Source organism: Pseudomonas sp. NPDC089734, assembly GCF_044748865.1.
In the GTDB taxonomy this organism is placed as follows: domain Bacteria; phylum Pseudomonadota; class Gammaproteobacteria; order Pseudomonadales; family Pseudomonadaceae; genus Aquipseudomonas.
In genome coordinates this window covers 1-110,864 of the sequence record NZ_JBIVGV010000013.1, presented here as the reverse complement: position 1 = coordinate 110,864, position 110,864 = coordinate 1, and the positions used below count along the sequence as shown (strand labels likewise).

General features: G+C 59.5%; 112 protein-coding genes, 1 other RNA gene and 3 pseudogenes (1 of these 116 running past the window's edge). 51 read left to right on the top strand and 65 right to left on the bottom strand.

Annotation, left to right across the window (positions count from 1 at the left end; all coding sequences use genetic code 11):
* The 3 genes from ACIPY9_RS17210 to ACIPY9_RS17200 form a co-directional block, all read right to left on the bottom strand.
* Window positions 1-844, bottom strand: partial view of an aromatic amino acid transaminase gene (locus tag ACIPY9_RS17210; RefSeq protein ID WP_400703736.1) — the 5' portion only. It extends 365 nt beyond the left edge of the window; 844 of the gene's 1,209 nt are visible here — the first part of the coding sequence; its start codon is at window positions 842-844; its stop codon lies off the left edge, out of view.
* Window positions 845-872: 28 nt separating this feature from the next.
* On the bottom strand, window positions 873-1,496 hold the full coding sequence (locus tag ACIPY9_RS17205; protein WP_400703734.1) for a YitT family protein: 624 nt from the start codon (window positions 1,494-1,496) through the stop codon (window positions 873-875).
* A gap of 211 nt (window positions 1,497-1,707) precedes the next feature.
* Window positions 1,708-2,172 carry an Lrp/AsnC family transcriptional regulator gene (locus ACIPY9_RS17200; RefSeq protein ID WP_400703731.1) on the bottom strand — a complete coding sequence of 155 codons (465 nt, stop codon included), beginning with the start codon at window positions 2,170-2,172 and terminating at the stop codon, window positions 1,708-1,710.
* A 168-nt stretch (window positions 2,173-2,340) separates the two neighbouring features.
* On the opposite strand from ACIPY9_RS17200, the gene ACIPY9_RS17195 reads away from it, so the two are divergent.
* Window positions 2,341-3,717 (top strand): amino acid permease, encoded by a 1,377-nt coding sequence (locus tag ACIPY9_RS17195; RefSeq protein ID WP_400703729.1) that lies wholly within the window; start codon window positions 2,341-2,343, stop codon window positions 3,715-3,717.
* A 64-nt stretch (window positions 3,718-3,781) separates the two neighbouring features.
* On the opposite strand, the gene gcvH is transcribed toward ACIPY9_RS17195, so the two are convergent.
* From gcvH to ACIPY9_RS17155, 8 genes are all read right to left on the bottom strand, one after another.
* Window positions 3,782-4,168 carry a glycine cleavage system protein GcvH gene (gene gcvH, locus ACIPY9_RS17190; RefSeq protein ID WP_400703726.1) on the bottom strand — a complete coding sequence of 129 codons (387 nt, stop codon included), beginning with the start codon at window positions 4,166-4,168 and terminating at the stop codon, window positions 3,782-3,784.
* 46 nt (window positions 4,169-4,214) lie between these two features.
* Window positions 4,215-5,297 carry a glycine cleavage system aminomethyltransferase GcvT gene (gene gcvT / locus ACIPY9_RS17185; RefSeq protein ID WP_400703724.1) on the bottom strand — a complete coding sequence of 361 codons (1,083 nt, stop codon included), beginning with the start codon at window positions 5,295-5,297 and terminating at the stop codon, window positions 4,215-4,217.
* Window positions 5,298-5,445: 148 nt separating this feature from the next.
* The gene (locus ACIPY9_RS17180) at window positions 5,446-7,062 is read right to left on the bottom strand and encodes an ABC transporter permease (protein ID WP_400703721.1); all 1,617 of its coding nucleotides are present in this window, start codon (window positions 7,060-7,062) and stop codon (window positions 5,446-5,448) included.
* Window positions 7,063-7,209: 147 nt separating this feature from the next.
* Window positions 7,210-8,211: an extracellular solute-binding protein gene (locus ACIPY9_RS17175; RefSeq protein ID WP_400703719.1), complete on the bottom strand. Its 1,002-nt coding sequence runs from the start codon at window positions 8,209-8,211 to the stop codon at window positions 7,210-7,212.
* A 153-nt stretch (window positions 8,212-8,364) separates the two neighbouring features.
* Window positions 8,365-9,585 carry a 2-octaprenyl-3-methyl-6-methoxy-1,4-benzoquinol hydroxylase gene (locus ACIPY9_RS17170; RefSeq protein ID WP_400703716.1) on the bottom strand — a complete coding sequence of 407 codons (1,221 nt, stop codon included), beginning with the start codon at window positions 9,583-9,585 and terminating at the stop codon, window positions 8,365-8,367.
* 51 nt (window positions 9,586-9,636) lie between these two features.
* Window positions 9,637-10,824, bottom strand: a complete 1,188-nt coding sequence (gene ubiH, locus ACIPY9_RS17165; protein WP_400703714.1) for a 2-octaprenyl-6-methoxyphenyl hydroxylase — start codon at window positions 10,822-10,824, stop codon at window positions 9,637-9,639.
* Window positions 10,821-12,155 carry a Xaa-Pro aminopeptidase gene (gene pepP / locus ACIPY9_RS17160; protein ID WP_400703712.1) on the bottom strand — a complete coding sequence of 445 codons (1,335 nt, stop codon included), beginning with the start codon at window positions 12,153-12,155 and terminating at the stop codon, window positions 10,821-10,823. Before pepP ends, ubiH begins: the two co-directional genes overlap by 4 nt.
* A 75-nt stretch (window positions 12,156-12,230) precedes the next feature.
* Complete coding sequence (locus ACIPY9_RS17155) at window positions 12,231-12,785, bottom strand: YecA family protein (protein ID WP_400703709.1); 555 nt, start codon at window positions 12,783-12,785, stop codon at window positions 12,231-12,233.
* A gap of 150 nt (window positions 12,786-12,935) precedes the next feature.
* Between ACIPY9_RS17155 and ACIPY9_RS17150 the strand changes: the two genes are divergently transcribed.
* The 4 genes from ACIPY9_RS17150 to ACIPY9_RS17135 all read left to right on the top strand — a co-directional run bounded on the left by ACIPY9_RS17150 (window position 12,936) and on the right by ACIPY9_RS17135 (window position 14,386).
* Window positions 12,936-13,145: a TIGR02449 family protein gene (locus tag ACIPY9_RS17150; protein WP_117163697.1), complete on the top strand. Its 210-nt coding sequence runs from the start codon at window positions 12,936-12,938 to the stop codon at window positions 13,143-13,145.
* Complete coding sequence (locus ACIPY9_RS17145) at window positions 13,142-13,471, top strand: cell division protein ZapA (RefSeq protein WP_400703706.1); 330 nt, start codon at window positions 13,142-13,144, stop codon at window positions 13,469-13,471. Before ACIPY9_RS17150 ends, ACIPY9_RS17145 begins: the two co-directional genes overlap by 4 nt.
* A gap of 30 nt (window positions 13,472-13,501) precedes the next feature.
* Window positions 13,502-13,680, top strand: a non-coding RNA gene (gene ssrS / locus ACIPY9_RS17140) — 6S RNA.
* A gap of 91 nt (window positions 13,681-13,771) precedes the next feature.
* Window positions 13,772-14,386, top strand: a complete 615-nt coding sequence (locus tag ACIPY9_RS17135) for a 5-formyltetrahydrofolate cyclo-ligase (protein WP_400703704.1) — start codon at window positions 13,772-13,774, stop codon at window positions 14,384-14,386.
* A 63-nt stretch (window positions 14,387-14,449) separates the two neighbouring features.
* On the opposite strand, the gene ACIPY9_RS17130 is transcribed toward ACIPY9_RS17135, so the two are convergent.
* Window positions 14,450-14,602 carry a hypothetical protein gene (locus tag ACIPY9_RS17130; RefSeq protein ID WP_400703701.1) on the bottom strand — a complete coding sequence of 51 codons (153 nt, stop codon included), beginning with the start codon at window positions 14,600-14,602 and terminating at the stop codon, window positions 14,450-14,452.
* Between the two features lie 190 nt (window positions 14,603-14,792).
* Between ACIPY9_RS17130 and ACIPY9_RS17125 the strand changes: the two genes are divergently transcribed.
* Window positions 14,793-15,242, top strand: a complete 450-nt coding sequence (locus ACIPY9_RS17125; RefSeq protein WP_400703698.1) for an EVE domain-containing protein — start codon at window positions 14,793-14,795, stop codon at window positions 15,240-15,242.
* Between the two features lie 7 nt (window positions 15,243-15,249).
* On the opposite strand, the gene ACIPY9_RS17120 is transcribed toward ACIPY9_RS17125, so the two are convergent.
* On the bottom strand, window positions 15,250-15,663 hold the full coding sequence (locus ACIPY9_RS17120; RefSeq protein ID WP_400703696.1) for a flagellar basal body-associated protein FliL: 414 nt from the start codon (window positions 15,661-15,663) through the stop codon (window positions 15,250-15,252).
* Window positions 15,664-15,782: 119 nt separating this feature from the next.
* Between ACIPY9_RS17120 and ACIPY9_RS17115 the strand changes: the two genes are divergently transcribed.
* Both ACIPY9_RS17115 and glpT read left to right on the top strand, forming a co-directional pair.
* On the top strand, window positions 15,783-16,760 hold the full coding sequence (locus ACIPY9_RS17115) for an NADPH:quinone oxidoreductase family protein (RefSeq protein ID WP_400703693.1): 978 nt from the start codon (window positions 15,783-15,785) through the stop codon (window positions 16,758-16,760).
* A gap of 211 nt (window positions 16,761-16,971) precedes the next feature.
* The gene (glpT, locus tag ACIPY9_RS17110) at window positions 16,972-18,321 is read left to right on the top strand and encodes a glycerol-3-phosphate transporter (RefSeq protein ID WP_400703690.1); all 1,350 of its coding nucleotides are present in this window, start codon (window positions 16,972-16,974) and stop codon (window positions 18,319-18,321) included.
* 1 nt (window position 18,322) lies between these two features.
* Here the strand turns inward: glpT and ACIPY9_RS17105 are convergent, their stop codons facing one another.
* The 6 genes from ACIPY9_RS17105 to ACIPY9_RS17080 form a co-directional block, all read right to left on the bottom strand.
* Entirely contained in the window at window positions 18,323-18,997 is a 675-nt protein-coding gene (locus tag ACIPY9_RS17105) for a gamma-glutamylcyclotransferase (RefSeq protein ID WP_400703687.1), read from the bottom strand.
* A gap of 206 nt (window positions 18,998-19,203) precedes the next feature.
* A complete protein-coding gene (locus ACIPY9_RS17100; RefSeq protein WP_400703684.1) occupies window positions 19,204-20,172 on the bottom strand; it encodes a CDP-6-deoxy-delta-3,4-glucoseen reductase in 969 nt (322 codons plus the stop codon).
* Window positions 20,172-21,638 (bottom strand): 4-hydroxy-3-polyprenylbenzoate decarboxylase, encoded by a 1,467-nt coding sequence (ubiD, locus tag ACIPY9_RS17095; protein ID WP_400703681.1) that lies wholly within the window; start codon window positions 21,636-21,638, stop codon window positions 20,172-20,174. The genes ACIPY9_RS17100 and ubiD overlap by 1 nt, the downstream gene beginning before the upstream one ends.
* 265 nt (window positions 21,639-21,903) lie before the next feature.
* Window positions 21,904-23,163 (bottom strand): transcription termination factor Rho, encoded by a 1,260-nt coding sequence (rho, locus tag ACIPY9_RS17090; RefSeq protein ID WP_025257997.1) that lies wholly within the window; start codon window positions 23,161-23,163, stop codon window positions 21,904-21,906.
* 227 nt (window positions 23,164-23,390) lie between these two features.
* Window positions 23,391-23,720 carry a thioredoxin TrxA gene (gene trxA / locus ACIPY9_RS17085; protein WP_400703678.1) on the bottom strand — a complete coding sequence of 110 codons (330 nt, stop codon included), beginning with the start codon at window positions 23,718-23,720 and terminating at the stop codon, window positions 23,391-23,393.
* 121 nt (window positions 23,721-23,841) lie between these two features.
* The gene (locus ACIPY9_RS17080) at window positions 23,842-24,546 is read right to left on the bottom strand and encodes a FadR/GntR family transcriptional regulator (RefSeq protein WP_400703675.1); all 705 of its coding nucleotides are present in this window, start codon (window positions 24,544-24,546) and stop codon (window positions 23,842-23,844) included.
* A 251-nt stretch (window positions 24,547-24,797) separates the two neighbouring features.
* Here ACIPY9_RS17080 and ACIPY9_RS17075 point away from each other — a divergent pair, with 251 nt between their 5' ends.
* The 5 genes from ACIPY9_RS17075 to ppx all read left to right on the top strand — a co-directional run bounded on the left by ACIPY9_RS17075 (window position 24,798) and on the right by ppx (window position 29,266).
* Entirely contained in the window at window positions 24,798-25,583 is a 786-nt protein-coding gene (locus ACIPY9_RS17075; protein WP_400703673.1) for a transporter substrate-binding domain-containing protein, read from the top strand.
* A 29-nt stretch (window positions 25,584-25,612) separates the two neighbouring features.
* The gene (locus ACIPY9_RS17070) at window positions 25,613-26,278 is read left to right on the top strand and encodes an amino acid ABC transporter permease (RefSeq protein ID WP_400703671.1); all 666 of its coding nucleotides are present in this window, start codon (window positions 25,613-25,615) and stop codon (window positions 26,276-26,278) included.
* Complete coding sequence (locus ACIPY9_RS17065; protein WP_400703873.1) at window positions 26,275-26,925, top strand: amino acid ABC transporter permease; 651 nt, start codon at window positions 26,275-26,277, stop codon at window positions 26,923-26,925. The genes ACIPY9_RS17070 and ACIPY9_RS17065 overlap by 4 nt, the downstream gene beginning before the upstream one ends.
* Complete coding sequence (locus ACIPY9_RS17060; RefSeq protein WP_400703669.1) at window positions 26,912-27,646, top strand: amino acid ABC transporter ATP-binding protein; 735 nt, start codon at window positions 26,912-26,914, stop codon at window positions 27,644-27,646. Before ACIPY9_RS17065 ends, ACIPY9_RS17060 begins: the two co-directional genes overlap by 14 nt.
* 117 nt (window positions 27,647-27,763) lie before the next feature.
* Window positions 27,764-29,266, top strand: coding sequence for an exopolyphosphatase (ppx, locus tag ACIPY9_RS17055; protein WP_400703666.1), 1,503 nt, complete (start codon window positions 27,764-27,766; stop codon window positions 29,264-29,266).
* Here ppx and ppk1 read toward each other — a convergent pair.
* Window positions 29,253-31,457: a polyphosphate kinase 1 gene (ppk1, locus tag ACIPY9_RS17050; RefSeq protein WP_400703663.1), complete on the bottom strand. Its 2,205-nt coding sequence runs from the start codon at window positions 31,455-31,457 to the stop codon at window positions 29,253-29,255. The genes ppx and ppk1 overlap by 14 nt on opposite strands.
* 16 nt (window positions 31,458-31,473) lie before the next feature.
* Window positions 31,474-32,484, bottom strand: coding sequence for a porphobilinogen synthase (hemB, locus tag ACIPY9_RS17045; protein WP_400703660.1), 1,011 nt, complete (start codon window positions 32,482-32,484; stop codon window positions 31,474-31,476).
* A 231-nt stretch (window positions 32,485-32,715) separates the two neighbouring features.
* Here hemB and ACIPY9_RS17040 point away from each other — a divergent pair, with 231 nt between their 5' ends.
* On the top strand, window positions 32,716-33,363 hold the full coding sequence (locus tag ACIPY9_RS17040) for a DedA family protein (protein WP_400703657.1): 648 nt from the start codon (window positions 32,716-32,718) through the stop codon (window positions 33,361-33,363).
* Window positions 33,364-33,428: 65 nt separating this feature from the next.
* Here ACIPY9_RS17040 and ACIPY9_RS17035 read toward each other — a convergent pair whose 3' ends face one another.
* Window positions 33,429-35,315: an FTR1 family protein gene (locus tag ACIPY9_RS17035; protein ID WP_400703654.1), complete on the bottom strand. Its 1,887-nt coding sequence runs from the start codon at window positions 35,313-35,315 to the stop codon at window positions 33,429-33,431.
* Between the two features lie 304 nt (window positions 35,316-35,619).
* Between ACIPY9_RS17035 and ACIPY9_RS17030 the strand changes: the two genes are divergently transcribed.
* The 4 genes from ACIPY9_RS17030 to ACIPY9_RS17015 are packed head-to-tail and all read left to right on the top strand — an operon-like array spanning window position 35,620 to window position 38,772.
* Window positions 35,620-37,017, top strand: a complete 1,398-nt coding sequence (locus tag ACIPY9_RS17030) for a COG3014 family protein (protein WP_400703651.1) — start codon at window positions 35,620-35,622, stop codon at window positions 37,015-37,017.
* 13 nt (window positions 37,018-37,030) lie between these two features.
* Entirely contained in the window at window positions 37,031-37,402 is a 372-nt protein-coding gene (locus ACIPY9_RS17025; RefSeq protein ID WP_400703648.1) for a YcfL family protein, read from the top strand.
* Between the two features lie 35 nt (window positions 37,403-37,437).
* Window positions 37,438-38,028 (top strand): penicillin-binding protein activator LpoB, encoded by a 591-nt coding sequence (gene lpoB, locus ACIPY9_RS17020; RefSeq protein WP_400703645.1) that lies wholly within the window; start codon window positions 37,438-37,440, stop codon window positions 38,026-38,028.
* Window positions 38,029-38,031: 3 nt separating this feature from the next.
* Window positions 38,032-38,772, top strand: coding sequence for a penicillin-binding protein activator LpoB (locus ACIPY9_RS17015; RefSeq protein WP_400703642.1), 741 nt, complete (start codon window positions 38,032-38,034; stop codon window positions 38,770-38,772).
* Window positions 38,773-38,846: 74 nt separating this feature from the next.
* Here the strand turns inward: ACIPY9_RS17015 and ACIPY9_RS17010 are convergent, their stop codons facing one another.
* The 3 genes from ACIPY9_RS17010 to ACIPY9_RS17000 form a co-directional block, all read right to left on the bottom strand.
* A complete protein-coding gene (locus ACIPY9_RS17010) occupies window positions 38,847-39,473 on the bottom strand; it encodes a LysE family transporter (protein ID WP_400703639.1) in 627 nt (208 codons plus the stop codon).
* 65 nt (window positions 39,474-39,538) lie between these two features.
* Window positions 39,539-40,132, bottom strand: coding sequence for a mechanosensitive ion channel domain-containing protein (locus ACIPY9_RS17005; protein WP_400703636.1), 594 nt, complete (start codon window positions 40,130-40,132; stop codon window positions 39,539-39,541).
* A 16-nt stretch (window positions 40,133-40,148) separates the two neighbouring features.
* Window positions 40,149-42,059 (bottom strand): ATP-binding cassette domain-containing protein, encoded by a 1,911-nt coding sequence (locus tag ACIPY9_RS17000; protein ID WP_400703633.1) that lies wholly within the window; start codon window positions 42,057-42,059, stop codon window positions 40,149-40,151.
* Between the two features lie 46 nt (window positions 42,060-42,105).
* On the opposite strand from ACIPY9_RS17000, the gene ACIPY9_RS16995 reads away from it, so the two are divergent.
* Window positions 42,106-42,582, top strand: coding sequence for a TIGR02444 family protein (locus tag ACIPY9_RS16995; protein WP_400703630.1), 477 nt, complete (start codon window positions 42,106-42,108; stop codon window positions 42,580-42,582).
* Here ACIPY9_RS16995 and ACIPY9_RS16990 read toward each other — a convergent pair.
* A complete protein-coding gene (locus ACIPY9_RS16990) occupies window positions 42,579-43,538 on the bottom strand; it encodes an AlgP family protein (protein ID WP_400703628.1) in 960 nt (319 codons plus the stop codon). The two genes, ACIPY9_RS16995 and ACIPY9_RS16990, sit on opposite strands and share 4 nt — an antisense overlap.
* Window positions 43,539-43,754: 216 nt before the next feature.
* Between ACIPY9_RS16990 and ACIPY9_RS16985 the strand changes: the two genes are divergently transcribed.
* Window positions 43,755-44,429, top strand: coding sequence for an FKBP-type peptidyl-prolyl cis-trans isomerase (locus tag ACIPY9_RS16985; RefSeq protein WP_400703625.1), 675 nt, complete (start codon window positions 43,755-43,757; stop codon window positions 44,427-44,429).
* 65 nt (window positions 44,430-44,494) lie between these two features.
* On the opposite strand, the gene rsd is transcribed toward ACIPY9_RS16985, so the two are convergent.
* The 8 genes from rsd to ACIPY9_RS16945 form a co-directional block, all read right to left on the bottom strand.
* Entirely contained in the window at window positions 44,495-44,968 is a 474-nt protein-coding gene (gene rsd, locus ACIPY9_RS16980; protein ID WP_400703622.1) for a sigma D regulator, read from the bottom strand.
* 175 nt (window positions 44,969-45,143) lie between these two features.
* Window positions 45,144-45,671, bottom strand: a complete 528-nt coding sequence (locus ACIPY9_RS16975) for a disulfide bond formation protein B (protein ID WP_400703619.1) — start codon at window positions 45,669-45,671, stop codon at window positions 45,144-45,146.
* A 239-nt stretch (window positions 45,672-45,910) separates the two neighbouring features.
* A complete protein-coding gene (locus tag ACIPY9_RS16970) occupies window positions 45,911-47,155 on the bottom strand; it encodes a heme biosynthesis protein HemY (RefSeq protein WP_400703616.1) in 1,245 nt (414 codons plus the stop codon).
* Window positions 47,152-48,273, bottom strand: coding sequence for a uroporphyrinogen-III C-methyltransferase (locus ACIPY9_RS16965; protein ID WP_400703613.1), 1,122 nt, complete (start codon window positions 48,271-48,273; stop codon window positions 47,152-47,154). Before ACIPY9_RS16965 ends, ACIPY9_RS16970 begins: the two co-directional genes overlap by 4 nt.
* Window positions 48,274-48,323: 50 nt before the next feature.
* Window positions 48,324-49,100, bottom strand: a complete 777-nt coding sequence (locus ACIPY9_RS16960) for a uroporphyrinogen-III synthase (RefSeq protein WP_400703610.1) — start codon at window positions 49,098-49,100, stop codon at window positions 48,324-48,326.
* Window positions 49,097-50,038: a hydroxymethylbilane synthase gene (gene hemC, locus ACIPY9_RS16955; protein WP_400703607.1), complete on the bottom strand. Its 942-nt coding sequence runs from the start codon at window positions 50,036-50,038 to the stop codon at window positions 49,097-49,099. Before hemC ends, ACIPY9_RS16960 begins: the two co-directional genes overlap by 4 nt.
* Window positions 50,039-50,277: 239 nt before the next feature.
* Window positions 50,278-51,024, bottom strand: coding sequence for a LytR/AlgR family response regulator transcription factor (locus ACIPY9_RS16950; RefSeq protein ID WP_400703604.1), 747 nt, complete (start codon window positions 51,022-51,024; stop codon window positions 50,278-50,280).
* Window positions 51,021-52,088: a sensor histidine kinase gene (locus ACIPY9_RS16945; RefSeq protein ID WP_400703601.1), complete on the bottom strand. Its 1,068-nt coding sequence runs from the start codon at window positions 52,086-52,088 to the stop codon at window positions 51,021-51,023. The genes ACIPY9_RS16950 and ACIPY9_RS16945 overlap by 4 nt, the downstream gene beginning before the upstream one ends.
* A 147-nt stretch (window positions 52,089-52,235) precedes the next feature.
* Here ACIPY9_RS16945 and argH point away from each other — a divergent pair, with 147 nt between their 5' ends.
* Window positions 52,236-53,630, top strand: a complete 1,395-nt coding sequence (gene argH, locus ACIPY9_RS16940) for an argininosuccinate lyase (RefSeq protein ID WP_400703598.1) — start codon at window positions 52,236-52,238, stop codon at window positions 53,628-53,630.
* Window positions 53,631-53,735: 105 nt separating this feature from the next.
* Here the strand turns inward: argH and ACIPY9_RS16935 are convergent, their stop codons facing one another.
* Window positions 53,736-54,398, bottom strand: coding sequence for a glutathione S-transferase family protein (locus tag ACIPY9_RS16935; protein WP_400703595.1), 663 nt, complete (start codon window positions 54,396-54,398; stop codon window positions 53,736-53,738).
* Window positions 54,399-54,584: 186 nt separating this feature from the next.
* On the opposite strand from ACIPY9_RS16935, the gene ACIPY9_RS16930 reads away from it, so the two are divergent.
* The 3 genes from ACIPY9_RS16930 to ACIPY9_RS16920 all read left to right on the top strand — a co-directional run bounded on the left by ACIPY9_RS16930 (window position 54,585) and on the right by ACIPY9_RS16920 (window position 58,327).
* Window positions 54,585-54,860, top strand: a complete 276-nt coding sequence (locus tag ACIPY9_RS16930; RefSeq protein WP_400703592.1) for a hypothetical protein — start codon at window positions 54,585-54,587, stop codon at window positions 54,858-54,860.
* A 182-nt stretch (window positions 54,861-55,042) separates the two neighbouring features.
* Window positions 55,043-55,291 carry a TIGR02647 family protein gene (locus tag ACIPY9_RS16925; protein WP_400703589.1) on the top strand — a complete coding sequence of 83 codons (249 nt, stop codon included), beginning with the start codon at window positions 55,043-55,045 and terminating at the stop codon, window positions 55,289-55,291.
* Between the two features lie 183 nt (window positions 55,292-55,474).
* A complete protein-coding gene (locus ACIPY9_RS16920) occupies window positions 55,475-58,327 on the top strand; it encodes a class I adenylate cyclase (RefSeq protein ID WP_400703586.1) in 2,853 nt (950 codons plus the stop codon).
* A 75-nt stretch (window positions 58,328-58,402) separates the two neighbouring features.
* Here the strand turns inward: ACIPY9_RS16920 and rnk are convergent, their stop codons facing one another.
* From rnk to cyaY, 3 genes are all read right to left on the bottom strand, one after another.
* On the bottom strand, window positions 58,403-58,810 hold the full coding sequence (gene rnk / locus ACIPY9_RS16915; protein WP_400703583.1) for a nucleoside diphosphate kinase regulator: 408 nt from the start codon (window positions 58,808-58,810) through the stop codon (window positions 58,403-58,405).
* A 137-nt stretch (window positions 58,811-58,947) separates the two neighbouring features.
* Window positions 58,948-59,196: a DUF1289 domain-containing protein gene (locus ACIPY9_RS16910; RefSeq protein ID WP_400703580.1), complete on the bottom strand. Its 249-nt coding sequence runs from the start codon at window positions 59,194-59,196 to the stop codon at window positions 58,948-58,950.
* A 2-nt stretch (window positions 59,197-59,198) separates the two neighbouring features.
* Window positions 59,199-59,531: an iron donor protein CyaY gene (gene cyaY, locus ACIPY9_RS16905; protein WP_400703577.1), complete on the bottom strand. Its 333-nt coding sequence runs from the start codon at window positions 59,529-59,531 to the stop codon at window positions 59,199-59,201.
* Between the two features lie 228 nt (window positions 59,532-59,759).
* On the opposite strand from cyaY, the gene ACIPY9_RS16900 reads away from it, so the two are divergent.
* From ACIPY9_RS16900 to ACIPY9_RS16875, 6 genes are read left to right on the top strand one after another with little or no spacing between them, the layout of a single operon-like run.
* Window positions 59,760-59,906: a lipoprotein gene (locus ACIPY9_RS16900; RefSeq protein ID WP_400703574.1), complete on the top strand. Its 147-nt coding sequence runs from the start codon at window positions 59,760-59,762 to the stop codon at window positions 59,904-59,906.
* Window positions 59,907-59,915: 9 nt separating this feature from the next.
* On the top strand, window positions 59,916-61,163 hold the full coding sequence (gene lysA / locus ACIPY9_RS16895) for a diaminopimelate decarboxylase (protein ID WP_400703571.1): 1,248 nt from the start codon (window positions 59,916-59,918) through the stop codon (window positions 61,161-61,163).
* A 4-nt stretch (window positions 61,164-61,167) separates the two neighbouring features.
* Window positions 61,168-61,998 (top strand): diaminopimelate epimerase, encoded by an 831-nt coding sequence (dapF, locus tag ACIPY9_RS16890; protein WP_400703569.1) that lies wholly within the window; start codon window positions 61,168-61,170, stop codon window positions 61,996-61,998.
* Between the two features lie 13 nt (window positions 61,999-62,011).
* Complete coding sequence (locus ACIPY9_RS16885; RefSeq protein ID WP_400703567.1) at window positions 62,012-62,746, top strand: DUF484 family protein; 735 nt, start codon at window positions 62,012-62,014, stop codon at window positions 62,744-62,746.
* A gap of 2 nt (window positions 62,747-62,748) precedes the next feature.
* Window positions 62,749-63,648 carry a tyrosine recombinase XerC gene (gene xerC, locus ACIPY9_RS16880; RefSeq protein ID WP_400703565.1) on the top strand — a complete coding sequence of 300 codons (900 nt, stop codon included), beginning with the start codon at window positions 62,749-62,751 and terminating at the stop codon, window positions 63,646-63,648.
* The gene (locus ACIPY9_RS16875) at window positions 63,641-64,330 is read left to right on the top strand and encodes an HAD family hydrolase (protein WP_400703563.1); all 690 of its coding nucleotides are present in this window, start codon (window positions 63,641-63,643) and stop codon (window positions 64,328-64,330) included. Before xerC ends, ACIPY9_RS16875 begins: the two co-directional genes overlap by 8 nt.
* A 151-nt stretch (window positions 64,331-64,481) precedes the next feature.
* Here ACIPY9_RS16875 and sutA read toward each other — a convergent pair whose 3' ends face one another.
* The 4 genes from sutA to glnK all read right to left on the bottom strand — a co-directional run bounded on the left by sutA (window position 64,482) and on the right by glnK (window position 67,285).
* Window positions 64,482-64,808, bottom strand: a complete 327-nt coding sequence (sutA, locus tag ACIPY9_RS16870; protein ID WP_400703561.1) for a transcriptional regulator SutA — start codon at window positions 64,806-64,808, stop codon at window positions 64,482-64,484.
* A 99-nt stretch (window positions 64,809-64,907) separates the two neighbouring features.
* Complete coding sequence (locus ACIPY9_RS16865; RefSeq protein ID WP_400703559.1) at window positions 64,908-65,333, bottom strand: secondary thiamine-phosphate synthase enzyme YjbQ; 426 nt, start codon at window positions 65,331-65,333, stop codon at window positions 64,908-64,910.
* Between the two features lie 242 nt (window positions 65,334-65,575).
* Window positions 65,576-66,913: an ammonium transporter gene (locus ACIPY9_RS16860; protein ID WP_400703557.1), complete on the bottom strand. Its 1,338-nt coding sequence runs from the start codon at window positions 66,911-66,913 to the stop codon at window positions 65,576-65,578.
* A gap of 33 nt (window positions 66,914-66,946) precedes the next feature.
* Complete coding sequence (gene glnK / locus ACIPY9_RS16855; protein ID WP_002555808.1) at window positions 66,947-67,285, bottom strand: P-II family nitrogen regulator; 339 nt, start codon at window positions 67,283-67,285, stop codon at window positions 66,947-66,949.
* A gap of 421 nt (window positions 67,286-67,706) precedes the next feature.
* On the opposite strand from glnK, the gene ACIPY9_RS16850 reads away from it, so the two are divergent.
* Complete coding sequence (locus ACIPY9_RS16850; RefSeq protein WP_400703555.1) at window positions 67,707-67,970, top strand: accessory factor UbiK family protein; 264 nt, start codon at window positions 67,707-67,709, stop codon at window positions 67,968-67,970.
* A gap of 72 nt (window positions 67,971-68,042) precedes the next feature.
* Here ACIPY9_RS16850 and ACIPY9_RS16845 read toward each other — a convergent pair whose 3' ends face one another.
* Together ACIPY9_RS16845 and ACIPY9_RS16840 are read right to left on the bottom strand one after the other, a co-directional pair.
* Window positions 68,043-68,444: a DoxX family protein gene (locus ACIPY9_RS16845; RefSeq protein WP_400703553.1), complete on the bottom strand. Its 402-nt coding sequence runs from the start codon at window positions 68,442-68,444 to the stop codon at window positions 68,043-68,045.
* Between the two features lie 97 nt (window positions 68,445-68,541).
* Window positions 68,542-68,916, bottom strand: coding sequence for a hypothetical protein (locus ACIPY9_RS16840; RefSeq protein ID WP_400703551.1), 375 nt, complete (start codon window positions 68,914-68,916; stop codon window positions 68,542-68,544).
* 171 nt (window positions 68,917-69,087) lie between these two features.
* Between ACIPY9_RS16840 and ACIPY9_RS16835 the strand changes: the two genes are divergently transcribed.
* Both ACIPY9_RS16835 and ACIPY9_RS16830 read left to right on the top strand, forming a co-directional pair.
* Window positions 69,088-69,771, top strand: coding sequence for a response regulator (locus tag ACIPY9_RS16835; RefSeq protein WP_400703549.1), 684 nt, complete (start codon window positions 69,088-69,090; stop codon window positions 69,769-69,771).
* Window positions 69,761-71,092, top strand: coding sequence for an ATP-binding protein (locus tag ACIPY9_RS16830; protein ID WP_400703547.1), 1,332 nt, complete (start codon window positions 69,761-69,763; stop codon window positions 71,090-71,092). The genes ACIPY9_RS16835 and ACIPY9_RS16830 overlap by 11 nt, the downstream gene beginning before the upstream one ends.
* Window positions 71,093-71,163: 71 nt before the next feature.
* Here the strand turns inward: ACIPY9_RS16830 and ACIPY9_RS16825 are convergent, their stop codons facing one another.
* From ACIPY9_RS16825 to ACIPY9_RS16810, 4 genes and pseudogenes are all read right to left on the bottom strand, one after another.
* Window positions 71,164-72,501 carry a c-type cytochrome gene (locus ACIPY9_RS16825; protein ID WP_400703545.1) on the bottom strand — a complete coding sequence of 446 codons (1,338 nt, stop codon included), beginning with the start codon at window positions 72,499-72,501 and terminating at the stop codon, window positions 71,164-71,166.
* A gap of 11 nt (window positions 72,502-72,512) precedes the next feature.
* A complete protein-coding gene (locus ACIPY9_RS16820; protein ID WP_400703543.1) occupies window positions 72,513-74,282 on the bottom strand; it encodes a GMC family oxidoreductase in 1,770 nt (589 codons plus the stop codon).
* A gap of 33 nt (window positions 74,283-74,315) precedes the next feature.
* Window positions 74,316-75,035, bottom strand: a complete 720-nt coding sequence (locus tag ACIPY9_RS16815) for a gluconate 2-dehydrogenase subunit 3 family protein (protein ID WP_400703541.1) — start codon at window positions 75,033-75,035, stop codon at window positions 74,316-74,318.
* Window positions 75,036-75,668: 633 nt separating this feature from the next.
* Window positions 75,669-75,857 (bottom strand): annotated as a pseudogene (locus ACIPY9_RS16810) (hypothetical protein); the annotation flags it as partial.
* 558 nt (window positions 75,858-76,415) lie between these two features.
* Between ACIPY9_RS16810 and ACIPY9_RS16805 the strand changes: the two are divergent.
* The 3 genes from ACIPY9_RS16805 (at window position 76,416) to ACIPY9_RS16795 (ending at window position 79,648) form a co-directional block, all read left to right on the top strand.
* Window positions 76,416-77,171, top strand: coding sequence for a hypothetical protein (locus ACIPY9_RS16805; RefSeq protein ID WP_400703539.1), 756 nt, complete (start codon window positions 76,416-76,418; stop codon window positions 77,169-77,171).
* Between the two features lie 371 nt (window positions 77,172-77,542).
* Window positions 77,543-79,036 carry a YifB family Mg chelatase-like AAA ATPase gene (locus ACIPY9_RS16800; protein ID WP_400703537.1) on the top strand — a complete coding sequence of 498 codons (1,494 nt, stop codon included), beginning with the start codon at window positions 77,543-77,545 and terminating at the stop codon, window positions 79,034-79,036.
* Window positions 79,037-79,357: 321 nt separating this feature from the next.
* Complete coding sequence (locus ACIPY9_RS16795; RefSeq protein WP_400703535.1) at window positions 79,358-79,648, top strand: hypothetical protein; 291 nt, start codon at window positions 79,358-79,360, stop codon at window positions 79,646-79,648.
* A 48-nt stretch (window positions 79,649-79,696) separates the two neighbouring features.
* On the opposite strand, the gene ACIPY9_RS16790 is transcribed toward ACIPY9_RS16795, so the two are convergent.
* The 3 genes and pseudogenes from ACIPY9_RS16790 to ACIPY9_RS16780 all read right to left on the bottom strand — a co-directional run bounded on the left by ACIPY9_RS16790 (window position 79,697) and on the right by ACIPY9_RS16780 (window position 82,791).
* Window positions 79,697-80,419, bottom strand: a complete 723-nt coding sequence (locus ACIPY9_RS16790; protein WP_400703870.1) for a methyl-accepting chemotaxis protein — start codon at window positions 80,417-80,419, stop codon at window positions 79,697-79,699.
* A 132-nt stretch (window positions 80,420-80,551) separates the two neighbouring features.
* Window positions 80,552-81,673: pseudogene (locus tag ACIPY9_RS16785) on the bottom strand (Cache 3/Cache 2 fusion domain-containing protein); the annotation flags it as partial.
* Window positions 81,674-81,870: 197 nt separating this feature from the next.
* The gene (locus ACIPY9_RS16780) at window positions 81,871-82,791 is read right to left on the bottom strand and encodes a LysR substrate-binding domain-containing protein (protein WP_400703532.1); all 921 of its coding nucleotides are present in this window, start codon (window positions 82,789-82,791) and stop codon (window positions 81,871-81,873) included.
* 157 nt (window positions 82,792-82,948) lie between these two features.
* On the opposite strand from ACIPY9_RS16780, the gene ACIPY9_RS16775 reads away from it, so the two are divergent.
* Window positions 82,949-84,346, top strand: coding sequence for a NorM family multidrug efflux MATE transporter (locus ACIPY9_RS16775; RefSeq protein WP_400703529.1), 1,398 nt, complete (start codon window positions 82,949-82,951; stop codon window positions 84,344-84,346).
* A 17-nt stretch (window positions 84,347-84,363) separates the two neighbouring features.
* Here the strand turns inward: ACIPY9_RS16775 and ACIPY9_RS16770 are convergent, their stop codons facing one another.
* Window positions 84,364-86,016 carry a putative bifunctional diguanylate cyclase/phosphodiesterase gene (locus tag ACIPY9_RS16770; protein WP_400703526.1) on the bottom strand — a complete coding sequence of 551 codons (1,653 nt, stop codon included), beginning with the start codon at window positions 86,014-86,016 and terminating at the stop codon, window positions 84,364-84,366.
* A gap of 203 nt (window positions 86,017-86,219) precedes the next feature.
* On the opposite strand from ACIPY9_RS16770, the gene rep reads away from it, so the two are divergent.
* On the top strand, window positions 86,220-88,229 hold the full coding sequence (gene rep, locus ACIPY9_RS16765) for a DNA helicase Rep (RefSeq protein ID WP_400703523.1): 2,010 nt from the start codon (window positions 86,220-86,222) through the stop codon (window positions 88,227-88,229).
* A gap of 54 nt (window positions 88,230-88,283) precedes the next feature.
* The gene (locus ACIPY9_RS16760) at window positions 88,284-88,853 is read left to right on the top strand and encodes a xanthine phosphoribosyltransferase (protein ID WP_400703520.1); all 570 of its coding nucleotides are present in this window, start codon (window positions 88,284-88,286) and stop codon (window positions 88,851-88,853) included.
* 3 nt (window positions 88,854-88,856) lie between these two features.
* Here the strand turns inward: ACIPY9_RS16760 and ACIPY9_RS16755 are convergent, their stop codons facing one another.
* Complete coding sequence (locus tag ACIPY9_RS16755) at window positions 88,857-90,176, bottom strand: sigma-54 interaction domain-containing protein (protein ID WP_400703517.1); 1,320 nt, start codon at window positions 90,174-90,176, stop codon at window positions 88,857-88,859.
* Between the two features lie 270 nt (window positions 90,177-90,446).
* On the opposite strand from ACIPY9_RS16755, the gene ACIPY9_RS16750 reads away from it, so the two are divergent.
* From ACIPY9_RS16750 to ACIPY9_RS16730, 5 genes are read left to right on the top strand one after another with little or no spacing between them, the layout of a single operon-like run.
* The gene (locus ACIPY9_RS16750) at window positions 90,447-91,331 is read left to right on the top strand and encodes an MBL fold metallo-hydrolase (protein ID WP_400703867.1); all 885 of its coding nucleotides are present in this window, start codon (window positions 90,447-90,449) and stop codon (window positions 91,329-91,331) included.
* 28 nt (window positions 91,332-91,359) lie between these two features.
* Window positions 91,360-92,613, top strand: coding sequence for an FAD/NAD(P)-binding oxidoreductase (locus ACIPY9_RS16745; RefSeq protein ID WP_400703514.1), 1,254 nt, complete (start codon window positions 91,360-91,362; stop codon window positions 92,611-92,613).
* Complete coding sequence (locus ACIPY9_RS16740; protein WP_400703511.1) at window positions 92,606-93,421, top strand: sulfite exporter TauE/SafE family protein; 816 nt, start codon at window positions 92,606-92,608, stop codon at window positions 93,419-93,421. Before ACIPY9_RS16745 ends, ACIPY9_RS16740 begins: the two co-directional genes overlap by 8 nt.
* A 13-nt stretch (window positions 93,422-93,434) precedes the next feature.
* A complete protein-coding gene (locus ACIPY9_RS16735; protein ID WP_400703508.1) occupies window positions 93,435-93,866 on the top strand; it encodes a YeeE/YedE family protein in 432 nt (143 codons plus the stop codon).
* 2 nt (window positions 93,867-93,868) lie between these two features.
* Window positions 93,869-94,288, top strand: coding sequence for a DUF6691 family protein (locus ACIPY9_RS16730; protein ID WP_400703505.1), 420 nt, complete (start codon window positions 93,869-93,871; stop codon window positions 94,286-94,288).
* Here ACIPY9_RS16730 and ACIPY9_RS16725 read toward each other — a convergent pair.
* From ACIPY9_RS16725 to dadA, 6 genes are all read right to left on the bottom strand, one after another.
* A complete protein-coding gene (locus tag ACIPY9_RS16725) occupies window positions 94,277-96,208 on the bottom strand; it encodes an acetyl-CoA hydrolase/transferase C-terminal domain-containing protein (protein ID WP_400703502.1) in 1,932 nt (643 codons plus the stop codon). The genes ACIPY9_RS16730 and ACIPY9_RS16725 overlap by 12 nt on opposite strands.
* Window positions 96,209-96,478: 270 nt before the next feature.
* Window positions 96,479-96,901 (bottom strand): c-type cytochrome, encoded by a 423-nt coding sequence (locus ACIPY9_RS16720; RefSeq protein ID WP_400703499.1) that lies wholly within the window; start codon window positions 96,899-96,901, stop codon window positions 96,479-96,481.
* Window positions 96,902-97,083: 182 nt separating this feature from the next.
* The gene (locus ACIPY9_RS16715; protein ID WP_400703496.1) at window positions 97,084-97,632 is read right to left on the bottom strand and encodes a cupin domain-containing protein; all 549 of its coding nucleotides are present in this window, start codon (window positions 97,630-97,632) and stop codon (window positions 97,084-97,086) included.
* Between the two features lie 124 nt (window positions 97,633-97,756).
* On the bottom strand, window positions 97,757-98,824 hold the full coding sequence (gene alr / locus ACIPY9_RS16710) for an alanine racemase (protein WP_400703493.1): 1,068 nt from the start codon (window positions 98,822-98,824) through the stop codon (window positions 97,757-97,759).
* Window positions 98,825-98,934: 110 nt separating this feature from the next.
* The gene (locus ACIPY9_RS16705; RefSeq protein ID WP_400703490.1) at window positions 98,935-99,288 is read right to left on the bottom strand and encodes a RidA family protein; all 354 of its coding nucleotides are present in this window, start codon (window positions 99,286-99,288) and stop codon (window positions 98,935-98,937) included.
* The gene (gene dadA, locus ACIPY9_RS16700; protein ID WP_400703487.1) at window positions 99,260-100,561 is read right to left on the bottom strand and encodes a D-amino acid dehydrogenase; all 1,302 of its coding nucleotides are present in this window, start codon (window positions 100,559-100,561) and stop codon (window positions 99,260-99,262) included. The genes ACIPY9_RS16705 and dadA overlap by 29 nt, the downstream gene beginning before the upstream one ends.
* A gap of 156 nt (window positions 100,562-100,717) precedes the next feature.
* On the opposite strand from dadA, the gene ACIPY9_RS16695 reads away from it, so the two are divergent.
* Entirely contained in the window at window positions 100,718-101,206 is a 489-nt protein-coding gene (locus ACIPY9_RS16695; protein ID WP_400703484.1) for an Lrp/AsnC ligand binding domain-containing protein, read from the top strand.
* 73 nt (window positions 101,207-101,279) lie between these two features.
* Here ACIPY9_RS16695 and ACIPY9_RS16690 read toward each other — a convergent pair whose 3' ends face one another.
* On the bottom strand, window positions 101,280-101,633 hold the full coding sequence (locus ACIPY9_RS16690; RefSeq protein WP_400703481.1) for a YkgJ family cysteine cluster protein: 354 nt from the start codon (window positions 101,631-101,633) through the stop codon (window positions 101,280-101,282).
* A 107-nt stretch (window positions 101,634-101,740) separates the two neighbouring features.
* On the opposite strand from ACIPY9_RS16690, the gene ACIPY9_RS16685 reads away from it, so the two are divergent.
* Window positions 101,741-103,042 carry an NAD(P)/FAD-dependent oxidoreductase gene (locus tag ACIPY9_RS16685; protein WP_400703478.1) on the top strand — a complete coding sequence of 434 codons (1,302 nt, stop codon included), beginning with the start codon at window positions 101,741-101,743 and terminating at the stop codon, window positions 103,040-103,042.
* Between the two features lie 2 nt (window positions 103,043-103,044).
* On the opposite strand, the gene ACIPY9_RS16680 is transcribed toward ACIPY9_RS16685, so the two are convergent.
* Entirely contained in the window at window positions 103,045-103,278 is a 234-nt protein-coding gene (locus ACIPY9_RS16680; RefSeq protein ID WP_400703475.1) for a DUF1127 domain-containing protein, read from the bottom strand.
* Between the two features lie 177 nt (window positions 103,279-103,455).
* On the opposite strand from ACIPY9_RS16680, the gene ACIPY9_RS16675 reads away from it, so the two are divergent.
* Window positions 103,456-104,877 carry a PLP-dependent aminotransferase family protein gene (locus tag ACIPY9_RS16675; protein ID WP_400703472.1) on the top strand — a complete coding sequence of 474 codons (1,422 nt, stop codon included), beginning with the start codon at window positions 103,456-103,458 and terminating at the stop codon, window positions 104,875-104,877.
* A gap of 67 nt (window positions 104,878-104,944) precedes the next feature.
* Window positions 104,945-106,522: a phospholipase D-like domain-containing protein gene (locus ACIPY9_RS16670; RefSeq protein ID WP_400703469.1), complete on the top strand. Its 1,578-nt coding sequence runs from the start codon at window positions 104,945-104,947 to the stop codon at window positions 106,520-106,522.
* Here ACIPY9_RS16670 and ACIPY9_RS16665 read toward each other — a convergent pair.
* Both ACIPY9_RS16665 and ACIPY9_RS16660 read right to left on the bottom strand, forming a co-directional pair.
* On the bottom strand, window positions 106,519-107,664 hold the full coding sequence (locus ACIPY9_RS16665; protein ID WP_400703466.1) for an MFS transporter: 1,146 nt from the start codon (window positions 107,662-107,664) through the stop codon (window positions 106,519-106,521). The two genes, ACIPY9_RS16670 and ACIPY9_RS16665, sit on opposite strands and share 4 nt — an antisense overlap.
* A gap of 136 nt (window positions 107,665-107,800) precedes the next feature.
* Complete coding sequence (locus ACIPY9_RS16660) at window positions 107,801-109,294, bottom strand: aldehyde dehydrogenase (RefSeq protein WP_400703463.1); 1,494 nt, start codon at window positions 109,292-109,294, stop codon at window positions 107,801-107,803.
* Window positions 109,295-109,509: 215 nt separating this feature from the next.
* On the opposite strand from ACIPY9_RS16660, the gene ACIPY9_RS16655 reads away from it, so the two are divergent.
* Window positions 109,510-109,875, top strand: coding sequence for a cupin domain-containing protein (locus ACIPY9_RS16655; protein ID WP_400703460.1), 366 nt, complete (start codon window positions 109,510-109,512; stop codon window positions 109,873-109,875).
* A 253-nt stretch (window positions 109,876-110,128) separates the two neighbouring features.
* Window positions 110,129-110,332, top strand: a complete 204-nt coding sequence (locus ACIPY9_RS16650) for a hypothetical protein (RefSeq protein ID WP_400703457.1) — start codon at window positions 110,129-110,131, stop codon at window positions 110,330-110,332.
* An 80-nt stretch (window positions 110,333-110,412) separates the two neighbouring features.
* Here the strand turns inward: ACIPY9_RS16650 and rpmG are convergent, their stop codons facing one another.
* On the bottom strand, window positions 110,413-110,568 hold the full coding sequence (rpmG, locus tag ACIPY9_RS16645; protein WP_007894709.1) for a 50S ribosomal protein L33: 156 nt from the start codon (window positions 110,566-110,568) through the stop codon (window positions 110,413-110,415).
* A gap of 10 nt (window positions 110,569-110,578) precedes the next feature.
* Window positions 110,579-110,761 carry a 50S ribosomal protein L28 gene (gene rpmB, locus ACIPY9_RS16640; protein WP_400703864.1) on the bottom strand — a complete coding sequence of 61 codons (183 nt, stop codon included), beginning with the start codon at window positions 110,759-110,761 and terminating at the stop codon, window positions 110,579-110,581.
* 22 nt (window positions 110,762-110,783) lie between these two features.
* Here rpmB and ACIPY9_RS16635 point away from each other — a divergent pair.
* Window positions 110,784-110,864, top strand: a pseudogene (locus ACIPY9_RS16635) (hypothetical protein); the annotation flags it as partial.

The window sequence follows — 110,864 nt, the reverse complement described above, 5'->3', positions numbered from 1 at the left end:
GACGCACGGTAGCCTTGAGCTGCCCCAGGACTTTTTCGGCAGAAGCGGCATCTTCACAAACGATCGACAACCCGCCAACCCGCTCGCCATACAGCGAGAAGATTTTCGAGAACGAGTTGCTGACAACCGTCGTGACGCCAGCGCTGGCCATTGCCCTGATCGCGTAGGCATCGTCGTTCATGCCCTTGCCGAACCCCTGATAGGCCGTGTCGAGAAACGGAATGAGCTGCTGGCGCTTGCACAGTTCGATCACGCGATCCCACTGCTCGACCGACAGATCGGCACCTGTCGGGTTATGGCAGCAAGGGTGCAGCAGGACGATGCTGCGCGCAGGCAGGGTCTGCAGCTTGCTCAGCATGGCCTCGAAATTCACACCGCCGGTGAGCGAATCGAAGTACGGATAGGTGTTGACCTTGAACCCGGCACCCGCGAACAGCGCATGGTGGTTTTCCCATGTCGGGTCACTGACCCAGACCTGGGAGTCCGGGAAGGCGTACTTGAGGAAGTCCGCACCGACTTTCAGTGCGCCCGAGCCGCCAACGGTCTGGATGGTCGCTACACGCTTTTCGAGCAATGCCGGGTGATCGGTACCGAACAGCAGGGTCTGGACCGCCTGACGGTAAGGTGCCAGACCTTCCATCGGCAGATAGAGAGAAGCAGCCTGCTCGCTTTCGGCCAGTTGCTGCTGCGCACGTACGGCGGCAGCCAGAGGCGGAATAAGGCCATGAGCGTCGTAGTACAGGCCGATACTGAGATTGACCTTGTCCTCGCGCGGGTCCTTCTGGAAGGCTTCCATCAGCGACAGAATCGGATCTCCGGCGTATGACTCTACGTGGGCTAGCATGCGAAACAACTCCTCTAAATTGGGTGAATCAGGCCGAATAACGATCGGTTCTGTGGTTTTGCGCAATGATGAAATTAAGCAGCACGGCCCCCGCAACCGAAGCAATCAGAATCGGCAGACTGATGAATGTCAGGGAAGCGATGAGCACGCAGACATCCACGCCCATCTGCAACCAGCCAGCCTTGAAACCATATTTTTCCTGCAGGTACAACGCAAGGATATTCACACCGCCCAGGCTGGCCTTGTGTCTGAACAGGATCAGAAAGCCCACGCCCAGGATGAGATTGCCCAGAGCCGCGGCATAAAAGGGCTGCAACTGATCGATATGGATGAACAGACCATGCTGGTCGGAGAAGAAGGATACCAGCCCGACCGCACAAAAGGTCTTGAGCGTGAACTGCCAGCCCATCCGGCGAAAGGACAGGTAATAGAACGGCAGGTTGAGCGCAAAGAACGCTACGCCGAACGGCACGGCAAAGTTGTAGTGAATAAAGAGTGCGATGCCCGCCGTGCCGCCGGTCATGACCCCGGACTGGCGCAGCATCAGCACACTGAAAGAAATCAGGATGGTGGCGATGACGAGCGCAAACACGTCTTCCTGGGCCGAGTGTCGAGTATCAAGAGGCTGGGTGGCGGCTGTAGGCGTGGTCATTGCGGCGCTCGGACAGGGTCGATGGGGGTGAATGGCCGCGCTTCGGCCCCGCCGAACAAAAACCACTCACGATATGAGCGCGAATCCTACACAACACGACCAATGTGCGCCAATAAATACATATTCATGCGCATGAAAAGCGATAAAAACAAAACACATGCATCATTTGCGCACATCGAGCACCCTTCATGAGCAATTACAGTGCACGAACCTAAGCCGTTACGACGCTGTTTTCCTTGAGGCGCTCGAGCACCACCGCCGTCTTGATATGCGCAACGCTATCGCTTGCTGTAATACATTCCATCAGACGATTGAGACTATCCAGATCAGCGACGGCCACCTTGAGCGTATAATCGGCGTCTCCCGTCGTCTTGTAGGCGTCGATGATCGAATTGAGGTCTGCCACCAACGTCTGGAATATCTCCCGATGTTCTGTGCGATGACTGACCAGACGCACCTCGATCATCGCCAGCACCTCGCGGCTCATGGCCTGCGGAGCGACACGGGCGTGATAACCCAGGATCAGATGGTCCTGTTCAAGACTGATTCTGCGACGAGAACACTGCGATGCCGAGAGCCCGACCAGGTCGCTTAGCTCCTGATTGGTCAAGCGACCGTTGGCCTGAAGCAAGGTCAGGATCTTCAAGTCAAAGTCGTCGATTTCGTTCACTTTCATTGAGGGCAATCGCTCGTACCGAGGAAGTTTCAGGCTGGAAGCCTATCAGTTTCATGGCATGAACAGCGACCGCCACAAAGGTGGCACCTGTTTTGCACTCGAGCCAGACCGTAAAGCCAATGATGGCCACACCAGCCGATCCGTTATCAATACTTGCAGGGATTTTCAATGACCCAATCAACGCCGCCCGATCAACTGCATCGGGGTTTAAAGAACCGGCACATCCAACTGATCGCACTGGGTGGCGCTATCGGTACGGGGTTGTTTCTAGGAATTGCTCACACCATCAGCATGGCTGGCCCCTCGGTCATTCTGGGCTATGCCATTGCCGGCCTGATCGCCTTTTTCATCATGCGCCAGCTGGGCGAGATGGTGGTTGAAGAACCGGTCGCCGGGACTTTCAGCCACTTTGCCAATAAATACTGGGGCAACTTTGCAGGCTTCATGTCCGGCTGGAACTACTGGGTTCTTTATGTATTGGTAGGCATGGCCGAGCTGACGGCTGTCGGGATGTATGTCCAGTATTGGTGGCCTGAAGTCCCTACCTGGGTTTCGGCCGCCGTCTTCTTCGTGATCATCAACCTGATCAACCTCAGCAGCGTCAGGCTCTATGGGGAAATGGAGTTCTGGTTCTCCATCATCAAGGTACTGGCAATCATCAGCATGATTGTCTTCGGTGCCTACCTGTTGGCGAGCGGCAACGGCGGCCCGGATGCTTCTGTCAGCAACCTCTGGCAATACGGCGGTTTCTTCCCGAACGGCGTCAGCGGTCTGGTGATGGCCATGGCCTTCATCATGTTCTCGTTCGGCGGCCTGGAACTGATCGGCATCACTGCCGCCGAAGCACAGGACCCCAAGCGCAGCATTCCCCGCGCGACCAATCAGGTGATCTACCGCATTCTGCTTTTCTATGTGGGCGCGCTGGCTGTCCTGCTGTGCCTGTACCCCTGGCAGAAAGTGGTCAGCGGCGGCAGCCCTTTCGTCATGATCTTCCACGCCATGGACAGCAACGTCGTAGCGACCGTCCTGAACATCGTGGTCCTGACAGCTGCACTGTCTGTCTACAACAGCTGCGTCTACAGCAACAGCCGGATGATGTTCGGCCTCGCCAAGCAGGGCAATGCTCCCAAGGCCATGCTCAAGGTCAATGGCCGCGGCGTTCCGGTCAACGCCCTGTCGGTTTCGGCCCTGGCGACCGGCATGTGTGTGCTGCTCAACTACCTGATGCCGGGCAAGGCTTTCGAGCTGTTGATGGCTTTGGTGGTATCCGCTCTGGTGCTCAACTGGGTGATCATCACCATCACCCACCTCAAATTCCGCAGCGCCAAACGCGAGGCCAATGAAACCACGCATTTCAAGAGCTGGGGCTACCCGCTCACCAACTACATCTGCCTGGCGTTCCTGTTCGGCATTCTGGCAATCATGCTGTTCACACCGGGCATCAGCATTTCGGTGTACATGATTCCTGTCTGGCTGATCGCACTGGGCGTCGCCTACGGCGTTAAATCCCGCCGCGAACCGACCGCCACGCAACAGGCGCTCTGACGGGCCGCCAACAGGCAGCCATAAAAAATGCCGCTCTCTGGAGCGGCATTTTTTTACCCTTCGATTACTCGCCGATGGCGTTCGCGTAACCGGCGGCATCCAGCAGTCTGGCCAGATCGCCCTTCGCATCCGTTGGCTTGACCTTGAAGATCCAGGCCTCATAAGGCGTGCTGTTCAACAGTTCAGGGGCATCCGCCAGTTCATCGTTGGCTTCAATGACCTCGCCCGCGACAGGCGAATAGATGTCGGAAGCCGCCTTGACCGACTCAACAACGCCCGCAGCATCACCGGCGGCAAAGACCTTGCCCACTTCAGGCAGCTCGACGAACACCACATCGCCCAGCGCTTCCTGAGCATGGTCGGAAATACCCACGGTTACCGTGCCGTCAGACTCCAGACGCGCCCATTCGTGGCTTTCGGCGAAACGCAGTTCGGCGGGAATATTGCTCATTTAGTCATCCTCTACATCGAGTCAGCGGAAAACCCGCCAGATAGGGTTAGATCAGGGTTTTGCCATGACGTACAAACGCTGGCTGCACCACGCGTACCGGGTACCATTTGCCACGGATTTCCACTTCGGCGCGGTCGGCAGTGGCCATCGGAACACGTGCCAGGGCAATCGACTTGCTTAGCGTAGGAGAGAAACTACCACTGGTGATCTCACCTTCGCCAATTTCTGCGATACGCACGACCTGACGCGCCCGCAACACACCACGTTCTTCAAGCACCAGACCGACCAGCTTCGAGGCGATACCGGCCTCACGCTCGCTTTCCAGCGCCGAACGCCCGATGAAGTCGCGATCGGCCGGAGCCCAGGCGATGCTCCACCCCATGTTCGAGACCAGCGGCGAAACCCGTTCGTCGATGTCCTGACCATACAGGTTCATGCCGGCTTCCAGACGCAAGGTGTCGCGTGCGCCAAGACCGACAGGGGAAATGCCCGCACCGACCAGATCGTTGAAGAAACCCGGAGCCTGCTCGGCTGGCAGAATGATCTCCAGGCCATCTTCACCGGTATACCCGGTACGTGCGATGAACCAGTCGTCATCTTCACGGGCCTCGAACGGCTTGAGCTGATGGATGATCTCGGCACGCGAGCTGGACACCAGCTCCGCAATCCGGCTCCTGGCCCGTGGCCCTTGAATGGCCAGCATGGCCAGACCGGTGCGCTCGACCAGTTGCACATCGAAGCCCGTCAGGTGCGACTGCATCCAGGCAAGGTCCTTGGCACCGGTGGCCGCATTGACGACCAGCCGGTAACCGCTGGACGTCAGGTAGACAATCATGTCATCGACGATACCGCCACGGGTGTCGAGCATGGCGCTGTACAACGCACGGCCAGTGCCTTGCAGCCGGTCCACGTCGTTGGCCAGCAGATAACGCAACCAGGCCTTGGCCTGACTGCCGATGACATCGATCACGTGCATGTGAGAGACGTCGAATACGCCGCAATCACGGCGGACCTGATGATGTTCTTCGACCTGCGATCCATAATGCAACGGCATGTCCCAACCACCAAAATCGACCATCTTCGCGCCAAGCGCGAGGTGCAGGTCAAAGAGGGGGGTACGCTGTCCCATGGGTTTCTCCTTCCGGGCGTGGCGAAGATGCGGACAGGCAGATCAGCGGCAAGCCCCTCGTGACTCGAGGTTTGCAAACAATGACAGCGAACCGAATGGTCTGACAGACCGCACCGATTGCGGCGCATTGTAGCCGTATGGGGGGTGACTAACCAATCTGACGCGCGGAGCGCCGGATCAGGCCGATCACGGGCAGCAGACCCACCAGCACCAGTGTCAGGGCAGGCAGTGCAGCACGCGCCCATTCACCTTCGCTGGTCATCTCAAAGATACGCACAGCAAGGGTATCCCAGCCAAACGGGCGCATGAGCAGGGTCGCGGGCATCTCCTTGAGCACGTCGACGAAGACCAGCAACGCCGCGCTCAATGCCCCCGGAACCAGCAGCGGCAGATACACTTTGAAAAACAACAGTGGCCCACTGACGCCAAGGCTGCGGGCTGCTTCCGGCAACGAAGGCCGAATCCGCGACAGGCTGTTTTCCAGCGGCCCATAAGCCACGGCAATGAAACGCACCAGATAAGCCAGCAGCAGGGCCGACAGGCTGCCCAGCAGCAAAGGCTTGCCAGCGCCGCCCAGCCAGCCGGACAGCGGAATGACCAACACCCGGTCCAGATAACTGAAAGCCAGCATGATCGACACCGCCAGTACCGAACCGGGCAACGCATAGCCGAGATTGGCCAGACTCACACCGGAACGAATCGCCGGAGTGGGCGCCATGCGTCGGGCAAACGCCAGGATCAGCGCCACGCAGACGGTAATCAGTGCCGCTATCCCGCCCAGATAAAGCGTGTGCAGGATCAGGCCGGTGTAACGCTCATCCAGATCGAAACGCCCGCGCTGCCAGACCCAGACGATCAATTGCAGCAACGGCACGGCAAAGGCACAGACGAAGACCAGCCCACACCAGGATGTGGCAGCCAGCGCCTTGATGCCCCGCAGGTGATAGAGCGCCTTGCCTCTGGGCCGCTCGTTGGTCGCCCGGCTCGCCCCCCGCGCACGACGCTCGCCATACAGGACGACCATCACCGCCAGCAGCAACAGGCTGGCCAGTTGCGCAGCACTGGAGAGGCTGAAAAAGCCGTACCAGGTCTTGTAGATCGCCGTGGTGAAGGTGTCGAAGTTGAAGACCGACACAGCCCCGAAATCCGCCAGGGTTTCCATCAGGGCCAGGGCCACACCGGCTCCGATCGCCGGACGCGCCATGGGCAGCGCCACACGCCAGAACGCCTGCAAGGGCGATTGCCCCAGCACCCGGGCCGCTTCCATCAGGCCCTTGCCCTGCGCCAGGAATGCCGTGCGTGCCAACAGGTAGACATAGGGATAGAACACCAGCACCAACACGACGATCACGCCGCCCGTGGAGCGTACCCGAGGCAGCCGCAGACCGTTGCCGAACCATTCCCGCATCAGAGTCTGAACCGGGCCGGAGAAGTCCAGCAGCCCGACAAAGACAAACGCCAGCACATACGCCGGAATCGCGAACGGCAGCATCAAGGCCCAGTCCAGCCAGCGCCTGCCGGGAAACTCACACAGGCTGGTCAGCCACGCCAGGCTGACGCCCAACAGCGTCACGCCCACACCCACGCCCAACACCAGAATCAGCGTATTGCTCAACAGGCGAGTCATCTGGGTTTCGAGCAGGTGGGACCAGATCTGCCGGTCAATGGTCTCCCAGGACAACAACAGCACACTCAGCGGCAAAAGCACCAAAGCCGCGATGGCAAAGACCAGGGGATACCAGCGACGTTGGGCGGGATGAGCCAAGGGGATTCTCGAATGAGCAGAACGGTACAGACTGTGTGGGAGCGGATTTATCCGCGAATGCATAAGCACAGACAACACAAAAGTAGTGCCGGATACCTGGCATTCGCGGATGAATCCGCTCCTACAAGCAGGGCGTGCGGTATTAAATCAATTCCAGCCCGCGCGATCCATCATGCGAATCGCTTCAGCCTGACGCTTGCCCGCCACTTCAACTGGAATGGTGTCGGCCTTGAACGCTCCCCAGCTCGCCACTTCAGCAGACGGCGCAACTTTCGGGTTGGCGGGGAATTCCTGGTTGGTGCCTGAGAAAATGGTTTGCGCCTCCGGACCGGTCATCCACTCCACCAGCGCCTTGGCGGCTTCCGGGTGCGGTGCATGTTGGGTCAGGCCGATACCCGACAGGTTGACGTGTACGCCACGGTCAGACTGGTTCGGCCAGAACAGCTTCACCGCCAGATCCGGGTTCTCCTTGTGCAGGCGGCCGTAGTAATAACTGTTGACGATGCCCACATCGCATTGCCCGGCGTTGATGGCCTCCAGCACGGCGATGTCATCGGAGAACACATCCGTGGACAGGTTGTTGACCCATCCCTTGAGAATCTTCTCGGACGCTTCGGCACCGTGGGTTTCGATCAAGGTGGCAGTCAGCGACTGGTTGTAGACCTTCTTGGCCGTACGCAGGCACAGACGCCCTTCCCAGTTCTTGTCAGCCAGAGCCTCATAAGTCGTCAGCTCTTCCGGTTTGACCCGGTCGGTCGAGTAGGCGATGGTGCGCGCCCGCAGGCTCAGCCCTGTCCAGGCATGGCTGGAAGAACGGTACTGAGGCGGGATGTTGGCGTCGATCACCGGCGAGGTGAATGGCTGGAGAATGCCCATCTGCTCGGCCTGCCAGAGGTTACCGGCATCGACGGTCAGCAGCAGGTCAGCCGTGGCGTTCTCGCCTTCGGCCTTGATGCGCTGCATCAGCGGGGCTTCCTTGTCGGTGATGAACTTGATCTTCACCCCGGTCTTGGCCGTGTAGGCATCGAAGACCGGTTTGATCAGTTCGTCGATACGCGATGAATACACCACGACCTCATCGGCCGCCTGTGCGGTGCCGCCGAGCACGGTCAGTGTCAAAGCAGCCAGAAGACGCTTGCTTGCCTGCATGGGAGTCTCTCGCGTTCTCAAAAATGAGGCGAAATGGTAGTTAATCCCATTTGTGATCTCAATCGAACTGCTGCCACAGGCGTTACGAGATGTTTCAGATGCCTATAAGAGGCTCGCGGATGAATCCGCTCCTACACATTGTGCGAAATGCCATCAAAGGCGAGCCAGCTCCGGCAACTCCCCGGACAACCCCAAGGCCTCGCGCACGAACATGGCCTTGGCTTCTGGCATCTTGTTGACGGTCTTCAACCCGACATTGCGCAACCAGCGCAGCGGCAGTGGATTGGCCTGGAACAGGCGCTCGAAACCTTCCATGGCCGCCATCAAGGTCAGGTTGTGCGGCATGCGGCGGCGCTCGTAACGACCGAGGACCCGAACATCGGCCAGTCGCTCACCACGCTCGACAGCATGCAGCAGCACTTCAGCCAGTACGGCAGCATCCAGAAAGCCCAGGTTCACCCCCTGCCCGGCCAGCGGGTGAATGGTATGTGCGGCATCGCCGATCAAGGCCAGCCCCGGCGCGACATAACGCTTGGCGTGACGCTGACGCAAGGGAACGCACAGACGCGGATCCGCCGCCAGAACCGTCCCCAGCCTCCCTTCAAAGGCCTTCTCCAGCTCACGGCAGAACGTTTCGTCATCCAGCGCCATCAGGCGTTCGGCTTCAGGCGGGGTGACCGACCAGACGATGGAACACCAGTGTTCACCCGCTCGTTCAAGCGGCAGGAACGCCAGCGGGCCATCATCGGTAAAGCGCTGCCAGGCGGTCTTGCAGTGGGAGTCGGCTGTGCGCACGCTGGTGACGATGGCGTGATGCAGATAGTCCCACTCGCGGGTCGGGGTGCCGGTCAGGCGGCGTACGGCCGAATTGGCCCCATCGGCCGCAATGACCAGCGGCGCACGCAACTGGCGACCGTCGGCCAGGGTCAGCAGCCAGTCATCGCCAGAGTGGCGCATCTGTTCCAGACGGGCATTGGCCAGTAAACCGATATCGCTGTCGTGCAAGCGATCGAGCAAGGCGTCCTGCACCACACGGTTCTCGACGATATGCCCCAGGACTTCGGCGTGTACGCTGGAAGCAGAAAAATGAATCTCGCCCGTGCCACTGCCATCCCACACATGCATCTGACCATACGGGCTGACACGACGGGCAGCGATGCCTTCCCAGACATTCAGCCGTTGCAGGATGCGCTGACTGGCCGCCGACAGAGCGCTGACGCGAGGCTCGAATGCCGCCTCGGCATCGAACGGTTTGACACTCAAGGCGCTGCCATCGAGCACGACAACATCCAGGCCACTGCCCTGCAAGGCCAGCGCCAGGGCGCTACCGACCATTCCGGCTCCGACAATCAGCACATCTGCGCGGGTTTCCATGCTTAGATCGTTCTCGCTTGCGGCCAGGGCCGTGTTTTAAAAGTCAGAAAGTCACACATCGGCTCGGGTTCCCAGGCCCATGGCCTGACGGGCGAACCAGCGTTTGGCCGGGGGTAGCAGGTCCAGCCCCAGCAACCCCAGGTTCCGGCCGGCCGTGACCACGGGCTGCGTGCTGCCGAACAGACGCGTCACCTTGTCGGAGAACCCGACGGTCAATTGCTGATCCAGCCGTTGCCGCTCCCGATAGGCCAGCAATGTCGCCAGATCACCCGGCGACTTGTCGCTCTCCAGCAACGCTTCGGCCAAGGCATCGGCATCGCGCAACGACAGGTTGAACCCCTGCCCGGCAATCGGATGCAGGCTGTGAGCCGCATTGCCCAAGACCACCAGATGCGAACGCACCTGCTCTTCGGCCTCAACCAGAGAAAGCGGGTAAACATGCCGTGCGCCCACCTGGCGCAAAGTGCCCAGACGGTAGCCAAATACATTCTGCAGCTCGCTGAGGAAACTGCGGTCATCCAGCGCCAGCAGGCGCTGGGCGTCATTGCCATTACGTGTCCAGACCAGGGCGCAGCGGTTGTCAGGCAACGGCAGCAGAGCCATGGGACCTTCATCGGTAAAGCGCTCGAACGCCTGACCGCAATGAGCCTCGCTTGGGGTGATGTTGGCGATCAAGGCACTCTGATGATAGGAGCGCGACCGAATGCCGATCCCCAATTGCTCGCGCAAACCGGAGCGGCCACCATCGGCCAATACCGCCAGATCGCACTCCAGCTCGGTTTCGTCGTTCAAGGTCAGGCGGTAGCCATCGGCCAGCGCCTGCATGTGCCTGACCTCGGCCGGCACCCGCCAACTGACGACTTCGCTGTCCAGCCCCGCCCACAGGCATTGCCCAAGCCAGGCATTCTCGACCACATACCCCAGCGCCGGAACGCCCTCTTCCATGGCCGCCAGACGGGTCGCCCCGAAGCGCCCACGATCGGACACCTGGATCTGCATGATGGGTTCGGCATGCCGGGCTATCTGCTGCCACAGGCCAAGGCGTTCATAGATCCGCCGCGCCCCGAACGACAGGGCCGAAGAGCGGGCGTCGTAGCTGGGCTGGTAGGTATCGCCCGGCGCGAACGGCTCGATCAATACGATCTTCCAGCCTCGTGCCTTGGCACCGGCTTGCAGGGCCAGGGCCAGGCTGGCACCGACAAGGCCGCCACCGACGATCGCCAGATTGAAGCGACTCATGCGGTCTGCACACGTGCGGCGGCCATCAGGGCCTCGATTTCAGCGACGGTCTTGGGCACGCCACCGGAAAGAATTTCACAGCCCTTTCTGGTCACCACAACGTCATCCTCGATTCGCACACCAATACCTCGCCATTTTTTCGCGACATTCTGATTGTCGGGGGACACATAAATCCCCGGCTCAACGGTCAGTGCCATGCCGACCTCCAACACCCGCCACTCACCGCCGACCTTGTATTCACCGACATCATGCACATCCATGCCCAGCCAGTGTCCGGCCCGGTGCATGTAAAAAGCCTTGTAGGCCCCGCTGTCGATCAGCTCGTCCACATCGCCCTGCAATAACCCCAGCTCGACCAGCCCGGCCGTAATGACCCGAACAGTCGCTTCATGCGCTTCGTTCCAATGCTTGCCGGGGCCGATCGCTGCAAAAGCGGCCTCCTGCGATTTGAGCACCAGCTCATAGATAGCCTTCTGCTCTGCCGAAAACGTCCCGTTGACCGGAAAGGTGCGGGTGATGTCGCTGGCATAGCAGTCGATCTCGCAGCCGGCATCGATCAGCACCAGATCGCCATCCTTGAGGGGCGCGTCGTTCTGCTGGTAATGCAGGATGCAGGCATTGCGCCCCGAGGCAACGATCGACCCGTAGGCCGGCATCCTTGCCCCTCCCTTGCGAAACTCGTAGTCCAGCTCGGCTTCCAGGCTGAATTCATGCAGCCCGGCACGGCTGGCCTGCATCGCCCGAACATGGGCTCGGGCGGAAATCTGCGCCGCCTCGCGCATGACCTTCACTTCTGCCGCCGATTTATACAGGCGCATGTCGTGAAGCAGATGATCCAGCGCAACGAACTCGTTCGGCGGCTGCGCCCCGAGGTGGGCCTTGGAGCGGATGGTGTTGATCCACTCCATCAGATGCCGGTCGAACTCCGGGTTGCTGCCCATGGCCGAATACACCCGCTCGCGCCCTTCGATCAGGCCCGGCAGGATGTCGTCGATATCGTTGATGGGGAAAGCGTCGTCCGCCCCGAAATCCCGAACGGCACCTTCCTGGCCCGCACGGAGCCCGTCCCACAGTTCGCGCTCCGGATTGCGCTCACGGCAGAAGAGAACGTACTCGCCGTATTCACGCCCCGGAATCAGCACCACCACGGCTTCCGGTTCGGGAAAGCCGCTCAGGTACTGGAAGTCACTGTCCTGCCGGTAGACATGCTCGACATCACGATTGCGGATCGCAACAGCCGCTGCCGGAAGGATGGCAATGCTGTTGGGCACCATCTGTTCCATCAGGGCCTTGCGTCGGCGGGCGTATTCGGATTTCGGAATATGGATCATCGGCAGGCGGGGTCCCTGAATGGAATGCGCCACTCAGGACCATTCAGGACCCGAGCGGCGCATCACGAGAGGTCATCAGTGCAAGGAAGGCTTGGGCTGTGCGGCAGCCGCCTTGCTGCATTCGGTGAACAGCAGCAGTGGCGCGACGCGCAAGTATTCCATGACTTCCATGTAATCGCTTTCGCCGTCTTCGGACTCTTCCAGCGCATCCTGTACCTGGGCGATGGCCGCCAGATCCTGCAACACTTCCGTGGCTTCGATGCTCAGCACCGCATCGCCGACCGCAAGGCCAAAGCCCGACAGGAAACCCTGGCACCACTGGCCCAGGGCCGCAGCACGCTCGGCCAACGGTTCGTCGTCGCCCGGCAGCAACAGCACAACGGTCATGTCATCGCTGGTCAATTCGCCCTTGACCATTTCCTGCAGGCCAATCAACGCCTGGCGAACGTTGTCTTCCGGCTCGGTTTCAAGCAGCACGGAAGCATCGGCGAACCAGCCCTCGCTGTCGAAACCGGCACCGGCGCAACTGCGCCCGAGCAACAGGCCATGCAGCTCGGCAGGAGAAACCGGATGACCACTGCTATTGAGCAAAGTGGCAAATGCTTTGTACGGGGAGTTCTGATTGGGCATGGGCAGCTAGTCGCCAAACGGCGCAATGTCTAGAATGAAGGCCTTGTATCCTAGACTATCCGCGCGACAAGATCATCAACACGGCGGTTAGAGGCAGTGGCGTGACAGCGACTCCCGTGCCATTCATCAGAAAGTACTCAGTGGAAAACAATGGAAGACACCGACCTGCAAGCCCTGATGAACCGGCTGGAATTGTTGCTCAAACATACCGAGCAACTTAAAAGCCAAAACGCACTCCTATTAGCTCAGGAAAAATCCTGGCGCGAGGAACGCGCCCATCTCATTGAAAAGAACGAAATCGCCCGGCAGAAGGTCGAGTCCATGATTTCGCGCCTCAAGGCCCTGGAGCAAGACTCATGAGTAATGGCAACAGCGTTACCGTTCAAATCCTCGACAAGGAATACTCGATCATCTGCCCTCAGGAAGAGCGCACCAACCTGGTCAGCGCCGCCCGCTACCTGGATGGCAAGATGCGTGAAATTCGCAGCAGCGGCAAAGTCATCGGTGCCGACCGCATTGCGGTCATGGCCGCCCTGAACATTACTCACGACCTGCTGCACAAGCAGAATCTGCCTGACGTCCAGGCCAGCGGTTCGACCCGCGAACAGGTTCGCGACCTGCTGGAAAGAGTCGATCTGGCGCTGTCCACGGAAGCACCCACAACACCCGACGCGCCTCGAAGCTGATTATTTCCGGACGTTTCTGTATACTTGCGCCGCTCCCTGGAGTGCTTGCCAGTCGGTCATGTCCCTGAGCCGATACGCACAACCACGGGGGTTGCACGTTGGGGTTGGTGTGCATGTCCGCTCGACGGAAAGCCTTAAAACCCCCTGCAATCTCCACCTTGAACTTTCGGGTTCAAGGGCTACACCGACAGCGGTTCGTCGGGGAGTCCACATTCCATTCATGGCCGGTTTCCGCTGCCGACCATGACGATCCCGTCTCTGGTTTCAACCTCACGGATCAATCTGCATGACCTTGCGCTCATGACCAGTACCCCGCCGCTCACACGCCCGCAACTTCGCCGTCAGCTCCGCAAGGCACGGCGGGCACTGAGCCGCAGCCAGCAACGCGAAGCCGCCCGCGGCCTTTATCGCCAGCTGGCGCAGCATCCTCTGTTTCGTCGCTCCCGGCATGTCTCGTTGTACCTGCCCATGGACGGCGAAATCGACCCACGTCTTTTACTGCGGGCAGCCCAGCGTCGCGGCAAGGCCACCTACTTGCCCGTGCTCAATGCATGGCCACGAACCAGAATGGTTTTCCAGCGCGTGCGCCCCGGCGAGAAATTCATTCCCAACCGCTTCCGTATCCCAGAGCCACGCATCAACCGTGCCCGGCAACGCACAATCTGGGCGCTGGACCTGATCCTGATGCCTCTGGTCGGGTTCGATGACGAGGGTGGACGCCTTGGAATGGGAGGCGGTTTCTACGACCGCAGCCTGGCTTATCTGGCCCGCCGGAAAACCTGGAAAAAACCGGTGTTGCTCGGCCTGGCGCATGAGTGTCAGAAAGTCGAACGGCTGGCGCAGGCAAGCTGGGATGTCCCGCTGCAAGGCACGGTGTCGGACAAGCACTGGTATCTGGCGGAACCGGGAAAGTGACGTGACGCGCAGGGAACTATCGGACATAGCTCCCGAGGGGAGAGGGGAAACGGGATCAGGGTATCAATGACGCCCCGGAACCTTCTGCTGTTGCTGAGTGATCTCGAAAGGCGCTTCTACCTTCTGACTCCACAGACTCTGCGCATAACCGGTTGTCACGATGCCCAGGCCGAACAAGGCGACCAGAATCCACAGTAAATCCGGTTTGCGTTTCATTGACTGCCCTCCTTCGGCATATCAATACGATGACGACAGCATGTCTTGTGAAGCCGTGCGGCAGCGTGGTGCTTAAAATGGCGGCATTTTGCGATAACGTGAACCCGTACGCAAATACTGACGCCAACCGGCTGTCGGTTTGTCATGAAAACATCGTGAAGTCGTGAATTTTTTCCGTGGAGAACACCCAATGGCCTACTGGCTGATGAAATCAGAACCCGATGAGCTTTCGATCAGCGACCTGAAACGCCTCGAGAAAGCACGCTGGGATGGCGTTCGCAACTATCAGGCACGCAACTTCCTGCGCACGATGGCCGTGGGGGACGAGTTCTTTTTCTATCATTCCAGTTGCCCGGAACCCGGCATTGCCGGAATTGGCAGGATCATCGAAGCCGCCTATCCGGACCCGACCGCTCTGGAGCCCGAAAGCCACTACTTCGACGCCAAGGCCAGCGTCGAGAAGAACCCGTGGAGTGCCGTGGATGTCGCGTTCGTGGACATATTCCCGAACGTGCTGGGGCTGGGTTATCTGAAACAACAGGCTGCACTGGAGCAACTGCCTCTGGTACAGAAAGGCAGCCGGCTCTCGGTCATGCCCGTGACCGCCGAACAATGGTCGGCGATCCTGGCACTGCGCTGACGCGTCGTTACTGAACGATGAAGTTGTTGAACAGCAAGTCTTCAACGATCGGCTTGCCCTCTTCGCTGGTCATGATCTGCTGGACCTGCTTGAGCGCTTCCTGACGAATCTTTTCCTTCGCCTCGGCACTGCTCATGGTGTCGACCGTTTGCTGGGTGAACAACGCAACCAGTTGATTACGAATCAGCGGGTCATTGCGTTTCACCGCAGCCTGAGCATCGGCACCGGTCACGCGCAGGGCGATATCGGCCTTGTAGACACGCAGTTTCGGGCCGCCATCGAGGGCGTAATTGCCTACAAACGGAGGCGTCAGAGACACATAAGCCGCCTTGGGCTCGCCTTCACCTTCTTTGGCTTCTTCCTGCGCCTGTGCCATGACGGGCATCAACAAGGCCAACAACATCAAGATCCACGCTTTCACAGTCCACTCCTCAATACGGTTCGCCGGCTTATACACGTCCATAAGACCGGGCCATGCTCATTGACCCGAAAACCTGCATACCCGACCTTATCGGCCATCTCTGGAAAAGGAATAGTGCGATGAAAGCCCTGCTTTGCAAAGCCTTTGGTCCTGCCGACACGCTGATACTCGAAAACATTGCCAGCCCGGCCATCAAGAAAAACGAAATCCTGCTGGATGTGCAGGCAGCGGGCGTCAACTTTCCAGACACGCTGATCATTGAAGGCAAGTACCAATTCAAGCCGCCCTTTCCCTTCTCCCCCGGTGGCGAAGCAGCAGGTATCGTCTCGCAGGTCGGCGAAAAGGTGACCCACCTCAAACCCGGCGACCGGGTCATGGCCCTGACCGGTTGGGGCAGCTTCGCCGAACAGGTGGCCGTAGCAGGCTACAACGTACTGCCCATTCCCGAGACCATGGATTTCACCACCGCTGCCGCCTTCAGCATGACCTACGGCACCTCCATGCACGCCCTCAAGCAACGCGCCCGATTGCAACCGGGCGAAACCCTGCTGGTGCTCGGGGCCTCCGGCGGCGTCGGTCTGGCCGCCGTGGAAATCGGCAAGGCCCTCGGTGCTCGGGTGATTGCCGCTGCCAGCAGTGCCGAAAAACTCGAAGTGGCCAGAAACGCCGGTGCCGACGAACTCATCAACTACAGCGAAACCAGCCTCAAGGAAGAAGTGAAACGCCTGACCGCAGGCAACGGCGTCGATGTCATTTACGACCCGGTCGGCGGCGACCTTTTCGATCAAGCCGTGCGCTGCATCGGCTGGAACGGCCGTCTGTTGGTGGTCGGTTTCGCCAGTGGACGGATTCCTGAACTCCCGACCAACCTCGCCCTGCTTAAAGGTGCCTCGGTAGTGGGCGTTTTCTGGGGCTCTTTCGCACAACGACAACCGCAGGACAATGCGGCGAACTTCCAGCAACTGTTTGCGTGGTATGCAGAAGGGAAACTGAAACCACTGGTTTCGCAGGTTTATCCGCTGGAGAGGGGCGGCGAAGCGATTGAGGTGTTGGGGAAACGGAGTGCGGTGGGGAAAGTGGTGGTTTCGATTGGTTGAGCGTTTTTTCGCGAATGAATTCGCTCCTACAGGAAGCCGCGTAGGAGCGAATTGATTCGCGAACACTCCCAAACCCATTCCAAAGCAATGTTCACAAAAGAACACGAACAACCTCACATCTCCTACGAGTCTTTCAGAAAAAGCACTGCTTTTTTCTGTAATGAAAATGTAATATTCGCTTTCGCAAAGAATAAAAACCCGGAGCGTCTCCATGTTTGCGTTTTTCCGTCCTGCCGCACACCAGGCCCCCCTGCCCGAAGAAAAGGTCGATAGCACCTACCGCCGTCTGCGCTGGCAGATCTTCGCCGGTATTTTCATCGGTTACGCCGGGTACTACCTGCTTCGCAAGAACTTTTCCCTGGCGATGCCTTACCTGATTGAAGAGGGCTACACACGCGGGCAATTGGGCGTGGCGATGTCGGCCATTGCGATTGCCTACGGCTTGTCGAAGTTCCTGATGGGGCTGGTTTCGGACCGTTCCAACCCGCGCTATTTCCTGCCGTTCGGGCTGCTGGTGTCGGCCGGGGTGATGTTCATTTTCGGCTTCGCGCCCTGGGCGACGTCCAGCGTCACGATCATGTTTGTGTTGCTGTTCATAAACGGCTGGGCACAGGGCATGGGCTGGCCGCCAAGCGGACGGACGATGGTGCACTGGTGGTCGCAGAAAGAGCGCGGCGGAGTGGTATCGGTATGGAACGTGGCGCATAACGTCGGCGGCGGCCTGATCGGCCCGCTGTTCCTGCTCGGCATGGGCTGGACCAACGACTGGCATGCCGCATTCTATGTACCGGCGGCCGTGGCCTTGATGGTGGCGGTATTTGCCTTCGCCACCATGCGCGATACGCCGCAATCGGTCGGCCTGCCGCCGATCGAGCACTACAAGAACGACTACCCGGAAGGCTACGACGCCAGCCATGAAGAGGAATTCAGCGCCAAGGAAATCTTCGTCAAATACGTGCTGCGCAACAAACTGCTGTGGTACATCGCCCTGGCAAACGTCTTCGTTTACCTGCTGCGCTATGGCGTGCTGGACTGGGCACCGACCTACCTGAAAGAAGCCAAGCACTTCACGGTCGACAAGACGTCGTGGGCTTACTTCCTGTACGAGTGGGCCGGTATTCCGGGCACGCTGCTGTGCGGCTGGATGTCGGACAAGATCTTCAAGGGCAATCGCGGCCTGACCGGCATGGTCTTCATGTTCCTGGTGACCGTCGCCACGCTGGTGTATTGGCTGAACCCGGAAGGCAACCCGACCGTCGACATGATTGCTCTGGTGTCCATCGGCTTCCTGATCTACGGCCCGGTAATGCTGATCGGGCTGCAGGCCCTGGAACTCGCTCCCAAGAAAGCTGCCGGCACAGCTGCTGGCTTTACCGGGTTGTTCGGTTACCTGGGCGGCTCGGTCGCAGCCAGTGCAGCGATGGGCTACACCGTTGACCACTTCGGCTGGGATGGTGGCTTCGTGCTGTTGATCGGCGCCTGCATTCTGGCCATGGCGTTCCTTGCACCTACGCTACGTCACAAGCAGGTCGCCAGCACGTCTCGCACCGCCGAGGCCTGAGTCAGGACGTCACAGAAGCGGACCGGCAGCGCTTGAGCCGCGCCTCCAGATTCAGGTCTGGCATGGCGTGGCTGCGCAGGGCACTGGCGGTCTGCTCCACGTACTCGCGGGTAGTGCCATAGCGCCCGCACGCGCTGGCCAGCACCTGGCTCAGCACACTGTCAGGCAGATTGCCCGCGTAGCTGGGCAGATGCCGCTCCAGCACGAACCCCAACGCCTGAACCTGCCGACCATCCTCAAGACGGCAGCTCAGCCAGTGCGGTCGATAGGACGGATAGGGCATTTCTCGCTGCCAGAGTGCAAACATGGACTCTTCAAGGCATTCGTCCGGCAACCGGTAGGCGAACCCGGTGCAGGAGCCGCCACGATCCAGGCCAAAGACCAGCCCCGGAGCCTCGGGCGTCCCGCGATGCTCGTGGGACCACAGGTACAGGCCACGATGGTAGCCGTAGACCCGTGCACGCTGACGCTCGACCGCCTTGCATTCAGGACGCCAGATCAGCGAGCCATAGGCGAACAGCCAGACAGGCCCACCCTTGTGGCACTTCAGGGTGGCATTCATCGATGCGAGCAGTTGTTCGCGGGTCAGTTGCGGGCCTAGATCGATTACCGGCGGATACTTCAGCCCGAGGCCGTCATGCACGGCCGCTGCCAATTCATTGATTGGATTATCCATTTGCCTCCCTGGCAGTCTGACTGCCAGTCATAACCGAGCCCTGAGGACCCGCTCAGGCAAGCGGCGCCAAGGTGTCGTAGTGCGGTTATTGCTGCAGGCTGTGCCTGCCTTACGAAAAAGCATTGGGTGATGATTTTTCATCACCATAAGCTATAAGCGAATGAAACAATTTGCAATCCGGTGACAGGGCCGTCAGTCAGAAGATTTCAGGATCGTGGTGCGTAGGCAAAGACATCGGCACGCATCTGATGAGCATCCATACCAGCACTGACCAGTGCGTCAAGGGTCGCGTAGATCATGGTCGGAGAGCCGCTGCCATAGACATGGATCGAGGAAAGATCGTCGATGTCATCGCAGACCGCTTCATGCAGCAGGCCGCAGCGCCCTTCCCAGCCGCACAGATCACTGACCACCTTGTGCAGGTACAGATTGGGCAGCGTGGCCCATTCGTCCCACTGGCGGATTTCGTAAAAATCCTCAGGGCGTCGCACGCCCCAGTACAGATGCACGGGATGGCTGAAACCCTTGGCACGGCAATGCTCGATCAGGCTGCTCATCTGAGCCATGCCCGTGCCCGCCGCGATCAGCACCAGAGGGCCGTCCGGCAAGTCGGCCAGGTGCGTATCGCCGAACGGCAATTCGACACGGGCCATCCCGTTGCGTTGAAGCTGTTCGATCAGGCTGCGGGCACTCGCTTCGCGAACCAGCACATGCATCTCCAGATCGCGGCCGCGATGCGGGGCAGAAGCCAGCGAAAAGGCCGATTTCTCGCCGTTCTCGCGCTCGATCATCAGGTACTGCCCCGCGTGATAGCGTGGCGGCTTGCCAGCCGGAGCACGCAGGCCAATGCGCCAGACATCGCCACCGACTTCCACGCACTCACTGAGCTGGCAGGCCAGCTTGCGAACCGGCAGCTCGCCCAGCGGCAGGACGGCATCCCACAACACTTCGCAAGCTTCCAGAGGCTCGGCCAGGCACGTATAGATTTCGCCATGGGTCAGCTCATCGCTGGCCTGTTTCACACGTCCCTGCACCAGCAGCGCCGAGCAGACATGGCAATTGCCGTTACGGCAGCTCTGTGGGCATTCATAGCCCAGACGCTGCGCGGCCTCGAGAATCCGCTCACCCGGCAAGGTTTCCAGCACTGCGCCCGACGGCTGCAAGGTTACACGCATCAATCTATTCCCAGCTGATTCCAGATTTCATCGATCCGACGAGTCGTCGCATCATCCTTGACGATAGCCCGGCCCCACTCGCGCGTGGTTTCGCCCGGCCATTTATGCGTAGCATCCAGCCCCATCTTGGACCCCAGCCCGGAGACCGGGGAGGCGAAATCAAGATAGTCGATCGGCGTGTTCTCGATCATGACCGTGTCGCGCTTGGGGTCCATGCGCGTGGTAATGGCCCAGATCACATCGTTCCAGTCACGGGCATTGATATCGTCGTCGGTGACGATAACGAACTTGGTGTACATGAACTGTCGCAGGAACGACCAGACCCCCAACATCACACGCTTGGCATGGCCGGGGTACTGCTTCTTCATGGTCACGACGGCCATGCGATAGGAACAGCCTTCGGGCGGCAGGTAGAAATCGGTGATCTCCGGGAACTGCTTCTGCAGGATCGGCACGAACACTTCGTTCAGGGCAACGCCCAGAATGGCAGGCTCATCCGGCGGACGGCCGGTGTAGGTGCTGTGATAGATCGGCTTGATACGGTGCGTGATGCGCTCGACGGTGAACACCGGGAAGCTGTCCACTTCGTTGTAATAACCGGTGTGGTCGCCATAAGGACCTTCATCGGCCATTTCACCGGGGTGGATCACGCCCTCAAGGACGATTTCCGCACTGGCGGGCACTTGCAGGTTATTGCCACGGCACTTGATCAGTTCGGTGCGCGTGCCGCGCAGCAGACCGGCAAACGCATATTCGGACAGGCTGTCCGGTACAGGCGTCACGGCGCCCAGGATGGTCGCCGGGTCTGCGCCGAGAGCGACAGCCACCGGGAACGGCTCGCCCGGATGTTTGGCGCACCACTCCTTGAAGTCCAGCGCGCCACCGCGATGGCTGAGCCAGCGCATGATGACCTTGTTGCGCCCGATGACCTGCTGGCGGTAGATGCCCAGGTTCTGGCGTTCCTTGTTCGGTCCGCGGGTGACCGTCAGCCCCCAGGTGATCAGCGGCGCCACATCGCCCGGCCAGCAGGTCTGCACCGGCAGCATGTTCAGATCGACGTCATCGCCCTCGATGACGATCTCCTGGCAAGGCGCATCCTTGACCACCTTGGGGGCCATGGAGATGACTTTCTTGAAGATGGGCAGCTTGGACCAGGCGTCTTTCAGCCCCTTGGGCGGCTCCGGCTCCTTGAGAAAGGCCAGCAGCTTGCCGATTTCCCGCAGTTCGCTGACGGATTCGGCTCCCATGCCCATGGCAACGCGCTCCGGCGTACCGAACAGGTTGCCCAGCACCGGAATGTCGAAACCGACCGGTTTTTCAAACAGCAGGGCCGGGCCTTTGGCGCGCAGCGTCCGGTCGCAGATTTCAGTCATTTCCAGCACAGGGGAAATGGGCATCTGAATGCGTTTCAACTCTCCGCGCTGCTCAAGCTGCTGCACGAAATCCCGTAGGTCCTTGAATTTCATTAACCCGGCCACTTATTCAAATAGGTGCACATCGTACCTGCTCTGCGAGTTCGTGGCAGCCCTGAACTGTGAAAACACAAGCGTCCCGCACCCGCCGACCACAGCCAATCAATCTTTACCGGCCGGAACACCGCCTTCGCGGATGAATCCGCTCCCACACAGTGAACGGTCGACCGTAGGAGCGGCTTCAGCCGCGAAAATGTTGTTCGCCAACAAAAATGGCGCCCCGTGGGGCGCCATTCTCTATTGCGATTCAGCCTGTCAGTTACTTGCGTTTCATCGACAGGAAGAACTCGTCGTTGGTCTTGGTCTGCTTGAGCTTGTCGACCAGGAACTCGATGGCAGCGACTTCATCCATCGGATGCAGCAGCTTGCGCAGGATCCACATGCGTTGCAGTTCGTCATCAGCAGTCAGCAGCTCTTCACGGCGGGTGCCGGAGCGGTTGATGTTGATGGCCGGGAACACGCGCTTCTCCGCGATCTTGCGATCCAGCGGCAGCTCCATGTTGCCCGTACCCTTGAACTCTTCGTAGATCACTTCGTCCATCTTCGAGCCGGTTTCAACCAGCGCGGTGGCGATGATGGTCAGCGAGCCGCCTTCTTCGATGTTACGCGCCGCACCGAAGAAACGCTTCGGCTTCTCGAGGGCGTGGGCATCGACACCACCGGTCAGCACCTTGCCGGAGCTCGGAATCACGGTGTTGTAGGCACGGGCCAGACGGGTGATGGAGTCAAGCAGGATCACGACGTCCTTCTTGTGCTCGACCAGGCGCTTGGCCTTCTCGATCACCATTTCGGCAACCTGCACGTGGCGGGTTGGCGGCTCGTCGAACGTGGAGGCAACCACTTCGCCGCGTACGGTACGCTGCATTTCGGTCACTTCTTCCGGACGCTCGTCGATCAGCAGGACGATCAGGTGGACTTCCGGATTGTTACGCGTGATGTTCGACGCGATGTTCTGCAGCATGATGGTCTTGCCCGCCTTCGGCGGAGCAACGATCAGGCCACGCTGGCCTTTACCGATAGGTGCGCACAGGTCGATCACACGACCGGTCAGGTCTTCGGTGGAACCGTTACCGGCTTCCATCTTCATGCGCACGTTCGGGAACAGCGGCGTCAGGTTCTCGAACAGGATCTTGTTCTTGGCGTTTTCCGGACGATCGAAGTTGATCGTGTCGACCTTGAGCAGGGCGAAGTAACGCTCGCCTTCTTTTGGCGGGCGGATCTTGCCAACGATGGTGTCGCCGGTACGCAGGTTGAAACGACGGATCTGGCTGGGCGAGACGTAGATATCGTCCGGGCCAGCGAGATAGGAAGCGTCTGCAGAGCGCAGGAAGCCGAAGCCGTCCTGGAGGATCTCCAGCACGCCATCACCGGAAATTTCCTCGCCGCTTTTGGCATGCTTTTTCAGCAGGGAGAAAATCACATCCTGCTTGCGCGAACGGGCCATATTTTCTATGCCCATCTGTTCGGCCATTTCGAGCAGATCGGTAATCGGCTTTTGCTTGAGTTCAGTCAGGTTCATATGGGAATGACGTAATCATGTATGGAGGGAAATTAAGCTTTTGGCTTAATGAGGCCGCGCCGCAGAGAAGGCGACAGGATCGCGTACTAAATCGATAAGGAGAGCGTCGGCGACGGCTAGCAGGGGGCAATGGAGAATCCATTGCGGGGCCGAATGTACCACTTGATTTTCCAGGCGTCTAGTACGACGCCCGAAAAAACCCCGCTATTCGCGGGGCTTTAAAGGCATCAAAGATGGGCGTCGATGAAAGCCGCCAGTTGCGACTTCGACAAGGCACCTACCTTGGTGGCTTCAACGTTACCGTCCTTGAACAGCATCAGGGTCGGGATACCACGCACACCATGTTTGCCCGGGGTTTCGGCGTTTGCATCGATGTTCAGTTTGACGACAGTCAGTCTGCCTTCATAGGTGCTGGCGATTTCGTCCAGAACCGGCGCAATCATCTTGCACGGACCACACCACTCAGCCCAGTAGTCAACGAGCACAGGGCCAGAAGCCTTGAGGACATCGGCTTCGAAGCTGGCGTCGGTGACGTGTTTGATCAGGTCGCTACTCATGGAATTCTCCGAGGTCGTAGGCTAAAAACGACGCACATCATAACGAGCCTGATGACATACAGGAAGTCGATGCTTATTGAGTCTGGCTATGGGGGCCAATGAATCTGGTTATAGGCTTTTGTCAGTTGGCAGGTGAAACGAAGACAATCCCGGTGCGTAGCGCCGCACCGCGGATATGTTCCTGCATGGCCTTTTGAGCAGGCCCCGAGGCATGACGGGCCAGCGCACGCAGGATCTTTCGGTGTTCCTGCCAGGTTTCCATGACTCTTCCTGCACGAATGAAGGGCATCTTCTGACTTTCGAGAAAAATGTCCGCCCCCGCCGTCACGATCCCGAGCATGGCCTGATTGCCGCTGGCGACCAGAATATGTCGGTGAAACTCGAAATCCAGCCTGGCAGCAGCCTCGAAATCCCCCGCCCGAAGTTCCAGACGCATGGCTTCGACATTATCCTCCAGCACATCCCGTTCGTCGGCCGTCAGGGTGACGGCGGCCAGACCGGAGGCAAAGCCCTCCAGCGCATAACGCAACTGAAACGTATCGGCGGGCGAAACCCTCGCATCGAAAGGCCAGGAAAATCCACCCGTGCGCTGTTCTGGTTCAGAAATCGACTGGATGAACACGCCCTTGCCCGGCTGCACACTGACGATGCCCAACGCACTCAGCGACGACAAGGCCTCGCGCAGCGAAGCCCGGCTGACACCCAGCAAAACCGCCAGATCCCGCTGCGAGGGCAGGCTGTCGCCAGGCTTGTAACCCTGCTCGGCAATCAGTTTGCGGATTGCTCGAAGGGCTGATTCAGGTACGGCGAGTGCATTGTGCGGCATCACTGTTCAGGCCAGTCAGTCCAGTAAAAACTCCTTTTATCGCCATCTTCAGAATCCGGCAAGCGACGCCCAGCGCTGGGGCGACGCGGCCTGCAGGCGCGCCAAAGCGGGGCGTCGCCCACCTCAACTGTTCAGACCAGTAAGACCAAATTCAGCCTGAAAAGCCCGAGTTATGGCACAAACGGATGGGATGGCATGAGCTGTGCACTGAGGGACAAGCCAACATCTTTCGTTCCGTTCGGAGATTTCCCATGACCAAGCGTTACAGCGCACTGCTTACTGCCTTGTTTGCCAGCCTGATGCTGAGCCAGGCCCCCGCCCATGCCAATGGACTGGACGACGTCGTAGCGCGCGGCACATTGAAAGTCGCGGTCCCTCAGGACTTCCCGCCGTTCGGTTCGGTAGGTCCGGACATGAAACCACGCGGTCTGGATATCGACACGGCTCAACTGCTGGCCGACAAGCTGAAGGTCAAACTTGAACTGACCCCGGTCAACAGCACCAACCGCATTCCCTTCCTGACCACCGGCAAGGTCGATCTGGTGATCTCCAGCCTCGGCAAGAACCCTGATCGCGAGAAGGTCATCGACTTCTCCCGCGCTTACGCCCCCTTCTACCTGGCGGTATTCGGACCACCCGAGTCTCCGGTCAAAGACGTCAACGACCTGAAAGGCAAAACCATCAGCGTGACCCGCGGCGCCATCGAAGATATCGAGCTGACTGCCGTGGCACCGGAAGGCGCAACCATCAAACGATTTGAAGACAACAACTCGACCATCGCCGCCTATCTGGCCGGTCAGACCGACCTGATCGCCAGCGGCAACGTGGTGATGGTCGCGATCAGCGAACGCAACCCGAAACGCATTCCGGCACTGAAAGTGAAGCTCAAGGATTCGCCCGTCTATGTCGGCGTGAACAAGGGCCAACCGGAGCTGCTGGGCAAGGTCAACGAGATCCTGAATACCGCCAAGGCCGATGGTTCGCTTGAAAAGGCGTCCGTGACCTGGCTCAAACAGCCACTGCCAGCCGATCTTTGATCACTGTTTTCTGATCACAGGGTCCATCAATGGCTTATCAATTCGACTTTACACCGGTCCTGCAAAGCGCTGATCTCTTGCTGCGCGGGGCCTTGTTCACGCTGGAACTGACCGCCATTGGTGCCTTGCTCGGGGTCAGCCTGGGCATCGTCGGCGCGGTCGTGAGGGCCTGGAAGATCCAGCCATTCGCAACGATCTTCGGCCTCTACGTCGAGCTGATCCGGAATACGCCGTTTCTGGTGCAGCTGTTTTTCATTTTCTTCGGTCTGCCATCGCTGGGTGTGCAGATTTCGGAGTGGCAGGCCGCTGTTCTGGCGATGGTCATCAACCTGGGTGCCTACTCGACCGAAATCATTCGCGCAGGCATCCAGGCGATTCCCAAGGGACAACTGGAAGCCGCTGCGGCACTGGCCATGAATCGCTTTGAAGCGTTTCGCCATGTCGTGCTGGTTCCGTCGCTGAGCAAGGTCTGGCCCGCACTCAGCAGCCAGATCATCATCGTCATGCTCGGCTCGGCCGTCTGCTCACAGATTGCCACCGAAGAGCTGAGCTTCTTCGCCAACTTCCTCCAGTCGCGCAACTTCCGCGCCTTCGAGACCTACATCGTCACCACGCTGATCTACCTGTGCATGGCCTTGCTGATCCGCCAACTGCTGGCCTGGATCGGGCGTCGCTACATTTCGAGGAGTCGCTGATGGATTTCACCTTATGGGACATCCTGCGCAACCTGCTGACCGGCCTGCAATGGACAGTGGCGCTGTCAGTGGTGGCCTTCGTCGGCGGCGGGCTGATCGGTCTTCTGATCATGAGCATGCGCATCTCGGACAAGACCGGGCCACGTCTCACGGCCAGTCTCTATATAGAGCTGTTTCAGGGTACGCCGCTGTTGATGCAGCTGTTTCTGGTGTTTTTCGGCGTGGCGTTGCTGGGGGTGGAGATTTCCCCCTGGGCCTCCGCCGCTCTGGCCTTGACGCTGTTCACCAGCGCTTACCTGGCCGAAATCTGGCGAGGCTGCGTGGAGTCGATCGCCAAAGGCCAGTGGGAAGCGTCCGCCAGCCTGGCGATGACACCCTTTGAACAGATGCGTTACGTGATCCTGCCACAAGCCTTGCGCATTGCCGTGGCCCCGACGGTCGGTTTCTCGGTGCAAGTAGTCAAAGGCACCGCCGTGACCTCGATCATCGGCTTCACCGAGCTGACCAAGACCGGCAGCATGCTGGCCAATGCCACCTTTGAACCCTTCATGGTCTATGGCTTCGTCGCCCTGGGCTATTTCATCCTTTGCTACCCCTTGTCGCTGTGTGCGCGCCATCTGGAAAGGAGACTGCATGCCTCTGCTTAGAATTTCCGCCCTGCATAAATACTATGGCGATCACCACGTACTCAAAGGCATCGACCTTTCTGTCGAAGAGGGCCAGGTCGTAGCGATCATCGGACGCAGCGGCTCGGGCAAGAGTACGTTGCTGCGCACGCTCAACGGGCTGGAGTCGATCAACGATGGCGTGATCGAGGTCGATGGCGAATACCTGGATGCCGCCCGTGCGGACCTGCGCACATTGCGTCAGAAGGTCGGCATGGTGTTCCAGCAATTCAACCTGTTTCCGCACCTGAGCGTGGGCGAAAACGTCATGCTCGCCCCTCAGGTCGTGCAGAAGGTGCCCAAGGCCGAAGCGGCGGTACTGGCCAGAAAGATGCTGGAGCGTGTCGGCCTGGGCGAAAAATTCGACGCCTTCCCGGACCGCCTGTCTGGCGGCCAGCAACAGCGCGTGGCCATTGCACGGGCACTGGCGATGTCGCCCAAGGTGCTGCTGTGCGATGAAATCACCTCGGCCCTGGACCCGGAACTGGTCAACGAAGTGCTCAGCGTCGTGCGTCAGTTGGCGGCCGATGGCATGACCCTGATCATGGTCACCCATGAAATGCGCTTCGCCCGGGAAGTGGGCGACAAGCTGGTGTTCATGCACCAGGGCAAGGTGCATGAGGTGGGACACCCGAAAGACTTGTTCGCCAACCCGAAAACGCCTGAGCTGGCGAACTTCATCGGCTCGGTCGAACACGCCTGATATCCCCCTCTTTTCGCGGGTAAATCCGCTCTCGCACCCCACTGTGAGGGCGGACACATTGGCGACAGGCATGGATCGTGGCACGATGGCGCGGTTATCGAACGGGATTTTCTGATCATGCCGCACTCCAAAGCCAAGAATCTTTCCCTGGTCGCTGCCATCGACCTGGGCTCCAACAGCTTTCATATGGTTGTCGCCAAGACGAATCAGGGCGAAATCCGCATCCTTGAGCGCCTGGGGGAAAAGGTTCAACTGGCGGCCGGCATCGATGAAGAGCGCAAGCTCAACGAAGAATCCATGCAGCGCGGGCTCGATTGCCTCAAACGTTTTGCTCAACTGATCAACGGTCTGCCGCTGGGCGCCGTGCGCATCGTCGGCACCAACGCCTTGCGCGAAGCACGCAACCGTAACGAATTCATCCATCGCGCCGAAGAGATCCTCGGGCACCCTGTCGAAGTCATCTCCGGCCGCGAAGAAGCGCGCCTGATCTACCTCGGTGTCTCTCATACCCTGGCCGACACGCCCGGCAAGCGCCTGGTCGCCGATATCGGCGGCGGCAGTACCGAATTCATCATTGGCCAGCGCTTCGAGCCTCTGCTGCGCGAAAGCCTGCAAATGGGCTGCGTGAGCTTCACTCAACGCTATTTCAAGGACGGCAAGATCACACCGGCGCGCTACGCTCAGGCCTACACCGCCGCACGCCTTGAGATCATGAGCATCGAGCATGCCCTGCACCGCCTGAAATGGGATGAAGCCATCGGCTCGTCCGGCACCATTCGCGCCATCGGCCTGGCACTCAAGGCCAATGGCCATGGCTCAGGCGAGGTCAATGCCGAAGGCCTGGCGTGGCTCAAGCGCAAACTCTTCAAACTGGGCGATGTCGAGAAAATCGACTTTGACGGCATCAAGCCCGACCGCCGTGCGATCTTTCCGGCAGGCCTGGCGATTCTGGAGGCCATCTTCGATGCTCTGGAACTTCAGCGCATGGACCATTGCGAAGGCGCGCTGCGCGAAGGCGTGCTGTATGACCTGCTGGGCCGCCATCAGCATGAGGACGTGCGCGAACGGACCCTCAGCTCTCTGATGGACCGTTACCACGTGGATCTGGAGCAGGCTGCCCGTGTCGAGCGCAAGGCGCTGCACGCTCTGGAGCAGGTGGCAGAAGCCTGGGAGATGGAAGACGAAATCTACGCGGAGCTGCTGAGCTGGGCCGCCAAGGTGCATGAGGTGGGCCTCGACATTGCCCACTATCACTACCACAAGCATGGTGCTTATCTGATCGAGCACTCGGATCTGGCCGGTTTCTCACGCGAAGACCAGCAAATGCTGGCGCTGCTGGTGCGCGGTCACCGACGCAATATTCCAAAGGACAAGTTTGCCGAGTTCGGCGATGAAGGCATCAAGCTGATCCGCCTGTGCGTCTTGCTGCGCTTTGCGATCCTGTTCCATCACATTCGTGGCACCCAGGAGATGCCACGTGTGATTCTGCGGGCCGACGGCCCGAATCTGGATGCCGAGTTCCCGGCCGGCTGGCTGGAAAACAACCAACTGACTCAGGCCGACTTCGCGCTGGAAGCGGAGTGGTTGACCCGAGTCGGTATCGTCTTCAGCGCACGCTGAGAACCGGAATGCTCAGGCGATCCAGCAGGGTCGCCTGGGCGTTTCGAGCGTTCTGGTTGCCGGTCGGCGTGCTGCGCACATAACGCCCGTCAGGCTGCAATAGCCAGCTGTGGGTGTTATCGGTCAGGTAGCTCTCAAGCTCCTTCTTCACACGCAGGATCAATTTCTTGCCATCCAGCGGGAAGCAGGTCTCGACCCGCTTGTCGAGGTTACGCTCCATCCAGTCGGCACTGGACAGGAACATCTGCTCGTCACCGCCATTGAGGAAGTAATAGACCCGCGTGTGCTCAAGGAAGCGCCCGATGATCGAACGCACCTGAATGTTGTGCGAAACGCCGGGAATGCCCGGACGCAGGCAGCACATGCCCCGCACGATCAGATCGATGCGCACACCGGACTGGCTGGCCTTGTAGAGCGCCCGAATGATCTTCGGATCGGTCAGCGAGTTGAACTTGGCGATGATATGCGCAGGCTTGCCATCGAGCGCGAATTGCGTCTCGCGGGCAATCATGTCGAGCATGCCCTTCTTGAGCGTGAACGGCGCATGCAGCAGCTTTTTCATGCGCAGGATCTTGCCCATGCCGATCAACTGACTGAACAGCTTGCCGACGTCTTCGCACAGGGCATCGTCCGAAGTCAGCAGGCTGTAGTCGGTATACAGGCGGGCGTTGGCCGCGTGATAGTTACCGGTCCCCAGGTGCGCGTAACGCACGATTTCCCCGGCCTCGCGGCGCAGGATCAGCATCATCTTGGAGTGCGTCTTGAAGCCGACCACGCCATAGATCACCACCGCACCGGCCGCTTGCAGGCGGCTGGCCATTTGCAGGTTGGACTCTTCGTCGAAACGGGCACGCAATTCGATCACCGCCGTGACCTCCTTGCCGTTACGTGCCGCGTCCACCAGCGCATCGACGATTTCCGAGTTCGCGCCACTGCGGTAAAGGGTTTGTCGCACGGCCAGGACATGCGGGTCTTTCGCCGCCTGACGCAGCATGTCGACGACCGGCGTGAAGGACTCGAACGGGTGCATCAGCAGGATGTCCTGCTTGCTGACCACGCTGAAGATGTTCTCGCTGTTCTGCAGCAGCTTGGGAATCGCAGGCGTGAACGGCGCGTATTGCAGCTCGGGGTGACTGTCCAGACCGGTGATGCTGAACAGGCGCGTCAGGTTGACCGGACCATTGACCTGATACAGCTCGGACTCCGTCAGGTTGAACTGCTTGAGCAGGTAGTCCGACAGGTGCTTGGGACAGGTATCCGCCACTTCCAGACGGACCGCATCACCGTAGCGACGCGAGAACAGCTCGCCGCGTAGCGCGCGCGCCAGGTCTTCGACGTCCTCGGAATCCAGTGCCAGGTCGGCGTTTCGGGTCAGACGGAACTGGTAGCAGCCCTTGACCTTCATGCCCTGGAACAGATCGTCGGCGTGGGCATGGATCATGGACGACAGGAACACGTAGTTGTCGCCCGCTCCGCCCACGTCTTCCGGCACCTTGATGATGCGCGGCAACAGACGCGGGGCCGGGATGATCGCCAGACCCGAGTCGCGGCCGAAGGCATCGATACCTTCCAGCTCGACGATGAAGTTCAGGCTCTTGTTGACCAGCAACGGGAACGGGTGCGTCGGGTCCAGACCGATCGGGGTGATGATCGGGGCGATTTCGTCGCGGAAATAGCGACGAACCCAGGTCTTGAGCTTGGTCGTCCAGTAACGGCGACGGATGAACCGGATCTGGTGCTTTTCCAGCTCCGGCAACAGAATTTCGTTGAGAATCGCGTATTGGCGATCGACCTGACCATGAACCAGCTCGCTGATCCTGGCCAGTGCCTGGTGGGGTTGCAGGCCGTCTGCGCCAGCCTGCTCACGTGCGAACGTGATCTGCTTCTTGAGGCCCGCGACACGAATCTCGAAGAACTCATCGAGGTTGCTGGAGAAGATCAGCAGAAACTTCAGCCGCTCCAGCAATGGATAGGACTCATCCAGAGCCTGCTCCAATACCCGGATATTGAACTGCAACTGCGACAACTCGCGATGGATGTACAGGCTGCTGTCGTCCAGGTTCGGAATGACGATAGCGGGCGCAGCAGGTGCTTCAATGACCGGTATAACTTCAATGTCAGGCTCAACCACTGGCGTAGCCTCCTGAACATTGACTTCAACAGTGGCTTCGGTGAGTCCTTCGGTATTCATGAATGTTCCTGTGAGGCTATTGCCCTTTCAGCAGTTGAGCAGCACGGACGGCGAAGTAAGTAAGAATGCCATCAGCACCTGCGCGTTTGAAGGCTGTGAGGGATTCGAGGATCACCCCCTCGCTCAGCCAGCCATTCTGGATCGCGGCCATATGCATCGCATACTCGCCGCTCACCTGGTAGACAAAAGTCGGCACCTTGAACTCATCCTTGACCCGGTAAAGGATGTCCAGATAAGGCATGCCCGGTTTGACCATTACCATGTCCGCGCCTTCAGACAGGTCGGCGGCCACTTCATGCAATGCTTCGTGACTGTTGGCCGGGTCCATCTGGTAGGACGCCTTGTTGGCCTTGCCCAGATTCAGAGAAGAACCTACCGCATCTCGGAACGGGCCGTAATAGGCACTCGCATATTTTGCCGAATACGCCATGATCCGGACGTTGACATGACCGGCCAGTTCCAGCGCTTCCCGAATGGCCTGGATACGACCGTCCATCATGTCTGAAGGGGCGACCACCTGGGCTCCTGCCTCGGCATGAGACAAGGCCTGCTTGACCAGCGCATCGACGGTGATGTCGTTCTGCACATAGCCGTCTTCATCGATGATGCCGTCCTGACCGTGAGTGGTGAACGGGTCCAGAGCCACATCCGTTATGACACCCAGTTCAGGGAAACGGTCACGCAATGCGCGGGTCGCACGCTGAGCGATACCGTCCGGGTTCCAGGCTTCGGCGCCATCCAGGGACTTTTTCTCAGACGGGGTCACCGGGAACAGTGCCAGGGCCGGAATGCCCAGTTCGACCCAGGCTTCGGCTTCCTTGAGCAACAGATCGATACTCAGGCGCTCGACACCCGGCATGGAAGCAATCGCTTCACGACGGTTTTCACCATCGAGCACAAAAACGGGAAGAATCAGATCATCGACCGTCACGACGTTTTCACGGACCAGTCGACGAGAGAAATCATCGCGACGGTTACGACGCAGGCGGGTGAGAGGAAACAGGCGGTTTGCGGGGGTAAAGCTCACGGCGAGACTCCTGAGCCCGCATACGCGGGCAAGCGCGACAGTTATAAGCCGCCATTATGACCAATGTGTGACAGTCATAGTGTGACCTGCGACTGAGGGCCGCAGAAAAGGCCTACAACAAGGATGGACTATTGTCGTTGTAGGAATCTTTAACGTCGAGACACATATCGACACTTTCATGATTGCGTTTGGCGAGTTAGGCTGCGCGTTCATTTCGCCAGCATCCAGACAATGCTCCAGAATTTCTTGAATGATTTCGGCTATTTTGCCCTCTTCCTGGGAACCTTCTTTGAAGGCGAGACCATCCTGGTCCTTGCCGGATTCCTGGCATTCCGCGGGTATATGGACCTCAACATGGTCATCCTCGTCGCTTTCTGCGGAAGCTACGCGGGTGATCAACTGTGGTACTTCATGGGGCGCAGACACGGGCGCAGGCTGCTTGCCCGCAAACCTCGATGGCAACTCATGGGTGACAAGGCCCTGAGGCTGGTGCGCAAACACCCCGATATCTGGGTGCTGAGCTTCCGCTTCGTGTACGGCCTGCGCACGGTCATGCCCGTGGCCATCGGCATGTCCGGCTATCCACCGGCACGCTATCTGCTGCTCAACGGCATCGGCGCGGCGATCTGGGCAGCGGCACTGGGCTCTGCGGCTTACCATTTCGGTGCCGTGATGGAGAGCCTGCTGGGCAACATCAAGAAATACGAGCTGTGGGTCCTGGGCGGCCTGCTTCTGCTCGGCCTGGCCCTGTGGCTGCGCCGCCGCATCAAGAACGCCCGCATCGCACGCCAGGAAAAACTGTGCTGCGCGACGGCCTCCGCATCGGAGACCCCGACTGAAGTACCGGTCGATCTCAACAAGAAGACCGACGGCGAGTAACCCCTCTCTCTTCGCGAATGAATTCGCTCCTACCCCGTAGGAGCGAATTCATTCGCGAACCGCCCTCAAGCGGCCGCTGGCCCCTTCAAACGACTCCGCCCATACAGCACTGCAATCGCCAGCAACGCCACCGCCTGAGCACTGAGCGAATACGCATCAGCGTGAATCCCCAGCCAGTCGAACTCGAAGAATGGCACTGGACGTGTTCCGAAAATGCCCGCTTCCTGCAAGGCTTTGACGCCATGCCCGGCGAACACCACCGAAAGCGCACACAACAACGCAGCGTTGATCCCGAAGAACAGCGACAGCGGCAGTTTTGCAGAACCGCGCAAGATCACCCACGCCAACCCCACCAGCAACACCAGCGCCGTGGCTCCACCGGCCAGAACCGCGTTGTGACCGGCAGGTCCTGCCTGAAGCCACAGGGTTTCGTAGAACAGAATGACCTCGAACAGTTCTCGATAGACCGAGAAGAACGCCAGGACAGCAAATCCAAAACGCCCGCCGCCACCGACCAGGCTGCTCTTCACATAATCCTGCCAGGCAGCGGCATGTCGACGGTCATGCATCCAGACCCCGAGCCACAGCACCATGACACTGGCAAACAGCGCCGTTGCGCCTTCCAGCAATTCACGCTGGGCACCGCTGACATCAATCACATAAGCCGCCAGCGCCCAGGTCGCCAGGCCCGCCAACAGCGCCAGCCCCCAACCCACGTTGACGCTGCGCACGGCCGATTGCTGACCGGTGTTGCGCAGGAACGCCAGGATCGCCGCCAGAACCAGAATGGCCTCCAGCCCTTCGCGCAGCAGAATCAACAGACCGGAGATGTAGCTCAGGGACACACTCAAGCCGTCGCTGCCCAACAGCCCGGCAGACTCCTTGAGCCTGGCCTTCGCCGCTTCCAGCTTCTGCGCCGCCTGTGCCAGCGGCAGGCCGTCCTGCAATGATTGCCGATAGGCCATCAAGGCCTTTTCAGTTTCCTTGCGTACGTTGGCATCGACGTTATCCAGCGAGCTTTCGACCAGCTCGAAGCCTTCCAGATAAGCCGCGACCGACAGATCGTAGGCCTGCTCATGATCGCCCGCGCCGTAGGCAGCCAGGCTCTTGTCCAGCGTGGAACTGGTGTAATCGAGCAACTGTGCCGGGCCACGCTGGACCTGCGGCGGTTGCGCACGCTGGGCACGGAAGGTTGCCGCCACTTCAGGGCCTTCGGCAGCATTGACTTCCGCCGGCGTCTGACGGGCCAGATCCGCCAGATTGAAAGTCTTGGCAGGCGAACTCACCGGCTGCGCGCTGAAGCTTGCAATGTAGGTCGCGATATCCCAGCGCTGGCGATCATCCAGTTGATCGGCAAAAGCAGGCATATCGGTGCCAGACACCCCGAGCCCCAGCGTGTTGTAGATATCGTAGAGGCTCAGGCGATCCAGACGCGCCGCGTCCCGCAGGTTGGCGGGCGCGGGCGTCATGCCGATGCCTGCCGGGCCATCGCCTGCGCCGATATCACCATGACAGACCGCACAGTTCTGCGCATAGAGCGGCGCACCACGGACTGGATCAGGCGTAATGATGGGTGCCTGACTGACTTCATAGGCAACCGCCAGCTTCGCCCCCAACTGCCGGGCCTGACGGGCAACCAGCGCACCGTCCTGACGTGTATTCACAGCGTCTTGCAGAGCGGCGACGCCCTGCTCCAGAGCCGCACGCTCGGCACGTTGCGGCAATGCAACGATCAAGCCCTGCAAAACGCCCAGAAATTCGACTTGTTCCCGGTATTCGGACTCATCGATGACCTTGCCCTCTGCCACGGTAGCGGGATAGTCAGCGCCAATGTAGTCAAGTAAATGCAGCGCCTGGGCGGCACCATCGACGGGATCGGCCAGCGAGCTGAAACTGCAGAACGCAAGCAGTGGCAGCAACAGCCAGGCCATGAAACGTGAGCACGAGGACATCGATCAATCTCAACAGGAATGCAATGCGCTGCATTGTTCCCTTCCCTCCGCCTCGACTCAATACTCGGCCCCTATATTTGTGACAAAACATTACTAAAAAGCGCCAAGAAGAAAACAGGTGCGAATTGAGAAGTAATCCCAATAAATGACATCAAAATGACATTGCCAGATAGATGGCGAAGCTTATAATCGCCCGGTTTTTTCCTACCGACGGGAAAACAAAAGACTCATGCCGCACTCTTGCGGCTTGTCCGATTGGACTTGCGTAGCCCCTTTGGCTATCGACTTCTGGAAATCAATCACCATGTCCCCCCGTGCCCTGACCGCGCTTGCGCTGGCCGTCTCTGTGCAACTGACAGGTTGCTCCGTCTTTCGCAGCTATGACTCGGAACTGAAGGAGACAAACCAGCAATTGAGCAGTGGCAATGTCGATGCCGCACTCACCACGCTGGAGAAAAACAACAAGGGCGAAGATAAAGACCTGCTCTATTACTTCGAGAAAGGTGAGCTGCTGCGCTCCAAGGGCGACTTTTCCGGCAGCCAGACCGCCTGGCGCACGGCAGATCAGGTCATTTTCAAATGGGAAGAGTCGGTCAAGCTCGACACTGACAAATACCTTGCCCAGTTCGGCAGCTTCCTGGTCAACGACAAGGTCCGTCGCTATGAAGGCTATGACTACGAAAAAGTCATGCTAACCACCCAGATGGCACTCAATCTGCTGGGGCAGAACGATTTCGAGGGTGCCCGCACCGAAATCAAGAAGACTCACGAACGGGAAGCCGTGATCGCCGACCTGCGCGACAAGGAATACCTCAAGAGCGAGCAGGAAGCCGAAAGCAAGGGTGTGAAAACCCAGTACAAGGACCTCAAGGGCTACCCGGTCGAGTCGCTGGATGCGCCGGAAGTTGTCGGCCTGAAGAACAGTTATCAGAGCGCATTCAGTCATTACCTGGCGGGCTTCGTTTACGAAGCGTTGGGTGAAAAAGACCTCGCTGCGCCGGGCTATCGCAAGGCTGCAGAGTTGCGCCCCAACACGCCCTTACTGGAAAAATCCCTGGCCGATCTCGACACCGCTGCCAGCAAGGATGGCAACAGTGAAGTCCTGATCGTGGTTCAGAGCGGCTTCGCGCCAGCACGTGATTCGGTACGTATCCCACTGCCGCTGCCTATCAGCGGCAATCTGGTCATCACGCCGCTCTCGTTCCCGGTCATCAAACCCGATACGGGCACGCCGACCTTCAACCAGATCACCCTGGACGGCCAACCGCTGAATCTGACGCTGCTCAACAGCACCAGTGACATGTCCCGCCGCGCCTTGCGCGACGACATGCCGGGCATCATTCTGCGCACCACGGTACGTGCTATCACCCGTGGCGTGGCGCAAAAGCAACTCAACGACGTGAATCCGCTGGCAGGCCTGGCCGTCGGTATCGCCTCGGCCATCACCGAAGGCGCCGATACCCGCACCTGGCGCACGCTGCCGGACAACACCCTCGTGGCACGGCTACGCCTGACCTACGGCCAGCATCAGGTTGTACTGCCTAACGCCCTGGGCGGCTCTCACGTAGAGGTCAAGGTCGATCAGCGCTATCAAGTCGTCACCTTGCGTGCCCTCGGTGCTCAGGTCTTCGCCAATAGCGTCGCGGCCCAGGTCGTTCCGTCGAATGTCCCGCAAGCCCTTGCTGTCACCAAACAACCCTGAACGGAGACACTTCATGCGTATCAAGATTCTCGGCGCACTGGCGCTGGCCCTGCTCGCAGGCTGTGCGACCCCGCCACCTCCAGCGCCGGGCAGTGCCGCCAGCAAAGTCGTAGCAATGGGTGACATTGACCACTTTGAAGTCGGCGCCATGCGCGTGGCTCGCGAAAATGGCTTCCTGACCGTCAAGGCTCAACTGAGCAACACCAGCAGCCGCAACAAGACGCTGTACTACCGCTTCGCCTGGCTGGGTAACGATGGTTTTCCTGTCGCGGACGAAGAAAGCTGGAAAAGCCTGATGGTTTATGGCTCGCAAAGCACCACCGTGTCGGCTATCGCACCGGTTCCACAGGCCACTGATTTCCGAATTGAAATCAACACGCCTTGATTCCCCTGTTCAGCTCAGCCCAGAAGAGTCCAAACATGCTGTCTATCCGCCTTTGCTCCATCGCCGCCGTCGCCCTGCTGGCCAGCGGTTGCGCCAACAACTCTCCGGTTCTTGGCAGCAAGAACATCAATTACGGCGATACCAAGGCCGTCGAAACGGTGACCAACGAATTCGGCTCCACCGACCTGCACCTGATCGCCGAGAGCATGACCCGCTCTCTGGCTCAATCCGGCATCCTGCAAGGTCGCCCGGTGGTTCAGGTCTACGACGTGAAGAACAAGACCAGCGAATACATCGACACTCGCGAAATCACCACCTCCATCAAGACTCAGTTGATGAAAAGTGGCGTGGCCCGCTTCGCCAGCGACAACACCGAAATGCAAAGCCAGGTCGACCAGCTGAAGCTGCAAAACCAGAGCGGTCTCTACAAGCAGAACACGGTCGCCAAGACCGGCAACATGATTGCGGCCAAATACCGCCTGGAAGGCTCGATCAGTTCCATCGTCAAACGCAGCAGCGATTACAAGGACGTCTTCTACAAATTCAGCCTGCAATTGATCGACGTCGAAAGCGGTCTGGCCGAGTGGATGGACGAGAAAGAAATCCGCAAGACCACGGAGCGCTAAACGATGCGTACATGGATGGGCATTATCGGCATGGTCTTCGCCTTCGCGACGCAGGCCGCACCCAGGATCGCCGTGACGGACATGGCGTTTCAGGAGCGTGTGGAGCAATACATCCACACCGTTTCTGCGCACAGCAACCTGCAGGCCAATCGCTACAGCGCCAGCGGCTCGGCCAGCTACGAAGAGTACGAAGCCCGCACCAGCTACATCGAGCAGAGTGAACTGCACAAGTTCAGCGGTGACATCAAGGGCGAGATACTGAAGTCAGGCCTGTTCCAACTGGTGCAGGGCGTGCCCTACAACGCCAGCGCCCGGGAAGACGTCTACGACATCATCAAGCGCATCAAGAGCGGCAGCTTCAAAGGTGCGGACTACGTCCTGTTCGGCACCGTGTCGGACATCGACTTCCGTCAGGACGTGGGTGAGATTGCCAATACCGATAGCTATTCAGCCATCATGGGGCTGACGGTGGTGGGCGACTTCAGCCTGATCAACACCCGCACCTATGAAATCACCTCGGCCTTCACGGCCATGGGCGAAGGCCAGGACACGAAGCTGGTCAACAGCCGGGACGTCAAGGTTTCCCTTAACCGCGGTCGCGTGGTGCGGGATGCATCGAAATCGATCGGTGTGGATGTGGCACGCCAGTTGCGCGAGCAATTACGCGGCGAGGTGGAGTTCACTGGTCAGGACATGCCACAGAACAACCTGCCACGAGACGAAGCACCACGCATCTTGCGTTGATCTGTAGGAGCGAATTCATTCGCGAAGCTTTCGCGGATAAATCCGCTCCTACAGAGTGAACGCTCCTACGGGTTTCAGGCGCGGTGCAGGGTTGCCAGAAAACCTGCCGCGCCGACGAACAGGCTGGCGAAGGTGCGGTTCAGGCGGCGCTGCTGCTTGGGCGTCTTCAACAGACGCAGGACGCGGGCGGCCAACCCGGTATAACCGGCCATGACGATGGAATCCACAACCACCATGGTCACAGCGATGACCACATACTGAATCAGCAGAGGTTCGGCGGGCTCGATGAACTGCGGCAGTATCGCCAACATGAACACCAGCGCCTTGGGGTTGCTGATATTGACCAGAAAACCCCGGAAGACCAGGCTCAGCGGTTTGCCGATCGGACGAATCGCCGACTCATCGGCCAAATCGCCGGGCAACGCACGCCATTGCTTGATGCCCAGATAGATCAGATAGGCCACACCGAACCACTTGATCAGCGAGAAGGCCAGTTCGGAAGCATTCAAGACCGCGCCCAGACCCGCCGCGACAATCGCGATCTGTGCAACCAGTGCGATCTGCAGACCCAGAGCATTCCAGTAACCACGCCAGAAACCGTATTGCAGGCCGCAGGACATCGACGCAATCGCGCCAGCCCCCGGCGACAGACTGATAATCCAGCAGGCGGCAAAAAAAGCCAGCCACGTTTCAAGCGCCATTACACACCTCAAGTCCATCCGGGTCAGATGTCGCTAAATTAGTGTGTAATCTGATTGATGACTAATTATTTCTGCTCGCCAGCCGGTTTTTCCATCACCACCTGTGGAATGACATCGGTGCCACGCCAGCGGCGAACCGCTTTCTGGAAGAACTGGCTGTTGGGCACCTGCACCAAGGCCCCGCCCATTTCGGGCATTTCGATCAGGGTGGTGAACATCAGGTTGATCGCCACGACCCGGCCTTTGACACCCGGCTTGTCCAGCGTCTCGACCAGCTCGACCACATCACCGATGCGGAAAGGGCCAATGGTGAAAATCAGCACAGCACAGAGCAGGTTGGACAGCACACTCCACATGGCGAAGAACGCCACGGCCGCGACCGCCACAAAACCCGACAGCGCGGTCCACAGCACGGTGGCCGAAACGCCGAGCCGGCCCAGTACGAAGACAAACGCGCTGCCCATGATCAACCAGCGCAAGCCGCCTCTGACTGGCACCAGAAGCTCCGGCGGCAGTGGATAACGCTCGCCCAGCCCAGTCAGGAAACGACCGACCAAACGTTGCAACACGTAACCCGCCAGCAGAATCAGAAGGATCTGTACGCCCAACCAGAGCGGTTCGATCCAGTAGGCCGTCAGTGGTAAACCCAAAAACTCCATCGACTCCTCACTTCTATTACAACAATGCTTCCAGTTCGGCCTGCAGGGTCTCCAACAGTTCCAGCGCTTCCATCCACGCCTCTTCCAGCTCGGCTTCACGCGCTTTCAATTTGGCCTGTTCGGCCAGGAGATCACGCAGCTTGTCCTTGTTGGCGGCTTCGTAGTTGGTGCTGTCGGCCAATGCCTCTTCGACTCTGGCCAGCTTCTCGTGCAAGGTCCCCAGCTCACGCTCGAGCTTGTCGGCTTCGCGCTTGTGCGGAGCCAGTTGCTGCCTCAAGGCCGCCGCCTGCTGGCGCTGGGCTTTCTTGTCGGTCTTGTCAGCATTGACCGGCGTGTTGCTGACCGGCGCATTACGCAAGCGGTAATCCGCCAGCCAGCGGGTGTAGTCATCCAGATCGCCATCGAACTCCTGCACACGGCCGTCGGCTACGAGCAGGAAATCATCGGTCGTGCTCTTGAGCAAATGACGATCGTGGGAAACCACCAGTACCGCACCACTGAACTCCTGCAGGGCCATGGTCAACGCCAGGCGCATCTCCAGGTCCAGATGGTTGGTCGGTTCGTCGAGCAGCAACAGGTTGGGCTTTTCCCAGGCAATCAGGGCCAGCGCCAGACGCGCCTTTTCGCCACCGGAGAAATTCACCACCGGCTCATCCAGACGTGCGCCACGGAAATCGAAGCCACCCAGGAAGTCACGCAACGTCTGCTCACGCTCGGTGGGCGCAAGGCGCTGCAAGTGCAACAGCGGGTTGGCCTTGGCATCCAGAGAGTCGAGCTGATGCTGGGCAAAATAGCCAACCGTCAGGTTCTCGCCACGCACCAGACGACCGCTCAACGGCTCAAGCTCGCCTGCCAGGTTCTTGATCAGGGTCGACTTACCGGCACCGTTAGGCCCCAGCAAGCCAATGCGCGCACCCGGCGTCAGTTGCAGTTTGACCTTCTCCAGGATGGTCTTGTCGCCATACCCCAGACGCGCTTCGGACAGGTCCAGCAACGGGCTGGAGATCTTGTCGGACTCACGGAAGGTGAAGTTGAACGGAGAATCCACATGCGCAGCGGACAGCTCTTCCATGCGCTCAAGGGCCTTGATCCGGCTTTGAGCCTGGCGAGCCTTGGTGGCCTGAGCCTTGAAGCGCGCAATGTATTTTTCCATGTGCGCACGTTGCGCCTGCTGCTTCTCGTAGGCCTGTTGCTGCTGGGCCAGACGTTCCGCACGGGCACGCTCGAAGGCGCTATAGCCGCCACGGTAAAGCGTGATCTTGCGCTGTTCGACATGGGCGATGTGATCGACCACCGCGTCGAGGAAATCTCGGTCGTGGGAGATCAGCAGCAAGGTGCCGGGGTAGCTCTTGAGCCAGTCTTCCAGCCACAGGATGGCGTCGAGGTCCAGGTGGTTGGTGGGCTCATCGAGCAACAGCAGGTCCGATGGGCACATCAGGGCCTGCGCCAGGTTCAGGCGCATCCGCCAGCCCCCGGAGAAACTGCCGACCGGGCGTTCCATCTGTTCGTTGGTGAACCCCAGGCCGGCCAGCAACTTGCGGGCACGCGCATCGGCGGTGTACCCGTCGGCGCTGTCGAGTTCGGCATGCAAACGTGCCTGGGCGGCACCGTCCTGAGCGGCTTCGGCTTCAGCGAGCAAACGCTGAACCTCGCGCAGACGCAGGTCGCCGTCGAGGACGTAATCCACGCCCAGGCGCTCGAGGGTATCGACCTCCTGACGCATGTGTGCGATACGCCAGTCGGCAGGCAACAGGCAGTCACCGGCGTCAGGCGTCAACTCACCGCGCAGCAAGGCGAAGAGGCTGGATTTACCGGCGCCATTGGCACCGATCAGGCCGGCTTTCTGGCCGGCGTGCAGGGTCAGCTCGGCGTCTTCTAGCAGACGTTGCGGACCACGCTGTAAGGTAAGGCTTTGAAGTCGAATCATAATGGCGGCGGAGTCTACCAGCTTCGTCTCAAACAGGTAGCTCACTATGCCTTCTGACCTTTGGAGTTTCACCCTGGATTTCTACGCACGCCCCGGCGTCGAGGAGGCCTGCCTGCGTCTGCAAACCGACGGAGCCAATGTGTGCATGGTGTTGTGTGGTGTCTGGCTGGGAAAACGTGGCGTGAAGTGCAACGCAAAACGATTGCAGGAAATCGAACAGCTGGCGACACCCTGGCACGATGAGGTGGTGCGTCCTCTGCGTGAACTGCGCACGCAATGGCGACCGGCCGCACAGGCCGATGCGGCATTGGGGTTGTTACGTGAAAGCGTGAAAGCGCTGGAACTGGAAGCCGAACAACAATTGCTCAAGCGTTTGCAGGCACTGACCCAGGACTGGTCAGTCGACAATGCCGATGACTTGTCTCTCTGGCTGGAGGGGCTGGCGACAGAAGCCGCAAACAAAAACCGCGACGCGCTGCAGATGCTGCGCGTCGCGGCGAACCAGACAGCTGACCGGGCTTAGGAAGCGCTGGTCGGTGTCACGCCATTGGCGACCGCAGGAGCAGCCGGGGCTGCAGCCGCTGCTGGAGCCGAAGCAGGCTTGGCAGCAGGCGCCGGGGTTGCTGGCTTGGCTGCAGCGGGTTTGGCGGCCGCAGGTTTCGCGGCAGCTGGCTTGGCAGCCGGTTTAGCCGCTGGCTTTGCAGCAGGTTTGGCGGCCGGTTTTGCAGCGGTCTTGACCGGAGCTTTCACCGCAGGCTTGGCCGCGCTGGCGGCTGTGGTTTTAGCGGCTGGCTTGGCGGCTGTTTTTGCAACAGCAGGTTTGGCAGCAGCGGCTTTCACAGGAGCCTTGGTGGCAGCGGGCTTGGCCGCAGCTGCTTTAGCCGCAACTGGCGCTTTTGCAGCGGCAGGACGGGCAGCGGGTTTAGCGGCAGGTTTTGCAGCCGGTTTGGCGGCTGGCTTGGCAACCGTCTTCGCAGGTGCCTTGCTGGCAGGTGCTTTGGCTGGGGTTTTGGCAGCCGGTGCCTTGGCGACAGCCTTGGTCGCTGCAGGCGCCTTGGCCGCAACCGCAGGCTTGGCAGCGCGAGAGGTCAGCACCTTGCTGACCGCTTCCTTGACGCGACCCACGCCTTGAGCAAGCTTCAGGCTTTCCTGAGCGTCACGCTTGAGCTGCAGAATGTATCCACGGGTTTCGGTCTGACGATTCTTGAGTGCGTCGAGCAGTTCTTCCAGCTCAGCCACGGCACTTTTGGCCTTGACCTGTGCCTTCGACTTGCCGGCTGCAGCGGCATCCTGCAACTTGGTGCGTGCCTTGTGCAGTTTTTCCTGAGCTTTACCACGTTGTTTTTCAAGCTTGGCGAGCAATTTCTCGGCATCAGCCAAGGCTTGGGAACAGGCGTCTTCCAGATGTTCAAGCAAACTGTTCGAGAGTTGTTGAAGCAGGTGCAACGGAGTACTTACTGGCTTCTTTTTGGCCGACATGATTAACCTCCTGGCTGACGAAATTGCGGCCCATACTAGACCTCTGCCCGCAGCGCCGCTAGGGCATCTTGACAGCGTTAAAGGCACCCTGTTGCATACAGCAACAAATGTTTCAAATCCCCGTAGCAAGAGCTCAAAGAAATTCACGTGCCAAGACACATCACCACAAGCGTTTGCACTGGCATAATCGCTGCCTTCCCAGGCCGGAGAGCATTCATGTCGCGCTACCTGTTAACGTCGTTGTTCCTGTTGGTACCGCTGGCACACGCCGCCGAAAGCCCATCGTCAAAAGACTCCCACGATCTCGCTTACAGCCTGGGCGCCAGCCTTGGCGAGCGTCTTCATCAGGAGGTTCCGGACCTTGACCTGACGGCGCTGGTAGAAGGTTTGAAGCAGGCCTATCAGGGCAAGCCCCTGGCACTCAAGCAGGAGCGCATCGATCAGATCCTCAAGGAACATGATGCGGCCATGACGCAGGCCGAAGCCTCGGGCATGGACGCACAGAGCGAAGCCGCTCTAGAGGCTGAGCGCCGTTTCATGGACAGTGAAAAAGCCAAACCCGGCGTCAAGACGCTGGCCGACGGCATATTGATGACCGAACTGACCGCAGGGACAGGCCCGAAACCGGAAGCCAATGGCCGGGTAGAAGTGCGTTATGTCGGTCGCTTGCCCGACGGCACGGTCTTCGACCAGAGCACCCAGCCACAGTGGTTCAGGCTCGACAGTGTGATCAGCGGCTGGACCACAGCCTTGCAAGGCATGCCGGTGGGCGCGAAGTGGCGTCTGGTCATTCCATCGGCCCAGGCTTATGGCGCAGAAGGTGCCGGCGATCTGATCGACCCGTTCACGCCACTGGTTTTCGAAATCGAACTGGTTGCCGTTTCATCGTGAAACCGTAGACATGCAAAAGGGTGCATTCGCACCCTTGGCAATACACAGCTCGACAGCGGCGAGGATCAGGCCTGAGCGTTGGCCTCTTCCTTGTGGGAGTTGTGCAGGACTTCGATCAGACAGTCTTCAAGCTCGAAGCGCTCATGCAGCAGACCGCCGAGCTTCTTGAACTCATTGGCAAACACTGCGCCATCCGAGCAATCACCCTTCTCGCAACGATCGTTGAACGCCAGAGCCAGCTTGGTAATACCTTCCAGGCGTGGGTAGATCGTGTCGGCCAGTTCAAGCCCGCGTTCGTCGTTGAACGCCTGGGCCTCACTGTTCAGTTGCTCATAGATCTCGAAATGGCCGGCTGAAACGTAGTCGACCAAAACTTCACAAAACTTCAGCAACGCATCACGATCGGCCGCCAGTGCTTCGGGCGTATTGCCAAGAGCATCATAGGCTCGAACCAGTTCATGACGGTCCTGTAACCAGCGATCAATCAGAAGATTGACACCACCCCATCGTTCCTGAGCATTCCGACAACTTTCCAGCATGATGTTCTCTCTTCCCTTCAGGGGGCATGCGGTCCTGTGCTGGCCTTACGATAGCGCAATAGCCAAGCCTGATAAAAGCGCCAGGACAGCATACTTCCAATGACGCGTGCGGCTCAGATTATGCCCGCAAGACCAGGCCATCAAGGTACGCAGGAGAGAAAGTTCATACAAGTGTTTAATACCCGCCGCCACCTTCAACCGACAGCCAGCGATGCAATTCGCTGAAAAGCGGGTAGAGGGCAAGCAGCCCCAGGCACACGAAAGCCAGCAGACTCCATTCAGGCAGCGTGATGCCGAACAGGGACCAGTTGATCTCGGCACACAGATACGCATCGCCACGAAGTCGGTTGACCCAGGCATCCAGCGACAGCGCATTGAGCGCATATTCATATCGGGCCATGACCGGCACGAGTTCGTCGGCAGACGCTGTCTGTAACCACACCTGGGCACCTGCACCCGCACCGCCAAGCCACGCCAGGGCCAGCAACGCCCAGCAATAGCGGCGCCAACCGGCTTCCTGAGGAGCATGGAGGGTTGCCATCAGACAGAGTACGGCGCATCCGATAATCACCGCTCGCTGGAACAGACAAAGCATGCATGGGCTCAGGCCGAACGCTTGCTGGATATAAATGGCAGCGCCAATGATCAGTGAGCTTGCGATGAATGCCAGAAAGAACAAGGAGCGCGTGCGAGCCAGATGCATGGCATATCCGTAACGGTAAGACGAAGGCAATTACGGTAGAGGAAAGCACACGGCGCTTTCAAGGCGACAAAGTACGGATACGTCGCTGTTTAAAGCCGAATTTGAACACCCAATCAGGAAGCTTTTTTACCCGTCAATGTAGGAACAATCATCGATTGTAAAAACGGCCTCCTGAAGCGCGATATGAAGGGTCTGCCACGGCATTGAAAGCCCCGAAACGGGACTTTCTCAGACCGGGTTCAAACGTGATTCGGCGCAGGAAGCGGGCGGGCCAGAAAGCGTTCATCCAGCATCCCCAGACCTTCCTGGAACAACTGATTGCTGCGATCGGTTTCCCCCAACCGAGCCAGCAGTCGGGCCAGTTCGGCACAGGTTTCAGGATTGCGCTGCAACCGCAGGCTGCTTTCAAGATAATCCCGCGCCTTGCCCCACAGACGGCCTTGCAGGCAGATACGCCCCAGGCTCAGCAGCAGGCTCGGATCTTCGGGATGGTGCTTGAGCCACCCTTCGGCCGTCTGCAACTGCTTTGATTCATCGCTGCCACGCACCAGCCCATACAGTCGGGCCAGATGGCTGTTGTAGTCACGCTTGAGCGCGCCACGCAGCACCTCTTCAGCCTGGGCATCGGCACCGAGGCGACGCAGTTGCTCGGCATAGGCCAACACCAGCTGCGGCTCCTGGCGCTGGGCAGAGGACAGCCCCTTCCAGGCTTTCTCCAGCGAAGGCAAACCGGGAAGCGTGCCATCGTCTTCTTCACGATAGGCTGCCAGAGTCAGATTCTCGCCCCAGGCACGACGCTCCAGCTCGGCCAGCTCCCTAGGCGGCAGCACTTTGTCCTTGCGCAACTCGGGCATCAGACGAATCAGATCGGACCAGTCGCCCCGCTGCTGGTAGAGACGTTGCAACTGGCGCAATACCTGAGGGTTGTGCGGATGACGTTCGTGCATGGCCCGCAGGGTGGTCAACGCGCCGTCGGTGTCACCACGGTCCTGCTGCAACTGTGCATGACTCAAGGCAATCGCCAGCTCGGCCTGAGGCTGGCGCTCAAGCGCCCGTTCCAGCAGGTTGTCGCTGTCTTCGTAACGGCCTTGCTCGTTGGCGGCACGGGCAGCGCCCAGGTAATACAGCAAAGGCTGGGCATCGGACTCGGCCGCACGATGCAGATGGCGTTGCGCGCTGGCCCAGCGGCCCTCGGCAAGGTCCATCTGACCTTGCTCGATCGCCAGTTGTACACGACGGCTGCGGTTGCGACGCGACCATGGGTTGACCACCCCACCGGAAGCCGTCACCAGGCCGATCAGGCCACGCACGGCGAAAATCAGCAACACGAACACCACGATCAGTGCCAGAGTCGCCCACAGGCTCGATTCATAGCGGAAGCTCTGATAGGCGATCAAGACATAGCCGGAGTGCTCGGCAATGGCGATGCCAATCAACGCGGCGATGGCAATGGCAACGAACAGCAGCACGTAGAGACGCTTCATGGGCTGATACCCCGCAGCGCCTCTGCAGGCTGGTTGATTGCGTGACGACGCTCAAGGTAGGCCTGGACCGCACTCAGGCTTTGCGCCAGGTCCGGCGTGACCACTGAAACAGGTTGTTTGATCAGGGCATCCAGACGCTCGCCGATGACTTTGCTCTGGGCATCGTCCTGATTGAAATTGGCCATCAGCACGCTCTTGGCCTCAAGCAGAGCCTGGGTATACACCTTCGGCTCGCCATTGAGAGCGGCCCATTGCGCCTGCTCCAGCGCCAGGCTCAAGGCCAGACGAACCTGAGCCAGACTTTGACCGGCCAGGACAGGGCGGATGTCCTTGTCGGCATTGAAGTCGATGCGGAAGTAATGGGAAATGTGATTCCACCAGCGGGACCAGTAACTGTCCTCGGTCTTGTCCGTCGTCAGGCCCAGCAGCGACTCGCCCTTGTCTTCGTATTCGGGAGCCAGCCTGTTGAGCTGAACGGACTGATCACGCAGGGCCGCCAGTTGCAGGAACAGGCCGGTACGGTCCGGCTGCTCGACACTGCGCAATGCCGCCAGGCTTCTGGCCAGTTGCTCACGTGCGGCAAAGGATCCTGGATCGTCCTGTTCGCGCAGGATCTCATCGGCCCCCTGAACCAGGGCATGGGCACTGTTGATGTCCTGCAAGGCCGACAGGCGCAGACTGGCCAGACGCAGCAGATGCTCGGCCTCGGCCAGACGCCAGTCCTTGCGGCTGGCGCCCAGCACGGTTTCCAGACGCTGGCTCAGGCGCTGCTGATCGCCCTGCAACTGCGCCACCAGACGGCGGCTGTCTTCCAGTTGGTCGGCAGGCGGAAATTGAGCAAGACGGGCTGACAACTGCTGGTCACTCTGCGTCAGGGCCAGCGTCTGCTCGGCGATGTCCTGAACCTCTACCCGCTGCTGCAAGTGGCCGGCCTGCAGCATACGCAATTGCCATACCCCCCAACCGGCGACGCCTACGCCTGCCACTCCCAGCAATAAAGCCAGTATGACCAGACCGCTGCTGCGATTGCCCGGACGCTCGGCGCGTACGGATTCGGGCTTGGATGTCGGCGTTTTCGACACCGATTCTTCATCTTTGGGCAAGGCTGTTTCGCTCACGTATCCATCCTTTGCATTTGGGCGTAGTCGCGTAAACGACAACTCGTCGTTCAATACGCCTTGACGACAGGCTGCGGTTGATCCCGCAACGCTGCCAGCAATGCCGCAGCGCTGGCGCCACGGCAATCGATCACGTTTGAAGCCCCGGCGGCACGCGCCAGATCGGCGACCCTGGGGCTCGGTACAAACAAGGGCAGCCCGGCCAGTTCCGGCCATGACTCACCCGCTAACTGAAGCAGATGTTCAAAACCCTGCCCACTGCTGACCACCAGCCCGTTCAAGCGTTCCAACCCGACACGCTGCGAGAGCGTGGCAGGCGGGTAGTGCGGCAAGTACCGGCGGTACAGCGAAAGGTAGTCGACACTAACACCTTGTTCACGCAAACGCTCGGCCAACAACTCACGGCCATCTTCACCACGAATGATCAGGACACGACTGGCCGGCACGGAGATCGCTTCCTGCAAGTCAGGTAGGTCCAGCAATGCCTCGCTGTCATCCCCCTGCTCGGGCCAGGTCACCTGCAAGCCATAATCGGCCAGAATACCTCCGGTCGCCGCCCCGACACTGAACCATGGCTGAATAGGCGGTTGCGGCCAGACCTCATCGATCAGCTCGATCACCCGTCGGGCCGCAGGCTTGCTGACCACGATAACGGCGCAATACAACTGTAACTGGAAGATGACGGCGTGCTGCGCAGGCGAAAGCGCCAACGGTTCGGTCTCAAGCAGAGGCAGGGAACTGCTGAACACGCCCGCCTCGGCCAACACTTCGGCCACCGCCGCCGACTCCTCGGCGGGACGGGTCAGCAGCAGGCGCCAGGTATTCATTTCTCGGGGTTCTCGCCATAGACGTCCTGCAGAATCCTGCCGGCGCCCTGTGCCAGCAAGGCTTCCGCCACCTGGACACCCAGGGCCTGTGCCGAAGCCTGAGGGCCGCGCGCGTCCGCCTGAAGCAGCACGCCGCCTGAAGGCTCTCCGACCAGCCCGCGCAGCCATACCTGATCGCCTTCCAGCACGGCATAGCAGGCGATAGGCACCTGACAGCCACCGTTGAGGTGTTTGTTCATCGAGCGTTCGGCAATGACACGGACAGCCGTGTCGGCGTGATGCAGCGGTGCAAGCAAGGCGTGGATTTCAGTATCGGCGCTACGGCACTCGATCCCGACGGCACCCTGGCCACCGGCCGGCAAGCTGTCATCGATGCTGATGGCCGAGGTAATGCGGCTCTCGAAGCCCAGGCGGATCAGACCGGCAGAGGCCAGAATGATCGCGTCGTACTCTCCGGCATCCAGCTTGGCCAGCCGGGTGTTGACGTTGCCCCGCAGGAAGCGGATTTCAAGATCCGGCCGACGAGCCAGCAGCTGGGCCTGACGCCGCAGGCTCGATGTGCCCACCACGCTGCCGGCCGGCAATTGTTCCAGGCTGGCATAAGTATTGGAGACAAACGCATCACGCGGGTCTTCGCGCTCACAGATACAGAACAGCCCCAATCCCTCGGGGAAGTCCATCGGCACGTCTTTCATCGAATGAACGGCAATGTCGGCTTCATTTTCCAGAAGGGCCGTTTCCAGCTCTTTGACAAACAGACCCTTGCCGCCAATTTTCGAGAGCGGCGAATCGAGCAGCTTGTCGCCACGGCTGACCATCGGGACCAGAGTCACGATCAACCCGGGATGAGCCTGCTCCAGTCGGGTTTTGACATATTCGGCTTGCCAGAGGGCCAGCGCGCTTTTGCGGGTGGCAATGCGGATTTCGCGAGAAGACATGGATCAATCCGTGCGTGATAGATGCGACGGATAATAACAGCACAACCGGAACGACTTCAGCGCTGACTCGAAAAGGACGGTCGGCTTCATGATCCGCGTCAACGAAACAGGAGCGGCCCAACCGCCCTGTACACGGGAGCGGATGCATCGGGCAGGCTACCCGCCGCAACGACTGGCTGCGGACAGAAACCGGCCCGGCGCACTGACCGCCCCTCCGTGAATACCGACACGGCTCGCCCCTACAGCTGTTGCATCATTTTGCGAACCCCGGCCACATGCCGACGGCTGACGATCAAGGCATCACCATTGAGCCCCTTGAGGAACAACTGGAAATGCCCCAGCGGCGTACGTTGCAGGCGCTCGATCCGGTCACGGGCCACCAGCGCATTGCGGTGAATGCGGACGAACCGGTCGCCAAACTCGTCCTCCAGGGCCTTGAGCGGTTCATCCAGCAAGACTTCGCCGCCTTCATGACGCAAAGTGACGTACTTGTGATCCGCAATGAAGAAAATCACCTGATCCAGCGGGATCAACTCAATGCCCTTGCGGGTTCGTGCACTGATATGGCTGCGCGGCCCATTGCCACTCTCGACAGCCGGACGCGTCATGGCCGCCAACTGCACGCGGTTCGGTCGCTCGGCCTTTCTCAAGGCCTCAAGCAGGCTCTCGGGGCGTACAGGCTTGACCAGATAACCGACTGCACTGACCTGAAAGGCATCCAGTGCGAATTCATCGTGTGCCGTGCAAAAGACAACTGCGGGCGGAGCTTCACGCTCGCACAGTTTTGCCGCGACCTGAAGGCCGTCGAGACCCGGCATGCGGATATCGAGCAGCACAACATCTGGCTTGAGGTTTTCGATCAGCGCCAAAGCTTCTTCGCCATTGGTGGCGCTGGGTTCCAATACCCTGTAACCCTCGATTTCACCGACCAATCGGCTCAGTCGCTCGCGGGCCAGGGGTTCGTCATCAACGATCAGGACATTCATATTGCTTTGGCTTCCTGCGTGAGTCTCGCACAAGGATAGCGTAGACAGGTGTAGTGACGACCGTCACGGCGCTCCACGCTCAGACTGGCGTGCGGGCCAAAAAGTGCCGTAATGCGTGCACCTATATTTAACAGGGCCTGTTGAGTACCGTTGGAAGTCTGCCGTGTGGCAACTTCTTCATAGGGATTGCTGACACACAATATGAACTCCCCCCCTTTATAGTCTGCCTCGACCGTCACGACACCCCCTTCGACGCTCGGGGCAATCCCGTAGATCAATGCGTTTTCCAGCAATGGCTGCAAGGTTAGCTGGGGAATGGGCAAATCATCAGGAATTGCGCTCACCCTCCAGTCCAACTGTAGACGTTCGCCAAGACGATATTGCTCAATCGACAAATATCGTTTCGCCAGGGCCAGTTCTTCCTTCCAGGTCACCAGGCTTTCGGACCTGGCCAGACTCGCACGAAAGAGATCCGACAGGTCCAGAACCGCCTGCTCGGCCTTGGCCGGCTGACTCATCACCAGGCTGGCAATACTGTTGAGCGTGTTGAACAGGAAATGCGGACGAATACGCGCCTGAAGCGACTCGATCCGGGCCTGCAACTCACCCTGCTGTTGTTTACGCCACTGACTTTGCAAATAAAAGTAGCGCAACATCAGCGCCGACATGATCAAAGCGATCAAGGCATAACGGATATAACGTTCAAGCCTGCTGTCCGGCGAGATTTTGCCCGTCAACTGGCAGATATCGGTCACCGCCGTGCACAGCAAGGTTAGCCCGACAACCAGCAGACAGCTCAGAACCCCGGCCAGCCCCACCGGCAGGCGAGCCAGCCAGGAGCGCAGGCCGCACAACGACGCCGCCGACAACAGAACGATCCATTGCACGAACAGCGACATCAGCGCCAGACAGACCCAGTCGAACCCGGGGCTCATGGGTTCGAGCAGCACCATGACCAGCACCAGCAGCTCGGCCAGCACGATGAGCACCAGCAAGGTCTGCGGCAAGCACAGTTCAGGCAGGAAAAAGTCCTTTCCGGGCGTCGGTCTGGTTTTGAGTTTCATAGGTCCTCTCGCATTGACCCAGTCTCGGTCCTGGCATCGTCAGCGGCAAGCCATCCGAGAATAAAAAAGCAACAACCTGTTATCATCGCTGTCGCCCTTGTGCCACGAACCGGGCACGCCACTTTCAGCAGAGCAACGAGCGAATCCATGAGCACCGACAAGACCAACCAGTCCTGGGGCGGCCGTTTCAGTGAGCCCGTCGACGCCTTCGTCGCGCGCTTCACCGCCTCCGTCACCTTCGATCAACGCCTGTATCGTCACGACATCATGGGTTCGATTGCCCACGCAACGATGCTGGCCCACGTCGGCGTTCTGACCGAAGCGGAGCGCGACACCATCATCGATGGCCTGAAAACCATCCAGACCGAGATCGAAGCCGGCAGCTTCGAGTGGCGCGTCGACCTGGAAGACGTGCACATGAACATCGAGGCACGCCTGACCGACCGCATCGGCATCACCGGTAAAAAGCTGCACACCGGCCGCAGCCGCAACGATCAGGTCGCCACTGACATCCGCCTGTGGCTGCGCGACGAGATCGATCTGATCCTGAGCGAAATCACCCGCCTGCAAAAAGGGCTGCTGGAGCTGGCCGAACGTGAAGCCGACACCATCATGCCGGGCTTCACCCACTTGCAGACCGCCCAGCCCGTGACCTTCGGCCACCATATGCTGGCCTGGTTCGAAATGCTCAGCCGCGACTACGAGCGTCTGGTCGATTGCCGCAAGCGCCTGAACCGGATGCCACTGGGCAGTGCCGCTCTGGCCGGCACCACCTACCCGATCGATCGCGAGATGACCTGCAAGCTGCTGGGCTTCGACGCCGTAGGCGGCAACTCGCTGGACGGCGTGTCGGATCGCGACTTCGCCATTGAATTCTGCTCGGCCGCTTCGGTGGCGATGATGCACCTGTCGCGCTTCTCCGAAGAGCTGGTGCTATGGACCAGCGCCCAGTTCCAGTTCATCGACTTGCCGGATCGTTTCTGCACCGGCAGCTCGATCATGCCGCAGAAGAAGAACCCGGACGTACCGGAACTGGTGCGTGGCAAGAGCGGCCGTGTGTTCGGCGCGCTGATGGGCCTGTTGACCTTGATGAAAGGCCAGCCACTGGCCTACAACAAGGACAATCAGGAAGACAAGGAGCCGCTGTTCGACGCCGCCGACACCTTGCGCGATTCGCTGCGTGCCTTCGCCGACATGGTTCCGGCCATCAAGCCCAAGCATGCCATCATGCGTGAAGCAGCCCTGCGCGGCTTCTCTACCGCGACCGACCTGGCGGACTACCTGGTACGCCGCGGCCTGCCGTTCCGCGACTGCCACGAAATCGTGGGCCATGCCGTGAAGTATGGCGTGGACACCGGCAAGGACCTGGCGGAAATGAGCCTGGAAGAGCTGCGCAAGTTCAGCGACCAGATCGAGCAGGACGTGTTTGCCGTGCTGACCCTGGAAGGCTCGGTCAATGCCCGAAACCACATCGGCGGTACGGCTCCGGCGCAAGTCCGGGCGGCTGTCGTTCGTGGTCAGGCGCTGCTAGCCAACCGCTAAAAGCCCCTGTAGGAGCGGATTCATCCGCGAAATGGCCGGTACATCCGCAAGAGATGTACCGGCCGGAACGCCGTTTTCGCGGATGAATCCGCTCCTACGATCGGGTTATCCTACCGCCTGCACACGGGCGAGGAATGCTGGCAATTCAGCTTCCTTGTCGGCTGCAACCCGCTGCACATTCGGGTTAAGGGCCAGACGCTCAAACAGCGCACGGGCGCCCGGCATGTCCTTTAGCAAATCCAGACCAAACAGTTTCTCCCCAACCTGCCGAGCCAGATCGACGCTGTAAAGGAAATACAGATCCGCCAGCGTGAAATGCTCGCCCGCTACATAAGGCGCAAAACGGCCACGCTGAGCCAGTGCCTGAAATCCTTTGAGCAAGTCCCTGCGCGCCTTGGCCTTGAGCTGCTCAGGCGTTGGTCGACCACCAAAAAACACCTCGACGTAACACAACCGCGCAGGCAGTTCGATGTACAACTCGATTTCCTTGGCCAGCGTCCATACCTGGGCACGAGAGAACGGGTCCTCAGGCAACAGCGCCCGTCCTGGCCGGGTTTCCTCGATGTAACGCAGAATGACATCCGTTTCGCTGATGAACCCCTCTGCCGTTTCCAGTATCGGCACCTTGCCACGCGCACTGATCGCCAACACCTCGGGATTCTGGCACCCCTGCAATGCAACCATCTCGAAGGGCAACTGCTTCTCCATCAAGGCCAGTTTGACCATGTTGAAATAGTTGCTGGCGGCAAAACCATAAAGCTTCAGCATCGTGGGTCTCCTTGACCACAGGGTTGTTCGTGGCCGGGGACTTTATCCATTTCTTCAATTAAGTCAGTCAGTTACGGGGATACACCATCAATTTTAGAACGCTCTTACACGCCCGCCATTTAGGGTCCTACATCCCTATCTGGAAGGATTCCAGTTAAACTGCCCGCCTTGCCCCGAGGACTTAACATGACCGACCCAATCGATAACGATGACGAAGAGTTCGCTGCATCGACCCTGATCGAAGCAATCGAAAACCAGATCGAGGCAGATAATCCGCCAGCAGCCAAGGCCACCTATAACAAGCTGACGCTGGTCGGCTACGAGCGGGAGGACATTCTTGAGCTGATGGCGCACGTACTGGCGATCGAAATCGACGCCATGCTCGAAGAGGACCGGCCCTTCAATACCCAGTGGTATGAAACGGCCCTGCGCGCCCTGCCTGAACTGCCGCCGGAGGCATGACAATTCCTGCAAGGATTCCAGTCACCGGCTACACTCCAGAAGCCCCTCTGCCACTCGTCCCATGGGGCTTTCTGCCAAGCTGACATCAACGGTCATACAGAACCGACGTGCAAACAGCCTTGTCGATCCTGTCAACGCCATGAGCCAGCGAAGCGCATCACTACAAAAAGTCTGGAGCCTCTATGTCGTATACCCCCGAGCTGGTTGCCGAACTGGAAATCCTTGCACTGTTCAATCTGGGTAACACCCAGGAAGGCCTGAAGGTCCACCATGTGGCCGCCCCGACAGCCATTGCAGCTGCAAAAAGACTCTTTGAAAAAGGCCTGACGACGCAAGTCGACGGTGGCTATCTGACGAGCCTTGGGCTTGAAGCCGCTGAACACACCCAATCGCTGCTGACAATCCTCAATATCTCCAAAGAAGCTGCCTGAAAGCCCCGGGCCTGCACATGCAAACAAAGAGTGCGGCAGGCCCTTCATTTATGAAAACAACGGCCGATAAGAAACTGGCGCCAGAATAATATCCCGACCGTTCATGCACCCTCTCGGCTGTACTCTTCTTCGCCATCTGCTCACTACTTCCACGCCTGCGCAGGCCAGATGCTTTGAGTTGCGATGACGCGTAATTTTGAAATTCGTCCCGATCTGGACGAGGGCATCGACCGCAAGGTGCTCAGCCAGCTGCGTAACCGCTTCCTGACTCTCAATGACGGGCGGTATGCGCGTGCCATGGAAGGACTCTCGCCCCGTCAGCAGACTGTCCTGACACTGATTCCGCTGTTCTTTCACGTCAATCACCCCTTACTGCCCGGTTATGTTTCTGGCAGTACGCCAGCAGGTGTCTCTCATTACGAGCCCGACAACCAGGCACTGGCAGAGGCGCAGCGACTGACACGCTCCTTTTCCTACAAGGCTCGTCACGGCAACCCGCCCCAGCCGATCCACGGCCTGTTCCTGATGGGCAGCCTTGGCACCCTCGCCCAGGCCGACCAGAGCGATATGGATGTCTGGGTCTGCCATGACTCGGAACTGTCACCGGAAGCCATCGCCGAACTGCGTAAAAAGTGCCAGGCGCTGGAGGCCTGGGCAGAGTCCATGGGCGCGGAAGCACATTTCTTCCTGATCGACCCTCAACGCTTCAGGCTCGGGGATCGCGATACCCGGCTCAGCTCGGACGACTGCGGCACCACCCAGCACTACCTGCTGCTGGATGAGTTCTATCGCACCGCCATCTGGCTCGCGGGCCGTACGCCGATGTGGTGGCTGGTACCGGTCTACGAAGAAGAACGCTACGCCGAGTACACCCACACGCTGATGTCCAAGCGCTTCATTCGCGCCAACGAAGTGCTCGACCTTGGCCCCATGACCCACATTCCACCGGGCGAGTTCGTCGGTGCCGGGTTATGGCAATTGTTCAAAGGCCTGGAATCGCCTTACAAGTCGGTTCTCAAGCTGCTGCTGATCGAGGTCTACTCCAGCGAACATCCCCATGTCCAATGCCTGAGCCTGCGCTTCAAACAGGCCGTATTCGCCAACCAGCTGGACCTGGACGAGCTTGACCCTTACATGGTCGTCTATCGCCGGATCGAAGAGCACTTGCAGGCCCGCAAGGAATCGGAGCGACTGGAGCTGGTGCGCCGCAGCCTGTACCTGAAGGTCAACAAGAAGCTCACGGGGCCGGCCCGGCAACGCAGCAACAGCTGGCAACGCCTGTTACTGGAACGCCTGACGCAAGAATGGAACTGGGATGAACAACAACTGGCCCTGCTCGACAGCCGCAGCCAGTGGAAAGTCCGCCAGGTTGCCCATGAGCGCCGCACGGTGGTCAACGAGCTGAACTACAGCTATCGCTTTCTGATTCAGTTCGCCCGCATGCAGAACACGCCCAATACCATCGACGCCCGCGATGTAAACGTATTGGGAAGACGCCTGTATGCCACCTTCGAGCGCAAGGCGGGCAAGGTCGAATTCATCAACCCCGGCATCGCGCCCGATCTGGCGGAAGACACCCTGACACTGGTGAACTCGCCCAACAAGCGCGAGCCCGGGAAAAACCAGTGGGCCTTGTACAACGGCAACCTTGGAGCGCAGGAATGGCCCGGCTGTTCGCCCATCAAGCGCAGCCGGGAATTGCTGGAGTTGCTGACCTGGTGCCACCGCAATGGCGTGATTGATACCACCACGCGCCTGGCGCTTCATCCGGGCACCAGTGACCTGAGCGAACTGGAACTGTTCAACCTGCTGGGTGCCTTGCAGCAGACCATTCCGCTGCCACTCTGCGACGTCAGCGACGAGCAATTGCTCAAACCGAGTGTCCCCAGGGAAATACTGCTGCTGGTCAATGTCGGCGTAGACCCGCTCAGGCATCACCGCGAGCTGAATATCCTGATGACCACCGAGCGCACCGATTCGCTCAGTTATGCCGGTGTCCGGGAGAATCTGGTCCTGACCCTGGATCAGGTCACGCTCAACAGCTGGAACGAAACGCTGGTCAGCCGCTACAGCGGCCCTCACGCCCTGCTCGACTGCCTGAGCGAACTGCTCAGCAACCTGCCGGAAGATCAGCCTCCGCCACGCATACGGGTACGCTGTTTCTGCCATAACCGCGCACCGGCCATTGCACAGCGGGTCGAAGACCTGATCGGCACCGCACAATCGTTACTCGCCCAAGGGCTGAATCATCGCTACCTGATCCAGGTGCAGCAGCAGTATCACGTCCTTGAAATGATCCCCGGTCAGGTCGCTCACATCGTGGTCAACAGCCTGTCGGGGCTGTTCAATTACCTGGGTGAAGAGTCACCCCGCTACAGCCCGCTGTATCTGGACCCCCAGGCTCTGGACGATCACGATCTGGCGTTGATCCTGCCGCACGGGCAGCCTGAATGCATTCAGGTGTTCTACCGGATCAACGAACCCGATGCCGACCTGTATGTACTCGACGAACACAACTCACTCTGGCACCAGCGCCTGCCCTACCACGACGAACAAAGCCTGTTGATGCCGTTGCAGCGTTTCTTCCATTCGCTGGTCTACCGACGCGGCGCATCGTTGCCGCTGGATAACCCGGCTGAACCGGTATCGCTGGAAACCTTTTATTACCAGATGCTGCCATCCGGGGCAGGGCGCGCCCGGCGTATCGAAACCCGCAGCGTGCCGACGGCCGCAGACAAACCGTTTTATGACGTGCAGGCGATTATCGAAGAAACCTCTCCGGGGCAGATGAACGTCACCCTGTACTGCGATAACAGTGAGTTTTCAGAACTGGAACACGGTGATCAGCTGTTTGCCGTGGTCGCCCGCCAGATTCTGGCCCGACGCCGTGAACCACGGCGCTATCGCTGCTACATCACAGATCTCGACCTCTCAGGCCTGCTGGATGATGGCCACGGACAGAGCATCCTGTTCCTGCGCTACAAGGCAGAGCTGGAGAAATCGCTGAACGATGCGATGGATGAATGTCAGGGGTAGGAGCGAATCGGGCGGCGTTCCGCTCATTCGCGAAAAAGCCGCTTTCGCGAATGAATTCGCTCCTACACGGGAGTCTTATAAATATTCGCCCGCTGCTTCCGGCTGATACTCCACGGCCAGCAAGGTCAGTTTGAGCGTCTTGCCACCCGGAGCCGGCCAGTCGATGTGCTGGCCAACCTGCAAGCCCAGCAGTGCAGAACCTACGGGGGCCAGTACCGAAACCGTGCCTTCGGCACCTGCATCCTGCGGGTAGACCAGCGTCAGGTGGTAATCCTTGCCGCTGCTTTCTTCCCGGCAATGCACCCTTGAATTCATGGTCACGACGCCCGCAGGCACTTCATCGTGACCCACGACCTGTTCCGCGCGGTCCAGCTCGGCCTGCAACGCCTGGATACCGGGGCTGGACACCGTCTGGCTGTCGATAAGACGCTCGAGACGCTGTACGTCGAGCCGGGTGAGGATGATGGAAGGTGCGGTGTTCATGATTCAGGCAGTCTCCTTTTTTCTGCGCGACAAAAACAAAACCCCGCCGACCAGGCGGGGTTTTGACAAGCCTCTCTATCCAGAGAAGCAGGTTCTGACCTTAACATCAGTCAATAAATACACAAGCCGACGAGGCGTTAGCCCGCGATGCGGTTTTCCAGATCACGTGCCCGACGCTGATCGGCATCGAGGCGAATCTGCCGTCGCCGCTCATCATCGGCCGAGCGCCATTCGCGAATGTCTTCCACATGACGGAAACAGCCCTGACAGACTTTCTGCTCATCGAGCCGGCACAGGCTCACACAGGGCGAAGGCACGGCCGGGCTGACGTTGCTGTACAACGGCTTTGGAGGACGGGCCGGAGCGGGGGCGCTGTTATCGGTCACAGTCAGATCTCGTCGAAGTCCAGTTCGACGCCCGCCTGCTCCTGAACGATGCGCACCAGCATCTCGCTCAACAGTTCTTCACTGCTGTCGCACACCCAGCGGCTGTTTTCCTCGTCGAAGTCGAAATGAAAACCGCCCGAACGTGCGGCCAGCCACAGCTGACGCAAGGGTTCCTGGCGACTGAAGATGATCTGGGTGCCATTCTCGAACTTCACCGTCAGTACGCCCGCCGAGTTCTCAAGGTCCAGATCCAGATCGCTCTCGTCAAAAATGTCTTCCAGCGCCTGCTGGGTGGCATCGACCAGATCGTGAAAGCGGGCTTCGGTCAAACTCATTGCGGGAACCTCGAAAAATGTCTGCTTATGGCACAGGCTCGCAAGATACGGAGGCCGTCAGGCAAATGCAAAACATACCCGCCCGACGAGCCGATAATCCCGAACCTGCTGGACGATTGGAGAACAATCGCGCCAAAGGCCCGCCAGACGGGCGGGAGGTTGCATAGGCAAGCCGCCGGGTGGCCGGTATACTCGGGCGCAATTAACGCTTTTACAAAGGATTTCGCCATGAAGCGCCTGATCTCTTCGCTTGCTGCGCTCGTCGCGGTCGCTTGTCTTGTTACTGCTTGCGGCCAGAAAGGCCCGCTCTACCTGCCTGATGACACCAAATCATCCGACGAACAAGCCAAAACGCAATCGCACAAGCATCTTTAAGGGAATTCCATGGACGCCTTCAACTACCGCGACGGTGAGCTGTTCGCGGAAGGAGTAGCCTTGTCTGCCATTGCCGAGCGTTTCGGCACGCCGACCTACGTCTACTCCCGCGCTCATATCGAAGCGCAATACCGTGCCTACGCCGACGCACTGAGCGGCATGCCTCATCTGGTGTGCTTTGCCGTCAAGGCCAACTCCAACCTGGGCGTACTCAATGTCCTGGCCCGTCTGGGCGCCGGTTTCGACATCGTTTCCCGTGGTGAACTGGAGCGCGTGCTGGCTGCCGGTGGCAAAGCCGACAAGATCGTATTCTCCGGTGTGGGCAAGACCCGCGAAGACATGCGCCGTGCGCTGGAAGTGGGCGTGCATTGCTTCAACATCGAATCCACCGACGAGCTGGAGCGCCTGCAGATCGTGGCCGCCGAGCTGGGTGTTCGTGCGCCGATCTCCCTGCGCGTCAACCCGGATGTGGACGCGGGCACTCACCCGTACATTTCCACCGGTCTCAAGGAAAACAAGTTCGGTATCGCCATTGCCGATGCCGAGGACGTCTACGTTCGCGCATCGCAACTGCCGAACCTGGAAATCCTGGGTGTCGACTGCCACATCGGCTCGCAACTGACGACCCTGGAACCGTTCATCGATGCCCTGGACCGACTGCTGGATCTGGTGGATCGCCTGGGCGACTGCGGCATTCACTTGCACCACATCGATCTGGGCGGCGGCCTGGGCGTGCGTTATCGCGACGAAGAGCCACCGCTGGCGGCCGACTACATCAAAGCCGTGCGTGAGCGCCTTGAAGGACGTGACCTGGGCCTGATGTTCGAGCCGGGCCGTTTCATCGTCGCCAACGCCGGCGTGCTGCTGACTCAGGTCGAGTACCTCAAGCACACCGAGCACAAGGATTTCGCCATCGTCGATGCGGCCATGAACGACCTGATCCGTCCGGCGCTGTATCAGGCCTGGATGGACGTCACCGCCGTTCGCCCGCGCGACGGCGCTGCCCGCACCTACGACATCGTCGGCCCGATCTGCGAAACCGGTGATTTCCTGGCCAAGAACCGCGAACTGGCCCTGGCCGAAGGCGATCTGCTTGCCGTTCATTCGGCAGGCGCCTATGGTTTTGTCATGAGCTCGAACTACAACACCCGTGGCCGTGCCGCCGAAGTGCTGGTCGATGGCTCTCAGGCCTTTGAAGTGCGCCGCCGCGAAACCGTGGCCGAGCTGTTCGCTGGCGAAAGCCTGCTGCCGGAGTAACCCCATGCTGCTGCGTTTTACCAAGATGCATGGGCTAGGCAATGACTTCATGGTCCTGGACCTGGTGAGTCAGCACGCGCATATCTTGCCCAAGCACGCCAAACAATGGGGCGACCGGCATACCGGCGTCGGTTTCGACCAACTGCTGATCGTGGAAGCCCCGAGCAATCCCGACGTGGATTTCCGCTACCGGATCTTCAACTCCGACGGTTCCGAAGTGGAGCAGTGTGGCAACGGTGCCCGCTGCTTCGCCCGCTTCGTGCTCGACAAGCGTCTGACCGCCAAACGGCAGATCCGTGTCGAAACCAAAAGCGGCATCATCGAGCTGGATGTCCGTAACGACGGGCAGATCAGCGTCGATATGGGGCCGCCACGGCTCGTCCCGGAAGAGATCCCGTTCAAGGCTCCGGCTCAGGCCCTCAGCTATGACGTCGAGGTCGACGGACAGAACGTCCAGCTGGCTGCCGTGTCGATGGGCAACCCGCATGCCGTGCTGCGAGTGGACGACATCAACGCCGCTCCCGTGCATGAGCTGGGTCCGAAGATCGAACATCACCCGCGCTTCCCGGCACGGGTCAATGTCGGCTTTCTTCACGTCATCGATCGTCAGCGCGCCCAACTGCGCGTCTGGGAACGTGGCGCAGGCGAAACCCAGGCCTGTGGCACTGGCGCATGCGCGGCGGCTGTCGCCGCCATCAGCCAGGGCTGGATGGACTCGCCGCTGCTGATCGACCTGCCCGGCGGACGCTTGTCCCTCGAGTGGGCAGGCCCGGGGCATCCGGTCATGATGACCGGCCCGGCCGTACGGGTTTACGAAGGCCAAGTTCGTCTATGAGTGAGCAAATACGATGACCGATCTGCCTCCGGCTTCAACCGGCAAAACCAGCGAATCGCCTGCCGATAGCGCAGTGCCAAACCTTGAAGCAGAGGCGGTTATCGCTTTCCTGCTCAAACAACCGGATTTCTTCGCCGAGCACGACGAGTTGCTGGTGTCGATGCGAATCCCTCACCAGCGTGGCGATACCGTCTCGCTGGTCGAGCGCCAGCTCAAGCTGTTGCGCGAGCGCAACATCGAAATGCGCCATCGGCTCTCGCAGCTGATGGATGTGGCCCGCGACAACGACCGTCTGTTCGAGAAAACCCGTCGCCTCAACCTCGCCATGATGGATGCCACCAGCCTGGACGAGCTCATCATTGCGGTGGAAGACAGCCTGCGCCAGGAATTCCAGGTGCCTTTCGTCAGCCTTGTCCTGTTCAGCGACAACCCGATGCCCATAGGCCGTTGGACCAGCAGCGCCGAGGCCCAGAAGGCTATCGGTGGATTGATTGGCGAAAAGACCGTATGCGGCGCCCTGCGCGAGCATGAGCTGACCTTCCTGTTCGGTGCCGAGCAGAGCAAGGATGTAGGCTCCACGGCCATCGTCACCCTGAATCATCAAGGCCTGCATGGCGTACTCGCCATTGGCAGCCGTGACCCACAGCACTATAAAAGCTCGGTCGGCACTTTGTTCCTCAGCTACATCGCCGACGTTCTGAGCCGTCTGCTGCCGCGCTTCACCCACTCGCTGCGCTCGGTCCGCTAGGCATGGAACAACATCTGGACGCCTACTGCACACACCTGCGCAGTGAGCGTCAGGTGTCGCCCCACACGCTGGAGGCTTATCGGCGCGACCTGAACAAGGTCCTTGAGTACAGCCGCAAGGCACAGATCTCAAGCTGGACAGACCTGGATATCCAGCACCTGCGCAGCTTTGTGGCCCGCCAGCACCAGCAAGGCCAGTCCTCACGCAGCCTGGCACGCATGCTGTCGGCAGTGCGCGGCTTTTATAAGTACCTGTGTCGCGAAGGCCTGTGCGAGCACGACCCTGCCAATGGCCTGTCGCCTCCCAAGGGCGAGCGACGGCTGCCCAAGACCCTCGATACCGACCGCACGTCACAATTGCTGGATGGCGCTGTCGAGGATGACTTTCTGGCCCATCGCGATCAGGCCATTCTGGAGTTGCTGTACTCCTCCGGGCTGCGCCTTTCAGAACTTACGGGGCTGAACCTCGATCAGCTGGACCTGCGCGACGGGTTGGTCCAGGTGCTGGGTAAAGGCAGCAAGACCCGGGTCCTGCCGGTGGGAAGCAAGGCACGGCAGGCGCTGGAAACCTGGCTTCCCCTGCGGGCCCTGGCCAACCCGCAGGACGATGCCGTGTTCATCAGCCAGCAGGGGCGACGCCTGGGGCCACGGGCAGTCCAGAGACGGGTCAAGACAGCGGGTGAACGCGAGTTGGGGCAAAACCTGCACCCGCACATGCTGCGTCACTCCTTCGCGAGCCATCTGCTGGAGTCCTCGCAGGACTTGCGCGCCGTTCAGGAGCTGCTTGGGCATTCCGATATCAAAACCACCCAGATTTACACTCACCTGGACTTCCAGCATCTGGCCAGCGTGTACGACAGCGCCCATCCCCGCGCCAGACGCAAAGGATCTGCCGATGATTAAGCTGATTACGTTCGACCTCGATGACACCCTGTGGGACACCGCCCCGGCCATCGCCAGCGCCGAAGCCGTGCTGCGCGACTGGCTGAGTGAGCATGCCCCCCGGCTCGGCCCCGTGCCGGTCGAGCACCTGTGGGAGATCCGCGCCCGCCTGGTCGAGGCCGAACCGTCCCTCAAGCACCGCATCAGCACACTGAGACGGCGCGTGCTGTTTCATGCCCTGCAAGATGCAGGTTATGCCCACGCTCAAGCACAGGAGCTTGCAGACACGAGTTTCGAGGTGTTCCTGCATGCCCGGCATCAGGTGCAGATATTTCCGGAAGTGCAGCCTACGCTGGAAATCCTTGCCAGGACCTTCACTCTGGGCGTGATTACCAACGGCAATGCGGATGTGCGACGACTGGGATTGGCAGATTATTTCGCCTTTGCCTTGTGCGCCGAAGACCTGGGCATCGGCAAACCCGACCCGGCTCCGTTTCGGGAAGCACTCAAACGCGGCAACAGCGACGCCAGCAACGCCATCCATATCGGAGACCACCCCAGCGACGATATCGAAGGCGCTCAACGCGCCGGCATGCGGGCCATCTGGTACAACCCGCAGGGCAAGACCTGGGAGTCCGACAGATTGCCGGATGCCGAAATTCGCAGCCTGAGCCAGCTACCCGAAGTCCTGAAACACCTGTAGGAGCGAATTCATTCGCGAAAACTGCATTTCTGCCGGTAAAGATTCATCGGCTGTACAGGCTTTCGCGAATTCATTCGCGCCTACGGGGAAATAGCAGGCAAGAAAAAGCCCGCAGCGACAGCGGGCTTTTTCTCATACAGCCATTGCTCCCTTAGATAGGGCGGCTGCCGTATTTGTTGTCCGGCTTCTTGGGCGGATCGGCGACCACATTGGCCTCCACTTCTTGCACCTTGCCACCACGTGCAAGGAATTCTTCCATCGCACGGGCCAGAGCATCACGCTCCTTGTTCTTGGCTTCTACGCTGGGCAGCTCATCGACCGACACCGCAGCCTTGGATTTACCCTTGGCCGGTGTAGCAGAGACTTCAGCACCGTCATCAGAGTCGGAAGCATCATCTTCAGGCGCAGCAGCAAGCTCCTCGCCGTCGTCCTCACCTTCCAGATCGTCTACCAGATCGTCGTTATCGTCGTCGCTCATGTTCTACCTCATGACTTGCGAAAGCAGATTAGTTATAGCCCAGCAGCCTCAAAAATCGAAGGCTGTCGGAAAAAATTCAACAACCGCTGAATACAGCGGTCATGCCCATTCACCCTGAAGGGTGGCAAGGACATTGCGAGCACCACCGACCTCTCGATGCTCGCCTAAATAAACACCTTGCCAGGTGCCCAACGCCAATCGCCCCGCCGTCACCGGCAAAACCAACTGGCAGCCTAGCAAACTGGCCTTGAAATGCGCCGGCAAATCGTCAGGACCTTCGTCGTTGTGCTCATATCCATTGGCACTTTCAGGTACCAGACGGCTGAAAAAACGCTCGAAATCACGACGCACCGCCGGATCGGCATTCTCGTTGACCGTCAACGAAGCCGAGGTATGTTGCAGCCACAAATGCAGCAATCCGACTCGACAACCACGCAGCTCGGGCAAGCCTGCCAGTATCTCGTCCGTCACCAGATGAAACCCACGGGGCCTTGCCCGGAGGGTAATTCTGGATTGATGCCACATACCGTTCTCCGCACGTTCGGCGCGCATTCTAACCCGACTGAGAAAAAAGCAAAGCGCGCAATAAACCGGTCGCCCAACAAGTTAACGATCATCTCGATGACAACATTACGACCACGGCATCGTCACACCGGAATCATTGGCAGCGACACTGACAATGGAAGCCTGAATACCTGAATGGTTCACAAAAGTCAGGCAAAAAAAATGCCCGGAAGCCGGGCATTTCTTTCAGCAGCTACGGTTAATTACAAGTTGTAGCCACGCTCATTGTGTTGCGCAAGGTCCAGACCCACAGACTCTTCCTCGTCAGTGACACGCAGGCCCATGACCGCGTCGAGCACCTTGAGGATGATGAACGTCACGATGGCGGTGTACACCACGGTGAACGCCACGCCTTTGAACTGAATCCAGACTTGAGCGCCGATGTCGGTCACAGTACCGAAGCCACCCAGCGCAGGAGCTGCGAAAACACCTGTCAGGATTGCACCGACGATACCGCCGATACCGTGAACGCCGAATGCGTCCAGGGAGTCATCGTAGCCCAGCTTGCGTTTCAGGCTGGTGGCGCAGAAGAAGCAGATCACGCCAGCCGCCAGGCCGATGATCAGTGCACCCATCGGGCCGACAGTACCGGCAGCAGGTGTAATGGCAACCAGACCGGCAACCACACCCGAAGCGATACCCAGAGCGCTTGGCTTGCCGTGGGTCAGCCACTCGGCGAACATCCAGCCCAGAGCCGCAGCAGCGGTCGCGATCTGAGTCACCAGCATGGCCATACCGGCTGTGCCGTTGGCAGCAGCAGCGGAACCGGCGTTGAAACCGAACCAGCCGATCCACAGCATGGCCGCGCCGATCAGGGTGTAACCCAGGTTGTGCGGAGCCATCGGGGTGGTCGGGAAGCCTTTACGCTTGCCCAGTACCAGACAGGCAACCAGACCGGCTACACCCGCGTTGATGTGAACGACGGTGCCGCCTGCGAAGTCCAGAACGCCCCAGTCCCACATCAGGCCACCGACGCCGCCCCAGACCATGTGGGCGATTGGCGCGTAGACCAGCGTGAACCAGATACCCATGAAGATCAGCATCGCGGAGAACTTCATGCGTTCTGCGAAAGCGCCGACGATCAGGGCCGGGGTGATGATGGCGAAGGTCATCTGGAAGGTGACGAACACGGCTTCAGGGAACAGCGCCGCAGCACCGGTGATGCTGGAAGGCGTGATGCCTGCCAGGAACGCCTTGCCCATGCCGCCGAAGAAGGAGTTGAAGTTGACGACGCCCGCTTCCATGCCGGTGGTGTCGAACGCAATGCTGTAGCCATAGATGACCCACAGAATGCTGATCAGACCGGTAATGGCAAAGCACTGCATCATCACGGAAAGAATGTTTTTGGAGCGGACCATGCCGCCGTAGAACAAGGCCAGACCGGGAATGGTCATGAACAGCACCAGAGCGGTTGCTGTCAGCATCCAGGCGGTGTCGCCCGAATTGAGAACGGGGGCTGCCACTTCGTCTGCCGCCATGGCAAGGCCAGGGGTTACGAGGGACAACAGGGCTCCTAGCCCTGCGAATTGACGCAGAGTCATATTGTTTACTCCTGGGGCGTGGGGTTTGGCGGCTTAAATGGCGTCGGTATCGGTTTCGCCGGTACGGATGCGTATAGCCTGTTCCAGATTGACTACGAATATTTTGCCGTCCCCGATCTTGCCGGTATTGGCAGCCTTGGTGATGGCTTCGATGACACGATCCAGATCCTTGTCATCGATGGCGACATCGATCTTCACCTTGGGAAGGAAGTCGACGACGTATTCCGCACCGCGATACAGCTCGGTGTGACCCTTCTGGCGACCGAAACCTTTGACCTCGGTAACAGTGATGCCCTGCACGCCGATTTCGGACAGCGACTCGCGCACGTCGTCCAATTTGAACGGCTTGATGATTGCAGTGACTAGCTTCATGAAAACTTTCTCCCGAATTGGTGGACTTGCCCCAGGAAAACAAACCCGACTCAAGTCTAAGCGCAGTGCCTGGCTTTGTAACGCGTCGGTCGCCAGTTAAAGGCCAGACCAACTCCAGAAAACCGCTTCTGACGAAACACATCCCCGCTCCGCCTGCCGCACTGCATTCGTCACAGCGACTGCATCAGTGCATGGGTCATTAGCCCTTAAGCAGAAAGCTTGCCATCTCGTGAATATTCATCAAATACAGGGCCTTGAGCACTTATCCTGTCCTTTTACCCACTTTTGGCCCCACGCAACGCACAACTACAGTGCACGCGTGCCCGCCCCCACGCTCAATAACTGTGCACCCGCAATGCACTGAAAATGACTATAGACGCTGCGTGCTACACTGCCGCCCATCTGATTCCGGAAATTCATCATGCTCGCGCCCAAAGCTTTCCTCGACGCCCTGAGCGGCCACGCTTCCCGCCTGTTCAACGGCGAAAACCCACTGCCACGCAACGAATTCGAAACCCAGTTCAAGGCCCTGCTGCAAAGCGGTTTCAGCAAGCTGGATCTGGTCAGCCGCGAGGAATTCGACAGCCAGATGGCCGTCCTTGCCCGGACACGTGCGCGCCTGGAAGCCCTGGAGGCCAAAGTGGCGGAAATGGAAGAGAAGCTGGGAAGCACCGGGCGGGATTGAGGGAGCCTTTCCCTCGAGAAAGCATCAGGGCGTGCGACCATTGCGGATTCGCACACCCCCTCGCTCACAGGCTCAAGACCTGTTTTGACGCCAGGCATCCAGACTGAGACTGCCCGGACTGCCCGCCATGACCTGAAGCAGGCCGCCGCAGATGGCAATGTTCTTCAGGAAATTGATCAGTTGCATCTTCTCGGCGAAGTTCGCGTGGAAGACCAAAGCAGTCACCAGCGTAAACAGGGCCATGCCCGCCGCCACTAATTTTGTGCGATACCCCAGCAGCAAGGCTGAAGCAAAGCCCAACTCCACCAGAAGCGAGCCGGCATAAGCGAGTACCGGGAAAGGAAGACCTGCATTCGCGATATAGGTCATCGTGGCGGCAGGTGCCACAATCTTGCCCAGACCGCCATACAGAAACAGCAAACTCAACAGAACGCGTCCGGCAAAGGAGCAATAATCTTCTTTAGTGTGGGTCATACCAGTGATTCCAAAAGACAAGAAACATTCAAGACAGGCGATAGAGCGCATTAATAATTATCGCCACTTCACTCCAGGCAGAATCGACACGCCGTGGTTATAGGGAAACTTCCTTTATCAACTCACCTGTTTCATCCCGCAGTTGCAGATGAAGGTTGTGGCTCCCGCCCACCAGTTTCAGGTTATAACGACTCTCCGGCAGGAAATGATCGAACTTGAAAGACGCGAAGCGGCTGACGGTACTGCCCTCGAAACTCTGACTGACGATCAGCACCTCAAGCTCGTGGGCACCGGGGCTCAGCTGGAAATAGCGCCCGTCACGGACTGTGCTGCCGTCGACCTTTTGTGCCAATAACGTATTTTTATTGTTCGCAGACATCTCCACCAGGCTGGACGTCTTATCCGGTGCAGGCAATACCGTCGAGCAGGCAGAAATAATAAGGAGCGAACAGACAATCAGTAACTTCTTCATCGGGGTTCACCAAGGACTATCATAGGGATCGAAAAGTACGGGTGAATGATGGGAAGCGAGGATTAAGAGGACATTAAGACCTGTACGGTTATCACGACCTGAACAGCCGTTTCACTTAATCCTGCCTTAATGCTGACGACGTACCATGAGTTATTTACAAGAGTGGCGATCATGCGTGTATTGCTAACCGAAGACGATCAGCTTATTGCCGAAGGTGTGATTGCCGGATTGAACGCTCAGGGCTTCACGGTGGAGCATGTCACAAACGCCGCCGACACCGAGGCAATGGTGTCGGCCGCTCAGTTCGATGTCATGATTCTGGACCTCGGACTGCCGGACAGAGACGGCCTGACACTCCTGCGACGCCTGCGCCAGCGCTCGTTTCACCTGCCGGTGCTCATTCTCACCGCCAGAGACTCGATCACGGATCGGGTGGCCGGCCTGCAGGCGGGCGGCGATGACTATCTGCTCAAACCCTTCGACCTCAGAGAACTGGCCGCCAGGCTGCATACACTGCACCGCAGATTTCAGGGCAGAAGCACCAACCTTATCCAGCATGGCAGCCTGAGTGTCGACCCTTCGACCCGGGAAACCTTTCTCTGCGACCAGAGCATCGACCTGTCCAGAAGAGAGCAGTCATTGCTCAAGGCATTGCTGGACAACAAGGGACGAATCGTCAGTACGGACCAGCTGAAAGACGCCATCTATGGCTTCTCGGATGATGTGGAGAGCAATGCACTCAACGTGCATATCCACAATCTGCGCCGCAAGCTCGGCAGCCAGATTGTGCAAACCGTACGTGGCATGGGTTATCGGCTGGGGCCTGCCAGCGTGGATGAAATCAATGAGCCTTAGATCCCGATTGAGCCTGATACTGGGCTCAAGCTTCATTCTGATATGGGCTGTCGCCGCCACCTGGATGTTGTGCGACCTTCAGCAAAACCTGAGCCGATCGCTGGATGAGCGACTGGCAGCCTCGGCACGCCTGGTCGTCAGCCTTATCCATCTGTCGCCCTCCTCGGTGCAACAACCTGAACTGTCGAACGCCCTGCTCACGCATGCCGAAAAGGCTGCTCTTCCTGTCGGCATGGCCTGTCAGGTCTCGTCCTTGAAGGGCGAGATATTCGTGCAGAGCCACAATGCGCCCGGTGAAACGATCAGCGCCCTGGGCGTGGGTTATCACGACCAGATTGCCGACGGGCTTGAGTGGCGCACCTTCACCCTGGAGGAAAATGGCATCAGGATCAGCACGGCCGACAGGGTCGATCAGCGACGAAGCCTCAAATACTCCATTCTCATGGCCGCCGCCCTGCCGGTTATGGCCGCTCTGATCGGGAGCCTTGTGCTGCTCTGGATCGTGGTCAGCAAGGGGCTGGAGCCACTGCAGCGCATCAAGGATGCGCTGGTTCGGCGCAATGCAGACTGCCTCGATCCACTCGACACCGACAACCTGCCTGCCGAGCTGAAAGTGCTCGTGACCACCCAGAACGGGCTGTTGACACGTATCTCACAGGCTATCGAGAGAGAGCGGCGGCTGACCGGGGATGCGGCTCACGAATTGCGCAGCCCGCTGACCGCCATCAAGACCCATCTTCAGGTGGCCCAGCTCACCGAAGGGGACACCGCGAAGAAGGCATTGGTGAAGGCGGAAGAAGGCGCGGACCGGCTGCAGCGTATTCTCGAACAGCTTCTACTGCTGGCACGAGTGGAAGGATGCCTGTCATTCGATGATGGCGTTCAGGCGCTTCCGATGGAGGTGGCACGACAGGCACTGGCGGACTCGACGCAACATGATGCCGTGACCCTGAGCGTCCAGGAAGACATTGCCACTGCGCCACTGGAGGCCCCGGCGGCACTCGCAACCGCTGCGTTGCGCAATCTGGTCGATAACGCCTTGCGCCACACAAGGCCGGGCACCCAGGTTGATCTGACGATTACACGGGACGGGAAGATGGCCAGCTTCCGAATCAGGGACAGAGGGCAAGGCGTTTCCACTACGGAGCTGGCAGCGATCACCCAACGCTTCTGGCACAAAGGCCAGCATGGAGGAAGCGGATTGGGGTTGGCGATTGTCGATGCAATCATCAACAGCTGCCATGGCGAGCTATCGTTTCACAATCTGGACGATGGTTTCGAGGCGGTCATGAAGCTGCCTTTGGCCGAACCAGCCTTTTAAGGACAGCAACAAAAATGGCCCATCAAAGGGCCATTTCTGTTATCGCGTCATGACGCTATTTTTCCAGCCTGTCAGTGCGATTCGCCCAGCGTCGAGCGGACCTCACGAACCTGAGCGGCAGAAACCGCAGGTGCGTTGTTCGACCAGCCTTTTCTCAGGAACGACGCCAGTTCTGCAATTTCCGAGTCGTCCATCCGTCCGGCAAAGCCAGGCATTGGCAGAACCGATGGGGAGCGAGCCGTGGAAGGCGTCTGGGCACCGGCGAGAATCACATGCAGCAAGGCCGTCGGGTTTTCCGCGTTGATGATCGTGGCACCGTCCAGACGCGGGAAGATCCTTGGAGCGCCATCCCCTTTGACGAAGTGGCAAGCACCGCAGTTATCCAGGTACAGACGCTCGCCCAGGGTCAGGTCCTTGGCCGCCGTCAACTTGCGTGCGGTCGCGTCGCTGCCTTGGGATTTCGGCTGGGCAGTCGCCTTGCCATCTGCCGCCAGCGACTTCAGGTAAGCCGCCATGGCATGCAGGTCTTCGTTGGTCATGTGCGAAGTGCTGTTGGCCACGACATCGGTCATCTCGCCAGCCACCGAAGCGATGCTGTTACGGCCGGAACCGAGGTAGTCCACGATGTCGTCCTGCGACCAGTGCTCGATGCCGTGAATCGAAGGCACCGACCAGCCATTGAGCAGCCCGCCGCTCAGGTAGCCCGTACCTTTTTCATCCAGCGCCTTTTCCTGCATGGTCAGCGCACGTGGCGTATGGCAGGAACCGCAATGCCCCAGCCCTTGCACCAGGTAAGCACCCCGAGCGATCTGCTCGGCATTACCGGTGGTCGAGGCCTTGAGCGAAACGGCTGCCGACTCGGGCACAGGCGAGAACAGCGTGCGCCAGTAAGCCAGAGGCCAGCGGATCGACAGCGGCCACGGAATATCATTGGCCTTGTTCGCTTGCTTGACGGGTTCTACGCCTTTCATGAAGTAGGCGTACAGCGCCTCCGTGTCCTCGTCCGAGACTCGAGCATAGGAAGGGAATGGCATCGCCGGATACAGCGCACTGCCATCATGACCCACGCCTCGACGTACGGCGCGTTCAAAGTCGCCGTACGTCCAGCTGCCGATACCCGTCTCTTTATCCGGCGTGATGTTGGTGGCGTAGATCGTGCCGATAGGCGACTCGATACCACGCCCACCGGCAAAGGCCTTGCCATCGTGACTGGTGTGGCAAGCCACACAGTCGCCAGCACGCGCCAGGTAGGCACCCTTGCTGATGAGTTCAGGCGTGACGGCCTGAGTCATCTGCGCAGACGCATCGCCCGTGCGGTTAAGGGACGAACTGAACAGCCAGGCCAGCAGGGCGATCACCGCACCGACGATGGCCAGAATCAACAGCGGGGAGCGAAATTTCGACTTCATCTTCTCACTCCTCATGCCTGCACCAGCGGGCCAGGGTTCTTCAGGTACTGTTCCTTGATGGCCTGAGCCGAGAACAGAGTCAGTGCACCGATCAGTGCCGTCGGGTTGGCCTGGAAGTTCTGCGGGAACGCGTTGCCGCCCGGTACGAAGACGTTATGCACGTCCCAGCTCTGCAGGTAACGGTTGAGCGCGCTGGTTTCCGGCGAATCACCCATGATTGCCCCGCCCACGTTGTGGGTCGAAACGTATTTGGTGATATCCCAATGGGAGTCCATCGACAGGAAGCTCTCGCTGTAACTGTCAGGCCCCAGCTCCTTGGTGATGTTCTGCACGATCTTGCGCAGGTGCTGTTGCAGCCGCAGTTCGTTCAGTTTCCAGTCGAAGGTGATGCGCAGCAGCGGCTGGCCCCATGGATCCTTGTAGGTCGGGTCCAGGTCGACATAGTGACCACGATAGGACTGGCAGCTGGTGGTGATGCTGACTTTCATCGAGTGGCCGTACCAGTCCTGCAGGCCTTCTTTCCAGCCCTGACCCCAGGCTGGCGTACCGCTTGGCAGGGAAGTGCCGATCGGCGTGCCGGTGGCCTGGGAGCTGTGGATCTTGGCGCCACCAATGAAGCCCAGTGACGGGCCATCGAAGTTGCCCGGCGAAACGTCGTTGAACATTTGCCCGGTAGCACCGGCCGTGGCGAACGGGTTGAACTCCTTGTCCTTGAAGAACAGCGTGGAGCCACCGTTGCTGAGGAAGGCGTAGTTACGCCCGATGGTGCCGGTTTCGGTGATCGGATCGTACGGTTTGCCGATGCCGGACAACAGCATCAACCTGACGTTGACGAACTGGAAGCCGGCCAGTACGACGATGCTGGCAGGCTGGAACACCAGGTTACCGTGCTCGTCCGCATAGGTCACGCCACGGGCCGTCTTGCCGTCTGGATGCAGTTCGACCTTCAGCACGTTGGCGTTGACGCGGTAGGAGAAGTTCTCCATACGCTTGAGCGAGTCCATCACGGCCGTCTGCGGCGAAGCCTTCGAGTAGTTCAGGCACGGGTACTTGCTGCAATAGCCGCAGTAGTTGCACGGTGCGATCTGGTTACCGTAAGGGTTCGTCCAGGCGCGGGAAACGTTCGCCGAAGGGTTCGGGAACGGATGATAGCCAAGCTTGCGGGCAGCCTCGGCGAACATCTTGTTGTTGAGGGTGTCTTCGAGCGCAGGCAGCGGGAACGGATTGGAACGCGGGCCTTCAAACGGGTCGCCGCCTTCAATGATGCGCCCTTGCAGGTTGCCGGTATTGCCGGACAAACCACAGATCTTGTCGAACTTGTCCAGATACGGTTCGATTTCTTCCCAGGTGAAGGGGTAATCGCCGATCCGCATGTCTTCCTGCAGGATGCCCGGCTTGTAGGCCTGATCCGCATAAGTCTTGAGCTTGATGTCGGTCGGTGTCGGACGAATCAGGACGCCCGTCCAGTGCAGACCGGAACCACCCACGCCCGTGCCCGGAACGAAGGCACCCCATTTGCGGGTCGGCAGTGCAGTGTCCTTCATGGTGTGGCGAACGGTCAGTGCGCCATCTTTCGGCGTGACCATGATCTTGTTACGCACGCCATATGCGTATTGGTCGGCGGGCTTGGGGTACGCAAAGTCGGCATTGCCGCGATCTTCGCCGCGCTCAAGGGCGCGGACTTTCAAACCGGCCTGAGCCAGTTCGATACTCATCAATGAGCCGGCCCAACCCAGGCCGACGACGACGACATCGACTTCGTCATTGGTAATGTTTGCCATAAGAAACCTGCTGAAATGTTTGGCGAAGGGAGGTCAGCCGCGAGCGCCGCTGAGGCTGACCGGTCCGAGTGGGTACTTGACGTTGTGCTGTGCCACCCATTCCAGATAACTGGCGCGAGCTCCGGGGAACCCGATGGCGATCCAGGCTTTCATGCCTTTGTTGCCGCCATAGATCGGATCGGAGAGGTATCCCTGCTGGGAGTGGGACAAGAGCTCGCTGAAGAACTCCTTGGACTTGAGAATCTCTTCGCCATAGGCCGCGAAGTTCACTTCCCCCGTCTGGAGCTTCTTCAGTACATCGTTCTGCGCCGCCGCATCGAGCAAGGCAAAACGGGCGCGATACTTTTCCTCGCACCAGGCATCGACCGCCTTGATGCCGTTGCGATAGATCTGCTGCGGCAGGTAGGGAATCTGATAACCCATGGCAGCCGGGGCATTGATCTCGAAGGGACCTTCCAGATAGATCTCACTGCCCAGGTCGCCTGCCAGTTGCTGATCCACGAACACCGGGACGTTGGTCTCCAGTGCGCCAGGGCCACGGCCATTGGCAGGAATCAGGCGATCGCAGGCCGCCATGATGAAGGCCCATTCAGCCGCGCTGAAAAAGGTCGGGGTGTACGCTTCGAGGCTTGGCGCCACCATGTCTGCCGCACTGGCTGCACTCAGGCCCTTGATGGTTACGCCTAGAGCAGGCAAGGCGATCAGGGAAGAAAGCAGAAACTTTCTTCGTGATGTTTGCTTGGACAACAACATATAGAGGCCACCTATGAATGCTCACAAGAAAAACCCCGGACGACGCCAGATCAGTAGCTGAGAACGTCAAAAATGTTGCGTAACCCCCTCGGCACAAGTCGCAGACAGCCGAACGCATCCCTGACGAGAGGGAGGCGTTCGCCGACTTTTCAAGTTCCAGGGCCTTCAACGCAAGGCTGATCGCGGGCACTCAGGCAGCCGCCAGCAGCGCACACGAATACCGTGCCGCTAGCGCTCGGCCTGGTGTCGCCTTCAGGCGCAATCCAGAACAGGGCTGGCAGACTCGAGGGCTGCTCTAATTGTGATTGATTTGCTTCGGGGGCAGCCAAATGAAATAGAAACTCATTCAGCACAACATGGAAAAGCGATACTTAGGTATCGTCTGCTCATCACGGGACTGTGATACTAACAGCTGGGATATTCATGTAACAAATTATTTCTTTGTGACAGTCAAGGTGACGTGCTGTCGCAGGCAGGCGGGGCATTCTAACGCTCTAGATCGTGGGTTTTCATCAGAAAATGCAAATGATTGTCTCGGGGCGATCTCCGGGGCCGGAAATGAATAAAAGTAACTAAGCTCCAAGTACCAGCTCTACTGGAGACATGCTGCAGAAGTTCCGCCACTCACACTTAACGAAAACTGTAGTGGTCAATGAGGTCGTAAGCGACACGAATACCAAGCCAGGCATTCAGACATAGCAGCGTCAGAATAAGGAGGGACAGTCCGTGTGAAAAGCTTGCCCCTCTACGGATTTAGGTTCGCCATACAGGAGGGGACGAACGCAATCACCCATAGGACTGCACAGCCAGATACACATTCGTACAGCTCACAAAATGCTAGTTTCGCAAAACGTACCGACCCAGTAATACGTTGCAAAACTCATCCACAAACCCGCTTTAAGCTCTATGGAGAAACATTCTCTACGACAGACTTCCTGGGGCCACTCGCATTGACATGCCCTCACAAACCCTATACAGATGGATTTAATAACAACTGAAAAACGAAGAGGCGCTACAGATATTTGAATCAACGCTGGCAATGGGAACAATCTATCTCTAGAATGTGGGCGCTTTTTTAAGATATGCGCATGGCCATATGCCATCATATTGACGCCAAACTGGCTTTTTTCAGAACCGCCGATATCGCTGCGCCTGCTACGCAGGACAAAGCGAGTCACTCATGAAGGATCATCAGCATGTGGTTCAAAAAACTTCTCAGGGCCTTATTGCCCACGTATGCCAAGGTGCCTGCACGGTCATCTGAGGCAGCTGCCATTGCCGTAGCCAAGAGCCTGGTTCGCTCATACGCTCGCGGCAACGTGAACCTTCAACGCGGTCGTTATGTGACCTCGTCACAAATCGAAGCTCGCAAGCAAAAGCTTGCTCAACATTCGTTCTGAGAAAGCTTTCACCGTGACAAACCTGTCCCTGCCTGACGTTCAGGAGCTGGATGTACGCGCGCGCACCAAAGAACTGGTACGCCTTTTCCAGCTCGCAGAAGAAAAAATCAAACTGGTCGAGAATCTCAACCAGGAACTATCGATACCTGCGATTAATGAATTGCGTTATGCCGGGTATCACATGACGCAATTCCTGACCTGCACAGGCGAAGAAGCAGAAAAACAGCTTGGGAAGGCCGAGAACCATTGCAAACGCGCTATTTATGATGCCGTTGAAGCAGGCGTGACCAATCAGCTCGAAATGATCAAAACCTTCCAGAACGATTTTCGTAACGTGATCATCAGCGAAACGATCACGCGCTACCCGCAAATCAGGAAAGAACTCAAAGCCGCACAGGATCTGATCCTTGCACCAAAGGATCCTGCAAAGGATCGCTCTGAATATTATGAGCAATGCTCTTCTCACCTGGAGATTCTGCGCATAGCACGCGATGAGCTTGAGTCCTATCGTGAAGAGCTGATTCAGCGCATCGAGCGACAGAATAAAGAAGCGCGCAACCGCCACGTTGCCGTTGCGACATTATTGGTTGCAGCTGCTGCATTGGTGTACGCCGCACTGGCCTATCACAAACCAGGCACACCTGCTGTCGCGTCTATAGCACCCGCTATCAACCCCGCCCCTGCGCAAGTTAACCAAGCCGTTCCCGCTACCCTGACCGAACGACCCGGCAAGTAAATTCAAAAAACATACAAAAGGCCCAAACGGGCCTTTTCTTGCTCCCCGTCCTTGCCCCCTCACAAGCTCTAGCAATGGATTGACATCGCTGAATGGCATAAAGCGGTCATTTGAATGACCGGATAGAAGATATTTTTTTCAATTCATACATGAAAATGAAAAAATACTTTCACTCCCAAGAAAATTACTCTCCTTCTGCCATCCTCTGAGCGGCTCTTGCTCCAATTAGGCGGGCCATCCTGTGTGACGGCAGAATGAACGCTCACAACCCCTCGGGACACATACCGTAGAACTTCACTCCAGCCCCCTTCTCCGACACTGACTATCCTTCAAAACGCCGCAGGAAGCGGCTCTCGTTATCAAGGAAGATCATGTCTCTCGCCATCGTCCACAGCCGCGCCCAGGTGGGTGTGGAAGCCCCTGCCGTTACGGTCGAAGCCCATCTGGCCAACGGCCTGCCAACCCTGACACTGGTGGGGCTGCCGGAAGGGGCGGTCAAGGAAAGCAAGGATCGGGTACGCAGTGCCATTCTCAATTCCGGGCTGGATTTTCCGGCCCGGCGCATCACGCTCAACCTCGCACCGGCGGATCTGCCCAAGGATGGTGGCCGCTTCGATCTGGCCATCGCGCTGGGATTGCTGGGGGCCAGCGGGCAGTTGCCATTGGTTGCGTTGCAGGATGTCGAATGCCTGGGCGAGCTGGCGCTGTCGGGAGCGATTCGGCCAGTTCAGGGTGTGCTGCCCGCAGCACTGGCCGCCCGGGAAGCCGAGCGCACCCTGATCGTGCCGGCCGCCAATGCCGAGGAAGCGTGTCTGGCTTCGGGATTGCGAGTACTTGCCGTGAGCCACCTGTTGGAACTGGTCGCGCATTTCAACGGGCGCACGCCCATCAAGCCGTATCAGTCCAGCGGACTCCTACACCAGCCCATGCCCTATCCGGACCTGAGCGAAGTCCAGGGCCAGACCGCCGCCAAGCGTGCATTGGTGGTTGCTGCGGCGGGCGCGCATAACCTGTTGTTAAGCGGTCCACCCGGTACGGGCAAGACATTACTCGCCAGCCGCCTGCCCGGCCTGCTGCCACCGCTGGATGAATACGAAGCGCTGGAAGTGGCGGCGATTCAATCGGTGGCCAGTCAGGTGCCACTGAGCCGTTGGCCGCAGCGCCCCTTTCGTCAACCGCATCACTCTGCATCTGGTCCGGCACTGGTCGGTGGTGGCAGTCGCCCTCAACCTGGCGAAATAACATTGGCCCACCACGGAATTTTGTTTCTTGATGAGTTACCCGAGTTCGACCGCCGTGTCCTGGAGGTTTTACGCGAACCGCTGGAGTCCGGCCATATCGTGATTTCCCGCGCACGGGATCGGGTCAGGTTTCCGGCGCGCTTTCAACTGGTCGCCGCCATGAACCCTTGTCCATGCGGCTACATGGGCGAACCCACCGGACGTTGCCGCTGCTCGACCGAGCAGATCCAGCGCTACCGCAACAAACTCTCCGGCCCATTGCTCGACCGTATCGACCTGCACCTGACCGTCGCCCGTGAAGCCACTGCCCTCAACCCTGCGCCACAAACCGACGATGACACCGCCAGCGCAGCCGCTCTGGTCGCCAAGGCCCGCGATCGTCAACAGCGACGTCAGGGCTGCGCCAACGCATTTCTCGATCTGCCGGGGCTGCGCGAATATTGTGCGCTGTCGGCCGCAGATGAAACCTGGCTGGAGACGGCTTGCGAGCGACTGAACTTATCGTTACGAGCAGCGCACCGGTTATTGAAAGTGGCCAGAACGCTGGCGGACCTGGAGCAGGAAAATGCGATTGATCGTCGCCATCTGGCCGAGGCATTGCAATATCGGCCTTCGGGGAGTTGAGTTTCGCCTGGGCTTTTTTCGCGAATGAATTCGCTCCTACAAAAGGGTGCGCGACGTGTCTTACGACAGGAGCGGATATGTCCATGAAGACGTCGTGCGGAACACCGACAGCCCTGAACCTGACACCGGTTTAACCTCCCCTCCGGCTGAATCATCGGCTACTGGATTTGGCGATCCGGTTTATGGACATATAGCATTACCCCTTCAAGTTTGAGCAGTTCATGCCCATGGCTTCTATGGTTGCTGTGTGTGGGAGACCTTCGGGTCTGCCGGTCGCTCCTTACCGGTTCGCCAACCTGCATACAGCCGCCACCTTATCGTTTGGCGACGAAACGTGGCGGCGTCCATTTAGGGAATACACCTCACACCCCCACCCTCTTCATCCGCCAGAAAACCCATCTCCATGCCCTGCGCCTGCAAGGCCAGACCTGGTTCTGCGCTCGCGATCTCGGTCATTTGATGGGGATGTTTCTGGACGAATACCGGACCCGCAAGCTTGCGCCGGATCAACGCAAAAACCTGTTGCTGGTGCGCTATGGCGCGACTCAGGAAACCTTGATGGTCAGCGAGGACAATGCCATGGTGGAGACGGTTGTTGGCGTAAACGAATGAACCCGCTCCCCGTAGGAGCGAATTCATTCGCGAAACACACGCCAGGTATTACTTGAAGCGATCCACTTCCATACGCAGTTCAGCCGCCAGCGAATTGAGCTCTTCAGCGGTGATGGCCAGATTGGACACCACTTCACGCTGCTCGCTGTTGGCCATGGCGATGCTTTGCAGGTTGCTGCTGAGCATCGTTGCGGTGCTGCTCTGCTCTTGCGTGGCCGTGGTGATCGCCGCGAACTGATGGCCAGCCGAGCGGCTTTGTTCGTCGATCTGGGCCAGGGCCGCCGCCACTTTCGCGTTACGCGACAGGCCTTCCTGCATCAGGACGTTGCCCTGTTGCATGGTGCTGATGGCATTGCCGGTCTGCTGCTGGATGCTGGCGATCATGCCGGAGATTTCATCCGTGGCCTGACGGGTACGCGAGGCCAGGCTGCGGACTTCATCGGCCACCACAGCAAACCCGCGACCTTGTTCACCGGCACGGGCCGCTTCGATGGCCGCGTTGAGCGCCAGCAGGTTGGTCTGTTCGGCAATCGAGGTGATCACACCGACGATGCTGCCGATTTCCTGCGAGCGCTGCCCCAGTGTGTCGATCACGGTGGCGGTGCTGTTCAACGATGTCGCGATCTGTTGCAGCGCAGAAGACGCTTCGTCCATGGACGTACGACCGATACGGGTCTGTTGCGCGTTTTCCTGCGCCAGACGCTCGGTATTCTTCATGTTGTCGGCGATGTTCAGGGAGGTCGCGCTGAACTCCTCGACCGCGCCCGCCATGCTGGTGATCTCGCCGGACTGCTGCTCCATGCCTTCATACGCGCCGCCCGACAGGCCGGACAGTGCATGGGCACGGGTGCTGACTTCCTGAGCCGCGGTGCGGATATGGGACACCATGTTCGACAGGGCTTCGCTCATCTTGTTGAAGCTGCCTGCCAGTTGCCCGATTTCATCGTGGCTGGTGACCTGCAAGCGGACGCTCAGGTCGCCGGAACCCAGGGCATCGGCCTGACGCACCAGCTCGGACAATGGACGCAGCTTGCTGCGCAGCAACCAGATTGCACCGCTCACGGCGATCAGCATCGCCAACAGGCTGCCGATGGCCAGCTGAGTGCCGACGCTCCAGGTCACTTCGCTGATTTCGTCACCCGGCATGCTTGCCAGTACGGTCCATGGACCACCGCTGAAAGGCTGGCCCACGCTGTAAAACTCTTGCACGCCATCGTGCCAGAACAGGCCCTTGCCAGGCTGCGTGACCACTTCGGCAACGGACTTGGCCGCATCGTCCGGAGATTTCGCACCGGCGGGCGCGACCAGCCAACGGCTTTGCTCGTCCAGCAGTGCCAGCGAGCCAGTCTTGCCGATGCGGAAGTTTCTGAGGTTCTCGAACTGTGCCTTCTGCGCGTCGGTGTAATCAAAGCCGACGAACAAGGCCGCAATGATCTTGCCACTGCTGTCGCGAACAGGGCTGTACTGAGTCATGTAGTAGCGCTCGAACAGCACGGCCTTGCCCACATAGCCCTGACCCGCCATCAGGCGCTCATAAGCCGGCCCCTTACGATCAAGCACAGTACCGATGGCACGGGTGCCATCCTGTTTGCTCAGGGAGGTGCTGATGCGGATGAAATCATCACCGCTGCGCACGAAAATCGTGGCGACCCCGGCCGTCAGATGGCGAAACTCATCGACTTCAGTAAAGTCGTTGTTCAGGGCTTTCCCGCTCAGATACAAGCCAGGGGTCTGAGTGCCTGCCACGGTGACAGGTTTATCGGCCTCCAGGCTCAGCCCGCCGGCAAAACGCTTTTCGAACAGACCGCTCAGGCGTTGCGTGCTGTCACGCAGGGTGCTGTGAAAAGTGTTCAGCTGGTCAGCCAGCAGCCTGGCCTCACTGGACAGGTGTTCTTCACGAATGACGAGGTTGGCAGCATCCAGGGATCGCAAGGCGAAAAGAGTGCTGCCGCTAATAACCACCGCCAAAATTACAGCCAAAGCAATACCGAGTTGCGTAGCAATTCGGGCACGGGGCTTGGACATAACGACTCCACGCCGAATGATCGGGTTCGCCAACTCCCTGGCCGATCACCCAGCAAATTCTAATTAATTAAGGTTTGAACGTTTTAAACCGTTTTGAACAAACGGCCCTTCAAAAGTAAATTCGGCTTGCGCGTAAAATACTTGAGTCCGAAAGGCGGATATTAACAAACTGTTACTCACTCACACAGCCACAGGGTTTATTCAAGTATTTCAACCTGCGGCAACTCCATTGCTCGTACTTCGCTCTGCAGAAAGTCGCTCAGCCTGCGTAACCGCTCTAGACCGGGCCTTGTCTTCGGCCAGACCAGATAATAGTTCTCGCCACTGAACACCGCCGTGCGCCAGGGCAGACTCAAACGCCCCTGCGCCACGTCTTCGGCCACCATCAACAAATCACCCATCGACAGGCCGTAACCCCGGGCGGCGGCGATCATCCCCAGCTCCAGGGTGTCGAACACCTGGCCGCCCTTGAGCGACACCTTGTCCGACAGCCCCGTACGGTTCAGCCAGGCGCGCCAGTCACGTCGATCCGGTGTCGGGTGCAACAGTTCGGCCCTGGCCAGACGCTCCACATCCCAGGGCGGGTCCTGCGCAAGCGCCGGGGCCCCGACCGGAATCAAGTGTTCGGGAAACAGCAAGGTGGCCTCCCAGTCCGGCGGGAAATGCCCGCGACTGAGCAACACCGCGCAATCGAACGGCTCCTGCGAGAAGTCCACAGCATCAATGTCCATCCAGGCACTGGTCAGCTGGACTTCATTACCCGCCTGGAGATGGCGAAAACGACTGAGTCGCGCCAATAACCAGCGCATGGTCAGCGTCGAAGGCGCTTTCATGCGCAGGATGCCTTCGTCGGCCTGCAAGGCACTGCAAGCACGCTCCAGCGCCTGGAAGCCGTCACGCACACCGGGCAACAAGGCACGGGCCGCCTCGGTGAGTTGCAGGTTACGACCATGACGCTGAAACAAACGGCAGGAAAAATGATCCTCCAGCGTACGAATATGCCGACTGACTGCACTTTGCGTAATCGACAACTCATCGGCCGCACGGGTAAAGGACGTATGTCGAGCCGCCGCTTCAAAAGCCCGTAGTGCATATAAAGGCGGCAGACGATGCGGCATGAAAGCATTTCCCGATGCAATAAGCCGTTACTGTACGGCAAATTCGCTCGCATGAGTTTTTATCATGCTGATGATCGGATTTATCGCTTTGTGCTTGCACCTTTAAATACCGAGAATGTGCCGCCTGACAGTCAACGTGAAGTAGAGCCCCGCCATCATGCAACAACCCGCCTTCAAAGAACTCTGGATCATCCTGCGCCTGGCCGGGCCATTGATCGCATCGCAGATGGCGCACATGCTGATGGTCTTCACCGACACCGTCATGATGGGCAAGCTGGGGCCGGAAGCCCTGGCCGGTGGCGGCCTGGGGGCGGCCACTTACAGTTTTGTGTCGTTCTTCTGCGTGGGCGTGATGGCGGCCGTAGGCACACTGGTCTCGATTCGTCATGGCGCGAACGACGCCGAAGGCGCGACACGGCTGACTCAGGCAGGCCTTTGGCTGGCATGGGGCATGGCTCTGGTGGCTGCCCTGTTGTTGTGGAACCTTGAGCCGGTTCTCCTCAAGCTCGGCCAGGACGAAACCAATGTCCACATGGCTGCTCAATTTCTGATCACCTTGCCGCTGGCACTGCCCGGCCTGCTCAGCTTCATGGCTTTGCGGGGCTTCACCAGTGCGCTCGGGCGTGCCGGTCCGGTCATGACCATCAGTCTGGCCGGGGCCGCCGCCAACTTCGCCCTCAACTATGCAATGATCCATGGGTGGTTTGGCCTGCCCAACCTCGGCCTGACGGGAATCGGGCTGATCACCGCCATCGTGACCAACTGCATGGCGCTGGCGCTGGCCCTGCATATCCGTCGGCATCCGGCCTATGCGGCCTACCCGATCCGCCAGGGGCTGTGGCAACTCTCACGCAGCCACCTGAAAGAACTGTGGCATCTCGGTCTGCCGATTGGCGGCACCTATGCCGTGGAAGTCGGGCTGTTCACCTTCGCCGCGTTCTGCATGGGCGCGCTGGGCAGCACGCAGATGGCGGCGCACCAGATTGCCGTTCAGACAGTGTCCATGGCGTTCATGATCCCGGTGGGGATTTCCTACGCCGTCACCATGCGCATCGGTCAGCATTACGGCGCGGGCAATGTGGTGATGGCGCGCATGGCCGGACGGCTGGGCATCTCGTTCGGCGGCACCGTCATGCTGCTGTTCGGCCTACTGTTCTGGCTCGTGCCTCACCACGTCATCGGGCTGTTTCTGGACCTCAACGACCCGGCGTTCACGGAGATCGTGATCCTGGCCGTGAAACTGCTGGCCATCGCGGCCTGGTTCGAGCTGCTGGACGGCACGCAGACCATCGCCATGGGGGCCATTCGCGGCCTCAAGGACGCCAGGACCACCTTCCTGATCGGGTTGGGCTGTTACTGGTTGATCGCCGCACCGGCGGCATGGCTGCTGGCCTTCCATACAACGCTGGGCGCAGAAGGCGTCTGGTGGGGGCTGGCATTGGGGCTGCTGTGTTCGGCCGTAGCACTGACCTATGCCTTCGAGAAGAAGACGGCGCGGCTGCTGCGAACGGCCTCGAAACCGGAAGTGCAAGGCACGCTGTCAGCCTGTGAATGACAGGCTGACAGGATTCATCACGATGCCTGGCACACGTCGTTCAACGCCAAGTATTCAACCAGCTCGGGCATCGGCAACGGTCGGCTGATGAGATAGCCCTGCACCTGATCGCACCCGAAGCTGCGCAGCAGGGCCAGTTGCTCGTCGCTTTCCACGCCTTCGGCCACCACTTCCAGGCTCAGGTTGTGGGCCAGGTTGATCATGGCGTGGACCAGCTTGCGGTTCTCCTCGCGTTCCTCCATTTCACCGACAAAGCTTTTGTCGATCTTGAGCAGTTCGATCGGCAGGCTGTTGAGGTGCATGAACGATGAAAAGCCTGTCCCGAAATCGTCGAGCGAAAAGCGGATACCCAACCGGCGCAAGGCATCCATGATCTGCCGGACCTGATCGCTGCGACGCATGACGGCGGTTTCGGTCAGCTCGAACTCAAGCCAGTGCGCATCGATGCCATGCTCGGCAATCAAACGGCTTACGGTCGCCAACAACTGGCTGTCCTGAAACTGCCGGAACGACAGGTTAACGGCCATGTGCAGCGGTGCAACGCCACGCTCGCGCAGGCTTTGCATATCGCGCAGGGCCTGAAAGATGACCCAGTAGCCCAGCGGCACGATCATGCCGCTCTGCTCGGCCAGGGGCACGAACTCGCTGGGGGGCAGCAGGCCGCGCTCGCTGTGACGCCATCGCACCAAGGCTTCCAGGCCGGACACGCAACCGCTGGCCAGGCACAGGCGCGGTTGGTAGTGCAGTTCAAGTTCATCGTAGCGCAGGGCCTTGCGCAGCTCGGCTTCCAGATCCGCCAGGCTACGGGCGTTGCGATTGATGCTGTCATCGAAGAGATGAAAGGTGCAGCCCTGAATGCTTTTGGCCTGACGCATGGCGATGTGGGCATGCCACATCAGCGGGTCGGCATCGGTTTTGGTACGGGCATGGGCAATGCCCAGGCTGCAACCGAGCAACAGGCTTTCACCATCGATCCAGTAAGGTTCGGACAACGCGTCGGTAATGCACTCGGCCACCTGTGCGGCCCGTTGCGAGGTATGACGGGTGTCAATCAACAGGGCGAATTCGTCACCGCCCAGACGGGCAATCTGGTCCCCGACATCCAGTTGGCCCTTGAGCCGCGCCACCACTTGCAGGATCAGCCGGTCACCGGCCTGATGGCCCAGGGTGTCGTTGGCCCGTCGAAAGTTATCGAGGTCCAGATGCCCCAGCGCAAAACCGGTGCCCTCGGCCAGCCGGGCCGTCAGCAGGGCCTGAAAGCCTTGTCGGTTGGCGATGCCGGTCAACGGGTCCTGCCCGGCCAGACGCTGCAAGGTGTCCTCCAGCAGGCCGCGCTCGCGCACATGGCGCAGGCAACGACGAAGGGTATCCGCCGCCAGGGAGTCACGCACCAGCCAGTCGCTGACACCGGCCGGCGCAACGGTCGGCTCTTCTTCCAGCAACATGACCATCGGCAAGGTGCAGTGGCCTGCCTGCGGTTGAAGCTCGGGGGTCGTCAACAGCACGGCATTGTGTGTCTGGCCGTACTCACTGCTCAAGGCGTTCCAGTCAGGAGCCTGATACAAAACGACCTCATTGCCCAGCGATGCCAGACAATTGCTCAACAGCCCTGACCATGCTGGCTCTCGGGCCAGCAACAGCAACCGTAAAGGTTCGACAGGCGTAGGCACGCTAACTCCATCACTTCAAAAGAAAAACCGGTAGCTGGCCACTCAACGGGTGCGACCAATGGGCGCATCTTTGCGCTGCCGGCAAATGTAACAAAAACAAAAAAATTAGATAGCCGTCACTCCCTTTCAACGATGAACACTGCATAAACGCGCCGTCCTGTTAAAATGCCCGACCTTTTTGCAAATGACCCTCTGATACCGCCATGTCCCGACTCAATCCCCGGCAGCAGGAAGCCGTGAACTATGTCGGCGGCCCTCTTTTGGTGCTCGCCGGTGCAGGCTCCGGCAAGACCAGCGTGATCACACGCAAGATCGCCCATCTGATCCAGAACTGCGGCATCCGTGCCCAGTACATCGTGGCCATGACCTTTACCAACAAGGCGGCGCGCGAAATGAAGGAGCGGGTCGGTACCCTGCTCAGGGGCGGCGAAGGTCGCGGCCTGACGGTTTCGACCTTCCATAACCTGGGCCTGAACATCATCCGCAAGGAGCATGTGCGACTGGGCTACAAGCCGGGCTTCTCGATCTTCGACGAAACCGACGTCAAGGCCCTGATGACCGACATCATGCAGAAGGAATACTCGGGCGACGACGGCGTCGACGAGATCAAGAACATGATCGGTGCCTGGAAGAACGACCTGATCCTGCCCCCCGAAGCGCTGGCCAATGCCCGCAACCCCAAGGAGCAGACAGCGGCCATCGTCTACACCCACTATCAGCGCACGCTCAAGGCGTACAACGCGGTGGACTTCGACGACCTGATCCTGTTGCCGGTCAAGCTGTTCCAGGAACACGCCGACATTCTGGAAAAGTGGCAGAACAAGGTCCGCTACCTGCTGGTGGACGAATATCAGGACACCAACGCCAGCCAGTATTTGCTGGTCAAGCTGTTGATCGGCACCCGCCACCAGTTCACGGTCGTAGGCGACGATGACCAGTCGATCTACGCCTGGCGCGGGGCGCGGCCGGAAAACCTGATGCTGCTCAAGGAAGACTACCCGTCGCTGAAAGTCGTGATGCTGGAGCAGAACTATCGCTCCACCAGCCGCATCCTGCGCTGCGCCAACGTGTTGATCTCCAACAACCCCCACGCCTTCGAGAAGCAGTTGTGGAGCGAGATGGGCCACGGCGACGAAATCCGTGTGATCCGTTGCCGCAACGAGGACGCCGAAGCCGAACGGGTGGCGATGGAAATCCTCACCCTGCACCTGCGTACCGACCGCCCCTACAGCGATTTCGCCATCCTCTATCGCGGCAACTACCAGGCCAAGCTGATCGAGCTGAAACTGCAGCACCATCAGATTCCCTATCGCCTGTCGGGCGGCAACAGTTTCTTCGGGCGCCAGGAAGTGAAAGACCTGATGGCCTACTTCCGCCTGCTGGTGAACCCGGACGACGATAACGCCTTCCTGCGGGTCATCAACGTCCCGCGCCGGGAAATCGGCTCCACCACGCTGGAAAAACTCGGTAACTACGCCACCGAGCGTAAGGTGTCGATGTACGCCGCCACCGAGGAAATCGGCCTCGGCGAGCATCTGGACAGCCGTTTTACCGATCGCCTGCAGCGCTTCAAGCGCTGGATGGACGGCGTACGCCAGCAGTGCGCACAGAACGACCCGATTGCCGCGCTACGCAGCATGGTCATGGACATCGACTACGAGAACTGGATTCGCCAAAACAGCTCCAGTGACAAGGCCGCCGACTACCGGATGGGCAACGTCTGGTTCCTGATCGAAGCGCTGAAGAACACTCTGGAAAAAGACGAAGATGGCGGCATGACCATCGAAGAGGCCATCGGCAAGCTGGTCCTGCGCGACATGCTCGAGCGTCAGCAGGAAGAGGAAGACGGTGCCGAAGGCGTACAGATGATGACCCTGCATGCCTCCAAGGGTCTGGAGTTCCCTTACGTGTTCATCATGGGCATGGAAGAGGAAATCCTGCCGCACCGCTCCAGCATCGAAGCCGACACCATCGAGGAAGAACGCCGTCTGGCCTACGTTGGCATTACCCGTGCACGGCAGACGCTGGCGTTCACCTTTGCCGCCAAGCGCAAGCAGTACGGTGAAATCATCGACTGCGCGCCCAGCCGCTTCCTGGATGAACTGCCGCCGGACGATCTGGCCTGGGAAGGCAACGACGATACGCCCACTGAAGTGAAGGCCGTACGCGGCAATACAGCCTTGGCGGACATACGCGCCATGCTCAAGCGTTGATACCTGTACAGAAAACGATCATTTATTGCGCACTGGCGCGCCCGAGGAACCGAAGTGGAAGCACTGCACAAGAAAATTCGCGAGGAAGGCATCGTGCTTTCCGATCAGGTCTTGAAGGTCGATGCGTTTCTCAACCATCAGATCGACCCGGTATTGATGAAAGCCATCGGTGACGAGTTTGCCCGGCTGTTCGCGGATGCAGGCATCACCAAGATCGTCACCATCGAAGCCTCGGGCATTGCCCCGGCGGTGATGACCGGTCTGAACCTGGGCGTGCCGGTGATCTTCGCGCGCAAGCATCAGTCGCTGACCCTGACGGAAAACCTGCTGTCGGCCACGGTGTACTCCTTCACCAAGCAGACCGAAAGCACGGTCGCCATCTCGCCACGGCACCTGAACAGCCAGGACAACGTGCTGATCATCGATGACTTCCTGGCCAACGGCAAAGCGTCGCAGGCCCTGATTTCGATCATCAAGCAGGCAGGCGCCAACGTCGCCGGGCTGGGCATCGTGATCGAGAAGTCCTTCCAGGGCGGCCGCGCCGAACTGGATGCGCAGGGCTATCGCGTCGAATCCCTGGCACGGGTCGAGTCGCTGGTAGGCGGCGTAGTGACCTTCAAGTAGGCGTCAGTCAGCCACACCGAGCGCACGCAAGCGGCGGTACAAGGTGCGCTCGCTCAACCCCAGCTCTCTGGCCAGTTCACTGCGCGAGCCCTTGAACACGCTCAGCGCATGGGCCAGTTTCTCCATCCCGTCGTCCTTGCGACCTGACCCCGATAAGTGGGCCTCCGCACTCCCCTGAACCTCGGCAGGCAAGTCCTGAACCCGAATGATGCCGTCGTCGGTGAACAACCGGGCGCGTTCGAGGATGTTGCGCAGCTCGCGGATATTGCCGGGGTAGTGATAGAGGCAAAGCCGCTGCATCGCCGCCGGATCGATACGTGGAACGCCGACCTGCGACGAGCGCTGCAACAGGCTGTCGATCAACAGTGGCAAATCTTCGCTGCGCTCGCGCAAGGCGGGCAGCCGGATCGGAAAACCGCTGATGCGGTAGAACAGGTCCTGGCGGAAGCTGCCTTCGGCCACCATGTCCTTGAGCGGCTTGTGGGTGGCGCAGACCAGCCGGAAATCCGAATGCACCGTTCTCAGGCTCCCCACAGGACGAAAGCTGCCGGACTCGATCAGCCTCAACAGCTTGACCTGCATCGCCAGCGGAACCTCACCGATCTCATCGAGAAACAGTGTGCCGCCATGGGCCGCTTCGGCCAGGCCTGTCTTGCGTTGCAGGGCACCGGTGAACGCCCCTTTCTCGTAGCCGAACAGCTCGCTTTCCAGCAAGGTTTCGGTCAACCCCGTGCAATCGACCACCACCAGCGGACCGTTGACCCTTGAGCTGCTGGCATGCAGGGCACGGGCAAACAGCTCCTTGCCGGTGCCCGACTCACCTTGCAGCAGAACCGGAATCTGCGCAGGCGCGGCACGCTGAAGCTCGGCCAGCACCCGCTTGAACGCTGCCGAGCGCCCCACCAACCCCTGCTGTTGTGGCTGAACCGAGGCCACGGCCACGCTGCTCAGGCGTTCGACATAAGCAATGACAACCCCCTGATCGTCGAGGATCGGGCGCAGCTCCACGTCCACATGCTCAGGGCCGCGCGGCGTGTGATGGATATGCAGCAACCGCTCCGGCAGACGGGTTTCATGGGCCTTGCGCATCGGGCAATGCTCCCCCGCCTGATCGCAGGGTACGGCGAACTGATGGGAAACCCGGTAGCACTTCTCGCCAACATGGGGCCTGCCCTCGACTCCGAACTGACGTTGGTAGGCCGTATTGGCGGCAATGATGTTGTAGTGCGTGTCCAGAACGATGGTCGGACGCTCGTCGTGCTCAAGGTAAGACACCAGAGACTGCATCTGACTTCCGGGGAGGTGACCTGCGATGAATGACATGAGCGCTCCTGTTGACCGGCGCACAGCTTAACGCAATTGACTGCCACGACCTGCCAATCACTGCCAAATGACTGCCAAAACATGGCAGTCATTTCAACGAACGGACGCTGCGCCATCCGCCTTCCATTGACCGGGATCAAGGGTTTTCAAGGCCTCCAGCCCACCAGCATCGATTGGCATGCTTATTGACAATGACAAACAAAGACTGCCAATCGCTGCCTGACTACGATTGAGGAAGTCATGCCATTTGCAGCCACGGGGGATGCCGCCATGATCATTGGCGAAACGTTATACGTCGAAGCACTGTTCGACCGTCACACATGGACAGTCAGTTATCTGGTGATGGACCAGGCCAGTCGGCAGTGCGCACTGATCGACAGTGTGCTCGATTACGACCCGAAATCCGGACGCACCCGCACCGACTCGGCCGATCGCCTGATCGAACGCGTCCGCGCCCTGGAAGCGTCGGTGCAATGGATACTGGAAACCCACGTCCATGCCGACCATGTCTCGGCCGCGCCGTACCTGAAACAACAACTGGGTGGCCAGATCGCCATCGGCAGCCATATCACAGCCGTGCAGCAGGTTTTCGGCGAGCTGTTCAATGCCCCCGCAGAATTCGCCCGCGACGGCACTCAATTCGATGTATTGCTGGATGACAATGCCACCTTCTCCATCGGGTCACTTCAGGCCCGGGCATTACACACGCCCGGCCATACGCCTGCCTGCATGACCTATACGGTTCAGGCAGGCGACGAAACGGTCGCGTTCGTTGGCGATACGCTGTTCATGCCCGATTACGGCACCGCCCGTTGCGACTTCCCGGGGGCCGATGCCCGAACGCTGTACCGTTCCATCCAGCGGATTCTGAGCCTGCCCCCCAAGACCCGGCTGTTCATGTGCCATGACTACCTGCCCAATGGCCGTGAGCTGCAATACATGACCACCGTGGCCGAGCAGCGCGCCCACAACATCCATGTGCATGAAGGCATCGACGAAGACGCCTTCGTCAGCATGCGCGAAGCACGGGACGCGACCCTGGACATGCCGGTCCTGATGTTGCCGTCGGTGCAGATCAACATGCGCTGCGGCCACTTGCCGGAGCCGGAAGACAACGGCATCCGCTACCTGAAAATCCCGCTTAACGTCCTTTGAATCGCTGCGTGCCTCTGGAAAACATGCCATGACCCTGACAACCACAACCCACCAGATCCTGATCGTCGGTGGCGGAGCTGCCGGTATAGCGACCGCGTCGAGCCTGCTGGCCCGCGACGCTTCGCTGGAGATCGCCATCGTCGATCCCGCCGACACGCATTATTACCAACCGGGCTGGACGCTGGTCGGTGCGGGGGTATTCAAACCTCAGTCGACCGCACGCAGCATGGCCTCGCTGATCCCCAAGGGCGTGCAGTGGATCAAGGCCGCCGTGGCAACCTTCGAGCCCGACCACAATGCCGTGACGCTGGAGGACGGTCGTGTTCTCGGCTATGAACAACTGATTGTCTGTCCCGGCCTGAAGCTGGACTGGGCGGCGATCGATGGCCTGGTCGAAACCCTGGGGGCCAATGGCGTCACCTCCAACTATCGATACGATCTGGCCTCCTACACCTGGGAACTGGTCCAGAATCTCAAGGGCGGACAGGCCCTGTTCACCCAGCCCCCGATGCCCATCAAATGCGCTGGCGCACCTCAGAAAGCGATGTACCTGTCCTGCGATCACTGGCTCAGGTCCGGCCATCTGGCGCAGATCAACACCCGGTTCTACAACGCCGGGGCCGTGCTGTTCGGTGTGCCGGACTATGTGCCCGCGCTGATGAAGTACGTTGAGCGTTACGCCATCGACCTGCAATTCAGCCACAGGCTGGTGGCCGTCAATGGCCCTGCGAAGCGCGCAACCTTCATACAGACCCGAGCCGACGGCACCACCGAAACCCTCGAGCAAGGCTTCGACATGTTGCATGTCGTACCGCCCCAGACAGCCCCGGACTTCATTCGCTCAAGCCCTCTGGCCGATGCGGCAGGCTGGCTGGACGTGAACCCGGCGACGCTGGTGCATCGTCGGTTCTCCAATGTGTTCTGCCTGGGCGATGCCACCAATACCACCAATGCCAAAACGGCAGCGGCAGCCCGTAAGCAGGCTCCCGTGGTGGCCATCAACGTGCTGGCGGCACTGGGACGCACCTCGAAACAGGCCGTTTACGACGGTTACGGCTCCTGCCCGCTCACCGTGGAGCGGGGCAAGATTGTGCTGGCCGAATTCACCTATGGCGGCAAGGTTGCCCCCAGCTTTCCAAGCTGGCTGCTGGATGGACGCCAGCCAACACGGTTGGCCTGGTGGCTGAAAGAACGTGTGCTGCCCCCGCTGTACTGGCAAGGCATGCTCCGGGGCCGCGAATGGCTGGCCAGCCCCAAAGAGGCTGTCGCCCAACATGGATGAGCATCAACTGCTGGGCGCAGCTCTGGGCACGATCATTGGTGCCGTGCTTGCACTGACCGGTGCAGGTGGCGGCATTCTGGCCGTGCCGTTGCTGGTTTTCGGCCTGGGATTATCAATGGTCGAGGCCGCCCCCATCGGCCTGCTTGCCGTGGGCATGGCGGCGGCGCTCGGCGCGGTGCTGGGCCTGAGACAGGGCATTGTCCGCTACCGCGCCGCGGCCTATATCGCCGGGGTCGGTGTGCTGATGGCACCATTGGGTCTGTGGGTCGCCCATCGCGTGCCCAATACACCGCTGGTACTGATCTTCTGTGCCGTGATGCTGTATGCCTGCGGGCGGATCTTCCTGAAAGCCCATCACGAGCTGAAAGACGGGCCACCCGCCTGTCGTCAGGAAGTCTTGCCTTGTGTGCTCAATCCGCTGCAAGGTCGACTACGTTGGACAATGCCCTGTGTCCGGGCCCTGACGTTGACCGGCATGACGTCGGGGCTGCTGTCGGGGTTGATCGGTGTAGGAGGTGGCTTTGTGATCATTCCGGCACTGACCCGCTACAGCGACCTGAACATGAAAAGCGTCGTTGCCACCTCACTGGCCGTCATTGCACTGGTCTCGACCGGCAGCGTGATCACGGCATCGCTGGCCGGCGTCATGCACTGGAGCGTCGGCGCTCCGTTCGCGCTGGGAGCAGTGATTGGCCTGATGGTTGGCAGGCAGGTTTCCCGCTACCTTGCAGGCCCGCGCTTGCAGCAACTGTTTGCCATCGCCGGATGGATTGCTGCGGCCTTGTTGATGTTCAGCGTCATGGCTTGAGAGGACGATCACGATGGTTATCGACTGGCTTCACTTCACCCCCTGGTCCGCACTGGCAGGTGGCCTGCTGATCGGGCTGGCCGCCAGCCTGTTTGTGCTGGCCAACGGGCGCATTACCGGTATCAGCGGTTTGCTGAGCAGCCTGCTGCAACCCGGTGAAGGTCGCAGCGAGAAAGCACTGTTCATGCTCGGCCTGCTGATCGCCCCCCTGATCTGGGGATTGTTCAGCGCCTTGCCTGCCATGTCGTTTGAAACCTCATGGCCCGGCCTGATCGTGGCAGGTCTGCTGGTCGGTATCGGGACACGCTATGGCTCCGGCTGTACCAGCGGTCATGGCGTGTGCGGGATCGCCCGCCTTTCTCCACGTTCGATGGTGGCGACCATGACCTTCATGCTGGCGGGTTTCGCCACAGTCTTCATGCTTCGCCATCTGTCGGGGATCTGACCATGCGTACATTCACAGCCCTGTTGGCAGGCGTGCTTTTTGGCCTCGGTCTGCTGATGGCGGGCATGACCAATCCGGCCAAGGTTCTGGGCTTTCTCGACCTTGCGGGGCAATGGGACCCTTCACTGGCGCTGGTCATGGTCGGCGCTATCGTCGTGGCCTTCTTGCCGTTTCGCTGGGCTGGCAAACGCCGCCAGTCATTGCTCGGCGCGCCCATGCAACTGCCCGTCAGCCGTACGCTGGACAAACGACTTGTCGGAGGCAGCCTGCTGTTCGGCATCGGCTGGGGCGTTGCCGGGCTGTGTCCGGGGCCGGCCGTTGCGACGCTGCTGACGGCTCAGTGGCAACCGCTGGTTTTTGTTCTTTCAATGCTGGCGGGCATGCTGATCTTTCGTGTGCTGGAGCATCGCTCAACACGCTGACCCGGCAGAGTTCTGCAACCCGGCCAGCAGCAGGCGCTGGTACAACTCTTCGCGCAAGCCTTGAGGCTGGGCGAGTTGCATACGCTCCAGGTGCTCGGTATAAGCCGCAGGCTCGGGCGCATCCAGCGTGGCCTTGCCCAGCTCCAGAATCTCGGTGAGCTTGAATTTGCTCTTGAGCCAGTTCAAGGCCCGCAACAGATCGCGCTCTTGCGCCGTGAAATCGCAGCCCAATGGATATTCGGTGAACAACGTCGGGTAACGGGACGCGATGTCCTGCAAACGCTCGGGCGTGTTCTGGGTAAAGCGCGGATCGAGGTGGAAATCCCTCGGGAGCTTGCCGGCCTTCTGTGCCTGTTCGATCAGACCGCTCTGAAAGCGCGAGTCACTGATGTTCAGCAGGCGCTCGATCACCGTGGCATCGGTCTGGCCGCGCAGATCGGCAATGCCGTACTCGGTCACGACAATGTCGCGCAGATGCCGAGGGACCGTCGTATGGCCATAGTTCCAGACGATATTGGAACTGACCTCGCCTCCCGACTCGCGCCAGCTGCGCAGGATCAGAATGGAGCGCGCATCTTCCAGTGCATGGGCCTGGGACACGAAGTTGTATTGGCCGCCGACGCCGCTGAGCACACGGCCATCGTCCAGTTGGTCGGACACTGCCGCGCCCATCAGCGTCATGGTGAAGGCGCTGTTGATAAAGCGCGCATCGCGGCGCTGCAGACGCTTGAGCTCTTCATTGCCATACAGCTCGTTGATGTAGCTGATGGCCGTCATGTTGAACTGTGCCAGCCGCTCGGCAGGCAGCTCACGCAAGCGCTCATAAAAACTCTGCGGCCCCAGAAAGAATCCGCCGTGCAGCACGACGCCATCGGGGTGGACACTTTCATCGAGGGTCCCGAGGTTGGCCAGCCGTTGCAGCTCGGCATCGGCATACACCTTGCGCCGCACGATACCGGCATCGGCCAGTACCAGCAGGCCGTTGACGAACATTTCGCTGCACCCGTAAAGCCCGGTGGCAAACGGCTGGGTACCACCCTCCCGGTCGATCATGGTTTGCCAGTTGCTCATGTTCAACTCGGCCAACAGACCGCGATAGGTTTCGTTGTTGGCCTGTCGGGCCAGCAGCGCGGCGGTCAGCGCGTCGCCCATGGAGCCGATGCCGATCTGTAAGGTGCCACCATCGCGCACCAGCGTACTGGCATGCAGGCCGATGAAATGGTCCTGAAAGCCCACCGGCATGTTGGGAGTCGAGAACAGAACGCTACGCTCTTCCTCATCCAGCAGCAGATCGAACGCGTCGACATCCAGCTCCGAATCTCCCGGCATATAGGGCAGATCGGCGTGGACCTGACCCAGCAGCAGAATCGTCTCGCCCGCCGCCCGTCGTTTGGCGATCCTCGGCAGCAGGTCGAGGGTCACGTCGGGGTTACAACTCAGGCTCAGCTTGCCGGGATGCTGCTCATCGCGGGCGACCAGTTGGCCGATGAGGTTCAAGCCACAGGCATTGATATCCCGCGCCGCATGGCTGTAATTGCTGCTGACGTAGCTCTGCTGGGCGGTATCGCTATGGAGCAGGCTGCCCGGCTGCATGAAGAACTGCTGGATATGAATGTTCGGCGGCAGGCTGTCGCGACGCAGAGCGGCCAGAAACTCCAGCTCCGGGTAATCCCCGAAAACCCGCTCCAGGAACGGTTCCAGAAAACGCGCCTGCAACCCTTCGCCCGCCGTCGGCCGCCCCAGGCTCAAGGCGGTATAGATCGTCAGTTGCCGCTCGGGAAGTTGCCTGATGCGTTCGTACAACGCATTGACGAACCGATTGGGCTTGCCCAGCCCCAAAGGCATGCCCATATGAATATGCTCGGGCAACTGCGCGAGCACATGATCGACGGCTTGCTCGATGGAACAGGACTTCGGCATCCAGACTCTCCGGGATTATGGCGCGATGGAGGTTGGACCGTCGTCAGTGGGCAGCGTTGCGGCGTGGGGCGGGATTTCTTACAGGACGGGCTTGGCATCGCTCTGCTTGCTTGCAAAAACGTTGGTACATCCCGTCAATATTTATCGCCTGATACCGCGCTTTCGCGGCCAAGGCCGCTCCCACTTTAGAAGTGCGTTTCCCTGTGAACACCCACAAAAAAGCCGCCATGGCTCAGGCAGTCCATGGCGGCTTTTTGTGCAGCGTGCGGCTTATTTCAGGCCGGACATTTTCTCGATGGCGCCTTTGAGCTCGGCATCGGAGCAGTCGCCACAGGTGCCTTTGGGTGGCATGGCGTTGACGCCGGTGATGGCTTTGGCCAGCAGGCCGTCTAGACCGCCTTCTTTCTTGGCGCGTTCGCCCCAGGCGGCACCATCACCGATTTTCGGAGCGCCCAGCAGGCCAACGCTGTGGCAGGCGGTGCAGTGTTTGGCGATGACATCGTCCGGCGTTTTTGCGCTGCCGCCACCGGCTGATGCGGTGACTGCCATACCTGCGCATTCCTTGCCTTGAATACAGACCTGTCCGACCGGTTCCAGTCGTTTGGCAATTTCATCATTCGTCGCTGCCTGAGCGTTGAATGCCCAAAAAGCCAACATGGCAGCCACTGCCAGTATCTTGTTTATCAGGTTCACGCTTACACCCTCATGGTGACTAATCACGCCCGCGACCACGGTTTGGCAGGCCGGCGAATTATAACGGCTAGCCCTTGGGCCCGAAACACCCCTACAAGAAGAATGGTTATTAGCCTGATAACCCGTTCAGGGGGTGCCTGAGCTGCCAGCCCGTATACATGAGGCGCTTGCGCGCTTTCCGATCAGAAATTGGCCGGTGTGGCTGCGCTGATTAGTCGCGCCGGAATATCGAACGGATTGCGGAATCGATGCGGTCGGGTACTTTCAAAATAGTAGCTGTCGCCCGCTTCGAGGATGTAGGTGTCCAGACCGACGACCAATTCCAGCCGTCCCTCGACCAGAATTCCGGTTTCCTCGCCTTCGTGCACCAGCATTTCTTCACCGGTATCGGCGCCTGGCGGGTAGATTTCGTTGAGAAAGGCGATGGCCCGGCCAGGGTGCGACTTGCCCACCAGTTTCATGGTCACGGCACCGTCCGATATATCGATCAGCTCGCTGGCCTTGTAGACCACCTGGGTCGGATTTTCGGGTTCAAGCTCTTCGGAAAAGAACTCGACCATGGACATGGGAATGCCGCCCAGCACCTTGCGCAGGGAACTGATCGAAGGGCTGACGCTGTTCTTCTCGATCATGGAGATGGTGCTGTTGGTCACACCTGCACGCTTGGCGAGTTCACGCTGGGACAGGCCCTTGAGCTTGCGAATGGATTGCAGCCGTTCACCGACGTCCAATGCGGCATTCCCCCTGGTTCGGTAAGGTTAAAGTCGAGATGAACGCCATGATGGCAACAGCGTTCAGTATTTACAACACCTCGGACTTTAACCGGCCGTACCAGGAAGCTGGGCAGACGGGAAGTTATGAGTAGATACGCGGTACACGCCGCAGATTGCAGAAGATCTGGTACGGAATGGTGCCAGCCCGCGCCGCCACATCGCTGGCCAGCACGTTTTTACCCCACAGTTCGACCTGACTGCCCAGCCCGGCCTGGGGCAAGTCGGTCAGGTCCACGCACAGCATGTCCATGGACACACGCCCTAACAGTTGGCTCGGCTGGCCGTCGATCCAGACGGGCGTTCCGGTCGGAGCCTGGCGCGGGTAGCCGTCGGCGTACCCCACGGCAACCACCCCCACACGTGTCGTGCGCTCAGTGACGAACGCCGCACCGTAGCCGACGGGTTCTCCCGCAGGCAATTCGCGCACGCAGATGACTTTCGATTCCAGCGTCATGACCGGCTGCAAGCGATCGGCCAGGGCCTGAGGCTGATCGAAGGGTGTGGCCCCGTACAGCATGATGCCGGGGCGCACCCAGTCGCTGGGAATATTCGGCCAGCCCAGCACGGCAGGCGAGTTACGCAGGCTGACTTCTGCAAGCAGCCCCTGACGAGCAGCCTCGAATACGGCGAGCTGCTCGTCGCTGCGTGGACTGTCCAGCTCGTCGGCACGCGCGAAGTGGCTCATCAAGACGATCTTCGCCACCTTGCCGGTCGCCAGCAGGCGCTGATAACCCGCCTGATATTCGGACGGGTGCAGGCCCACACGATGCATGCCGGTGTCGAGCTTGAGCCACACGGTCAGGGGCTTGCCAATGTGCGCCTTCTCGATTGCGTCCAACTGCCATGTCGAATGCACGACGAACCACAGGTCATGTTCGACAATCAGCGCCAGTTCGTCGGCCTCGAAAAAACCTTCCAGCAACAGGATCGGCGCGCGAATGCCCGCTTCGCGCAACTCCAGCGCCTCTTCGATACACGCCACGGCAAACCCGTTGGCTTCGGCTTCCAGGGCCTGGGCCACACGCACGGCACCATGACCATAGGCATCGGCCTTGATGACGGCGAGCGCCTTGGCACCGGTGCTTTCACGAGCCAGTCGGTAATTGTGGCGCAAGGCTTGAAGATCGATGAGGGCACGGGATGGACGCATGGCTGAATAGTTCTGATATAAAAAAATTAAAGGTAACGTCTGGCCCCCGTCCTGTAGGAGCGAATTCATTCGCGAAGACCCACGCCTGCACGAATGAATACAGCCCAGGGTTATGGCAACGCCGCAACCACTGAAAGCTCGACCAGAATCTCCGGTTCACACAACTTGGCCTCGACCGTCGCCCGCGCAGGTGCGACGCCTTTTGGCAGCCACTTGTCCCAGACGCTGTTCATTCCGGCAAAGTGGGCATCGATGTCCTTCAGGTAGATCGTGACCGACAGGATGCGGTTTTTGTCGGTCCCGGCCAGATCCAGCAAGCGCTCAATGCTGTCGAGGGTCTCACGTGTCTGTTGTTCGATCCCGGCACTCATGTCATCACCCACCTGGCCCGCCAGATAAACGGTGCCATTGTGGACGACGATCTGACTCATGCGCTCATTGGTGAGCTGGCGCTGGATTGACATGTTTTGCGTTCTCCTTGGTGCTGCCGTAGCGAGAAATATCGAGGCCTTCGGCGCTGATCTGCGGTTTTTTGCTCGCCATGAGATCGGCCAGCAAACGCCCGGAGCCGCAAGCCATGGTCCAGCCCAGTGTTCCGTGGCCGGTATTGAGGAACAGATTGCGGAATGGCGTTGCGCCCACGATCGGCGTGCCATCCGGTGTGGCCGGGCGCAGTCCGGTCCAGAAATCGGCACGGTCCAGGTCACCGCCTTGAGGATAGAGGTCGTCGACGATCATCTCCAGCGTTTCGCGGCGACGCGGGTTGAGCGACAGGTCGAAACCGGCGATTTCCGCCATGCCGCCCACGCGAATGCGATTGTCGAAACGGGTAATCGCAACCTTGTAGGTTTCATCGAGGATGGTCGAGGTCGGTGCCATGTCTGCCTGAGTGATCGGCACGGTCAGCGAATACCCTTTCAACGGGTAGACCGGTGCGCGGATGCCCAGCGGCTTGAGCAACTGGGGCGAGTAACTGCCCAGCGCCAGCACGTAGCGGTCTGCGGTTTCCAGCTTGCCGTCGATCCAGACGCCGTTGATACGGTCGCCCACATGATCAAGCCGTTCGATGGACTGCCCGTAACGGAACTCGACGCCCAGATTGACCGCCATTTCCGCCAGTCGAGAGGTGAACAACTGGCAATCGCCCGTCTGATCGTTAGGCAGACGCAACGCGCCACTCAGCTTATGGGTGACGTTCGCCAACGCAGGCTCGACGCGGGCAATGCCGTCGCGGTCCAGTAATTCATAAGGCACGCCGGACTGTTCGAGCACGGCAATGTCCTTGGCAGCGTTATCCAGTTGCTCCTGGGTGCGGAACAACTGTGTGGTACCCAGGCTGCGGCCTTCATAGGCAATACCGGTTTCGATGCGCAGTTCGTCGAGGCAATCACGGCTGTACTCGGACAGACGCACCATGCGCTCCTTGTTCACGGCATAGCGGCTGGCCGTGCAGTTGCGCAGCATCTGCGCCATCCACAGATATTGGTCGATATCGGCTGTCGCCTTGATCGCCAGCGGGGCATGACGTTGCAGCAGCCATTTGATCGCCTTGAGCGGCACACCCGGCGCAGCCCATGGCGATGCATAGCCTGGCGAAACCTGGCCAGCGTTGGCAAAGCTGGTTTCCATGGCAACGGCTGGCTGACGGTCCACCACCGTGACCTGGAAACCAGCCCGAGCCAGATAATAGGCACTGGTTGTACCGATCACACCACTACCCAGGACCAGAACACGCATGTCGATGACCTCATCGCGGATATCCGCTGACGTTTGAAGTTTTAAGCAGGAATGTGTGCAGTATATGGAGCATCGAGCAGTGATTCTCACTATATAAATGCGTATATTCGGAGCTAATTCTCGGCAAAGAACGCTTTAGTAGAGGGGAAATCACCCGTGCGAACTCAACACCAGTCAAAACGTGAGCTGGACAAGATCGACCGCAATATCCTGCGCATCCTCCAGGCGGACGGGCGCATCTCGTTCACGGAGCTGGGCGAGCGGGTCGGCCTGTCCACCACGCCCTGCACGGAGCGGGTTCGCAGGCTGGAGCGCGAGGGCATCATCATGGGCTACAACGCCCGCCTCAACCCTCAGCACCTCAAGGCCAGCCTGCTGGTCTTCGTGGAAATCAGTCTGGACTACAAATCGGGCGACACCTTCGACGAGTTCCGTCGGGCGATTCTGAAACTGCCCCATGTGCTGGAGTGCCATCTGGTGTCAGGTGACTTCGACTATCTGGTCAAGGCACGCATCTCGGAAATGGCGTCCTACCGCAAACTGCTGGGCGACATCCTGCTCAAGCTGCCGCACGTACGGGAGTCCAAGAGCTATATCGTGATGGAAGAAGTGAAAGAAAGCCTGAACCTGCCGATTGCAGATTGACGGTGCAGGCTGTGTAGGAGCGGATTTATCCGCGAATTGTTCGCGAATGAATTCACTCCTACACACAGACCGGCTACACCAGCACCTGCCGGGTCGAGGCCATGTACTCATGGATCTGCTTCTCGACCCTGGGATGGATCATCTCCACAGGTCGACGCCCGTTCGGGCATGGCAAGGTCGGCGTGGTGCCGAACAGGCGACAGATCAGGGGGCGCTCGTCATACACCGTGCATCCCTGAGGGCCGAGATGCACGCAGTTCAGTTCGTTCAAGGCCGCTTCCTGCTCGGCAGCGGTCTTGCGCGGCAGGCGGGACATTTCTTCCGGCGAAGTGGTCACCGGACCACAGCAGTCATGGCAGCCGGGCACGCACTCGAACGAGGGAATCTGGCGACGCAAATCGCGGACTTTCTGACGGTTGCAGCTCATTGAATCGACCACCCAAACACAATGGCGCGATTCTGCCTCAGTTGGCAGGCCCATGACAGCCGCTTATCCTCCTTGTGAATGTCAAAGGCCGTCCACAGGATCACTCCATGAACGCACGGGTCCATCCCAACCAGCACGCCGCCTCCTACTACACCGCCAGCAGCCATCCACAACCGGATCACCCTGTATTGCAAGGCGAGTTGAAGGTCGATGTGTGCGTGATCGGCGGTGGGTTTTCCGGGCTGAACACGGCCATCGAACTGGCCGAACGCGGCTTGAGCGTGGCCTTGCTTGAGGCGCGAAAGATTGGCTGGGGCGCCAGCGGACGCAATGGCGGGCAACTGATCCGGGGTGTCGGCCATGATCTGGAACAGTTCACCTCAGTCATCGGTCATGACGGCGTGCGGCAACTCAAGTTGATGGGCATCGAAGCGGTCGAGATCGTCCGTCAGCGGGTCGAACGCCATGGCATCGACTGCGACCTGAAGTGGGGTTATTGCGACGTGGCGAACAAGCCGCGTGATTTTGCCGGCTTTGCCGAGGATGCCGAAGAACTGCGCAGCCTGGGCTATCGCCACACGTTGCAACTGCTGCAACCGGAAGACATGCACAGCGTCGTCGGTTCCAATCGCTATGTCGGCGGCCTGATCGATATGGGCTCCGGGCATCTGCACCCGCTGAACCTTGCCCTGGGCGAAGCGGCTGTCGCCCAATCGCTGGGGGTCCGCGTGTTCGAGCACTCCCGTGTGGAGCGCATCGACTACGGCCCACAGGTCAAGGTGCATACCGCGCAAGGCTCGGTACAGGCCACAACCCTGGTGCTGGCCTGCAATGCTTACATGAACGGCCTGAACCCGGAGCTGGGCGGCAAGGTTCTACCGGCCGGCAGCTACATCATTGCGACCGAACCGTTAAGCCCCGCACAGGCGGCCGAGCTGATCCCACAGGACATGGCGATCTGTGATCAGCGCGTAACGGTGGATTACTACCGGCTCTCGGCCGACCGTCGCCTGCTGTTCGGGGGTGCCTGTCATTATTCAGGACGTGACCCGCAAGACATCGCCGCCTACATGCGGCCCAAGATGCTTGACGTATTCCCTCAACTGGCCGACGCGAAGATCGACTATCAATGGGGTGGAATGATCGGTATCGGTGCCAATCGCCTGCCGCAGATCGGGAAACTCCCGGACCAGCCGAATGTGTTCTACGCCCAGGCCTATGCCGGCCACGGCCTCAATGCCACACACCTGGCAGGCCGGTTACTGGCCGAAGCCATCGCCGGACAGCACAGCGATGGCTTCGAGCTGTTTTCCAGGGTGCCGCACATGACCTTCCCCGGTGGCAAATACCTGCGCTCGCCATTGCTGGCACTGGGAATGCTCTGGCATCGCCTCAAAGAACTGCGCTGAACTCAGAGCTTCCAGAAAGGCTTCATGGCTTCGGCCATCGCCTGATCGGCATTGAGCCCTATATCGCGCAACTGATCGTCGGTCAGTCGCATCAAGGCGCGTCGGGAGGCCAGACGGTGACAGTACAACGCCCAGCGGCTCATGTTGGGTTGAGTGTTCGCCTTGGTCTCTCTCGAACCACTTTTATCCAGCACCTGGCCGTGAGGCGCTACCCGCACATCGCTCAGCCCGTTCATTTGCAGATCCCTCCATCGCGTTTTGGTGTGATTGCATGATGAAGAGGAAAGCGAAACCATTACAGATTCAAAAACAATTATTTATTTACATACAGATCAACCAAAATTCGCACTGAATGCTATATTTTTGCCCAATCTGTACTGCTTCTTCATTCAAACCTCTTTAGAGAGTACGCCATGACGCTCTACGTCAACCTTGCCGAACTGCTGGGTACCCGCATCGAGAGCGGCTTCTATCGCCCCGGTGACCGGTTGCCCTCGGTTCGGGCATTGAGCCTTGAGCATGGCGTCAGCCTGAGCACCGTTCAGCAGGCGTATCGGGTACTGGAAGACAACGGGCTGGCAGCTCCCAGACCCAAGTCGGGTTATTTCGTGCCCGCCAGCAGAAAGGCACCGGCCCTGCCTGCCGTGGGCCGCCCGGTGCAACGGCCTGTGGATATCTCTCAGTGGGAACAGGTGCTGGACCTGATTCGCGTCTCGCCAGCCCAGGCGGTGACGCAACTGGGACGCGGCATGCCGGACATCAGCAGCCCGACGCTCAAGCCACTGCTGCGCTCCTTGAGCCAGCTGAGCCGCCATCAGGACATGCCCGGTCTGTATTACGACAACATTCATGGCGTCCATACACTTCGCGAACAGATTGCACGCCTGCTGCTGGACTCCGGCTGCAACCTCACTGCCAACGACCTGATCATCACCACCGGTTGCCATGAGGCCCTTTCGGCCAGCATTCGCGCCATCTGCTCGCCGGGCGACATCGTGGCGGTGGACTCCCCCAGCTTCTTCGGAGCCATGCAGACCCTCAAGGGCCTGGGCATGAAGGCGCTGGAAATCCCCACCGATCCACTGACGGGCATCAGCCTCGAAGCCCTGGAACTTGCACTGGAACAATGGCCGATCAAAGCCATACAGCTGACGCCCAGTTGCAACAACCCGCTGGGCTACGTGATGCCCGAAGAACGCAAGCGCGCCCTGCTGACACTGGCCCAGCGCTTCGACGTGGCAATCATCGAGGACGATGTGTATGGCGACCTGTCCTACAACTACCCTCGCCCGCGCACCATCAAGTCTTTCGATGAGGATGGCCGCGTCCTGCTGTGCAGCTCGTTTTCCAAGACACTCGCACCCGGCCTGCGGATCGGCTGGGTCGCTCCGGGACGCTACCTGGAGCGCGTGCTGCACATGAAATACATCAGCACCGGCTCGACGGCTCCACAGCCGCAACTGGCCATTGCCGAATTCATCCAGGCCGGGCACTACGAACCGCACCTGCGCCGCATGCGCACGCAATACCAGCGAGGACGCGACCAGATGATCGACTGGGTCATGCGTTACTTTCCGGAAGGGACACGCGCCAGCCGACCTCAAGGCAGCTTCATGCTGTGGGTGGAACTGGCGGAGGATTTCGACACCTTGCGCCTGAACCGTGAGCTACGGGATCAAGGGGTGCAGATTGCGGTGGGCAGCATTTTCTCGGCCTCCGGAAAATACCGGAATTGCCTGCGAATGAACTACGCTGCCAAACCGACACCCGAAATCGAAAGTGCTGTACGCAAGGTCGGCCTGATGATTGCGAAACTGAGCGCACAAAACGACTGACGCCCGAAAATCTTTCCGCCATTTCAGGGTCATATCGCAGTCGAAACCCTGCCGACGGACACACAATTTGAAGAACTCATGGGCCTTGCCCCTTTGCCTGCTGGTTGCGCTGAGCCTCAGTGGCTGCACCCACCTCAGCGTTCCCAACGAGCCGAGCCAGGCCCTGCCACCGTCCGGCTCAGCCTTTGGCCGCGCCATCCAGACCCTGGCCATGCCTCACGAAGGACGCTCGGGGTTTCGCTTGCTGTCCGACAGCAGCGATGCATTCACGGCACGTGCCGAATTGATCCGCAGCGCCAGGACCAGCCTGGATCTTCAGTACTACATCGTCCATGACGGCCTGAGCACCCGCGCCCTGATCGATGAACTGCTCAAGGCCGCCGACCGGGGCGTGCGGGTGCGCATCCTGCTGGACGACACCACCAGCGACGGGCTCGATCAGGCCATCGCCACCCTCGCCGCTCACCCGAACATCCAGATCCGCCTGTTCAACCCACAGAATCTGGGGCGTGAAACCGGCGTGACACGCAGCTTCGGGCGCCTGATGAACCTGTCGCGACAACACAGGCGCATGCACAACAAGTTGTGGCTGGCCGACAGCAGCGTGGCCATCGTCGGAGGCCGTAACCTGGGCGATGAATATTTCGATGCCGAACCCCATCTGAACTTCACCGATATCGACATGCTCAGCGTCGGCCCCGTCGCCACACAACTGGAGCACAGCTTCGATCAATACTGGAACAGCGCGCTGAGCAAGCCTATCGATGAGTTCATCTACATCCTGCCGACCCAGGACGACCTGACCAAAGCCCGTGAGCGCCTGACCACCTCGCTGGAAATCGCCCATCGCGAGCACAAGGCCTTGTATGAGCGCTTGATGGCCTACAAGACACGGCCTCGCCTGAAGGACTGGCTCAACGAGCTGGTCTGGGCGCATAACCAGGCCCTGTGGGACGCACCGACCAAGGTTCTGGCGCGGGGCGAGCCCGATCCGCACCTGTTGCTCACGACACAACTGGCCCCGGAACTGCTGAAAGCGCATCAGGAACTGATGCTGATCTCGGCGTATTTCGTTCCGGGCGAAGCCGGTCTGCTTTATCTCACCAATCGCGCCGATGCAGGCGTGTCGGTCAGCCTGCTGACCAACTCGCTGGAAGCCACCGACGTACCGGCCGTCCATGGCGGCTACGCGCCGTACCGCAAGGCGTTGCTGGAGCACGGCGTGAAACTCTTCGAGTTGCGTCGCCAGCCCGGCGATCAAGGCAGCAACGGCAGTGGCCCGCACCTGTTCAAGAAGCATTCGTTCCTGACCAGCTCTGACTCGAGCCTGCACAGCAAGGCGATGATTTTCGACCGCCAGAAGATTTTTGTCGGCTCATTCAACTTCGATCCGCGCTCGGTGCTCTGGAACACCGAAGTCGGTGTGCTGGTAGACAGCCCGGAACTGGCCGAAGACCTGCGCGAGCTGACGCTGCAAGGGATGGCGCCCGCCTTGAGCTACGAAGCGAAGCTGGAAAACGGCCAGGTGGTGTGGGTCACCGAAGACAATGGCCAGATGCATACCCTGCACAAGGAACCAGGCGACTGGTGGCGACGCCTCAATTCCTGGGTCAGCAAGGCCATCGGCCTCGAAAAAATGCTCTAAGCCGCCAGGGGCTTGCCGCCGAAGGCATTGTCCTTCAGTGACAGCATCACCAGCCCGAGTGCACCCGCCGCCATCATCAACGGCAAGGCATGACCGCTGACCCACTGACTGCCAGCCCCTGCAACCAAAGGTCCGACCAGACAGCCAATTCCCCAGAGCTGGGCGACATGGGCATTGGCGCGCACCAGCGCATCATCGCGGTAGCGCTCGCCAATCAGGATCAGCGACAGGGTGAACAGGCCACCGGCACTGGCACCGAACAGCACCCACAACGGCCAGATCAATACCGTATCGATCAACAAGGGAATCAACAGGCTGGACACCAGCAAGGACGCCGCACACCCTGAAAACAGGGTGCGGCGCGAAACCCGGTCCGCCAGCATGCCGATCGGCAATTGCAACAACGCATCTCCCACCACCACGGTACTGACCATCATCAGCGCAACTTCCGGGGTGAAGCCCTCGCGCAGGCAATAGACCGGCAAGAGCGTCAGGATCAGCGCCTCAAAGGCGGCAAACAGCGAAACGGCCCAGGCGATGGCAGGCATCCCCCGGCAAAAACCGAGCAGGTCCCGAAACGTCACGGCACACGCCTCTGTCGCAGGCGCTCCCGAACGTCCAAGCAGCAACAACGGCGAACTGACCAGCAACGCCACGCCAATCCAGAAACCGTAATCGGCTTCGGTTCCGATCACACCCAGCAATAGCGGCCCGGCCAGTTGGCTCAAGGCATAGCTGCTGCCATACAGCGCTACCAGACGGCCTCGCAAACGCTCGACCACCAACTGGTTGATCCAGCTTTCACCCAGGATGAAAACGATGGTCAGGATCACGCCCAGCATCAGACGCAGAACCAGCCAGATTTCGTAATGAGGCAACAGCGCCAGCAGACCGACCGAAAACGCGCCGGCCCACAGGCAAAGGCGCATCAGATTCACCGTGCCGAAGCGTGCGGCCAGTCGACTGGCCAGCCCGGCCCCCAGCAACACGCCGATCGCAGGCATCGCCGCCATGATGCCAATGGCAAATGCGCCATAGCCCCAGCTTTCCAGCCGCAGGGAAACCAGCGGCATGCTGACGCCCACCGCCAGGCCGACGCTCAATACCGAGGCCAGCACGGCGAAATAAGTACCCCAACGCATTTCCAGCTCCAGCGGGTTAAATCTTGTGCAGCTTGTGTGTAGGAGCGGATTCATCCGCGAAAACGGCAGTCCAGGCCGATACATCTCTTGCGGAGGTACCGGCCCTTTCGCGGATGAATCCGCTCCTACGGGAGCTTTACAGTTTGATCCAGGTCGATTTCAGTTCGGTGTATTTGTCGAACGCATGCAGCGACTTGTCGCGGCCGTTACCCGACTGCTTGAAGCCACCGAACGGCGCAGTCATATCGCCGCCGTCATACTGGTTGACCCATACGCTACCGGCCCGCAAGGCCTTGGCTGTGAGGTGTGCCTTGGACAAGTCCGCCGTCCACACTGCCGCTGCCAGGCCATATTGCGTGTCGTTGGCAATCTGGATGGCCTCTTCGGCGCTGTCGAAGGTCAACACGGACAGCACCGGCCCGAAGATTTCTTCCCGGGCGATTTTCATCGCATTGTTCACCCCGTCGAAAATGGTCGGCTCGACATAGGTACCGCCCGTTTCTTCCAGAATGCGTTTACCGCCCGCGACCAGTCTGGCGCCATCGGTATGACCGGCCTCGATGTACGACAGCACGGTATTCATCTGCTGGGTATCGACCAGGGCACCCACGGTCGTGGCCGGGTCCAGCGGGTTGCCGGGCTTCCAGGCCTTGAGGGCCTCGATCACCAGCGGCAGAAACCGGTCCTTGATGGAGCGCTCGACCAACAGGCGCGAACCGGCCGTGCAGACTTCGCCCTGGTTGAAAGCGATGGCGCTGGCCGCAGCTTCGGCGGCGGCCTGTAGATTCGGCGCATCGGCAAAGACGATATTCGGGCTTTTGCCACCCGCCTCCAGCCAGACACGTTTCATGTTCGACTCGCCCGAGTAGACCAGCAACTGCTTGGCAATTCTGGTCGAACCGGTGAACACCACCGTATCCACATCCATATGCAGAGCCAGCGCCTTGCCAACGGTATGGCCGTACCCCGGCAGCACATTGAGCACGCCCGCCGGAATACCGGCCTCAATCGCCAGTTGCGCGATACGGATGGCCGTCAGCGGAGACTTTTCAGACGGCTTGAGGATGACCGAATTGCCTGTAGACAGCGCAGGGCCAAGCTTCCAGCAGGCCATCAGCAAGGGGAAGTTCCACGGCACGATGGCGGCCACGACACCCACCGGCTCACGCGTCACCAGGCCCAACTGATCGTGCGGCGTTGCGGCCACTTCGTCGTACAGCTTGTCGATGGCCTCGCCACTCCAGCTCAACGCCTGCGCAGCACCTGGAACATCGATGCTGAACGAGTCGCTGATCGGCTTGCCCATGTCCAGGGTTTCAAGCAGGGCGAGTTCTTCGACGTGTTTTTTCAGCAGGCCGGCAAAGCGGATCATCGTGGCCTTGCGCTTGACCGGTGCCATGCGCGACCAGGCACCGGCATTGAAGACGTTACGAGCGCTCTCTACGGCGCGCTGGGCGTCGGCATCATCACAACTGGCAACCTTGGCCAGCAACCGGCCATCCACCGGGCTGAGGCAATCGAAAGTAGCACCTGAAGCCGCAGCGGTGTACTCGCCCTGAATGAAGGCACGGCCTTCGATCTTCAAGTCCCGGGCACGTTTTTCCCAGTCAGCATGAGTCAGAGTGGTCATACGCATGTCCTCCTTTTGATGGTATGGGCGCCAGTGCCGCACCCCAAAGTATCCGTCACCCTAAACCAGCGCCCTGTTAAATCCAATATATTTGACAGAAATGGCAATTAGCGCCCGAATATGTTGATTTTATTAAACGACGATTCATGAATGCCACGGCACTATTGAAGCCGGGCCTCATCCAAACACCATCACGTTCATTGTCAGGGGGAAACATGGGCATCGAAAGTATTGTCGACTTCAGCGAAACCCGTACAACCGCCGAGCATTACCGTCCCGCACCAGAAAAGATCTTCAAGGGCGACCCGCTGCAAACGGTCTACAACCACTACAACAGCCCGTGTGGGCAGATGAATGCCGGGGTGTGGGAAGGCGAAACCGGGCAATGGCGGGTTCATTACACCGAGCATGAATATTGCGAAATCGTGCAGGGCGTTTCAGTGCTGCGAGACGAAGAGGGAAACGCCAAGACCCTGCGGGCAGGAGACCGGTTCGTGATCCCGGCAGGTTTCAAGGGCACCTGGGAAGTGCTGGAAACATGCCGCAAGATTTATGTGGTGTTCGAGGCCAAGGGTATATAACTGAATAACGCATGAAGCCTTCCCGAACAGGCGACCCTAGGTTCTGTACGAAAAGTCGGCGAGCGAAGGTCAGGCAAGGCAAAAAACGGCGAGGAACGGTCGGAGTCGCGCTCGACTTGACGGGTTGTCAATGAGCATTCCGATCGGACTCGCGCACGAGCCGGTTTTTAACGCAGCATGACCGAGCGCAGCCACTTTACGTACAAACCCTAGAGGCGTCCATTCTGGACATCATTCATAAAGGAATATGAACATGACGAACGAACAGATTACCCAGGCCCTTCAATACCTCATTGGCAGCCGCTACGTACCAAGCATCAAGGCTTACATCGGCGAACTGACCGGGCGCCCGCGCGTTCTGGGCGACAAGGATGTCAGCAGCCGGGAATTCGACCTGAACCGTATCCATGTGGAAACAGATGCCGCCGGCCTGATTTCAGGTTTCACCTTTGGCTGACGCCAGGCGCCTGAAGTCGTAAAAGACAGGCACAAAAAAGCCCGCAGCGATGCGGGCTTTTTTGCAGGAGACAGAATCAATTACTTGATTTTGCCTTCTTTGTAGATCACGTGCTTGCGTACAACCGGATCGAATTTTTTGATTTCGATTTTGTCCGGAGTAGTACGTTTGTTCTTGTCGGTAGTGTAGAAGTGACCAGTACCGGCGCTCGAGATCAAACGAATCAATTCACGCATGATTATCTCCTTAGATTTTGCCGTCGCGGCGCAGATCAGCAAGCACAGCTTCGATGCCGCGCTTGTCGATGATACGCATGCCTTTAGCAGATACGCGCAGACGAACAAAACGCTTCTCGCCTTCAACCCAGAAGCGATGATGCTGCAGGTTTGGCAGGAAACGACGACGGGTTTTGTTGTTTGCGTGGGAAATGTTATTCCCGGTTACCGGTGCTTATGACCCCGATCACCTGTTGGGCGACGAAGAGGATCTGGGCATCAGCCTGGCCCTGATCCCCACCGATACGCCCGGCGTG

Excerpts from the sequence above, each read along its gene's own strand:
- ACIPY9_RS16860 (WP_400703557.1), bottom strand. The coding sequence starts at position 66,913 with ATGACTCTGCGTCAATTCGCAGGGCTAGGAGCCCTGTTGTCCCTCGTA.
- ACIPY9_RS17175 (WP_400703719.1), bottom strand. The coding sequence starts at position 8,211 with ATGCAGGCAAGCAAGCGTCTTCTGGCTGCTTTGACACTGACCGTGCTC.
- ACIPY9_RS16780 (WP_400703532.1), bottom strand. The coding sequence starts at position 82,791 with ATGCCGCATCGTCTGCCGCCTTTATATGCACTACGGGCTTTTGAAGCG.
- rpmG (WP_007894709.1), bottom strand. The coding sequence starts at position 110,568 with ATGCGTGAATTGATTCGTTTGATCTCGAGCGCCGGTACTGGTCACTTC.
- ACIPY9_RS16745 (WP_400703514.1), top strand. The coding sequence starts at position 91,360 with ATGACCCTGACAACCACAACCCACCAGATCCTGATCGTCGGTGGCGGA.
- ACIPY9_RS16975 (WP_400703619.1), bottom strand. The coding sequence starts at position 45,671 with ATGCATCTGGCTCGCACGCGCTCCTTGTTCTTTCTGGCATTCATCGCA.
- ACIPY9_RS16990 (WP_400703628.1), bottom strand. The coding sequence starts at position 43,538 with ATGTCGGCCAAAAAGAAGCCAGTAAGTACTCCGTTGCACCTGCTTCAA.
- ACIPY9_RS17030 (WP_400703651.1), top strand. The coding sequence starts at position 35,620 with ATGTCCCCCCGTGCCCTGACCGCGCTTGCGCTGGCCGTCTCTGTGCAA.
- cyaY (WP_400703577.1), bottom strand. The coding sequence starts at position 59,531 with ATGAGTTTGACCGAAGCCCGCTTTCACGATCTGGTCGATGCCACCCAG.
- ACIPY9_RS16970 (WP_400703616.1), bottom strand. The coding sequence starts at position 47,155 with ATGAAGCGTCTCTACGTGCTGCTGTTCGTTGCCATTGCCATCGCCGCG.
- xerC (WP_400703565.1), top strand. The coding sequence starts at position 62,749 with ATGGAACAACATCTGGACGCCTACTGCACACACCTGCGCAGTGAGCGT.
- rep (WP_400703523.1), top strand. The coding sequence starts at position 86,220 with ATGTCCCGACTCAATCCCCGGCAGCAGGAAGCCGTGAACTATGTCGGC.
- ACIPY9_RS16865 (WP_400703559.1), bottom strand. The coding sequence starts at position 65,333 with ATGTGGCATCAATCCAGAATTACCCTCCGGGCAAGGCCCCGTGGGTTT.
- ACIPY9_RS16885 (WP_400703567.1), top strand. The coding sequence starts at position 62,012 with ATGACCGATCTGCCTCCGGCTTCAACCGGCAAAACCAGCGAATCGCCT.
- rho (WP_025257997.1), bottom strand. The coding sequence starts at position 23,163 with ATGAACCTGACTGAACTCAAGCAAAAGCCGATTACCGATCTGCTCGAA.
- ACIPY9_RS16755 (WP_400703517.1), bottom strand. The coding sequence starts at position 90,176 with ATGTCATTCATCGCAGGTCACCTCCCCGGAAGTCAGATGCAGTCTCTG.
- gcvT (WP_400703724.1), bottom strand. The coding sequence starts at position 5,297 with ATGGGACAGCGTACCCCCCTCTTTGACCTGCACCTCGCGCTTGGCGCG.
- glpT (WP_400703690.1), top strand. The coding sequence starts at position 16,972 with ATGTTTGCGTTTTTCCGTCCTGCCGCACACCAGGCCCCCCTGCCCGAA.
- ubiD (WP_400703681.1), bottom strand. The coding sequence starts at position 21,638 with ATGAAATTCAAGGACCTACGGGATTTCGTGCAGCAGCTTGAGCAGCGC.
- sutA (WP_400703561.1), bottom strand. The coding sequence starts at position 64,808 with ATGAGCGACGACGATAACGACGATCTGGTAGACGATCTGGAAGGTGAG.
- trxA (WP_400703678.1), bottom strand. The coding sequence starts at position 23,720 with ATGAGTAGCGACCTGATCAAACACGTCACCGACGCCAGCTTCGAAGCC.
- ppk1 (WP_400703663.1), bottom strand. The coding sequence starts at position 31,457 with ATGAATACCGAAGGACTCACCGAAGCCACTGTTGAAGTCAATGTTCAG.
- ACIPY9_RS16850 (WP_400703555.1), top strand. The coding sequence starts at position 67,707 with ATGCTCGCGCCCAAAGCTTTCCTCGACGCCCTGAGCGGCCACGCTTCC.
- ACIPY9_RS17010 (WP_400703639.1), bottom strand. The coding sequence starts at position 39,473 with ATGGCGCTTGAAACGTGGCTGGCTTTTTTTGCCGCCTGCTGGATTATC.
- ACIPY9_RS16740 (WP_400703511.1), top strand. The coding sequence starts at position 92,606 with ATGGATGAGCATCAACTGCTGGGCGCAGCTCTGGGCACGATCATTGGT.
- ACIPY9_RS16935 (WP_400703595.1), bottom strand. The coding sequence starts at position 54,398 with ATGCTGAAGCTTTATGGTTTTGCCGCCAGCAACTATTTCAACATGGTC.
- ACIPY9_RS16665 (WP_400703466.1), bottom strand. The coding sequence starts at position 107,664 with ATGCGTTGGGGTACTTATTTCGCCGTGCTGGCCTCGGTATTGAGCGTC.
- lysA (WP_400703571.1), top strand. The coding sequence starts at position 59,916 with ATGGACGCCTTCAACTACCGCGACGGTGAGCTGTTCGCGGAAGGAGTA.
- rsd (WP_400703622.1), bottom strand. The coding sequence starts at position 44,968 with ATGCTGGAAAGTTGTCGGAATGCTCAGGAACGATGGGGTGGTGTCAAT.
- ACIPY9_RS16950 (WP_400703604.1), bottom strand. The coding sequence starts at position 51,024 with ATGAATGTCCTGATCGTTGATGACGAACCCCTGGCCCGCGAGCGACTG.
- ACIPY9_RS16920 (WP_400703586.1), top strand. The coding sequence starts at position 55,475 with ATGACGCGTAATTTTGAAATTCGTCCCGATCTGGACGAGGGCATCGAC.
- ACIPY9_RS16875 (WP_400703563.1), top strand. The coding sequence starts at position 63,641 with ATGATTAAGCTGATTACGTTCGACCTCGATGACACCCTGTGGGACACC.
- ACIPY9_RS17070 (WP_400703671.1), top strand. The coding sequence starts at position 25,613 with ATGGCTTATCAATTCGACTTTACACCGGTCCTGCAAAGCGCTGATCTC.
- ACIPY9_RS17135 (WP_400703704.1), top strand. The coding sequence starts at position 13,772 with ATGACCAGTACCCCGCCGCTCACACGCCCGCAACTTCGCCGTCAGCTC.
- ACIPY9_RS16680 (WP_400703475.1), bottom strand. The coding sequence starts at position 103,278 with ATGAACGGGCTGAGCGATGTGCGGGTAGCGCCTCACGGCCAGGTGCTG.
- ACIPY9_RS17115 (WP_400703693.1), top strand. The coding sequence starts at position 15,783 with ATGAAAGCCCTGCTTTGCAAAGCCTTTGGTCCTGCCGACACGCTGATA.
- ACIPY9_RS16790 (WP_400703870.1), bottom strand. The coding sequence starts at position 80,419 with ATGGCGGGCGCGGTCGAGGAGTTCAGCGCGACCTCCCTGAACATCGCC.
- ACIPY9_RS17100 (WP_400703684.1), bottom strand. The coding sequence starts at position 20,172 with ATGCGTGTAACCTTGCAGCCGTCGGGCGCAGTGCTGGAAACCTTGCCG.
- ACIPY9_RS16985 (WP_400703625.1), top strand. The coding sequence starts at position 43,755 with ATGTCGCGCTACCTGTTAACGTCGTTGTTCCTGTTGGTACCGCTGGCA.
- glnK (WP_002555808.1), bottom strand. The coding sequence starts at position 67,285 with ATGAAGCTAGTCACTGCAATCATCAAGCCGTTCAAATTGGACGACGTG.
- ACIPY9_RS16675 (WP_400703472.1), top strand. The coding sequence starts at position 103,456 with ATGACGCTCTACGTCAACCTTGCCGAACTGCTGGGTACCCGCATCGAG.
- ACIPY9_RS16650 (WP_400703457.1), top strand. The coding sequence starts at position 110,129 with ATGACGAACGAACAGATTACCCAGGCCCTTCAATACCTCATTGGCAGC.
- lpoB (WP_400703645.1), top strand. The coding sequence starts at position 37,438 with ATGCTGTCTATCCGCCTTTGCTCCATCGCCGCCGTCGCCCTGCTGGCC.
- ACIPY9_RS17000 (WP_400703633.1), bottom strand. The coding sequence starts at position 42,059 with ATGATTCGACTTCAAAGCCTTACCTTACAGCGTGGTCCGCAACGTCTG.
- hemC (WP_400703607.1), bottom strand. The coding sequence starts at position 50,038 with ATGTCTTCTCGCGAAATCCGCATTGCCACCCGCAAAAGCGCGCTGGCC.
- ACIPY9_RS16775 (WP_400703529.1), top strand. The coding sequence starts at position 82,949 with ATGCAACAACCCGCCTTCAAAGAACTCTGGATCATCCTGCGCCTGGCC.
- rnk (WP_400703583.1), bottom strand. The coding sequence starts at position 58,810 with ATGAACACCGCACCTTCCATCATCCTCACCCGGCTCGACGTACAGCGT.
- ACIPY9_RS16730 (WP_400703505.1), top strand. The coding sequence starts at position 93,869 with ATGCGTACATTCACAGCCCTGTTGGCAGGCGTGCTTTTTGGCCTCGGT.
- alr (WP_400703493.1), bottom strand. The coding sequence starts at position 98,824 with ATGCGTCCATCCCGTGCCCTCATCGATCTTCAAGCCTTGCGCCACAAT.
- ACIPY9_RS16925 (WP_400703589.1), top strand. The coding sequence starts at position 55,043 with ATGTCGTATACCCCCGAGCTGGTTGCCGAACTGGAAATCCTTGCACTG.
- ACIPY9_RS16725 (WP_400703502.1), bottom strand. The coding sequence starts at position 96,208 with ATGCCGAAGTCCTGTTCCATCGAGCAAGCCGTCGATCATGTGCTCGCG.
- ACIPY9_RS16705 (WP_400703490.1), bottom strand. The coding sequence starts at position 99,288 with ATGTCAATCCAGCGCCAGCTCACCAATGAGCGCATGAGTCAGATCGTC.
- pepP (WP_400703712.1), bottom strand. The coding sequence starts at position 12,155 with ATGATCCATATTCCGAAATCCGAATACGCCCGCCGACGCAAGGCCCTG.
- gcvH (WP_400703726.1), bottom strand. The coding sequence starts at position 4,168 with ATGAGCAATATTCCCGCCGAACTGCGTTTCGCCGAAAGCCACGAATGG.
- ACIPY9_RS17170 (WP_400703716.1), bottom strand. The coding sequence starts at position 9,585 with ATGGAAACCCGCGCAGATGTGCTGATTGTCGGAGCCGGAATGGTCGGT.
- ACIPY9_RS16830 (WP_400703547.1), top strand. The coding sequence starts at position 69,761 with ATGAGCCTTAGATCCCGATTGAGCCTGATACTGGGCTCAAGCTTCATT.
- ACIPY9_RS16845 (WP_400703553.1), bottom strand. The coding sequence starts at position 68,444 with ATGACCCACACTAAAGAAGATTATTGCTCCTTTGCCGGACGCGTTCTG.
- ACIPY9_RS17060 (WP_400703669.1), top strand. The coding sequence starts at position 26,912 with ATGCCTCTGCTTAGAATTTCCGCCCTGCATAAATACTATGGCGATCAC.
- ACIPY9_RS16815 (WP_400703541.1), bottom strand. The coding sequence starts at position 75,035 with ATGTTGTTGTCCAAGCAAACATCACGAAGAAAGTTTCTGCTTTCTTCC.
- ACIPY9_RS17075 (WP_400703673.1), top strand. The coding sequence starts at position 24,798 with ATGACCAAGCGTTACAGCGCACTGCTTACTGCCTTGTTTGCCAGCCTG.
- ACIPY9_RS16945 (WP_400703601.1), bottom strand. The coding sequence starts at position 52,088 with ATGAAACTCAAAACCAGACCGACGCCCGGAAAGGACTTTTTCCTGCCT.
- ACIPY9_RS17035 (WP_400703654.1), bottom strand. The coding sequence starts at position 35,315 with ATGTCCTCGTGCTCACGTTTCATGGCCTGGCTGTTGCTGCCACTGCTT.
- ACIPY9_RS16655 (WP_400703460.1), top strand. The coding sequence starts at position 109,510 with ATGGGCATCGAAAGTATTGTCGACTTCAGCGAAACCCGTACAACCGCC.
- ACIPY9_RS16800 (WP_400703537.1), top strand. The coding sequence starts at position 77,543 with ATGTCTCTCGCCATCGTCCACAGCCGCGCCCAGGTGGGTGTGGAAGCC.
- ACIPY9_RS16825 (WP_400703545.1), bottom strand. The coding sequence starts at position 72,501 with ATGAAGTCGAAATTTCGCTCCCCGCTGTTGATTCTGGCCATCGTCGGT.
- ACIPY9_RS17130 (WP_400703701.1), bottom strand. The coding sequence starts at position 14,602 with ATGAAACGCAAACCGGATTTACTGTGGATTCTGGTCGCCTTGTTCGGC.
- argH (WP_400703598.1), top strand. The coding sequence starts at position 52,236 with ATGAGCACCGACAAGACCAACCAGTCCTGGGGCGGCCGTTTCAGTGAG.
- ACIPY9_RS17145 (WP_400703706.1), top strand. The coding sequence starts at position 13,142 with ATGAGTAATGGCAACAGCGTTACCGTTCAAATCCTCGACAAGGAATAC.
- ACIPY9_RS16820 (WP_400703543.1), bottom strand. The coding sequence starts at position 74,282 with ATGGCAAACATTACCAATGACGAAGTCGATGTCGTCGTCGTCGGCCTG.
- ACIPY9_RS16930 (WP_400703592.1), top strand. The coding sequence starts at position 54,585 with ATGACCGACCCAATCGATAACGATGACGAAGAGTTCGCTGCATCGACC.
- ACIPY9_RS17125 (WP_400703698.1), top strand. The coding sequence starts at position 14,793 with ATGGCCTACTGGCTGATGAAATCAGAACCCGATGAGCTTTCGATCAGC.
- ubiH (WP_400703714.1), bottom strand. The coding sequence starts at position 10,824 with ATGAGTCGCTTCAATCTGGCGATCGTCGGTGGCGGCCTTGTCGGTGCC.
- ACIPY9_RS17105 (WP_400703687.1), bottom strand. The coding sequence starts at position 18,997 with ATGGATAATCCAATCAATGAATTGGCAGCGGCCGTGCATGACGGCCTC.
- ppx (WP_400703666.1), top strand. The coding sequence starts at position 27,764 with ATGCCGCACTCCAAAGCCAAGAATCTTTCCCTGGTCGCTGCCATCGAC.
- ACIPY9_RS16690 (WP_400703481.1), bottom strand. The coding sequence starts at position 101,633 with ATGAGCTGCAACCGTCAGAAAGTCCGCGATTTGCGTCGCCAGATTCCC.
- ACIPY9_RS16735 (WP_400703508.1), top strand. The coding sequence starts at position 93,435 with ATGGTTATCGACTGGCTTCACTTCACCCCCTGGTCCGCACTGGCAGGT.
- ACIPY9_RS16900 (WP_400703574.1), top strand. The coding sequence starts at position 59,760 with ATGAAGCGCCTGATCTCTTCGCTTGCTGCGCTCGTCGCGGTCGCTTGT.
- ACIPY9_RS17150 (WP_117163697.1), top strand. The coding sequence starts at position 12,936 with ATGGAAGACACCGACCTGCAAGCCCTGATGAACCGGCTGGAATTGTTG.
- ACIPY9_RS17040 (WP_400703657.1), top strand. The coding sequence starts at position 32,716 with ATGCTCCAGAATTTCTTGAATGATTTCGGCTATTTTGCCCTCTTCCTG.
- dadA (WP_400703487.1), bottom strand. The coding sequence starts at position 100,561 with ATGCGTGTTCTGGTCCTGGGTAGTGGTGTGATCGGTACAACCAGTGCC.
- ACIPY9_RS16995 (WP_400703630.1), top strand. The coding sequence starts at position 42,106 with ATGCCTTCTGACCTTTGGAGTTTCACCCTGGATTTCTACGCACGCCCC.
- ACIPY9_RS16750 (WP_400703867.1), top strand. The coding sequence starts at position 90,447 with ATGATCATTGGCGAAACGTTATACGTCGAAGCACTGTTCGACCGTCAC.
- ACIPY9_RS17195 (WP_400703729.1), top strand. The coding sequence starts at position 2,341 with ATGACCCAATCAACGCCGCCCGATCAACTGCATCGGGGTTTAAAGAAC.
- ACIPY9_RS17205 (WP_400703734.1), bottom strand. The coding sequence starts at position 1,496 with ATGACCACGCCTACAGCCGCCACCCAGCCTCTTGATACTCGACACTCG.
- ACIPY9_RS17200 (WP_400703731.1), bottom strand. The coding sequence starts at position 2,172 with ATGAAAGTGAACGAAATCGACGACTTTGACTTGAAGATCCTGACCTTG.
- dapF (WP_400703569.1), top strand. The coding sequence starts at position 61,168 with ATGCTGCTGCGTTTTACCAAGATGCATGGGCTAGGCAATGACTTCATG.
- ACIPY9_RS16960 (WP_400703610.1), bottom strand. The coding sequence starts at position 49,100 with ATGAATACCTGGCGCCTGCTGCTGACCCGTCCCGCCGAGGAGTCGGCG.
- ACIPY9_RS17015 (WP_400703642.1), top strand. The coding sequence starts at position 38,032 with ATGCGTACATGGATGGGCATTATCGGCATGGTCTTCGCCTTCGCGACG.
- ACIPY9_RS16660 (WP_400703463.1), bottom strand. The coding sequence starts at position 109,294 with ATGACCACTCTGACTCATGCTGACTGGGAAAAACGTGCCCGGGACTTG.
- ACIPY9_RS17005 (WP_400703636.1), bottom strand. The coding sequence starts at position 40,132 with ATGGAGTTTTTGGGTTTACCACTGACGGCCTACTGGATCGAACCGCTC.
- ACIPY9_RS17080 (WP_400703675.1), bottom strand. The coding sequence starts at position 24,546 with ATGCCGCACAATGCACTCGCCGTACCTGAATCAGCCCTTCGAGCAATC.
- ACIPY9_RS16835 (WP_400703549.1), top strand. The coding sequence starts at position 69,088 with ATGCGTGTATTGCTAACCGAAGACGATCAGCTTATTGCCGAAGGTGTG.
- ACIPY9_RS16685 (WP_400703478.1), top strand. The coding sequence starts at position 101,741 with ATGAACGCACGGGTCCATCCCAACCAGCACGCCGCCTCCTACTACACC.
- ACIPY9_RS16840 (WP_400703551.1), bottom strand. The coding sequence starts at position 68,916 with ATGAAGAAGTTACTGATTGTCTGTTCGCTCCTTATTATTTCTGCCTGC.
- ACIPY9_RS17155 (WP_400703709.1), bottom strand. The coding sequence starts at position 12,785 with ATGCCCAATCAGAACTCCCCGTACAAAGCATTTGCCACTTTGCTCAAT.
- ACIPY9_RS17025 (WP_400703648.1), top strand. The coding sequence starts at position 37,031 with ATGCGTATCAAGATTCTCGGCGCACTGGCGCTGGCCCTGCTCGCAGGC.